The following is an 87,205-nucleotide window of genomic DNA, read 5'->3' as shown; positions in this document are numbered from 1 at the left end:
AAGGACCCCGACGCCGGTGACAAGGACGGCGACAAGGGTCCGGACGGCGGCAAGGACACGGACACCGGTACGGACACCGACACCGGTACGGACACGGACACCGGTACGGACACGGACACGGACACGGACACCGGTACGGACACGGACACGGACACCGGTACCGACACCGGTACGGACACCGACACCGGTACGGACACGGACACCGGTACGGACACGGACACCGACACCGGTACGGACACCGACACTGGTACCGACACCGACACCGACACCGACACCGGTACCGACACCGACACTGGTACCGACACGGACGCGGACACCGGTACCGACACCGACACCGGTACCGACACGGACACCGGTACCGATGACAGCACCGACACGGACACCGGCACCGATGACGGTACCGACGCTGGTACGGACGACGTCCAGGTCGACCCCGGCGCCGGTGACGCGGGCGGCTCCGACAGCGGCGGCGCGGACGACATGGGCGGCGCCGACAGCGGCGGCGACATGGGCGGCTCCGACTCCGGTGAGGGCATGAGCGAATAAGTGAGGGAGAGAGCTTCGAGCCCCCGCCACCGAGAGGTGGCGGGGGCTCGTCCCGTGTGCGCACAGTCGTTGACGCCGGGTGTTCCGACAACGCAGACTGTTGGGTGAAAGGAATTTCACCCAACGAACAACAGCGCCGCCGCCCCAGATGCCCCTGCCGTCCATCCCGAAGGGACCGCCCGATGCGTACGACCGTCGGCATCATCGGAGCCGGCCCGGCCGGCCTGCTGCTCGCGCGGCTGCTGCACCGCGCCGGGATCGACTCCGTCGTGCTGGAGAGCCGGGACCGCGCCTACGTCGAACGGCGGCAGCGGGCCGGAATCCTGGAGCAGGGGACGGCGGACGTACTGCGCGCCGTCGGAGCCGGGGAGCGGATGGACCGCGAGGGGCTCCGCCACGACGGCATCGAACTGCGCTTCGCCCGCCGCCGCCACCGGGTGGACTTCCCCGCCCTGACCGGCGGCCGCTCCGTGATGGTGTACGCGCAGACCGAGGTGTGCAAGGACCTGATCGCCCTCCAGCTGAAGGAGGGTGGTCCGCTGCTGTTCGAGGCGGAGGCGCTGGGGGTCGAGGGCGCGGAGAACGAGCGGCCCCGCGTGCGGTTCCGGTACGAGGGGGTCGAGGACGTGCTGGAGTGCGACTACGTCGTCGGCTGCGACGGCTACTGGGGAGTCGCCCGCAAGGCCGTACCGGCGTCACTCTCCCGTGCGTACGAGCGGACGTACCCCTTCGGATGGCTCGGCATCCTCGCCGACGTGCCGCCCTCCCACGACGAACTGGTCTACGCCCGCCACGACCGCGGCTTCGCCCTGCTGTCCATGCGCTCGCCGTCCGTGTCCCGCCTCTACCTCCAGGTGCCGGACGGCACGGACGCCGGGGAGTGGGACGACGAGGAGATCTGGGCGGAGCTGGAACGGCGCTTCGAGACCGCCGACGGCTGGCAGCTGCGGCGCGGGCCCGTCACCCAGAAGTCGGTGACGCCGATGCGTTCCTTCGTGCACGAACCGATGCGGCACGGGCGGCTCTTCCTCGCCGGTGACGCCGCGCACATCGTGCCGCCGACCGGCGCCAAGGGGCTCAACCTGGCCGTCGGTGACGTCATCACCTTCGCGCGAGCCCTGACCCACCAGCAGGAGACGGGCTCGGCCGGACTGCTCGACGCCTACTCGGAGACCTGCCTGCGCCGCGTCTGGCAGGCCGAGCGGTTCTCGTACGACATGACGACTCTGCTGCACCGGGCGCCCGGTGCCACGGCCTTCGAGGACCGGCTCCAGCTCGCCCGGCTGGAACGGATCGCCGCCTCGCGGGCCGCCGAGACCGACCTGGCGGAGGGGTACACCGGATTCCCGCTGCACTGACCCACCCGGCCGCGCGCACCGGCCGTCCGGTTTGATCACCGGCCGGTTCCGGCCATGTACCGGGTTCGTCAGGAATGACACCCTCCGTCGGCGGGAATCACGCACCCGGTTAGCGTGTTGCTCAGCACGAGGGGGAAAGATCCTCCCCAAGCACTAGGGTCATTCCTTTGCCTGTCTATTACTCTTGAGGCCAAGGCTACGCAGGGTGGCCATGGAGGAGTGAAATGAGGAGCAGCAACCCGGTCTTCTCGCGACGGGGGTTCAGCCGCGACAACGGCCACGCGGGCTTCAACACCGCGCCGCAGGCCGGGGGCGCAGCTGTTGGCACCCAGGGCAACCCGTACGCGCAGGGCAACCCCTACGCCCAGCCCGGCGCCGGTAACCCGTACGCCCAGAACCCGTACGCGCAGCAGGACCTTCAGTACGGCGCGCCGCCGCAGGCGCCCGCCGGCACCGGCCGGATGACGATGGACGACGTCGTCATGCGCTCGGCGATGACGCTCGGCACGGTCGTCGTCGGTGCCGTCCTCGCCTGGGCGCTGCTGCCGGTGTCGTCCAGCAGCTACGGCCTGGCGATCGGCGCCGCGCTCATCGCCTTCGTCCTGGCGATGGTCCAGTCGTTCAAGCGCAAGGCCTCGCCCGCGCTGATCCTGTCCTACGCCGCGTTCGAGGGTGTCTTCCTCGGCGTGATCAGCGAGATGTTCAACACCCGTTGGTCCGGCGCGCCCTTCCAGGCGGTGCTCGGCACCATGGCGGTCACGGGCGCCACGCTGCTCATCTACAAGGCCGGGTGGATCCGCGTCACGGCGCGCTACGCCCGGATCGGCATGGCGATCGCCATCGCCTTCGTCCTGGTCATGGCCGTCAACCTCCTCCTCGTCGCCTTCGGCGTCGCCGAGGACGGCGGACTGCGCAGCATGGGCCCGCTCGGTGCGATCGTCGGCATCATCGCGATCGTGCTCGGCGCGTTCTTCCTGACCCTCGACTTCAAGCAGATCCAGGACGGCATCGCCTACGGTGCCCCGCGCGAGGAGTCCTGGCTGGCCGCCTTCGGCCTGACCCTGACGCTGGTGTGGATCTACATCGAGATGCTCCGTCTGGTCGCCATCTTCAGCGGCGACGACTGACCGGCCCCGCGCGGCGGAACGCCGGCGCGGGACGCGGAAGACACATGAAGGGGCCCCGGGTTCTCCCGGGGCCCTTTTCGCTGTCCGGTGCGCGCTCAGAGCAGTTTGCGCGCGGCCCTCCTCAGGTCGTACTCGTGGATGATCGCCTTCGCGTGGCCGTACGCGAGGTCGTATTCGTGACGCAGCCAGCTGACCTTCTCCTCGAAGCGGAGAGCGGGGCCTTCTTCGACGGTGCGCAGCCAGTCGGAGACTTCACGACCGGTGCAATGGGGGATGCGGGCGAGCAAATTGCGATGGGTCTCCTCGGAGAAGACTTGGGACATCGGCGCCTCCGGATGCAATGGGGTGTAAGCCGGTCCTTCAGGTCACCGTGCCTGAGCGTTCGTCCGTTGGCAACAGTGCGGGTAGCCTGCCGGCGTGGTTGATACGACGCGTCTGATCAGTGCGGTTGATCAATTTGCCGATCGATTGAGGGCGGCGCCGCAGAGCCGGTTGCAGCGGGGGGCCGCGGCGGAGGCGTTGGCGCTGGCCAGAGCGCTGGCCCGGTGGACGCAGTCGGTGGAGGAGCCGGGGAGTGAGCCGCGGGAGATGCCGGACGCGGGGATGTTCGCCGCGGCCGACCAGATCAGTGTCGCGGGGCGTGATCTGGCCGTCGTGCTGACCAGCGAGGCCGAGGTGGAGGAGGCCGTGCGGGTGGTCGCGGAGGCCCAGACGCGGGCGGGGGTCTGACCGAGGGGGACCGGCGTCCCCAGGGTCACCGTCCGCCCGCCTAGAGCGACGCGATGACGCGGTCCGCCAGGATGTACACCGTCTCGCCGCCGCACGTGAAGGTCAGCGTGTACGCGCCCGAGATGCCCGAGCCGCCGAGCAGGGTCGGGGTCTCGCCGGAGCGGAGGGCCGCGGCGAGGCGCTCGGCGGTCTCGCGGTGGCCGGGGGTCATGCAGAGGGTCGTCCCGTCGGCGAAGACGTAGACGTCGAGGGTGCCGAGGGGGCCGGGGCGGACGTCGGTCAGCTCGACGTGGGACGTGGCCAGTTCCTCCAGGACGGACACCGTGCGTTCGTGGTCGCCCACGACCGGTGACGGGGCCGGTGTGAAGTCCGGGTGGGAGGGGTGGCGGCGGCGGGCGGCGGCCAGTTCGGGGGAGTCGCCGGCGAACTCCTCGGGCTCCGCGGCGGCCTCGGACACCGGCTCCAGCGGCTCCAGGCCCGCGAAGTCGGCCTGCCGGGGAAGGAACAGGTCGTTCTCGGTCAGGCCGAGCAGTGACGGCGCGTCGGAGATGTCACGGGCCTCCTGGGCGGCCCAGAAGGCGCGCGCCTCGGCCAGCTCCCGTTCCCGTTCCTCGGCCAGCGCCTCCGCCACGGCGGCGCGTATCTCGTCGGCGTCGGCCGGGGTGCGGGCGGCGGGCAGCAGGGCATGGGCGGCGGCGCGGCCCGCGGCAAGCTCGCCACGCAGGGCCGCGACCTGGCGGCGCAACTGCATGAGGGTGCGCAGGACGGCTACGCCCACGGCGCCTGTGGCGGCCGTGGTGACCAGCAGGGCGATCGGCATGGCGCTCACTGACGTACTCCCGGTTCAAGGTCGACCCCCGACTTCCTACATCAGCTTGATGGGTGAACTAACCAGCTGTCAGTGCGTAACGTCACGAAACGGACAGGTCTTTGGGTCGGATGTTTGGTGTGGAGCAGCCCTGACCTGCGGTGATCCCTGTGGTGAGGGAGATAGGTCACATCCTGGGGGAGATTGGGTCACAAAACGGCCCAGAACCCCGGCGGTTGCGGAGTTCTGGGCCAAGGCGTGACGTGGGGTGCTGCCCCGGTCACAGAGGGGGTGCAGGGATCAGCTGAGGCGCTCGATGACCATCGCCATGCCCTGGCCGCCGCCGACGCACATCGTCTCCAGGCCGAACTGCTTGTCGTGCCACTGCAGGGAGTTGATGAGCGTGCCGGTGATCCGGGCGCCGGTCATACCGAAGGGGTGGCCGACGGCGATGGCGCCGCCGTTGACGTTCAGCTTCTCCAGCGGGATGTTCAGGTCGCGGTAGGAGGGGATCACCTGGGCGGCGAACGCCTCGTTGATCTCGACGAGGTCGATGTCGTCGATGGTCAGGCCGGCGCGGGTGAGGGCCTGCTTGGACGCCTCGACGGGGCCGTAGCCCATGATCTCGGGGGACAGGCCCGAGACGCCGGTGGAGACGATCCGGGCGAGCGGCGTCAGGCCGAGCTCGCGGGCCTTGGTGTCCGACATGATGATCAGGGCCGCGGCGCCGTCGTTGAGCGGGCAGCAGTTGCCGGCGGTGACCAGGCCGTCGGGGCGGAAGACCGGCTTCAGGCCCGCGACGCCCTCCATGGTGACGCCGGCACGCGGGCCGTCGTCCTTGCTGACGACCGTGCCGTCGGGGAGGGTCACCGGGGTGATCTCGCGCTCCCAGAAGCCCTTCTTGATGGCTTCCTCGGCGAGGTTCTGCGAGCGGACGCCGAACTCGTCCATCTCCTGCCGGGTCACGCCCCACTGCCGGGCGAGGTTCTCGGCGGTCTGGCCCATCGCGATGTACGGGTCGGGCAGCAGGCCGTCCTCGCGCGGGTCGTGCCAGGTCGAGCCCTCGGAGTCGGCGACCGCGGCCGTGCGGGCCTCGGCGTCGGCGAAGAGCGGGTTGCGCGCGGTCGGGATGTCGGAGCTGCCGTTGACGAAGCGGGAGACCGTCTCGACGCCGGCCGAGATGAAGACGTCGCCCTCGCCGGCCTTGATGGCGTGCAGGGCCATGCGGGAGGTCTGCAGCGACGAGGAGCAGTAGCGGGTGATCGTGCAGCCCGGCAGGTGGTCCATGCCCATCTGGACGGCGACGATCCGGCCCAGGTTGTGGCCCTGCTCGCCGCCGGGCAGGCCACAGCCGAGCATCAGGTCGTCGATGTCCCCCGGGTCCAGCTCGGGGACCTTGGCGAGGGCGGCCTGGATGATCGTGGCGGTGAGGTCGTCGGGGCGCAGGTCCTTGAGGGAGCCCTTGACGGCGCGGCCGATGGGGGAGCGGGCGGCAGAGACGATCACGGCTTCGGGCATCACGGCTCCAGACGACGTGGGAAGGGGTGCACGGGGGAAGTTACCCGTACGTAGGCTGCCGGTCACCGGCATCGTCGTGTGACGCGGACCTCTTTTCCAAGCGCTTGCTTAGCGTATCGGATGTGTCCGCCGTCGTCTGCTGGGCGGGCAGCGGGGCGAACAGCCAGTCCACCGGCGGCCTGGTCAGCGGCTGCGCCAGCCGGCGCACCAACGGGGACCCGAGCACTGCCGCGAGCAGGACGGCCGCCAGCATCAGACCGGCCAGCTCCAGCGGAGTGTCGGCCCGCTGGATCACGTCGAGCTCCCGCACCGGCAGGATGATCAGCGGATGCAGCAGGTAGATGGTGAAGCCGCCGGCGCCGAGCGCGGAGATCAGCGGGAGCCGCTTCCGCGGCATCACGCGCAGCAGGCACAGCGCGAGGGCCACGGCCGTGGCGAGCAGGGCCAGCCGGATCAGCCAGGCACCTTCGAGGCCGAGCTGGGTGTCGGCGACGTACGGGTGGCGCATGGAGGTCCAGTTGCCCTTGAGCTCGGCGTGCCACAGCCAGGCCGCGGTGAACCAGGCGAGGATGCCGGCCACCGCGACCGGCAGGCTCCAGCGGCTGTCGAACCACTCCCGCAGCATGCCCTGACCCAGCCGCCAGCCGAGGTAGAACAGCGGCAGGTACACGAGGGTCCGGCTGGCCGAGAACAGCAGGTTGAACTCCTCCAGGTACCCCACGCCCAGTGACACGATCGTGGTGATCAGCAGCGGGTGGCGCAGTTGCACGACCAGCGGCAGCAGCAGCCGCCAGAAGAAGAGCGACATCAGGAACCACAGCGTCCACGGCAGCTGGCTGATGTGCAGCCGGAACGGGCTGCCGAGCGCGTACACCTCCAGCGAGTAGAGCAGGCTGCACAGGAGGGCGGGTATCGCGATGTTGTGCAGCAGCGTGCGCAGATGGCGGGTGCCCAGCGGCCCCGCGCTGCTGAAGACCCCGGCGAGGATGACGAACATCGGGACGCGGAAGGCCCAGGTCGCGACGTTGAAGGCGTGCAGCGAGTCATGGCGGCTCATGATGCTGCCGATGGTGTGCAGGACCACGATCAGTGCGGCGGACACGAACCGGGTGTTGTCCCACCAGGGGTCTCGGATCCGGCTCTGGGAGCCTGCGGATCTCGGAAGCGGCTTTTCCATCGCGGCCTTGTGCTCCTGACAGACGCATGACAGTGAAGAGGCAGTGAAGAGGTCACCTTCGTCGCGTCCGGGAGTACGGGGGTTACGCCGGGCGGCTCCTGGGGTGAACGCTGCGTGTACGAAAGGGGATGCGGCCCGGGTGCGGGCCGCATCGGGCGCGGTCAGGGCGGGGACGAGTGGCCCGTCCGCTCCGTCGGGGCGGCGTCGGGCTCCTGCACCCGGCGCCGGCGGCGGCGTTTGAGCAGGGCCCACGGCCCCCGTTGCCCCGTCGGCAGGGCGGCCGTGACCTCCGTGCCCGCCTCGGATGCCGCCTCGGCGGCGGCGCGGGCGACGGGGAGGAAGCCCTCGCGGCGGGAGACGTCCGGGCGCTCCTCCTCCGGCCACAGGCCGAGCGCGGCACAGACCGTCGGCAGGACGGCCATCGCGGCGGTGGCGTAGCCCTCGGCGGAGGGGTGGTAGTTGTCGGGGCCGAACAGCTCCCGCGGGTTCGCGGCGAACTCAGGACCCAGCAGATCGCCCAGCGACACGGTGCGGCCGCCCTGCTCGACGACTCCGATCGTCTGGGCGGCCGCCAGCTGGCGGGAGGCACGTCTGGCCAGCCAGCGCAGCGGCTGCTGCACCGGCTCGATCGTGCCCAGGTCGGGACAGGTGCCGACGACCACCTCGGCGCCGGCGGTGCGCAGCCGCCGTACCGCCGACGACAGGTGGCGCACCGAGCGGGTGGCCGGGATGCGGTTGGTGACGTCATTGGCGCCGACCATGATCACGCAGATGTCCGGGATCCGGTCCTGGTCCGCGAGGGCCAGTGTCACCTGACGGTCCAGGTCGTCGGACATCGCGCCGGGCAGGGCGACGTTGCGCAGGTCCACGCGGCGCTCGGCGACCGCCGCGAGGCCCGAGGCGAGCAGCGCGCCCGGGGTCTGGCCGGCCCGGTGGACGCCCTGGCCGGCGGCGGTGGAATCGCCCAGTATGGCCAGCAGCAGGGGCGGGGCACCCGGGGTGTCGTACGTCTGTCCGTACCGCCCGTCCGCGTTCGGTACGTACGGCGTCGAGCCGTTGCCCACCTGGCGCCGGGCCAGCTGCACCTCGGCCAGCACCAGACCGACGACCGCCGCACCGGCCAGGCCGATGCCGCCACCGCCGTACGCCGCCCCGGCTGCGATGCGCCGGGCCACCCTCGCCCTGGACATCCTCGTCATGCGTCGCCGCCACCTCCTCTCACCCGTACAACCACTCCTTGCCCCGAAGCGAGCCCCCGCCAATCTCAACGACGCGTGAACGCCGGTGACCGGCGCAGGACCCGTCCGGCGGTGTGATCACGCGCTGCGGCTTTCCTGAGGTCCGATCCGGGGGTCAGGCCATAGGCTGGCGGCATCACCCAGACCACTACTTCTGCGGCATCCGGAGACAACGGTGCAGTTCCACGACTCGATGATCAGTCTCGTCGGCAACACCCCGCTGGTGAGGCTCAACAACGTGACCAAGGGCATCAGGGCGACCGTCCTGGCCAAGGTCGAGTACTTCAACCCCGGCGGTTCGGTGAAGGACCGCATCGCCCTGCGCATGATCGAGGCGGCCGAGGAGAGCGGCGCGCTCAAGCCCGGCGGCACCATCGTCGAGCCGACCAGCGGCAACACCGGCGTGGGGCTGGCGATCGTGGCGCAGCAGAAGGGGTACAAGTGCATCTTCGTGTGCCCGGACAAGGTGTCCACGGACAAGATCAACGTGCTGCGGGCGTACGGCGCCGAGGTCGTGGTCTGCCCGACGGCCGTCGATCCCGAGCACCCCGACTCGTACTACAACGTCTCCGACCGGCTGGTGCGTGAGACGCCCAACGCCTGGAAGCCGGACCAGTACTCCAACCCCAACAACCCGCTCTCCCACTACCACTCGACCGGCCCCGAGCTGTGGGAGCAGACCGACGGGCGGATCACCCACTTCGTCGCCGGCGTCGGCACCGGCGGCACCATCTCCGGGACCGGCCGGTACCTCAAGGAGATCAGCGACGGCCGGGTGAAGGTCGTCGGCGCTGACCCCGAGGGCTCGGTGTACTCGGGCGGCTCCGGGCGTCCGTACCTCGTCGAGGGCGTCGGTGAGGACTTCTGGCCGACGGCGTACGACCGCACCGTCGCCGACGAGATCGTCGCCGTGTCCGACAAGGACTCCTTCCAGATGACCCGCCGCCTGGCCAAGGAGGAGGGCCTGCTGGTCGGCGGCTCCTGCGGCATGGCCGTCGTCGCGGCGCTGCGCGTGGCCGAGCGGCTCGGCGAGGACGACGTGGTGGTCGTGCTGCTCCCGGACAGCGGGCGCGGCTACCTCAGCAAGATCTTCAACGACGAGTGGATGGCCGACTACGGCTTCCTCGACGACGCCGGCCCGAGCGCCCGCGTCGGCGACGTGCTGAGCGACAAGGAGGGCGGCGCCATCCCGTCCCTGGTCCACATGCACCCGGACGAGACGGTCGGTCAGGCCATCGACGTGCTGCGCGAGTACGGCGTCTCGCAGATGCCGATCGTCAAGCCGGGCGCCGGGCACCCGGACGTGATGGCCGCCGAGGTCGTGGGCTCGGTCGTGGAACGGGAGCTGCTGGACGCGCTGTTCACCCAGAGCGCCTCGCTCGACGACCCGCTGGAGAAGCACATGTCGGCGCCGCTGCCGCAGGTCGGCTCCGGCGAGCCGGTCGGGGACCTGATGTCCGTGCTCGGTACGGCGGACGCGGCGATCGTCCTGGTGGAGGGCAAGCCGACCGGAGTGATCGGCCGGCAGGACCTGCTGGCCTTCCTGGCCAGGAGCACGAAGAAGTGACGGCGAACCGCCGGTGAACGGGCCGTGAGGGCGGCGAACTCGCGGTGACGTGCGCGTTTGCGGACTTCGCGGAAGTGGTACGAGCGCGTCACGTCCGCGCAGCACCCGCTTAACACGGGTCCGGCACATTGGTGGGTGTCGGCAGGGCGGGAGCGGCTCCCCGCCCGGGCCGGCCCGAACGGCGCCAGGAACCTCCGGAGCGGCTCCCGGACCTCCATGGACGCCACGGACGCGCAAGCCCGGCCCTGACCCGGCCCGCGTCCCTCGCGGGGACCGCCGTCGTCCCGCCCCCCGGCAACGGGGGTGCGGCGGTCCCCGCGCACAACTCTTCCCCGCGAGGTCAGTCCTCCCAGTCGCCGTCCTGCCCGGACTCGCGGCGCCGCCCGCCGAACAGCCCCGGGTTGACCCGGGCCGCCTGGAAGGCGTTCACGCCGACGATGCCGGCCCAGGCGACCAGCAGGCCCGGCAGGCCGGCCACGCCGCCGCCGATCGCGGAGAGCGGCACCGCCAGGACCAGCGAGACGATGCCGAAACCGAAGCGCTCGCCCCAGGAGTCCGTCGGCTTCGGCGAGCGGGCGTCCCGGGCCGTCACCATCTGCTGCTCGGCCAGCCGGCGCCGCAGCCGGCGCTCCACGGCCCCGTCGATGCGCTGCTCGACCTTCTCGAGAAACGAGTCGACCAGCGCGGAGTCGTACTCCTCGCCCAGTTCCCTGCGGGCCTGCAGGGTGGCGTCGAGTTCCTTCTTCAGCTCGGTGTCCCGCGCGTCCATTCCGCTCATGCGCTTCACGGTAGGGAGCGCGGACGCCGGTCGCACTGGGGGTAGCCCCCCTGTCGGCGGCGGGGTCGGCAGGGCCCGCGTCGGACTGGATCATGAGCTGCCCTTGCCCGCCCTGTATAACGTCATGCAGAGTTCTTGATGTCTGAATAGGTCGTCGATGCTCCGGCGTCATCCGTCATCACGGATGACCGGCAGGCGAGAACAGGTTTCCGGGTTGAGGAGGGTTTGCGCGTGATGTCGTCCCGGATCGTGGACACTCCGGCGGGCAATGTGACCGCCCTCGTGGTGCTGGACGGACGCGGGACGGGCGTCGCGGACGTCGTCCGGCTCGCCGACGGAGCCGCGCGGCCGGTGCCGGGGACCGAGGCGATGAAGCGCGCGGAGGAGTCCTGGGACGCCGCCCGCGTGATCGCCGCGACCGGGCGCGTGTACGGCCGGTCCACCGGAGTCGGCGCCAACCGGAACGAGGACGTGCCGACCGAGGCCGCCGCCGCGCACGGGCTGCGGCTGCTGCGCAGCCACGCCGGAGCCATCGGTGAGGAGCTGCCCGCGCGGCAGGTGCGGGCGATGCTCGCCGTCCGGGCCAACCAGCTGCTGGCGGGCGGCGCGGGGCTGAGGCCGTCCGTGGTCACCGCGTTGTGCGAGGCGCTGGACTCCGGGGCCTACCCGGTGGTCAACGAGTTCGGCTCGGTCGGCACCGGCGACATCGCCGCGCTGGCCCAGATGGGGCTCGCGCTGGCCGGCGAACACCCCTGGCGGGGAACGGGCGCCCCCGAGGCGCAGCCACTGGACAACAACGACGCGCTCGCACTGATCAGCAGCAACGCCCTCACCCTCGGCCAGTCCGCGCTCGCCCTGCACGAACTGCGCGGCCTGCTCGCCGCCACCCAGGTCGTGGCCGCCCTGTCCCTGCTGGCCGTGGACGGCTCGCACGAGGCCTACGCCGCTCCCGTGCACGCCGCCCGCCCGCACCGCGGCACCGCCGACGTCGCCCGCCGGATGCGGCAGCTGATCGGCGCCGCCGACCGGCCGCACCCGCCGCTCGGACGGCTCCAGGACCCGTACGGCTTCCGCTGCCTGCCCCAGATACACGGCCCCGCGCACGACGCCGCCGACGCCCTGGAGGACGTGCTCACCGTGGAGATCAACGCGGCCGCCGAGAACCCGCTGATCTCACCCGAGGACCTGGCCGCCTACCACCACGGCGGCTTCTACCAGGCCCAACTCGCCCTCGCCCTGGACCACTTCCGGCTGGCCATAACTCAGGTGGCGCGCCTGTCCACGTCCCGGCTGTCGACGCTCAACGAGCCCGCCTACACCCGTCTGCGCCCCTTCCTCGCCGACCACGAGCCGGCCTCCTCCGGCGTGATGATCCTGGAGTACGCCGCCGGGGCCGCCCTGGGTGATCTGCGGGCCTTCTCCGCGCCCGCGTCGCTCGGCCACGCTGTACTCTCCCGAGGCGTCGAGGAACAGGCCAGTTTCGCCTCGCTCGCCGCACGTCAGACACTACGCGCGTGCGACGCGTACCGTCTCGTCGTCGGCTGCGAACTCGTCGCCGCCGTACGGGCGTTGCGCCAGCGCGACCTGCGCCCCGAACCGGACCTGCCGGTGGGCCGGGCGCTGGCGCTCGCCGAGTCGGTGCTGGACGCGGACCCGGCCGACCGGCCGCTCACGCACGACGTGACGGCGGCGGCCGGCCTGCTCGACCGGTTCACGGACATCTGGAGGGGGAGCACGTCATGAGCGGGGACATGAACACCGGGGGGCCGGAGAGCCCGGCCGCGCGGTTGCAGGCGTTGTTCGAGGGGCACCGGCTGACACCGACACAGCGGCGCATCGCGCACAGCATGGTGCGGCGCGCCGCCGACGTGCCGTTCCTGTCCAGTGTCGAGCTGGCCGAACTCGCCGGGGTCAGCCAGCCGTCGGTCACCCGCTTCGCGGTCGCCCTCGGCTTCGACGGCTACCCGGCACTGCGCCGGCACCTGCGTGAGGTCGCGCCCGTCGAGCAGCCGGCGGACGCGGCGTCGTACAACGAGTACCAGCAGGCCGTCGAGGCCGAGATCGAGAACCTCAGGCACCTCGCCGAACTGCTCGCCGATCCCCGCCCCGTGCGGGAGGCCGGGCGGCTGCTGGCCGCCTCCCGCCCGCTGCCGGTGCTGGGACTGCGGGCGGCGGCCTCCCAGGCCTACGGGTTCGCCTATTTCGCGGCCAAGGTCCATCCGGACGTCCGGCTGCTCCACGAAGGCGGCACCATGATCCACGACCGGATCGACGGGACCGTACGGGCCGGCGCCTCGGCGCTGCTGTGCTTCGCGCTGCCCCGGCACCCCCGCGAGGTCGTGGACACGCTGGCGTACGCCAAGGAGGCCGGGCTGACGGTGGTCACCGTCGCCGACTCGGCGTTCGCGCCGGTCGCGAAGGTGTCCGACCTGCTGCTGCCCGCCGCCGTCGGCACCGGGCTCGCCTTCGACACGGCGTGCGCGCCGATGCTGCTGGGGCGGGTGCTGCTGGAGGCGATGTGCGACGACCTGCCGGACGCGCAGGCGCGGCTGGAGGAGTTCGACGCGCGGGCGGCCGCGCGGGGGCTGTTCGTGGAGTGAGCCAGGTGAGTGGCCGGCGCCGGCAGCGGGACCGGAAGGTGGCCGCCGGTGGCCGCCGCCCGCGGGCCTGCGCCGCCGCGCAGACCGCACGCCCCGGACCGCGCCCTGCCCGTCCCGCGACTTCTCAGACTCGTCTCACGTTGCCTCGCTAGCCTGCCTGTTCCAAGGACCCGGTACGGCAAGGGACAGGGGACGGGAGGCGGGACATGGTGCGCGGAGGTCAGGGACTGGCCCGGGTGGCCTGCGTCGTGCGGGCGGGGGCCGCGCCGCTGTGGTGGCTCGGGGTGTGCGCGGCCGGTGCCGGGGTGCTGGTGCCGGGACTGACGGGGCGCCGGATCGGTGTGCTGGCCGGGGCGGTGCTGTTCGTCCTGGCGGCGGCCCTGGTGGCGTACCCGCGCCGCAAGCGGTACGCCGCCCTCGCCCGCGGCGCCGCCCGGGCCGCCAAGCACGACGTGCTCCAGGACCGCGCCGTGACCGTGCGCAACTGGCGGCGCGGCCACCGCTGGTGGCTGCTGCTCGCCTTCCTCGCCGCGCTGGGCGGCTCGTTCGCCGCACCCGCCGCCGGCGGCATGCTGCTCGCCGGATGCGGTGCGGGGCTGTGGCTGAAGGCGGCGTGGCTCGGGCGGCGGGAGCGGGCCGGCGAGGCGCTGCTGTGGGTGCGCGTCGACTGGCTGCGCCGCGGTGGCCGCCCGGCCGGCAAGGCCGTCAAGGCGTACCGCAGTACAGGCGTCGCGGCGGGCGACGCGGCACCGGGTGGCTCGCGTCGCCGTACCGCCGCGCCGGTCTGAGCGGCGTTCTCAGACCTCGAGTTCCGCCTCGATCCGCCGCAACTGGTGGCGGGCCATCGCGAGGTTGGCGCGCTTGGCGTCGAGGGCGAGGTACAGGAAGAGCCCGTTGCCGCCGCGGCCGCTGAGCAGGCGGATCAGGTGGTACTGGTCGGTCAGGGTGATCAGGATGTCCTCGATCTGGCCCTTGAGCCCGAGGTGCTCCATCGTGCGCATCTTGGCGCGGACCACGTCGGTGTTGCCGGCGGCGGCGACGTTGAGGTCGAAGGTCTTGCTGCCGCCCATCGTGCCCAGCGCCATGCCGGTGGTGTAGTCGACGAGGGCGACGCCGGTGGCGCCCTCGATCGAGGTGAGGGCTTCCTTCAGGGTGATCTCGGTGTTGGCCATGGTGGTGGTGTTCCTCTCAGCTTTCCGTGGTGGTGGGTGTGTTCGTGGGGGTGCGGGGAGTCCGGCGGACGGGCTTCTGCCGCGTCGTGGGGGCCGTCTCGGGCTTCGCCGGGAGTGCGAGCGGGGCCGGTGGGAGGGCGTCGACCAACTCCCCGATACGGGCGCCGGTGCGGCGGCCCTCCAGGTGCAGCCGGCCGACGTTGACACGGTCCTCGGCGAGCAGCGTCAGCACGGCGGTGTGACCCGCGGAGTACGTCGCCACATAGCCGCGCATGCCACGCACCAGCACCTCGCGCAGGTCCCCCCGGCCGGTCGCGTCCGTGACCCGTACCGCGACGCCGAGCGCGGCGGCGGTCAGCGCGGCGAGCCCCTCCGGCTCCACGCCAGGGGTGTCATGGGCGATGACCAGGCCGTCCACGCTGGCGGCGAGGGCGCCGGTCAGCTGGGGGACGCGGGCTCTCAGCCGGTGCAGTTCGTCGAGGATCGGGGGTTCCACCGCCATCAGGGCTCTCCTCTCGGCGGGCGGTCGAGGCGGTTGCCGTGGTGTCGCATGTCGTGGTGCGAGCTGTCCCGGCGCCGGCGGTGCCTGCGCGGGCTGTCGCGGTTGCTGCCGTTCAAAGGGCCTCCAGCGCATCCCTGACCCTCTTCAGCAGTGCGATGTCGGGGTGCTCGGCGGGGAGCGGCCCGAGGGGGATGCTCGTCGTGCGGGCGGGCGTACGGGGCGGGAGAGCACCGGCAGGTGCGGCGCCGACGGGGGCCGGGTGGCCCTGGGCGCCGGGCACGTGCTGTGCGGGGCCGGCGGGATCGGGATGTCCGGGAGCGGCGGGATCACCCGGCGTCCGGTGCTCCGGCCAGGAACCGCCGTCCCTGGCCGGGTGTGGCGTGCGGGGTGCCACCAGGCCGGCCGCCGCCAGACGGCGTACGGACACCAGGGTGTGGAAGGCCGGTCTGCCCAGGTCGCGGGCGATGTCCGTGGCCGTGCGCAGGCCGTCCACACGGGCCAGGACCGCGCTCTGGCGGGGCGGCACCACCGGGGCCGCCGCGGTGTCGAGCCGTTCCAGGGGAGCGCTGTCGGTCGCCGGGTCCGGCCAGATGCGGTGCAGCAGGGCGCGGCGGCGCAGGGTTTCGTGTTCGACGGAACCGACCGGGACCGGGTGCACCGCACCGAGCCAGTGCGTGGGGCCGTACCGGAAGCGCCCCGGCGTGCTGCTGGGCGCGAGGGCGAAGTAGGCGGCGTCGTAGAGCGCGCTCAGGTGGCACAGCTCGAGCGCGCCCGGCGCGAGCCGGCCGCCGTCGAGGAGGGCGCGGTCGGCGCCGTCCGGCTGGTCGGCCCGGGCGACGGCGTCCTGCCAGTCCCGGGCGTCGAGGGTGCCGTGGGCCGTGAGGAGGATGTCCAGGCCGGGCGCGAGAGGGCTCTCGGCGTGCACCACCCGGCCCTCGGCGAGGTACAGGGTGCCGCTCGCGCGGACCAGGACGCCGGTGGCGCGCTCGGCCGCGAGGCGGGTGAGCATCGGGGAGACGCCGCCGGTCCGGTGCCGGGCCGCCTTGTCGCGTATCGGCAGTCTGGGGGGCGGGGTCGTGCCGACCATGGTCATCCCAGCACCAGCCGTCCGGCCATCTCGCCCAGCCGGATCCGGGCCAGCGCGAGGTTGCCGTCCGCCCGGCCCAGCCACAGGTGCAGGAAGACGCTGCTGTCGAACGACGTGCGCACGAACCGCAGGACGTGGTAGCTGTCCCGGTTGCTGAGAATCAGGTCCTCGACCGGCGGATCGGCCGCATCCGACCCGTCCTCGCCGGTCCGCCCGTCCTCGCCGCCCTCGCCGTCCGCGTCGCTCCCGGGCGCGAACGCCCGCTGCTCGGCGGCCAGCCGGGCCAGCTCCGCGGCCTCGGCGGCCGCCGCCTCGTGGTCACCGCCCGGCGCCTCGCCGACGGTGCCCAGTGCCAGTCCGCTCGTCCAGTCGACCAGCGCGGCCCCCCGGGCGCCGGGCAGCCGCATGGCTTCCAGTAAGCACTCGTCGATTCCGGGCACCCTGGACTCCCCTCCTGCCTGGGTTCGGCTGAGTGACCCAGAGACTACGCAACGTGTGTGCGGCAGGTGAGCGTTCTGGCATTTTCCGGTGGAACATGCGGCGAGTGGCTAATGTGGGTCAACTGTCGCCGTTTCCCGGCAAGTTGATCATCCCTGCGGGAGTGCGGGAAGCGCGCTCAATGTGCCCGCGTGCGCCCCGCCGGACTCGGCCACGATCTCGTCGAGCGTCTGCGGGGTGCGTACGGTCGCGAAGGTCACGCCCCCCACGCCGTCCGGGACGAAACCGTAGACACCGGGGCGGGCCAGAGAGTTGTACGCGTAGTGGTGCGCGAAGTAGTACGCGCCCGTGTCCAGCGCCGCCGCGTAGTCACCCTGCTCCAGCAGCGGCAGCTCGTGGCCCTCGGCCAGCAGGTCGCCCGCGAAACAGGCCGGTCCCGCCACGTCCTGCACCATCGGCGTACCCTCCTTCGGCCGCCCCTTGCCGTCGTACGCGGCGATCCGCAGGGGCCACGACCCCGGCGCGTACACCGTCCGCGTCGCCACCTGCACGCCCGCGTGCGTCACCGCCACCGGCCGGCCGCCCGCGCTCTTGGCGTACTCCACCCGCGCCACCACCGTCCCGTGCTTGGCCAGCAGCGACCGCCCGAACTCGGTGACCAGCCCGTACCGCCCGTCGAACAGACCCGGCACCGCCTCCTTCAGCATCCGCGCGTACTGCGCGTACGTCGGTGTCGTCGTCTCCGAGGCGAAGTTCACCGGCAGCCCGCCGCCGATGTCGAGCGTGTCGACCTGCGGCCGCCCGATCCGCCGGTTGATCTCCTCCGCCAGCGCGTACGTCGCCGCCACGCCCTCGGTCATGCGGGACAGCGGGATGCCCTGCGACCCGGTGTGCGAGTGCAGCCGCGTCAGCCAGGGACGCTCGGCGTACGCCCGTATCACCCACTCGCGCGCCCCCTCGTCCCGCAGTGCCACGCCGAACTTCGAGGTCGCCGTGGCGGTGGACAGCGCCTCGATGGAACCACCGCCGACCTGCGGGTTCACCCGGATCCCGATCGGGGACCGGCTCGGCGCCGACCGCATCAGGGCGTCGAGGCGGGCCAGCTCCTGCGGGTTGTCCGCGTTGACGGCGATGCCCAGCGCCAGCGCCTGGCGCAGCTCCGCCGGGGTCTTCGCGGGCGAGTCCAGTACCGTCCGCTCGGGCGCCACCCCGGCCGCCCTGGCCAGTTCCAGCTCACCCGGGCTGGCCACCTCGGCGCCGATGCCCTCGTCACGCAGCAGCCGCAGCACCGGGACCAGCGGGGACGCCTTCACGGCGAAGGCGTGCAGCACGGGCGTGCCGGGCGCCGTCACCGCGTCGAACGCCGCGCGCAGCTCCGCCGCCGACTCCCGGATGCCGGTGACGTCGAGCAGCCCGGCAAGGGGGGCGTCCGGGCCCAGCAGCCCTTGCTCCACGGCGGCCCGCACCGCCTCGTCACGCCGCGCGGCCCGCTCATCGCCCGCCCGGTCTTCGGGGACGTGGCCCATGTGGCTCCCCGTCCTGTCGGTAACCCTGTCGCTTCGCTGCCCGTGGTCCATGCATCAAGCCAAACATCCGTGCCGGCGATGTGTCGGGGCACCCCTCTATTGACTAGCTCTATTCATCTCGCCAGGATGTGAATAGACGCAGCAACATCGGCAACAGCCCGCAGGGACCCCGCGAGAGCCATCACCAGGAGGCAGACCATGTCAGGACCCCGCCCCGTACGCGCGCCCCGCGGAAACCGGCCGAGCGCTCTGGGCTGGCAGCAGGAAGCCGCCCTGCGGATGCTGCAGAACAACCTCGACCCCGAGGTCGCGGAACACCCCGACAAGCTCGTCGTCTACGGCGGCACGGGCAAGGCGGCGCGGGACTGGCGGTCCTTCGACGCGATGGTGCGCACGCTGCGCGGGCTGAAGCAGGACGAGACGATGCTCGTCCAGTCCGGCCGCCCCGTCGGCGTCATGCAGACCCACGAGTGGGCGCCGCGTGTCCTCATCGCCAACTCCAACCTCGTCGGCGACTGGGCCAACTGGGAGGAGTTCCGCCGCCTGGAGGCCCTCGGCCTGACCATGTACGGGCAGATGACCGCCGGTTCCTGGATCTACATCGGCACCCAGGGCATCCTTCAGGGCACCTACGAGACCTTCGCCGCCGTCGCCGCGAAGAAGTTCGGCGGCTCGCTGGCCGGGACGATCACCCTGACGGCCGGGCTCGGCGGCATGGGCGGCGCCCAGCCGCTCGCCGTGACCATGAACGACGGCGTCGCGATCTGCGTCGACTGCGACCCGCGGGCCATCGAGCGCCGCATCGAGCACCGTTACCTGGATGTGCGGGCCGACTCCCTCGACCACGCCCTCCAGCTCGCCACCGAGGCCCGCGACGCGCGCCGCCCGCTGTCCGTCGGAGTCCTCGGCAACGCCGCCGAACTCGTCCCGCAACTGCTGGCCATGGGCGCCCCCATCGACATCGTGACCGACCAGACATCGGCGCACGACCCGCTGGCGTACCTGCCGCTGGGCGTCGGGTTCGACGAGATGGCGTCCTACGCGGCGAAGGACCCGGCGGGCTTCACCACGCGGGCCCGCGAGTCCATGGCCCGGCACGTCGAGGCGATGGTGGGCTTCATGGACGCCGGCGCCGAGGTGTTCGACTACGGCAACTCCATTCGTGGCGAGGCCCAGCTCGCCGGATACGACCGCGCGTTCGCCTTCCCCGGGTTCGTCCCCGTCTACATCCGCCCGCTGTTCTGCGAGGGCAAGGGCCCCTTCCGCTGGGCGGCGCTGTCCGGCGACCCGGCCGACATCGCCCGGACCGACAAGGCGATCCTCGACCTCTTCCCGGAGAACGAGTCCCTGGCCCGCTGGATCAGGATGGCCGGCGAGCGGGTCCACTTCCAGGGCCTGCCCGCCCGGATCTGCTGGCTCGGGTACGGCGAGCGGGACAAGGCCGGCGAGCGGTTCAACGACATGGTCGCGAGCGGGGAGCTGGCCGCGCCGATCGTCATCGGGCGCGACCACCTCGACTGCGGCTCCGTCGCCTCCCCCTACCGCGAGACCGAGGCCATGCGCGACGGTTCCGACGCGATCGCCGACTGGCCGCTGCTGAACGCGATGGTGAACGTCGCGTCGGGCGCGTCCTGGGTCTCCCTGCACCACGGCGGCGGCGTCGGCATGGGCCGGTCGATCCACGCCGGCCAGGTGACGGTGGCCGACGGCACGCCGCTGGCCGGCGAGAAGATCCGCCGGGTCCTCACCAACGACCCCGGGATGGGCGTCATCCGGCATGTCGACGCGGGCTACGACATCGCCGAGTCGGTGGCGTCGGAGCGGGGCGTACGGGTGCCGATGCGTGAGGGTGACCAGGCGTGACGCGTGACGAGGGCGAACAGGGCGACGGCGCGGTGACGACCGGCGGTCCGTCGGCGGCCCCGGCACCCGCCGCCCCGGGCGGTGCCTCGTTCCAGGAGATGTGGCGCGAGTTGCTCCCGGTCGGCCGGCACCCCGGCACCCGTGGCTACCGCCGCTACGCCTGGACCGGTGCCGACGCCGAGTGCCGGGAGTGGTTCCGGGCGCAGGCCGAGGCGCGGGGGCTGGTCCACGAGCTGGACCGGAACGGCAACCAGTGGGCCTGGCTCGGGGATCCGGCGCAGGGGGACGCGGTCGTCACGGGGTCGCATCTCGACTCCGTGCCCGACGGCGGGGCCTTCGACGGGCCCCTCGGGGTCGTGTCGTCGTTCGCCGCGCTCGACGAACTCCGGGGCCGCGGCGTGCGCCTGGCCAGGCCCCTCGCCGTCGTCAACTTCGGCGACGAGGAGGGCGCCCGGTTCGGCCTCGCCTGCGTCGGCTCCCGGCTCGCCGCCGGGCAGCTCACCGTCGAGCAGGCGCATCGCCTGACCGACGGCGACGGGATCACCCTGCCGCGGGCCATGGAGGCCGCCGGATACGACCCCGGCGCCATCGGACCGGACCCGGAGCGGCTCGCCCGCATCGGTGCCTTCGTCGAGCTGCACGTCGAACAGGGCCGCGCCCTCGACCTGACCGGCGACCGGGTGGGCGTCGCCAGCGCCATCTGGCCGCACGGCCGGTGGCGGTTCGACTTCCGGGGCGAGGCCAACCACGCGGGCACCACCCGGCTCGTGGACCGGCGCGACCCCATGCTGCCGTACGCCGAGACCGTCCTCGCCGCCCGCCGTGAGGCCCACCTCGCGCAGGCCGTCGCCACCTTCGGCAAGATCTCCGTCGAGCCCAACGGCGTCAACGCCATCCCCTCCCTGGTGCGCGGCTGGCTCGACTCCCGCGCCGCCGACCAGGAGACCCTCGACACCGTCGTCACCGGGATCCAGCAGACGGCCCGTGAGTACGCCGAAGCGCACGGCGTCGACCTGGACGTCGTACGGGAGTCCTTCACGCCGGTCGTCGAGTTCGACCACGCCCTGCGCGACGAGATCGCCCGCATCCTCGGCAAGGACACCGGCCTCACGGTGCCCGTCCTCGGCACCGGCGCCGGACACGACGCCGGAATCCTGTCCGGGACGATCCCGACCGCCATGCTGTTCGTGCGCAACCCCACCGGCGTCTCGCACTCCCCGGCCGAGTTCGCCACCGAGGACGACTGCGTGGCCGGAGTGAACGCACTCGCCGACGTACTGGAAGGGCTGGCCCGCGCGTGACACGGACGTACTGGCTGGAGCACGCCTGGCTCGGCACCTACGCCGAGCCGGGAGTCGCCGTCGACACCGCGGACGGCCGGATCACCGCCGTCCGCCAGGACACCGGGGCCCCGCCCCCCGGTGCCGAGATCCTCCGTGGCCTCACCCTTCCCGGCCTGGCCAACGCCCACAGCCACGCCTTCCACCGCGCCCTGCGTGGCGTCGTGCAGGTCGGCTCGGGCACCTTCTGGACCTGGCGCGAGGTGATGTACGCCACCGCCGACCGGCTGACCCCGGACACCTATCACGCGCTGGCGAGGGCCGCCTACGCCGAGATGGCCCTCGCGGGCGTCACGGCAGTCGGCGAGTTCCACTACGTGCACCACGCCCACGGCGGTACCCCTTACTCCGACCCGAACGCCATGGGTGAGGCCCTCGTCGCGGCGGCCGCCGAGGCCGGGATCCGCATCACCCTCCTCGACACCTGTTATCTCTCCGCCGGCTTCGGACAGCCGCCCAACGCCCACCAGTTGCGCTTCTCCGACGGGACGGCCGAGGAGTGGGCCGAACGCTGTTCAGTTCTCAAGGAACGGGATCACGCGCGGATCGGTGCGGCGATCCACTCCGTGCGGGCCGTGCCCGCCGACCAGTTGTCGACCGTGGCCAGGTGGGCCGAGGAGCGGCGGGCCCCGCTGCATGTGCACCTGTCCGAGCAGACCGCCGAGAACGACGCCTGCCTCGGCGCACACGGCCGCACCCCCACCCGGCTCCTCGCCGACCACGGCGTCCTCGGCCCCCGCACCACCGGCGTCCACAACACGCACCTCACCGCCGAGGACATCGCCCTGATCGGCGGCAGCTCCACCGGCACCTGCATGTGCCCCACCACCGAGCGCGACCTGGCCGACGGCATCGGGCCGGCCGCCGCCCTCCAGAAGGCGGGCTCCCCCCTCAGCCTCGGCTCCGACAGCCATGCAGTCATCGACCTGCTCGAAGAGGCGCGCGCGATGGAGCTGAACGAGCGGCTGCGCACCCGCACCCGCGGTCACTGGACGGCCGCCGCCCTGCTGCGGGCCGCCTCGGCGGACGGTCATGCCGCGCTCGGCTGGGCGGACGCGGGCACTTTGGAGCCCGGCGCGCTCGCCGACTTCACGACGGTCGCGCTCGACTCGGTCAGAACCGCGGGGCCGCTGCCCGGACTCGGCGCCGAGACGGCCGTATTCGCCGCGACGGCGGCGGACGTGCGCCATACGGTCGTGGGTGGGCGGCATGTCGTACGCGACGGGGCGCACACCCTCGTACCCGATGTTCCGCAGGCCCTCGCGCAAGCCGTCGACGCCCTGCGCGCCTGACGACCGCCGACCCGAGCCCCCACGAGGACGCCATGAGCAGCAGCAGCGCCACCAGCACCGACGCCGGCACGACGACGGTCATCACCAACATCGCCACACTGGTCACCAACGACCCCTCCCTCGGTGACGGATCCCCCCTGGGCCTGATCCGGGACGCGGCCGTCGTCATCGACGGCGACCGCGTCGCGTGGACCGGTGAATCAAGCAAAGCACCCGCCACTGACAACCGGGTCGACGCCGGCGGCCGTGCGGTGATCCCCGGCTTCGTGGACTCCCACTCCCACCTCGTCTTCGCGGGCGACCGCACCGAGGAGTTCAACGCCCGTATGTCGGGCCGCGCGTACAGCGCGGGCGGCATCCGGACCACGGTCGCCGCCACCCGCGCCGCCTCGGACGCGGCGCTCGAAGCCAACCTCACCCGTCACCTTGCCGAAGCCCTGCGCCAGGGCACCACGACCTTCGAGACCAAGTCCGGCTACGGCCTCACCGTGGAGGACGAGTCGCGGGCCCTGCGCATCGCCGCCGCCCACACCGACGAGGTCACCTTCCTCGGCGCCCACATCGTCTCCCCCGACTACGCCGAGGACCCGGCGGCGTACGTCGCCCTGGTCACCGGCGAGATGCTCGACGCCTGCGCGCCGTACGCCCGCTGGATCGACGTCTTCTGCGAGAAGGGCGCCTTCGACGGCGACCAGGCCCGCGCCGTCCTCCTCGCGGGCAAGGCCCGGGGCCTGCATCCGCGCGTCCACGCCAACCAGCTGACGTACGGCCCCGGGGTCCAGCTCGCCGTCGAGCTGGACGCGGCCTCCGCCGACCACTGCACCCACCTCACCGACGCGGACGTCGACGCGCTGGCCAGCGGCTCCACCGTCGCCACCCTGCTTCCCGGCGCCGAGTTCTCCACCCGCGCCGAGTGGCCGGACGCCCGCCGGCTGCTCGACGCGGGAGTCACCGTGGCGCTGTCGACGGACTGCAACCCGGGCTCGTCGTTCACCTCGTCCGTGCCGTTCTGCATCGCGCTCGCCGTACGGGACATGCGCATGACCCCGGATGAGGCGCTCTGGTCCGCCACGGCGGGCGGCGCCCGCGCCCTGCGCCGCGACGACATCGGCCGCCTGAGCCCCGGTGCCTGCGCCGACCTGGCGCTCCTCGACGCCCCGAGCCACGTCCACCTCGCCTACCGGCCGGGCGTCCCCCTGGTGACCGGGGTGTGGCGGCGGGGCCGGCGCGTTCACTGACGTCCCGTCAGGCCGCGCCGGCCCGCCACCGCTGGTCCGGGTCCCCGTCCGAGTCGTGCAGCGGACGGAAGACCAGCCCGCCCTCGCCGTCCGGCGTCACCGCCGTCTCCTGGTCGAGGGCGGGCCGGATCAGCCCGGCACCGTCGACCAGGAACATCAGGTTCCGGGCGTTCCTGCCCTCGACGGACGAGCAGGTCCAGATCCCCACCCCCCGGTCCGTGGCACCCCGGCTGTCCAGGCAGTACTCCGGATCGGCGGCCGACTGGAGCACACCCCGCCCGCCGTCCACCCGCCAGCGCTGCGTGACGGCAGGCGAACAGGGCGCCGTGATCACGTCCACGCCCTTGTCCAGCTCCCCGTCCCGGATGTCCAGGCAGAGCCCCGAGGCGACGTTCACGACCTGCGCGTAGGCGCTGCCCGGCGGATGGGCGGGCGCAGACGGCGGCGGGGTCGGGGACGGCTCCGGCGGCCGGGCCGTCCGCGACGGCGACGGACTCGCCGTGGGCGAGGGGGACTTGGCGGTCCGCGTGGGCGAAGGTGAGGGGGGTGTGGGGGCCGCCGGCACCGTCGCCGTCACCGTCACCGCCGGCGGCGGGGTGGCGCCGATCCGGTGCGCGGCGTTCCCGGTGGGGGAGTCGCCCGGGGACAGCAGGAAGAACAGCAGCGGAGTGAGCGCCACCCCCAGTCCGGCCGAGGCCAGCGCGACCCGTCGGGACGGCGGCCAGGCCCGCTCCCGCACGCCACCGCCGTCCGCGCCGGGCACACCGGTGAGCCGCGACGCGTTCCCCGCGTCCGGCGCGTCGCCGGTCCGCGCCGCGTACGCCGCGCCGGCCCACGGCATCAGCCCCTCCGCCAGCGCGGTCCGCGGGGCGTCGCGCAGGGCGGTCAGCTCCTCGTGGGCGGTGGCGCAGTGCGGGCAGCGCGCCATGTGGGCGACCAGGTCGGGACTGTGCCGGGGCGAGGCGGGCCGTACAGACTCCTCGATCAGGCGGCGGAAGTCCTGGCACGCGGGGTCGTCGGAGGCGGCGAGCCGGGCCCGCAGCAGGGACCGGCCGAGCGTGCCCAGCGCCGGCTCGATGCCGTACGTCACGTCCTCGCGGGTGATGCCCAGCAGTACGGCTGTGCGTTCGGGGCTCTCCTGTTCCACGAGGCCGTACCAGATCAGGCCGCGGGAGCGGTCGGGCAGTGCCTTGTACGCGGCGAGCATGGGCGGTACGGGCCCGCCGGGTCCGCCCGTGCTGAGGACCAGCAGCAGGCCCGCGTCGAGCGCCGCCGAGCGGCCGTCCTCGGCCCAGGTCGCGGCCACCCGGGCCGTCAGCAGCAGGAGCTGGTGCCGCCACGGGGTGGCCGGATCGGTTCCGTGGGCAGCCTTCCGGGCCGCCAGGGTGAACGCCTGCGCCGCCAGCTGACGGGCCGCCGAGTCGCCGGTCGTGCACAGCCGGGCATAGGCGAGGACCGACTCGCGGTGGCGGGCACGCAGTTCCTGGAGTGCCGGGTAGGCGGCGGCGGTGCCGGCGCGCAGCAGTTCGGTCAGGCGTGCGTCCGGCGCGCCGGACTGCCCGCCGTCCGCCGCGCCGTTGTCGGTTCCCTCGGGCCGAGCCATCCACCCGCCTCCTCGCGTCCCCGCCGGAGCCCGGCCAAGTCCCTGACGTACCGGCCAGTTTGGAGGCTGACCATAGTGGTGGAGAGGGGCCTGGGGGGAAAGATGTTACCGAGGGTAATGGGATGGATGGGGCTCCAGAAGGGAGGGAGGAGGGGCGGCAGGAGGGGCGACGCGGCGGAGGCGAAAAGGCGCGTCCGGCGCCCGAGGGCGCCGGACGGAAAGCCTGTCGAGCGGTCTCACTCCGGGCCGGTCCCACGCCGGCCCGGCCTCACTCCTCGACCGTCAGCCCCTTGCGCAGCCGCCCCAGCGTGCGCGACAGCAGCCGCGAGACGTGCATCTGCGAGATGCCCAGCTCCTCGCCGATCTCCGACTGGGTCATGTTGGCGACGAATCGGAGCGAGAGGATCTTCCGGTCCCGGTGCGGGAGTTCCGCGATCAGCGGCTTGAGGGACTCGACGTACTCGATGCCCTCGATCCCGTGGTCCTCGTACCCGATGCGGTCCGCGAGAGCGCCCTCGCTGTCGTCCTCCTCGGGCTGCGCGTCCAGCGAGGAGGCGGTGTAGGCGTTCGACGCGGCCATGCCCTCGACGACCTCGTCGCGGGACAGCCCGAGCCGTTCGGCCAGTTCCGCCACCGTGGGCGCGCGGTCGAGCTGCTGGGCCAGCTCGTCGCCGGCCTTGGCCAGGTCGAGCCGGAGCTCCTGCAGCCGGCGCGGGACGCGCACGGACCACGAGGTGTCACGGAAGAAGCGCTTGATCTCGCCGATGATGGTTGGCATGGCGAAGGTGGGGAACTCGACGCCACGGCTGAGTTCGAAGCGGTCGATCGCCTTGATGAGGCCGATGGTGCCGACCTGGATGATGTCCTCCATCGGCTCGCTGCGGGAGCGGAAGCGGGAGGCGGCGAACTTGACCAGGGCGAGGTTGAGTTCGACGAGAGTGTTGCGCACGTAGGAGTACTCGTGCGTGCCTTCCTCGAGCGATTCCAGCCGCTCGAAGAGGGTCTTGGACAGGGCCCGCGCATCGACGGGACCGACCTCGTCGTACGGGGGGATCTCCGGAAGTCCGGCCAGTACGTCGTCCTGGACGGCGAGAGCGTCCGCGGGGACGGCGAACGTCTCGCTGTCCTGCGCGATGGGATCCAGATGTTCCGAAGGGAGTGCCGACGTCGCCGTCCGGGTATGCGATGCGTCGAGCCGGGGTGACATGATGTCCTCCATCGTTCTCGGCATATGGCTGCCGAAGCCAATACGTGCACTGCGGTGTGCGGCGCCTCCAAAGCCGGCCGTGTTGGTTTACGTGTCTGTACTAGCCCTACCCGCTTTCCCGAAGCCTTCGCAAGTGCATTCTGTGTGTATATGTCCGTTTCTGGGCGGATGTTCGGGTGTCGAATGGCGTAGGGAGGGCGTAGTGTTCGGGGGCGACAGTCAGCAGCCACGACCTCGGGAGAGAGAGACGGCATGGACCACGGGACGGTCGGCAGCGCACAGTCGGGCCGGCTTCTGGTGGAGGTGCGGGAGGAGGGCTCCAGCGCCGTTGTGACTCCGGCGGGTGAGCTGGATCACCACACCGCCGATCTGTTGCGCGAGCCACTGGACGAATGCCTCGCCAAGGGTTTCAGCCGTCTGGTCGTCGACTGCTCGCGCCTCGAGTTCTGCGACTCCACCGGGCTGAACGTGCTGCTCGGCGCGCGCCTGAAGGCGGAGGACGCCGGCGGTGGAGTGCACCTGGCCGGGATGCAGCCCGTGGTGGCTCGTGTGTTCGAGATCACGGGAGCGGATGCGGTCTTCACCGTGCACGACACGGTGCAGGCGGCCCTGTCCGGCGAGGGTGAGGCCGACTGAGCCATCCGGGTCGTCCCGAACTAGGGGGTGTTCCCCCGGATCGGTCGGGCAGGAGACATCCTGAACATGTCGGCGGCAATCATGATCGAGCGTGCGGACAGTGAGTACTGAGCACCGACCTATTCGTAACTGAACTCTTGAATCGTGAACTGGTGAATCGGTGAGGTGAAGCGCTGATGAGCACCACCCGGCCCTACTCGCCGGGCGACCGCGGCCCGGAGCCCAGCGGCGCTTCCGGGGCGTCCGAGGGGGGCGTGCCAGGGGCGGGGGCGTCCCAAGGGGGCGCGGCTGTGTCGTCGGGGACGCGTCAGGTCCGCAGGCTGTCGTTCGACGGCGAGAGCGGCGTCGTGCCGCTGGCCCGCGACTTCGCCCGTCAGGCGCTGTACGCGTGGGGCTGGCTGCCGGCCGCGACCGCTGACCAGCGGGCGGCCGCGGAGGACGTACTGCTCGTCGTCTCCGAGCTGGTCACGAACGCGTGCCTGCACGCGGAGGGGCCGGACGAGATGCTCATCACCTGCGACAACAAGGTGATCCGGATCGAGGTCACGGACCGCGGGACGGGCCAGCCCGCGCCGCGGACGCCGCATCGCGCCGGCCGGCCCGGCGGGCACGGGATGTTCATCGTGCAGCGGCTCTGCCTGGACTGGGGGGTCGTACGGGCCCCCGGTGTCGTCGGCAAGAAGGTGTGGGCGGAACTCGGAGCGCCCGCGTAGCGCGCCTCGCATCCCCACACTTCCAACACGCCTCACGTCTTCCCTCCTCATCCCCCCGGGCGTACCTTGACGGCCCGATCTGATGTGCCGTCAGGAATGAGGGGGCGACGATGTCCACCGTGTCGTACCGGAAACGAACCGCGGCGCTCGTGTCCGCCGCGGCCCTGGCCGGCTCCGCCGTGCTGCTCGCCGCCCCGACGGCCCAGGCCGAGGTCGTCGACGTCAACTACCAGTGCGAGACGCCGATCGGCGACAAGAGCGCCGTCTCGCCGATCGACATCGAAGGCGTCGAGAGCGGCTCCGGCTACAAGATCACCATGTCCTGGCAGAAGGGCGTCTCCTCCAGCCCCGTCGAACTCGGCAAGGGCGCGATGAACCCGAGCGCCACCATCGAGCTGGGCGGCGCCGACAGCGGCACGCTCACCGTGACCGGCCACGCCAACCAGGCCGCGATCCCCGCCGACACCCCCATCAAGATCAGCGACCTCTCGGGCACCTACACCCCGAAGAAGACCGGCAAGGTCACCTTCACGGCGGGCGTCCTCACCATCAAGGCCCTGGGGACGACGACGACCTGCACCCCGAGCAACGACCCCGGGCCCTCCCTCACGCTCGACGTCACCGCGCCGGACGGCGGGGGAGCACCCCAGGACGGCGGCGACTCCGGCGCGGAACTCCCGCAGACCGGCCCCGAGGACTCCGCGATCGCCCTCGGCACGCTCGGCGGAACGGTCCTGCTGGCGGGGGCGGCGGGCGCACTGTGGCTGACGCGACGCAACCAGGCGGCGCGGGTACGCCGCTGAGCCGCCGAAAGCCGGGCGGTACGCCGCCGACCACCCCGGAGTACGACCGCTGGAGCCGCCGATGTCGTATCCCACCCGTGCCGTCCCCGCGGCAGGCCTCGCCCTCCTGGCCCTGCTGGGTGCCGCACCCGCGGCGAGCGCGGCGGGCGAGGGCTGGTCCGTCGCGCCCGCCGGTGGTGGCCGTCCCTCGTTCTACGCCGAGGGCACGCCCGGCACGGCCCTGCGCGACACGGTCTCCGTGACCAACCGCACCCGGCGTCCGGTCACGTTCCGGCTGACCGGCACCGGCGTCCCGGTCACCTTTGCCGACGCCGAGGTGCGCGTTCCCGGCCGCACCCGCGCCGACATCGCGTTCACCGTGCACGTGCCCGAGGGGGCCGCGCCCGGCGACCGTGCGGCAACGATCGCCGTGCGGGACGGCGACGGGGGGTCCGCGTCCGTCCCGCTCCTGCTCCGGATCGGGGGGCCCGAGTTGTCCGCGCTCACCGTCGAGCGGGTCGCCGTACACGGTGACCGCGTCACCTACGACCTCGTCAACCGCGGCACCACCGCGGTCGTCCCCACCCTCGCCGTGCGCGTCGACGGCGTCTTCGGCACCCTTGTGGACCGCGCCCCGCGCACCCTGCCCGTCGAACTCGCCCCGGGCCGCCGCCTCCACCTCACCGAGCCCTGGCCGGACCGGCCCGCGCTGGACGCGGTCGACATCCGGCTGACGGTGACCGCGGCGGGCGGGGCGCGGGACAGCGCGCGGACCTCCGCGCGGTTCGTGCCGTGGGGCGGGGTGGTGGCGGGCGGGGTACCGGCCGTCGGTACGGCGGCCCTGGCCGTCGTACTGCGGCGAAGGCGCCGGACGGCACCCGGACCCGCGCCCGAAGCGGTGCGTGAACCGGCCGAGTTGACGGGAGCGGCGAGGTGAGGGCGCGCTTTCTGGTCGCCGCGTTCGCGTCGCTGTTTCTGCTCGCGCCGCCGCATGCAGCCGTGGCCGCCGGCGGGCCGGACGTCAAGCTGTCGAAGTCGCAGGCCGGAACCGGCGGTTCGGTCACCGTGACCGGCAGCGGGTGGCGGGAGCGGGCGCTGCTGATGATCCTGATCTGCGGGCAGTCCGTGCCGTCCCGGGGCGTGATCGGTGGCACCAACTCCTGTGCCAACGCGGACGGCCGGGCCGTCACGACCGACGCCGGGGGCCGGTTCCGCAAGCAACTGCCGGTCGCCGAGCCGCCCGTCCCGTGCCCGTGTGTCGTGCACGTCGCCACGGTCACCGGCCCGAAGGCGCAGGCCGACGCGATCTTCCAGGTGGCCGGGCACTCCGTCGAACCGCTCCCGGCGGAGCCGGCCGGCGGACGTCTGGCGGTGCTCGACGACATCCGGCTCGACGGCTCCGGCGGCCTGCTCACGTGGTTCGGCGCGCCACCCGCCCGCACCCTCGTCCTCACCGTCGGCAACGTCGGCACCTCGGCCGTCACCGACCCCGTCTTCCAGGTGGGCACCTCGCACGGGGTGTTCGCGCCGGAGTGGGAGGAACGGCAGTGGCGCGGCACGATCGCACCCGGCCGGAGGGCACAGATCCGGCTGCCGGCCGAACTGGCGGCCGGGGCGCACGGTGAGTACACCGTCTCGCTGAAGTACGGCGGGAAGGTCCTCGCCGAGCAGCCCTGGGCCGTGGGCCGGCCCTGGGGCGTGACCCTGTTCTGGGTCCTGGTGTGCCTGGTGGTGCCGGCGGCGGTGTTCCGCGCCGGGATGGCCGTGGTCGACCGGGTACGCCCACGGCGGCCGGGCGGCGTACGGCACCGGGGGCTCCCCGTACGGCTGCCGGCCCTGAGCCCCCGTCAGCGACCCCGGCCCCCCTCGAACTCGACCCTGCCGTGGTTCACCCCGGACGCCGATCCGGGCACGGCCGGTCGGCTCTCCGTACCGCACGACGACAGCCCGCCGAGTCGTACGACTCCGCTCAGAAAGGGACCCACGTGAGAACGCGAAGGAGAGTCACACCGGCCGTCCTGGCGATGCTGTTCGCGGGCGCCGGGGTGCTGCTCGGCATCGCCGCGGTGCCCGCCCAGGCAGCCGAGGTGTCGTACGGGACCGAGTGCGTCCCGCCGCCGATCTCCGGACTGCCGCCGGTGCGGGGCACCACGACGGTGCAGGTCACCGCGCCGGCGACGGCGAAGGTGGGCGACGAGGTGGAGGTGGTCTGGAAGTTCGTGCAGGCGGCCTCCAAGAACCCCGACCTCGTGGATCTGCCGGCGAACTCGGTGCAGCCGAGCGGCACCCTCAAGGCGGCCGGCGCCCAGGTCGCGGACATCGCGATGCGGGGGCCGCGGGAGAACCCGCCGATCCCCAAGGGCGGCGCCATGGTGCTGTCCGACATGAAGGGCACGCTGCAACTGACGACGCCGGGCGCGGTGACGCTGACACCCGGCGCGTACGCCATCAACGCCATGTCGACGGACACGAAGTGCGCTCCGCAGGAGGCCGTGCAGGCTGCGGCGACCATCAACGTCACGCCGGGCGACGGCGGCTCGGGAACGGGAAGTCCCACGCCCGGCCCCACGGCGAGTGGCTCCCCGTCGCCCACCTCCGCACCGACGGGAAGCCCGGCCCCCTCGGGCACTCCCGCGCCCACGGCGAGCGGGCAGACCGACTTCACCGGCAAGGAGGTCCAGGTCCCCTACCGGTGCAAGACGCCGATCGGTGACAAGGAGGCCACCTCGCCGGTGCAGATCGACGCCCGTAGGAACGGCGGGAGCTTCGATCTCACCGTGCAGTTCAAGAAGTCGGTGATGGACAGCCCCGCGGAGATCCCGAAGGACTCGGTCAAGCCGTCGATGGAGGTGGCGCTGGGCGGCGCCGACACGGGCACGGTCCATGTCGAGGGACCCACCAACGCCGAGGCGATCAAGGCGGGTGACCCGATCGAGATCCCGGATCTCACCGGCACCTACAAGCCCGGCGCCAGCGGTGAGTCGACGCTGTCGCCGGGCGTGCTGACCATCGAGGCCCTGGGAACGACCACGACCTGCACGCCGGCGAAGACCGAGGTCTCCCTCACCCTGGACACCACCCAGCAGCCGGGCGGCGCCGCGGGCGGCTCGTCCTCGGGCGGCTCGTCGTCCGGCGGCTCCGGCTCGGGCAGTTCGTCCTCGGGCGGCGGCCTCGCCGAGACCGGAGCCGGCGACCACGCCACCCTCAAGGCACTCGCCCTCGTGGCCGGCACGGCGGTCCTGCTGGGCGGCGCGGTCTTCACCTTCCTGCCCCGCAGGTCCTGAGCTTCCTGCCCCGCAGGTCCTGAGCAACGACGAGGGCCACCGCATCCGGCGAGGATGCGGTGGCCCTGCGAACCGTCCGGGCGTGCGTCAGTGCACGTCGCCCATGAGTTCCTTCACGCGCTTGCGGTACATGAAGACCGCCACACCGGCGAGGACCGCGAGGGCGGCCTCCGCGGCCACGACGCCCGTCTTGTTCAGGTCGACGCCGTAGGTGGAGAGCAGACCGGTGACGGCGTCGCCCGCGGTGACCGCGAGGAACCAGACACCCATCATCTGCGAGGCGTACTTCGCCGGGGCCATCTTCGTGGTCACGGACAGGCCCACCGGGGACAGCATCAGCTCACCGGCCGTCTGGCAGAAGTAGATCAGCACGATCCACCACGGCGAGACCTTGCCGCCGTCGGCCGCCATCAGGGGCAGCAGGAAGACGAAGAACGAGATGCCGACGAGGACCAGGCCGCCCGCGAACTTGGCGATGGTGCTCGGCTCCTTGCGGCTGCGTGCCAGTGCCAGCCATACCGTGGCGAACACCGGGGCCAGCGCCATCACCAGCACCGGGTTGACCGACTGGAACCAGGAGACCGGGAACTCCCAGCCCAGGACGTGGTTGTCGACATGCTCGTCCGCGAAGATCGACAGGGTCGAGCCACCCTGGTCGTAGATCATCCAGAACACGGCCGCGGCGACGAAGAACCAGATGTAGCCGGAGACGCGCGACTGCTCGGCGCCGGTGAGGTCCTTGTCACGCTTGATCCGCGCCAGGACGGTGATCGGGACGACCAGACCGATGATCATCAGCGGGACCATCACCCAGTTCAGGGTGTAGTGGCCGGTGCCCACCACGACGGAGTAGAACACCACCGCGATCAGCAGCCAGATCATGGACTTGCGCAGCGTGGCGTTGCGCTCGTCCGTGCTCAGCGGCTTCGGGACGACGCTGGAGCGGTCCGCCAGGTGACGGCTGCCGATCAGGAACTGGACCAGGCCCAGCGCCATGCCGAGTGCGGCGAGCGCGAATCCGAGGTGCCAGTTCACGTTCTGGCCCACGGTGCCGATGATCAGCGGAGCGGCGAAGGCACCCAGGTTGATGCCCATGTAGAAGACCGTGAAGCCGCCGTCGCGGCGCGGGTCGTTCGGGCCGTCGTAGAGGTGGCCGACCATCGTGGAGATGTTGGACTTCAGCAGGCCGGAGCCGATGGCCACGAGCAGCAGACCGAAGTAGAAGGTGCCCGCGGTCGGCAGCGCCAGGACGAGGTGACCGGCCATGATGACCGCTCCGGCGATCGCGACCGTCTTCCGCGGACCCCAGACCCGGTCGCCGAACCAGCCGCCGGGCATGGCGAGCAGGTACACCGTCGAGACGTAGACGGAATAGATGGCGATCGCCGTGCCGGCGTCCAGGCCGAGCCCGGCGGGGGCGACCAGGTAGAGGGGAAGCAGTGCCCTCATGCCGTAGTAGGAGAACCGCTCCCACATCTCGGTCATGAAGAGAGTGGCCAGTCCGCGGGGGTGGCCGAAGAAGGTCTTCTCGGAACCGGGGGTTCCCGGGGAGGCCGAGTCCTTCGTCAGGCTGGACGCCATGGTCGATCCTTGCTGGTCGGGACGCGCTCAGGAAGCGATGCGCGCCCGGTGGGGGGCGGCCGGCACCGGCGGATCGTCGTCCACCCCACGCCCACGGGGAGTCCGCTCCGGATCACGGAGCGGTGGACGACGCCCACCGGGATCCACGCCTCGCGTGCCTGGAAGTGCGCGCGCGGCCCGGCCACAGGTCATTCCTTTCGAGGCCGGCCGGAGCCGGCCCGCACACAAAAGAGACCCCTGGCGACAGAACGTCCGCCAAAGGTCCCCACGGTGCTACAGGCGTTCAATCACCATACGACAGGAGACTGCCGGAAATGGAAGGACTTGAGACCGGGATCACAGGTGTCGCCGGAACCACAGTCGCCCTTTCGAAGGTCCTTGCCGGAATCCCACGCTACAGAAGCAGGTTCGTACCAAAGCACGACAGGGTAAGAATCCGGGCCTCGTCATCGCGCCCCGGCCCAGGCCACGGGCGGACTACCATCACCTCATGACCCGTGTACTGCTCGCCGAGGACGACGCGTCCATCTCGGAGCCGCTGGCGCGCGCACTGCGCCGGGAGGGTTACGAGGTCGAGGTGCGTGAGGACGGACCCACCGCGCTCGACGCGGGCATCCAGGGCGGCGTCGACCTGGTCGTGCTGGACCTCGGGCTGCCCGGCATGGACGGCCTGGAGGTGGCCCGCCGACTGCGCGCCGAGGGCCACACCGTGCCCATCCTGATCCTCACGGCACGCGCCGACGAGGTGGACACCGTCGTCGGTCTCGACGCGGGTGCCGACGACTACGTCACCAAGCCGTTCCGCCTCGCCGAGCTGCTCGCCCGGGTCAGGGCCCTGCTGCGCCGCGGTGCCGCCGAGCCCCAGCAGCCGCCCGCCACGCACGGGGTGCGGATCGACGTCGAGTCGCACCGCGCCTGGATGGGCGACGAGGAGCTCCAGCTCACCGCCAAGGAGTTCGACCTGCTGCGGGTCCTGGTCCGGGACGCCGGCCGGGTCGTCACCCGGGACCAGCTGATGCGCGAGGTCTGGGACACCACCTGGTGGTCGTCCACCAAGACTCTCGACATGCACATCTCCTGGCTGCGCAAGAAGCTGGGCGACGACGCGGCGAACCCCCGCTACATCGCGACCGTCCGCGGCGTGGGCTTCCGCTTCGAGAAGAGCTAGTCCCGCGCCGCCCCAGCGGGGTAAGCCGCGGGTAATACACGGGTAAGAGGGACATGCGCCGCCGACTGATCCAGTCCACGCTCGCCGTGGTGCTCGTCGTGATCGCCGTGTTCGGCGTCTCCCTCGTCGTGGTGGAGACCCGGACGATCAGCACCAGCGCCCAGGAACGGGTCGAGTCCGAGGCGGTGCGGCTGACCGGCATCGTCGACAGCCGGATCCTCGGCGACGAGCAGATCACCTCCGAGATCCTCGTCGACCAGGTCGGCGACGAGCGGTATGCCGTGGTCCACATCCCCGGCCAGCCGCCGATCGAGATCGGCGAGAAGCCCTCCGGCGACGTCATCGAGTCGACCCGGCAGGGCGAGGAGGGCGAGACGGTCACCGTCCAGGAGCCGCGTTCCGCGGTGACCCGGGAGGTCGGCCGCACCCTGCTGATGATCGGGGCGGTGGCGCTGCTGGCCGTCATCGCCGCGGTGCTGCTCGCCCTGCGGCAGGCCAACCGGCTCGCCTCGCCGCTCACGGACCTCGCGGAGACCGCCGAACGACTGGGCTCCGGCGACCCCCGTCCCCGCCGCAAGCGGTACGGCGTGCCCGAGCTGGACCGCGTCGCGGACGTCCTGGACGCCTCCGCCGAACGCATCGCCCGGATGCTCACCGCCGAGCGCCGCCTCGCCGCCGACGCCTCCCACCAGCTGCGCACCCCGCTCACCGCGCTGTCGATGCGGCTGGAGGAGATCACCCTCACCGACGACCCGGCCACCGTGAAGGAGGAGGCGACCATCGCGCTCACGCAGGTGGAACGCCTCACGGACGTCGTCGAACGGCTGCTCACCAACAGCCGCGACCCGCGGACCGGCTCCGCGGTCACCTTCGATCTGGACGAGGTGATCCAGCAGCAGCTCGCGGAGTGGCGCCCGGCCTACCGCAGTGCGGGCCGGGCCATCGTCAGCTCCGGCAAGCGGCATCTGGAGGCGGTGGGCACCCCGGGCGCGGTCGCCCAGGTGCTGGCGGCGCTGATCGAGAACTCCCTCATGCACGGGGGCGGCACGGTCGCCCTGCGGACCCGGGTCACCGGCAACCAGGCGGTCATCGAGGTCACCGACGAGGGCACCGGCGTGCCGGCCGACCTCGGCGCCCGCATCTTCGAGCGCGCGATCAGCGGCCGCAACTCCACCGGCATCGGCCTGGCCGTCGCCCGCGACCTGGCGGAGGCCGACGGGGGGCGCCTGGAGATGCTCCAGACCCAGCCGCCGGTCTTCGGGCTGTTCCTGTCGCGTACGCCGCTGGCGAAGGCGTCGGACGAGGAGCGGACGGTCCGCTGAGGCGCGGGCCGGGGGCCGGGCGATCCAGGGGGCCGGGAGGCTGACGGCGCCGGTGTCAGACCCGGGCCCGCTGCGGCGGCCGGACCTGCTCGGCGGCCTCCACGGAGGCCTCCAGGAACGATTCCGCGTTCGCCACCGCCTCCCGGGCGGGCAGCGCCCGGAACACCCAGCTGCGGTAGGACCAGAAGCGGAAGAGCGTCGCGACACCGATGCCGAGGAACTTGAAGACGTTGCTCTGCAGCGGGCTGTCCCAGCCGAAGCCGTAGGTCGCCACGTACAGCACGCCGTTCTCGATCACCAGGCCGACCGCGCTGAACAGCAGGAACAGCGTCATTTCCCGGGTACGGCCGCTCTTGTCGCGGTCGCGGTAGGTGAAGTAGCGAAAGCCCAGGTAGTTGAAGGCGATCGCCACCACCGTCGCGATCACGCTGGCACGCACCACCTGGAGCTCGGTCACATGCCGGACCAGGTTGAACACGAGGAGGTTGACGAGGAGACCCGCGCCACCCACAGCTCCGAACCTGGCGACCTCCCGTACGAGCCTGCGCAGCCCTGCGGAACCACGTCCCATGGTCGTACAGGCCCCCAGTCGGTCGGTTCCGTCAACTCCGCCATGCTAACCACCGCCTTCCCGTGATCGCCTGTGTATGTCCTCACGCCCGCCGAAGAGGCGGAATCCGGCCGACCTGGCGTGGCCGTTACCCTGGGTGCGTGACGTTCCCGGTAGTCGGCATGGTCGGCGGGGGCCAGCTCGCGCGTATGACGCACGAAGCGGGCATCCCGTTGGGCATCAGGTTCAAGCTCCTCAGTGACACCCCGCAGGATTCCGCGGCGCAGGTGGTCGGCGATGTGGTCGTCGGCGACTATCGCGACCTGGACACGCTGCGTGACTTCGCACGCGGGTGCGATGTGATCACGTTCGATCACGAGCACGTGCCCACCGAGCATCTCCGGGCCCTGGAGGCGGACGGCATCCCCGTGCGCCCCGGACCCGACGCTCTCGTGCACGCCCAGGACAAGGGCGTGATGCGCGCGAAGCTCGACGCGATCGGCGTGCCGTGCCCGCGCCACCGCATCGTGAGCGACCCGCAGGACGTGGTCGCGTTCGCGGCCGAGGGCGACGGGTTCCCCGTCGTCCTCAAGACCGTCCGCGGTGGCTACGACGGCAAGGGCGTGTGGGTCGTGGACTCCGCCGAGGAGGCCGCCGAGCCGTTCCGCGCCGGCGTGCCCGTCCTCGCCGAGGAGAAGGTCGACTTCGTCCGGGAACTCGCGGCGAACGTCGTCCGCTCCCCGCACGGCCAGGCCGTGGCCTACCCGGTCGTCGAGTCCCAGCAGGTCGGCGGTGTCTGCGACACGGTGATCGCGCCCGCCCCCGGCCTCGACGAGGCCCTCGCCCTGCACGCCGAGGAGATGGCGCTGACCATCGCCAAGGAACTCGGTGTCGTCGGCCACCTCGCCGTCGAACTGTTCCAGACCCGCGACGGGAACATCCTGGTCAACGAACTGGCGATGCGCCCGCACAACTCCGGCCACTGGTCGATGGACGGCGCCGTCACCTCCCAGTTCGCCAACCACGTCCGTGCCGTTCTCGATCTTCCGCTCGGCGACCCGCGCCCGCGCGCGAAGTGGACGGTCATGGTCAACGTGCTCGGCGGCGACTACCCCGACATGTACTCCGCGTACCTGCACTGCATGGCCCGCGACCCCAAGCTGAAGATCCACATGTACGGCAAGGACGTGAAGCCCGGCCGCAAGGTCGGACACGTCAACACCTACGGCGACGACCTCGACGACGTGCTGGAGCGCGCCCGTCACGCTGCCGGCTACCTGAGAGGCACGATCACCGAATGAGCCCCGTTGTTGGCATCGTCATGGGGTCGGACTCCGACTGGCCCGTCATGGAGGCCGCCGCCAAGGCGCTCGACGAGTTCGAGATCGGCTACGAGGTCGACGTCGTCTCCGCGCACCGGATGCCGCGCGAGATGGTCACGTACGGCGAGCAGGCCGCGGACCGGGGACTCAAGGTGATCATCGCCGGGGCGGGCGGTGCCGCGCATCTGCCGGGCATGCTCGCCTCCGTGACCCCGCTGCCGGTGATCGGCGTCCCCGTGCCGCTGAAGTACCTGGACGGCATGGACAGCCTGCTCTCCATCGTGCAGATGCCGGCCGGCGTGCCCGTCGCCACGGTCTCGGTCGCGGGGGCCCGTAACGCCGGGCTGCTCGCGGCACGTATCCTCGCCGCCCACGACGAGGAACTGCTCGGCCGGATGCGGGACTTCCAGCAGGAGCTGAACGACCAGGCCACCGAGAAGGGCAAGCGGCTGCGCGCCAAGGTCGAGGGCGCGGGCAACGGCTTCGGCTTCGGCAACTGACGGCGAACGACACGGGAACGGCGATGACGACACTGGACGAGGCCCGGGAACTGCTGCGCGAGTTCCCGGTGGCCGACGGGCACAACGACCTGCCCTGGGCGCTGCGCGAGCAGGTCCGCTACGACCTCGACGCCCGGGACATCGCCGCTCCCCAGGGCGCCCATCTGCACACCGACCTGCCACGGCTGCGCGAGGGCGGGGTCGGGGCGCAGTTCTGGTCGGTGTACGTCCGCTCGGACCTGCCCGACGCGGTGCCTGCGACGCTGGAACAGATCGACTGCGTACGGCAGTTGCTCGCCCGGTACCCGAAGGTGCTGGCTCCCGCCCTGACGGCCGGTGACATGGAGACGGCGCGCGCGGAGGGCCGTATCGCCTCCCTCATGGGTGCCGAGGGCGGCCACTCCATCGCCAACTCCCTCGCGACGCTGCGGTCGTTGTACGCGCTCGGCGTCCGGTATCTGACCCTCACCCACAACGACAACGTGGCCTGGGCGGACTCCGCGACCGACGCGCCCGGCGTCGGCGGCCTGTCGGCCTTCGGCCGTGAGGTGGTGCGGGAGATGAACCGCGAGGGCATGCTGGTCGACCTGTCGCACGTGGCCGCGACGACCATGCGGGACGCGCTCGACACCACCGCCGCGCCGGTGATCTTCTCGCACTCCTCCGCGCGGGCCGTCTGTGATCACCCGCGCAACATCCCCGACGACGTGCTGGAGCGCCTGCCCGCCAACGGGGGCGTCGCCATGGTGACGTTCGTGCCGAAGTTCGTGCTCCAGGCCGCCGTCGACTGGACGGCCGAGGCCGACGAGAACATGCGTGCGCACGGCTTCCACCACCTCGACACCACGGCCGAGGCGATGCAGGTGCACCGGGCCTTCGAGGAGCGCCACCCGCGTCCGGTCGCGACCGTGGCGACCGTCGCCGACCACCTCGACCACATGCGCGAAGTGGCCGGCGTCGACCACCTGGGCATCGGCGGCGACTACGACGGCACCGCGTTCACCCCCCAGGGCCTGGACGACGTCTCCGGTTACCCGAACCTCGTCGCGGAACTCCTGGACCGCGGCTGGTCCAAGTCCGACTTGGCCAAGCTCACCTGGCGGAACGCGGTACGGGTCCTGGGCGCGGCGGAAGACGTGTCCCGCGACCTTCAGGCCACGCGCGGTCCGTCCAACGCGACGATCGACTCGCTGGACGGCTGACGCCGGGACGCCGGGCCGGAGCAGCGGCCGGCCTCCCGTGGCCCGGCTGCGCCGCGCGCCGGGCGGGCTCGCTGGGGCGGAGGGTGTCGGCCGGGTCGGCGGGTCCGGGCTCCTCGCCAGGGCCTCGCGGTGCTGGGCTGCGCAATGTGCCAGAGGTGGAGCGGGCTCGCTGGGCGGAGGGCCTTGGCCGGGTCGGTGGGGCCGGGCTGATTCCAGGGGGCGGCACGGCCCCGGGGCTGCCGTGCGGGTGAGCCGGGGTTCGGTGACGGCCCGTCCGGAGTCGGGTTCAAGTGCCGGTGCCAGGCAGCGGCGCGCGCACGCCGGCGCCGGGCAGCGCGCTGTTGACCGGCACCTGCGGCAGCGTCCGCTCGTGACGCCGGGCTTTCGCGCGGCGCGATGCTGTGGCCGGCTCCCTCGGGCCCGGCGTCGCCGGATCGGCGGCCGACTGCCACCTGGACCGGTGGACGTGACCCTGCCCGCGCCGGGTGGGGCCGCGGGTGTTGTCGTAGGGCCTTGCGGGCGTCTTCGCCGCCTCCCCCGAACGCCCCGCTCACCAGGAGCCCTCCGGTGGCCCGTGCGACGGTGACCTTAAGCGATCGCACGCGTACGTACGGAGCCCGCCATGGCCGATCTCCAGAACGACCTGCAGACCACCGCGGAGGTCGGCGAGCTCGACGCCCTGTCCCTGGACCCCCCGTTCCCGCCGGGTCCGTACGCCCGCGCCGAGGACCCCGATGCCGACCTCCTCGACCGGGCGCACGCCCTGCTCGCCGCCCATCCCGTCGCCGACGGCTACAGCGGTCTGCCGTGGGCGCTGCGGCATCTGCCCTGGTACGACCTGGAGCTGGGGGAGATCGCCGTCGACACGGATGTCCCGCGGATGCGGCAGGGCCATGTTGGCGCGCTGCTCTGCTCGCTGCACCTGCCGGAGGGACTGGCCGCCGACCGGGCCGTCGCCGCGACCCTGGAGCAGCTGGATCTGGTCCGCACGGTGATCGCCAGCCATCCCGAGGGCCTGCGGCTGGCCCGCACCGCGGGGCAGGTGATCGACGCCCGCAACTGCGGACGCACCGCCGTGCTGCTCGGCCCGGCCACCGCCGCCGCGCTCGACGACTCCGTGAGCCTCCTGCGCGTCCTGCACGCCCTCGGCCTGCGCATCCTCACCCTCACCGGCACCTCCTGGGCCAGCGAGGCCGGGCTGACCCGGTTCGGCGAGGAAGTCGTCCGGGAGATGAATCGCCTGGGTGTGCTCGCCGACCTCTCCGGCGCCTCCGAGCGGACCATCGAACGCGTCCTGGCCGCCTCCAAGTCGCCCGTCCTGTGCACCCGCTCCGGCGCCCGCGCCCTGCGCCCCCACCCCGCCAACCTCCCCGACGACCTGCTCGCCGCGCTGGGCAGGGCGAAGGGGCTGTGCCTGGTGCCGCTGACGGCGGAACAGACCGGGCCGACGGTCCGTGACGTCGCCGACCACCTCGACCACGTCCGCACGGTCGCCGGTCCCGGCAGCGTGGGCCTCTCCGGTACCTACGACGCCGGATGCGCCCATCCGCAGGAGCTGACCGACGCCTCCTGCTATCCGCACCTCGTCGCCGAACTACTGCGCCGCGGCTGGCCGGAGACCGACCTGGCGCTGCTGACCTGGGGAAATCTTCAGCGCGTCCTGCGCACGGCCGACTTCACCGCCCGGGCGGCGCAGGAGCGGCGCGAGCCGTCGACGGCACGGATCGCGGACCTGGATGCCTGAGCGGGCGACGAAGGGGCTGCCGATGTCAGGGAAGCACGTCACGGACCTGCCGGTGTCAGGCGTCCTCGATCCGGCACAGGCAGAACGGATGCCCCGCCGGGTCGGCGTAGACCCGGAAGTCCTTGGTCTCGTAGTCCTCGGCGTCCAGCACGCGCGCGCCCAGCTCCAGCACCCGTTTCTCGGCCCGGTCCACCTGCTCCCACGTCGCTCCGGCGTCGAGGTCGATGTGGAACTGCTGCGGGTTGCGGTCGGCGCGCGGCCACTCCGGAGGCGTGTAGCCGTCCACATGCTGGAAGGCCAGGCGCGGGCCGCCGGGGACGCGCAGGACGACCCAGCCGGGGTCCTCCTCCTCCGGCGTGCCGCCCACGATGTCGGCGTAGAAGCGGGCGAGCGCACGGGGGTCCGGGCAGTCCAGGACGACACTACGGAAACGGATCGCGGGTGCCATGGGGTTACCTTCCGGCTCAGCAGGCGCAGAGGCAGAACGGGTGCCCAGCGGGGTCCGCGTACACGCGCCACGTGCGTGAGCGGTCCCCGGCGTCCAGCACCCGGGCGCCCAGCGCCAGCACGCCCGCCTCGGCCGCGTCCAGGTCCTCGACCGTGAGGTCCAGATGGAACTGCTGGGAGTCCTCGGCGGACGGCCACTTCGGCGGTACGAATCCGGGGGCCGCCTGGAAGGCCAGCTGCTGACCGCCGGGGACCTTGAGGTCGACCCACTCCCCGTCGCCCTCGACGGTGCCGCCGAGCAGCCCGGCGTAGAAGCCGGCCAGGGCGTGGGGGTCGGGGCAGTCCAGGACGACGACGCCGAGCTGTGCGAGAGCCATGACCACTCCTCGGGGTTACCCATGAACGGGTCCAACCGGTAACGGTTACCCTATGGTGGCGCACTGGCGGTAACGTCGCAAGCATGAGTGAGAGATTGCCCGCGCCCGGCGGCCTCGCGCTGGTGGAGGCCCTGGTCAACACGGTCGACCTGGAGTCGGGCGGCGACGCGCTCGACTCGGCCGAGGGCCGGGCCCCGTTCGGGATCGGGGAGCGGGACCTCACGGACGTACGCGAACTGCGCGAGTCGCTGCGCGCCGCCTGCCTCGCGCACGCCGGGCACCCCCCGCACCGCGCGGTGACACCGCTGGGCGAACTGCTGGCGCGGGCGCCGCTGTACGTCGCGGTGGACGAGCGGGACGGCTCCGCGCACCTCGCGCCGGTCGACGGGGAACCGCTGCTGTCACGGGTCGCGGCGGCGGTGGCGCAGGCGCTGACCGAGGGCACCTGGCAGCGGCTGAAGGCCTGTGAACTGCCCGGCTGCCACTGGGCGTACTACGATCGCAGCCCGGCCGGCCGGGGCCGCTGGTGCTCGATGTCGGTGTGCGGAGCGCGGGCGAAGATGCGTCGGTACCGGGCGAAGGGCGCCTGAGCGGCGGGCCGGTGGTGCAGAATGCGTGAAGACGCCGGTTCGGCCGACTGAGCCTCGGCCGAACCGGCGTCGCCCGTCGTCCGGCTTCAGGCGGTCGGGCGGCCCATCGCGCGGTACGTCCAGCCCGCCCGCCGCCACAGCTCGGGGTCGAGGGCGTTGCGGCCGTCCAGGATGACGCGGGACTTCACGGCCTCGCCCAGCGCCGCCGGGTCCAGCTCGCGGAACTCGCGCCACTCGGTCAGGTGCAGCACGACGTCGGCCCCCTGCACCGCCGCCTGGGCGGAGTCGGCGTACCCCAGCGTCGGGAAGAGCCGCCGGGCGTTGGCCATGCCCTTCGGGTCGTAGACCGTCACCTGCCCGCCCTGGAGGTGGATCTGCCCGGCGACGTTCAGCGCGGGTGAGTCGCGCACGTCGTCGGAGTCGGGCTTGAACGCGGCGCCGAGCACGGCCACCCGCCTGCCCAGGAAGGACCCGCCGCCGAGCGCCTCCCGCGCCATCTCCACCATCTGCCCGCGCCGCCGCATGTTGATCGAGTCGATCTCGCGCAGGAAGGTCAGCGCCTGGTCGGCCCCGAGCTCACCGGCGCGCGCCATGAACGCCCGGATGTCCTTCGGCAGACAGCCGCCGCCGAAGCCGATGCCGGCCCGCAGGAACTTGCTTCCGATCCGGTCGTCGTACCCGATCGCCTCCGCCAGCTTCAGCACGTCGCCGCCCGCCGCCTCGCAGACCTCCGCCATCGCGTTGATGAAGGAGATCTTGGTGGCGAGGAAGGAGTTCGCGGAGGTCTTCACGAGCTCCGCGGTCGGGAAGTCGGTCACCACGAAGGGCGACCCCTCGGCGACCGGCGTCGCGTAGACCTCGCGCAGCAGCTTCTCGGCCCGGTCGCCGCGCACGCCGACCACGATCCGGTCCGGGTGCAGGGTGTCCTCGACGGCGAAGCCCTCGCGCAGGAACTCCGGGTTCCAGGCCAGCTCGGCGTCCGCGCCGGCGGGGGCGTGCTCGGCGAGGCAGGCGGCAAGGCGGTCCGCGGAGCCGACGGGCACGGTCGACTTGCCGACGACCAGGGTGGGGCCGGTCAGATGCGGGGCGAGGGAGGCGAAGGCGGAGTCGACGTAGCTCATGTCGCAGGCGTACTCGCCGTGCTTCTGCGGGGTGTTCACGCAGACGAAGTGGACGTCGCCGAACGCCGCCACCTCGGCGTAGTCCGTGGTGAACCGCAGCCGCCCGCTGGACCCCTCGATCCCGGCGACGTGCTTGCGCAGCAGCTCCTCCAGGCCCGGCTCGTACATCGGGACCTCGCCCCGGCGGAGCATCTCGATCTTCTCCGGGACGACGTCGAGCCCCAGCACCTCGAACCCGAGCTCGGCCATCGCCGCGGCGTGGGTGGCGCCGAGGTAACCGGTACCGATCACGGTGATCTTGAGGGCCATGGGGACTCCACTGGGTAGCGTCGGTAGTGCGGGGCCGAGCATAACCGCCGACCCTGACGGGCAACTTTCCCGCTGTCGTCAAGCTCACGTACCCCTGGCGTGGGCCGGACCCCTAAAATTTGGGTTACTTAACGGTAATTAGCGCCAGCAGCATCACAGCGTCTTCCTTGGAGCGTGAGAGACCTTGGCCGGATCGGCTGACTTCGACCTGTACCGCCCGTCCGAGGAGCACGAGATGCTCCGCGACACCGTTCGCGCTCTGGCCGAGGCGAAGATCGCGCCGTACGCCGCCGCGGTGGACGAGGAGGCCCGCTTCCCGCAGGAGGCGCTGGACGCACTGGTGGCGAACGACCTGCACGCGGTCCACGTACCCGAGTCCTACGGCGGCGCCGGCGCGGACGCGCTGGCCACCGTGATCGTCATCGAGGAGGTGGCGCGTGCCTGCGCCTCGTCCTCCCTGATCCCCGCGGTGAACAAGCTGGGCTCGATGCCCGTCATCCTGTCCGGCTCCGAGGAGCTGAAGAAGCGGTACATGACCCCGCTCGCCAAGGGCGACGGCATGTTCTCGTACTGCCTCTCCGAGCCCGAGGCGGGCTCCGACGCGGCCGGCATGAAGACGCGCGCGGTCCGCGACGGCGACCACTACGTGCTGAACGGTGTGAAGCGCTGGATCACCAACGCGGGCGTCTCCGAGTACTACACGGTGATGGCCGTGACGGACCCCGAGAAGCGCTCGAAGGGCATCTCCGCGTTCGTCGTCGAGAAGTCGGACGAGGGCGTCTCCTTCGGCGCCCCCGAGAAGAAGCTCGGCATCAAGGGCTCCCCGACCCGCGAGGTCTACCTCGACAACGTGCGCATCCCCGCCGACCGCATGATCGGTGAGGAGGGCACCGGCTTCGCGACCGCGATGAAGACCCTGGACCACACCCGGATCACCATCGCCGCCCAGGCCCTCGGCATCGCCCAGGGCGCCCTCGACTACGCCAAGGGCTACGTCCAGGAGCGCAAGCAGTTCGGCAAGCCGATCGCCGACTTCCAGGGCATCCAGTTCATGCTCGCCGACATGGCCATGAAGATCTCGGCCGCGCGCGCCCTGACCTACCAGGCCGCCGCCGCCTCCGAGCGCGGCGACGCCGACCTCACCTACCAGGGCGCCGCCGCCAAGTGCTTCGCGTCGGACGTCGCCATGGAGGTCACCACGGACGCCGTCCAGCTCCTCGGCGGCTACGGCTACACCCGTGACTACCCGGTGGAGCGCATGATGCGCGACGCCAAGATCACGCAGATTTACGAGGGCACGAACCAGGTCCAGCGGATCGTGATGGCGCGCAACCTGCCGTAGCCCCCGCTTCCGCCCACGACGTCGGTCGTTCGGCGTAGCGGCACACGAGCCCCCGGAACGAATCCGGGGGCTTTTGTCGCTTTGCAGGGCCTTTGTCGTGATCTGGTGTCGTCTTGTTCATGGCGAATTGTTTCCGTTCGCCCGATGGCGCGCGATGGCCGGGAGGCGTACGACGGAAGGGCACGGGGTCCCGCGAGGACCCCTCCCGCCCCCACCCCGACCCAGGAGGAGCCATGACCCAGCCCGGAACCATGACGGCGATGAGCAAGGCGATGCAGGACTGCGTCGACGCGTGCATGTCCTGCCACTCGGTGTGCGAGGAGACCATGAGCTCCTGCATGCAGAAGGGCGGTCAGGCGCAGATGCAGATCATGCGCGCGCTGATCGACTGCTCCGAGATGACCCGCATGTGCGCCGACATGATGATGCGCCGCTCACCGCTGTCGGCCGAGATGTGCGCGATGTGCGCCAAAGCCTGCGACATGTGCGCCGAGGCGTGCATGGCCATGCCCGACGACCCGCAGATGATGCGCTGCGCCGAGTCCTGTCGGCGCTGCGCCGACATGTGCCGCGCGATGGCGTAGGCCGAGGCGACGGGCCCGGGCGCCGCTCAGAGCAGCGGCGCCAGGGCCCGTTCCAGATCGGCGGGTTCCCGGAAGTGCACGGTCGTCATGCCGAGCGCGGCCGCCGCCTCCACGTTCTCCAGGCCGTCGTCCACGAAGAGGCACCGGTCGAGCGGTACGCCCGCCAGATCGGCGGCGATGCGGTAGATCCGCGGGTCCGGCTTGACCAGCCCGACGCGCGCGCTGCTCACGACGTGGTCGGCGAGGTCGGACAGGCCGAGCGCCTCCAGGTCGGCCTCCAGGGTCACGGAGGCGTTGCTGACCAGGACCAGCGGCATCAGGGCCCGCGCCCGGCGCAGCAGCGCCACCACGGTCCCGTCGGCGTGGGAGGGCGCCCCGGCGAGGGCCCGTGCGAGGTCGTACGCCACCGGCTCGGGCGCGAGCCCGGCGAAGGCGGCCACGATCGCCTCCACCCACTCGCCCATGTCGATCCGGCCCAGCATCAGCGGCAGGTCGGTCTCCGGCGCGAACGCCACCTTCATCGTGATGCCCTCGGCCAGCCCGGCGGCCCGCTCGAGCGCGGTCACCCGGGAGGAGTCGTAGAACCGGATCACGTTGTCGACGTCGCACAGCACCGCGTCGAAGGGCCGCCGGCTCAGGGGGTCAGTCACCGGAGACGGTCACCTTCTCGTCGTTCTTCAGCTGTTCGACGAGCGTCTTCACCTTGTCCTTGTCCCACAGCAGGTTGCCGCCGGAGCTGCCCGCGAGCGGCATGTTCATGGACTTGCCGTCGCCGCCGCTGACGCCCTTCATCGCCCAGAACATGTCGGCCAGGCCGAACAGGCTCATGTCCTTGTCGACGATGAGGGAGTCCAGTCCCGCGCCCATGGTCGGGTACAGCTTGAACGGGTTGAGGACCGTGCCCGGCGTGGCCACCTGGTTGGCGAGCGCGGAGAGGAACTTCTGCTGGTTCTTGGTGCGGTCCAGGTCGGAGCCGGCCAGCGCGTAGCGGGTGCGGACGAACGCCAGGGCCTGCTGTCCGTCGAGGACCTGCTTGCCCTTCTTGAGGTCCGCGCCGGACTTGGAGTCCTTGATGTCCTGCGGGATGTCCATCTCGACGCCGCCGACCGCGTCCACGATGTTCGCGAAACCGGCGAAACCGATCTCGACGTAGTGGTCGATGTGCAGCCCGGTGTTGAACTCGACGGTGCGGACCAGCAGTTCGGGTCCGTCCTCGGCGTACGCGGCGTTCAGCTTCACGTGCCGGCCGGTGCCCTGGTAGGTCTTGCCGGACTCGGATCCGACGAACGTGGGGATCTCCACGTCCGAGTCACGCGGCAGCGAGATCAGCGTCGGGGCGCCGCCGCCGGTGTGCAGGATCATCATCGAGTCGGTGCGCTTGCCCTCGGAGGAACCGGTGTGCAGCTTCTTCTTCTGCTCGTCGGTCATGCCCGCACGGCTGTCGGACCCGACGATGAGGTAGTTCGTGCCCTCGCCCGCCTCCGGCCGGTCGATCACCTTCGAGAGGTCGACCTCGCGGTTGAGCTTGGAATCGGCCCAGAAGTACGTGCCGACGAGTGTGACGATCAGCACGGTGACCAGCGTGATCGATGTCACCTTGATGCGGCGCCGCCAGTTCGGCGCGGGCCGCGGCGCGCCGCCGCCGTAGCCGTCACCGTGCCCCCCGGGGCCCCGGCCGCCCGGACTGCCGTAGACCTGGCCCGTGTTGTAGCCGCTGTCGTAACTGTCGTATCCCTGCCCGTCGACGTACGACGGCTGCTGCGGGACGCCGTACTGCGGAGCCTGCCGGCCGCCGGGCGGCGCCGCCGGGCCGCGCCGGACCTGGCGCATCACGCGGGCGCTCTCAGGCTGCGCGCCTGCGCTGCCGCGTCCGTACCGGTTGCCGCGGTCGTCGTCGGACCATCCCTGGGGCCAGTCATTCATGCGCCCAGTGTGCAGGGCAGGGATATGTGCCTTACAAGGTTCGGCGGAAAATCACAGCGCTGCTGTTGCCAAGCTGACACAAATTCCGCGGTCCCGGCCTCGGCATAAGGTGGAGCCCATGACAGACCAGGCCAGCGCCCCGGAGCCGGAGACCCCGGTCGCTCCGGACATAGCGGGTAAGCCCACCTCGGCGTCCCGGACCACTCTCAGCCACATCATGACCCACAGCGACACCAACCTGCTGGGCACGGTGCACGGCGGTGTGATCATGAAACTCGTGGACGACGCGGCGGGCGCGGTGGCCGGCCGGCACAGCGGTGGTCCCGCCGTCACCGCCTCCATGGACGAGATGGCCTTCCTGGAGCCGGTCCGCGTCGGCGACCTGGTCCACGTCAAGGCCCAGGTCAACTGGACCGGCAGGACCTCGATGGAGGTCGGGGTCCGCGTCCTGGCCGAGCGCTGGAACGAGTCCGCCCCGCCCACCCAGGTGGGCTCCGCCTACCTCGTGTTCGCCGCCGTCGACGCCGACGGCAAGCCCCGCCAGGTGCCGCCGGTCCTGCCGGAGACGGAGCGCGACAAGCGCCGCTACCAGGAGGCCCAGATCCGCCGGACCCACCGCCTGGCCCGGCGCCGGGCCATCATGGAGCTGCGGGCCAAGCGGGCGGCCGACGGCATCGAGGACTGACGGGGCAGCGTCGGCGAGGTGCCCCGGGAACTGTTCCCGCCCTACGAGCACTTCACCTCGTCCCCCCGCACGACCCCGAACTCCCCCTCCCGCACATCCGCCGCCCTCACCTTCCGCACCTGCCGGTAGTCCGACCCGACGATCACCTTCAGCGTCGCCCCCTGCCCCTTGACCGGCCGCAGTTCGCTGCCCGGCAGCGCCGCCGCCAGGGACTTCGCGGAGCGGTCCCAGCGCGGGTCGTAGGCGACCACCGTCCGGCGTACGGACTGGATCCTGGAGTTCGTGGGCCGGCGGGTGGTGCTGAAGCCCGTCGCCGCGAGCGCCGCGTCCGCGCGGCGGGCGAGACCCGGCGTCTGTGTGCCGTTCTCCACCTGGACACGGATCTGCTGGGGGGCGACGTCGACGCGCACCGAGGTGTTTCTGGGCCGGTCGGTGGCCAGCGGCTTGTCGTCGCGCAGGGCCGTGAAGAGGCGGCCGGACTTCACCGGGTCCCACTTGAGCGTCGAACCGATGCCCTTCACGGCGTATCCCATCCGGCCGATGGGGACGGTCGTGAACTCCGAGGAGGAGGGCGAGAAGTTGCGCATCGCCCGGCCCAGGTCCAGCAGTTCGTCGGTGCCGAACCCCTTGTCCGCGCGCACCGAGCCCAGCACCGCCCGGGTCACGTCCCGGAACTTCATCGGGTTCAGCAGCACCCCGGAGGACGTCGACTGGTCGATCAGCCCGGCCAGGAAGTCCTGCTGGCGCTGCATCCGGCCGAGGTCGGAGGCCCCGTCGACGTACCGGGCGCGGACGTACTGCAGGGCCTCGCCGCCCGAGAGCCGGTGCGTGCCCGCGGGGAGGTTCAGGCCGGTGTGGGAGTCCTTCAGCGGGCGGGCGGTGCAGACCTTCACGCCGCCCAGGACGTCCACGGTCCGCATGAAGCTGGCGAAGTCGATCTCCAGATAGTGGTCGATCTTCAGCCGCGTCATGTTCTCGACCGTCCGTACGGTCAGCTGCGGCCCGCCCTCCGCGTACGCCGCGTTCAGCTTCACCGGATGCGCCGCGTGCGGTGTGCCGCTGTTGCGGTCGGTGTGCGCGGGCAGCTCGGCGTAGGAGTCGCGCGGCAGACTCACCACGCTGGCCCGCTCCCGGTCCTCCGAGATGTGCACGATCATGATCGTGTCGGTGCAGTGGCAGGGCGCCCCACCGAGGCGGTATCTGCGCCGCTCCGCCTCGGAGATCTTGTCCCGGCCGTCGGTGCCGACCAGCAGCACGTTCATCCCGTGCCCGGCGCGCGGCCGGTTCTTCATGTCCTTGAACGGGTCGATCCGGGTGATGCCCGCGTCCAGGCTGGAGACCACCGCGTGCCCGATCCCGGCCGAGGCGAGAATCACCACCGACAGCGTGGTCACCGCCCGCATGGCCCAACGCGGCTTCTTGCGCCGTACGGGCGGACGCACCGCGCGGCGCGGCTGCGGCCGGTGCTGCGGGCGGGCGGGGGACCGAGGCGGCGAGGCGGGCATGGGAAACCTCCGCTGGAGCGGGCGCTACGGCCGTACGTGGGATCATCAGCACCGTAGGCCCATACGATCTGCGGACCGGTGCACCGCCACGGGCGGGGCGGCTCGCTGTCCCCCGTTCGCGGTAACGTGAGCCCCCTATGAACGCGAAGCCCGACGTGCAGCTCCCCGCCGTGTCCGTGATCATGCCCGTCCTCAACGAGGAGCGGCATCTGCGCGGCGCCGTCCACGCGATCCTCGCCCAGGAGTACGCCGGCGAGATGGAGGTCGTGATCGCTCTCGGCCCCTCCACCGACCGTACGGACGAGATCGCCGCCGAGCTGGTCGCCGAGGACTCCCGCGTGCACACCGTGCCCAACCCGACCGGGCGGACACCCGCCGCGCTGAACGCCGCGATCAAGGCCTCCCGGCACCCGGTCGTGGTCCGCGTCGACGGCCACGGCATGCTCTCCCCGAACTACATCGCGACCGCCGTCCGGCTCCTGGAGGAGACCGGCGCGCAGAACGTCGGCGGCATCATGCACGCCGAGGGCGAGAACGACTGGGAGCACGCCGTCGCCGCGGCGATGACCTCGAAGATCGGCGTCGGCAACGCCGCGTTCCACACCGGCGGACAGGCGGCCCCCGCCGAGACCGTGTACCTCGGCGTCTTCCGCCGCGCGGCCCTCGAACAGCAGGGCGGCTACAACGAGGAGTTCATCCGCGCCCAGGACTGGGAGCTCAACTTCCGCATCCGCGAGGCGGGCGGGCTGATCTGGTTCTCGCCCGAGCTGAAGGTGTCGTACCGGCCGCGGCCCAGCGTGAAGGCGCTGGCCAAGCAGTACAAGGACTACGGCCGCTGGCGGCACGTCGTCGCCCGCTACCACGCCGGCTCCATCAACCTGCGCTACCTCGCCCCGCCGACCGCCGTCTGCGCGATCGCGGCCGGGCTCGTCGTGGGAGCCGCGCTGACGCCGTGGGGGTTCGTGATCCCCGGCGGCTATCTGGCGGCGATCGCGCTGGGTTCCGTACCGGCGGGCAGGGGCCTGCCGTTGAAGGCCCGGCTCCAGATCCCCCTCGCCCTCGCCACGATGCACATGTCGTGGGGGTACGGCTTCCTGACCAGCCCCAAATCCCTGGCGAGGCGGGTCATCGCGTCGCGCCGCCCGGCCGTGCGGGACTCCGCCACCGCGTGACCGTCAGGGGGCGCAGCCGGTCGCGCGCCCCCGGCCCGGCTACCAGCGGTAGGGCGCGTAGACGTCCATGCACTGGCCACGGTCCGACCCGTTGATCGCGCCCGCCGACTCGGGAACGTCCCCCGCCCGGGGCGCCCCCTGCTTCGGGTACGTCGTGCCGTCGCGCCAGTCGGCGCCCACGACCAGCGTCACCCCGGTGACATCGGTCGACTTCTGCACCGAACTCAGCGGAACGCCCAGCGACTTGGCGACCCGCTGGGCATCGCCCGCCAACTCGGCGCTCGGGTAGCGGACGAGCGTCTTCTCCACGGACAGCCCGCCCGCCGTGTCCGCCGCCGCCCGTGTGAAGCCCTTCGCCACCAGCGCCGCGGCGAGCGCGTTCGCCCGTCCGTCGACCGGGCCCTCGGAAGTGCTCCGGGTGGCGTTCTGCACCAGCACCCCGATTTCGGCGTCCTCGGCGGCAGGATCGGTGGACGCCTTGCCGGGGTTCCTGTCCGTGCTCCCGGGCTTCTTCGCGGAGTCCTTGCCGTTCTTGTCGAAGGGCACGTCGTCCCGGATCATCGACCAGACCGTCTCGGCGTCCGCCCCGGCCGGCACCAGGTGGTTGGCGTTCTGCGGGTCGGTGGCGGTCGGCATGGTCGTCATGGTGATGCGGTTCGTCGGCACCGTCTTGAGCTGCAGGGCGAGGTCGTACAGGTCCTTGACCGTGCCGATCTCCTCCGAGACCTTCAGCGCCTTCGTGGCCGTCTCCGCGAGGTTCATCAGCCGGCCGGTGTCCGTGAAGACGTTCTGCTGCTTCAGGGTGCGGATCATCGCGTTCATGTACATGTGCTGGGCCTTGGCCCGGCCCACGTCGCTGTAGAAGGCGTGCCGGGTGCGCAGCCACTGCAACGCCTGCTTGCCCTGCACCTTCTGCCTGCCCTCGGCCAGCTTGAGGCCGGAGCCGCCGGGCACGCCCGGCAGCGGGCGGTCCCACACGTTCTGCTTGACGCAGACCTCGACGCCGCCGACCGCGTCGGCCATGTCCACCACACCCGCGAAGTCGATCGTCATCCAGTGGTCGATGTAGACCCCGGTGAGGTTCTCCCAGGTGGTCAGCGTGCAGCCGGGGCCGCCCCGGGCGAGGGACTCGTTGATGATCCGGTTGGTCGCCGGGTAGCTCTCGCCGGTCTCCGGGTCCTTGCACGCGGGTATGTCGACCCGGGTGTCCCGCGGAATGCTCACCACCGACGCGCTCTTGCGGTCCGCCGAGAGGTGGATCAGCATCTGCACGTCCGCGAGCGGTTTGCCGCCGACGCTGCTGCGGGAGCCGCCGAGTTTCAGGTTCTCCGCCGTGTTCCGGCTGTCCGAGCCGATCAGCAGGATGTTCAGCGGCGTCTGCCCGGCCGCGTTCGGCTCCGGCCGCTCGGCCTTGGAGTCGCCGCCGCTGCGCCGGCCCGTCTCCAGGTTGTCGTTGAGATGTTCGTAGTAGAGGTAACCCGCGCCCGCGGTGGCGAGTATGACCACCGACAGCACCGTCGCCGACCAGCGCAGCACGCGCCGTCTGGGGGGCCGCCGTGGGGTGCCGCGGCGCCCCCCGCGCCCCGCACGCCCCCCGCGGCGTCCGCGGAGGTCCGACGCGTCCGTGGACCTCCCGTTCCGCGTCGTGCGGGACTCCGTACCCTCGTCCTCCACTGCCGGAACGTTCCCGCGCACACTGCTCTGCGCCACCCGCCCGCCCTCCCACCCCTGCGCCTTCACCGACGGGTACGCCCCGCGACAAGTCAGACGCGCGAGGGACCCGTTGGGTTACCCCCCAATTCACTACTGGGCGCACACGACCTTGTCGGCCGTGGACTTCTCGACGTCCGGCGCCTTCGTCGGAGCGGTGAGGGAGACGCCGGCACCCTTGAAGTCCTTGCCCAGTGTCAGCGTCATCGTGGGCAGGCCCTGGGAGTTGGTCTCGCTGTCGCCGGGCTTCATCGCGGACCCGGACAGACCCATGATGTCGGCCAGCCTGCGTGCCTGGTCCGCCTGGTCGGGCGCGTACTCGAGGGTGGTCTTGCTCAGCTCGTCGCCGGCGTTGCCGGCGTTCTCGGACTTGCTGACCCCCTCTTCGATCTGGAGCCAGTTGAGGGTTTCCTGCGCGCTGCCCGACGGGGCGCCGCCGTTCAGGATCCGCACCCGCACCTCGGACGGGTCGGCCTTGCTGCCCTTCAGCCGGGCGGCCACCGCGGCCTTCTCCTTGGCCTTCTGCTGTTTGACGGCGGTGAAGGAGACGTCGTTCTGGATGGCCGCGAAGACCTCGGGCGCCTTGGTCTCGTCGACCACGACGGTCGCCTTGACCGTCTCGGCCGGGTTGTCGATGACCGGCACCGTGGTGAACGTCAGGTTCTTGACGTTGAGCTTGCCGAGCTCCAGGCCCAGGTCCTTGAGCTTGCCGATGCTGTCCAGCTGGGAGTCGACGGTCAGCGCCTTGGTGCCCGCCTCGGCGAGCTTCAGCATCTTCGACGGGTCGGTCAGCGTGTCGTTGGACTTCAGCTTGCGCATCAGCGCGCTGAGGAACTGCTGCTGCAGGCCGATCCGGCTGAGGTCGCCGCCGGTGCCGACGGAGTGCCGGGTGCGGACGAAGGCGAGCGCCTGCTCGCCCGCGATCGTGTGGTTGCCGGCCGGCAGGTCGAGCTTGGAGTCGGGGTCGTCGATGTCCTTGGCCAGGCACACCTCGACGCCGTCGACCGCCGTGGTCAGCGTCTTGACCGCGTTGAAGTCGGCGACCATGAAGTTGTCCGGCTTGATGCCGGTCAGCTCGGTGACCGTGCGCATGGTGCAGGACGGCGTACGTCCGCTCTGGCCGAGGCTCGTGTTGAAGCGGACGCCGGTCGAGCCCGGGATCACCTCGGTGCTGCCGTCCTCCTGGGTGGTGGGGCAGTCCGGGATGTCCACGATGAGGTCGCGGGGGATGCTCAGCGCGGTGGCGTTGGAGCGGTCCTTCGAGACGTGCAGCAGGATCGTGGTGTCCGCGTGGCCCGGGCTGCCGGCGTCGCCGTACCGCTCGTTGCCGGCGCCGGTGCGCTTGTCGGTGCCGATCAGCAGGATGTTGATGGCCTTGTCCTTCTGGAAGCCACCGGTGCTGGCACCGTCGTCGGCGACGGAGGTGATGTTGCCGTTGAGGTGCTCGAGGTAGAGGTATCCGGCTCCGGCCCCCGCGACGAGAAGGAAGGCCAGGACACCGCCGGTCCACAGCACGGCCTTCTTCGCCTTCGCCTTCTTCGCGGGCCGGCGTCCGCGCCGCCCGGGCGCGGGCTCGGCGGGCGCGCCACGGCGCCTGCGCGGACCCGGCACCTCACGGTCCGGCGCCTCCTGCTTGTCCCGTCCGGCGGGTGGCTTGTCCCGTCCGGCGGACGACGTCCGGGCGCGGGGTACCGCGCCGGAACCGCGGGTGCCTGCCCGGCGCGGGCCGGGAACGGTCGACTGCGGTGCGGAAGGGCTCAGTCGCAGTTCGTATTCGCCGGTGTTCGGATTGAGTACCCACTGGTCTGCGGGATCGACGTTCTCCGCCCGCCCACGGCCTTGCGCGTCCACGGTTGCCTGAATCCTCCGTCGGGGCCACGCGGCGCCTTCCCCCTTGAGGCGCTCGGTTTCGTACAAACCTCGTACACAGTGCGCGACCCCGGAAAAGGACTGCGTGGCCGGGGGCCGGTTGCACCGGAAGCGCTCACACTATCCGGCCGGTTCGACGGCAAGCGACGACGGTGACAAATTCCACGTCCCTACAACTGGGCAATCCGCCCATTTCCTGGAACGAATGCGGGCTGGCTTGGCGCGCGCCTTACCGGCAGTCGTCCTCGGCGGCCGTCTTGCCGCTGAACGTGGGTGCCGGAGAAGCGGGGGAGAGGACGGAATCGGCGTACTCACCGTAACCGTACGACTGCGAAACCGTACCGCCGTTCCCCTCGTACGCGCTTCCGGCGAAATCCAGAACGGTCTTTCCGGAGACTTCCACCGGCGCGTCGGAACGCAGCCGCTCGAAGAGCCGCTCCGCCGCGGGCTCCATCAACTGGTCGCGATTGGCATTGCCCTCGTACGACTCCCGCGGCACCGTCAGGAACTGCACATGTTCCATGGGAATGTCGCGCAGGCCACGGACAAGGTCGTACAGACCGCGCAGACTCGCCAGTCCCGGGTCCGTGGTGAGCGACGACGTGGCCGCGTCCAGCACGGGATACAGCTTCACCGGATTCAGCAGTACGTCGTTGCCGCGCAGCTTCTGCACCAGGGCCGCGAGGAATCGCTGCTGGCGCTCCATGCGGTCGGTGTCGCTGCCGTTGCCGAGGGACTTGCGGGCGCGGACGTAGCCGAGGGCCTGCTCGCCGTCGAGGGTCACGACGCCCGCGGGCAGCCGCAGCTTGGCCTCCTTGTCGACGATCGGCTCCTCGACGCAGATCCGCACGCCGCCGACGGCGTCCACCAGCTTCTTGAAGCCGCTGAAGTCGACGACCACGTGGTGATCGATCCGGATGTCCGTCATCCGCTCGACGGTGCGGATGGTGCAGGCGGAACCGCCCGTCTCGAAGGCGTAGTTGAACATCGAGAACATCGGGTCGGTGCGCTTGCCGTCCGGGCGCAGGCAGCTCGGGACGTCCACCATCAGGTCGCGCGGGATGGACACCGCGGTGGCGCTTCGGCGCCCTGCCGACAGGTGCAGCAGGATGGTGGTGTCGGACCGCTCGGTGCCGGAGTCCCGTCCGTACGCGCCGTTGCCCTCGCCCGCTCGCGAGTCCGACCCGATGAGCAGGATGTTCTGGGCGCCCCGTACCAGCGCGGTGGGCCGTTCCCGCTCGTAGCGCGCGAGCTCGGCGGCCGCGGCCTCGTCGGGCGTGATGTTCCCGTCGAGCTTGGTGTACACGATCCAGCCGGCGACCAGCGCGCCGGCGACGACCCCCGCGACACCTGCCGTCCCACCCCGTGTCCAGCGCCGCCGGCGCCGCCGTATGAGCCCGTCGCCGGTCGCCGAAGCCCCGCCGGCCGGCCCGGGAGTCACCGCCGGCGCGTTGTCGTCCGGGCCCCCGGATGGCAAGCCTGCGGTGTCCCTCACGACGGAATCCACCCCTCATGGAGTACGAGCGTGTACGAACGGTACGAGCGTGTCGTGCTGCCCTTACTGCTCTTACGACCATGACCCGGAAGGGGTGGGGGCGCGGGTGGTGGTGGGCCGATCGGGTGACACCCGGGGGTCCGAGAGGGGGGGCGCCTGCGGCGGGGCGTGCGGGGAGCACGCTGCGGGACTCGGCGGGGCTTCCTCCCGGCAGGGACCCGGGTCTGCCGTCCGGATCAGGCCGCCGGGAGGCGACGGTGCTGAGCGGTGGGGTGCGGTGCGGTGGGCCGGGGCCGGACGCGGGTAAGGGACCCCGCGTCCGCGGCGTTGTCCGGACGGCGGGGCCTAGCGGGCCGTCGCCGTGACGCGTTCGGACTCGATGCGCTGGGCCAGGGGCTCGCCGTCCAGGCGGTCCAGGTTCCGGCACAGCACCACGGAACCCCCGATCGCGAGCGGGGCGTACAGCCCGGCGCTGAGTCCCTCCCAGGTGTCGTACGGGCGTGCGGACAGGATCCTCGATCCGGGCCCCGTCAGGTCCAGCCCCGGCGCGTCGGCCACCGCGTGCTCCACGACCTCCGCCCCGGTGTACTCCGCCCCCGCCACGATCAGTGCGGGTGCCTCCGGGTCCACGGGCGCGTACGGCGTGAACCGGTCGCCGTGACTCGGCACGTCCACGGCGTAGTCGGCGTAGCCTTCCGGCGGTGCCGGGAACCGCCTGCCCAGCGGTGCCAGCGACAGCGCGTACCGCTCACCGCGGCAGGCGAGGCCGTCCTCGAACCGGCCGGGACCCGCCACCACGAAGTCCGCCCGCGACGGGTCGCCGTCCATGTCCGCGAGCGCGCCCACCGACGAACAGGCCAGCAGCCACACGGCCGTCTGCCAGTGCGCGGGGAGCAGCAGGGCGATCCGGTCGCCGGGCTCGGCCGACAACCCGTCCTGGATCAGGTTCGCCGTCTTGGCCACCCAATTGGCGAAGGTGGCCACGGACAATTCGACCCGTTCTCCGGTGGCGTCGTCGTAGAAGGTGACCAGGGGGCGCGCGGGGTCCGCGGCGAGCGCGGAACGCAGCAGGTCGGCAGGGGTGCGGTCGGTGGCGTTCACCCGCGCAAGCGTACGCGCGCGGCCCGGTGCGCATCGAGTGGCGGGGCCACCGGTTCGGGCGAATACCTGCCGACGGCGTGTCAATTCCCCGATGGACAGATTTGTGTAGTTATGTCCAGGATCAGGAGCATGCGTGGATTCCTTGCTTCCTCCATCGGCGTGACGTGTGCCGCCGCCCTCGCCCTACCGCTGACCCTGCCCTCCAACGCCTTGGCGGCGCCTGCTGCGAAGGCCGCACAGACCGCCGGCCGGTCCGTGCAGCCCGGCATCCCGGGCAGCACCCAGTCCATTCCCCTCGTCACCCTGACCGGTGAGCGTGCCCCCGGCGCGCCCCCCGCGCAGGGACTGCCCCGCCGTGACGTGCAGCGGTTCTCCCTCGTCGGCGTCGTCTGGGACGACCCGGCCGCCGAACTCCAGGGCCGCGTCCAGGTCCGGACCCGGGCCGCCGGAACCGGTGCCTGGTCCGGCTGGCAGGACGTCGAGACCCGCACCGCCGAGCACGCTCCCGACCCGGGCACCTCCGAAAGCACCTCCGGCCGCCTCCGTGGCGCCACGGCACCGCTGTGGGTCGGGGACTCCGACGGTGTGGAGGTGCGCGTCGAGTCCGAGGGCACCGCCGAACGTACGGCCGCCCCGCTGCCCTCCGGCCTCCGCCTCGAACTCGTCGACCCCGGCAGGGCGGAGACCGGCGGTACCACCGCCCCTCGCACCGGTGCCGACGACGACCCCCCGCTCACCGGTCCCCTCAGCGCCGAGACCGCGGCCTCCGCGGAGCCCAACGCCCTGCTCGCGCCGATCGGCGCCACCGTGATCCCTGCGCTGGGCCGGGCGGACACCGAGGACGAGCTGTTCGTGCTGCGCGCCGGCGAGATGACGCAGGAACAGCTGGCCCAGCCGTACATCGGCCCGCGCCCGGGCATCACCACCCGGCACGGGTGGGGCGCCGACGAGAAGCTGCGCGAGAAGGGGTTCCTCTACACCAAGTCGGTCAAGGCGGCCTTCGTGCACCACACCGCCACCGGGAACAACTACACCTGCGCACAGGCCCCGTCCGTCATCCGCAGTATCTACCGCTACCACGTCCAGAGCATGGGCTGGCGGGACATCGGCTACAACTTCCTCGTCGACAAGTGCGGAAACATCTACGAGGGACGCGCGGGCGGCGTGGCGAAGGCGGTCATGGGAGCTCACACCCTCGGCTTCAACAACGACAGCACGGGGATCGCCGTTATCGGCACGTTCAACACCTCGTCACCGACCGCGACGACCGTGAAGGCCGTGGGGCAGTTGGCCGCCTGGAAGCTGGGCCTGTTCGGAGGCAACCCGGGAGGCAAGACATACCTGAAGTCCGGTGGAGGCAACCTCTACAAAAAAGGTACGAACGTACGACTGAGCGTCATCTCCGGACACCGGGACGGTTTCGCGACGGACTGCCCAGGGCGGCTTCTGTACGGCAAGCTCGGATCCATCCGTGAGCAGGCGTCACGCCTCCAGGGGCGGCCGTGATGGCCGGGGGGGGCGTGTCGCGGAAGCCGGGACGAGTGACGGGGGTGTGCGGTGGTGGCCCGGTCGGCGCTCGTGTGCGGCGGACGTGCTCAACGGACGCAGTAGGCAGACATATCGGGCGGACGTGTTCAGTGGGGGGCTTTCGGTGAAGGCGTACGGCCGTCGAAGGCGCCGGACATCGGTCTGCATACACTGGCCGGCCGAAAGACAGTTCGGCCGGTCCCGGCAGGAAGCAGAGACGACAGGTGACAGAAGCGATCCTCCTGGTCGGCGGCAAGGGCACCCGGTTGCGCCCGCTCACGGTGCACACGCCCAAGCCCATGGTCAGGGCGGCGGGGGTGCCGTTCCTCACGCACCAGTTGGCGCGGGCGAGGGCGGCGGGCGTGGAGCACATCGTGCTCGCCACGTCCTATCTGGCGGAGGTCTTCGAACCGCACTTCGGGGACGGTTCGTCGCTGGGGCTGCACATCGAGTACGTCACGGAGGACGAGCCGCTCGGCACGGGCGGTGCGATCCGGAACGTGGCGTCGCGGCTGCACTCCGGTCCTGACGATCCGGTCCTCGTCTTCAACGGAGACATTCTGACCGGGCTGAACATCAGGGCGCTGGTGCGGACGCACGAGACGTCGGGGGCGGATGTGTCCCTGCATCTGACGCAGGTGACGGATCCGCGGGCGTACGGGCTGGTGCCGACGGACGAGACCGGGCGGGTGACGGCGTTCCTGGAGAAGCCGCAGACGCCGGAGGAGATCGTCACCGACCAGATCAACGCGGGGGCGTACGTCTTCCGGCGGTCGGTCATCGACACGATTCCGGCGGGCCGGCCGGTCTCGGTGGAACGGGAGACCTTCCCGGATCTGCTGTCGGCCGGCGCGCATCTGCAGGGGATGGTCGACTCCACGTACTGGCTCGACCTCGGGACGCCGGCGGCGTTCGTGCGTGGTTCGGCGGATCTGGTGCTGGGCCGGGCTCCCTCTCCGGCGGTGCCCGGCCGCTGCGGTGACCGTCTCGTCCTGCCCACGGCGAGGGTGGCGCCGGACGCCAAGCTGGCCGGCGGCACGGTGGTGGGCGAGGGGGCGTTCGTCGCGGAGGGCGCGCGCGTCTTCGGCAGCACGATCCTGCCGGGCGCGGTGATCGAGCCCGGCGCCGTCATCACCGACTCCCTGATCGGCACCCGCGCTCGCGTCGGCCGGCGTTCCGTCCTCACCGGTGCGGTGATCGGCGACGGGGCGGTGGTGGGGCCGGACAACGAGCTTCGGGACGGGGCGCGGGTGTGGTGCGACGTGCGGATTCCGGGGGGTGCGGTGCGGTTCTCGTCTGATCAGTAGGGGGCAGGGGCCGCCGGCACGGCCCCTTCTCGCCGTACGCGACTGCGGGGCCGCGGGGACCGCGGTGGGCTGTGGGAAGCCGGTCCGCGAGGGGCCGGCCTTACAGCCGGCCGATGTCTCCTCGCGGCATCCGCGGTGCCCTCCTGGGTGGGACCCTGCCGCTCAGGAGGATGAGGCGGGCCGCGCGATGCCGTTGCCCGGCGTAGGGCTCCAGCAGGGAGAGCATCACGGCGTCGTCCGCGTCCCGGTCACCGGCCAGGGCCCAGCCCACGATCCCCGGCAGATGGAGATCCCCGACGGTCACCTCGTCCGGCGCTCCGTGGCTGCGCTGGACGGTTTCCGCCGATGTCCACGGCCCTACTCCGGGTACGACCTCCAGGCGAGCCCGCGCGGCCGGGGGTTCCATCCCCATCGCCTCTTCGAGCCGCGCGGCGACCCGTACCGAACGCAGGATCGTCGACGCCCGCTTGTCGTCGACGCCGGCCCGGTGCCACTCCCAGGAAGGGATCAGCGCCCAGGTGCGCGGCGCCGGCATCACGTACATGCCCCCGGGCGCCGGTCCCGGCGCCGGCGTGCCGAACTTCCGTACGAGCAGCCGCCACGCGCGGTACGCCTCGTCGGTCGTGACCTTCTGCTCCAGGATCGAGGGGATCAAGGACTCCAGGACCAGCCCGCTCCGCCCCAGCCGCAGCCCCGGCCGGCGGTGCCGGGCGAGCGCGACGATCCGGTGCCGCGGGGCGAAGAGGGAAGGGTCGTCCGAGGCGCCGAGGAGGTCGGGGAGCTGGTCGAGGAGCCAGTCCGCGCCGGGGCCCCACGCCTCGCCGCGCACCTGACCGGCGACGGCCGACACCCGCAAGGTGCCCGGCCCGGCCGGGGTGAGGCACGCTCGCCACACCGACCCGTCCGGCGTGGTCCGGAACGTGGGGTCACCGGGGCCGCGCCGCAGCGGTCCCAGGGCCAGCCCCGGTTCGAGCGGTCCCTCCGGCGCCCAGGTCCGCACCCGCGCCGCCGCTCGAGCCGGCTGCCGCGGCACGGTCGCGGGCACGGCGACCTCCCCACCGCGCACCGTCGTACGCGTGGGCCGGGGGGCGAAACGTCCAGCCACGAATGTGATCCCAGGGGTAGAGGAACTGCTCTCTGAGGGTAGGCGCCGCCAGGGCGTGATCACCGCACCTCGATGAATCTCCCCGCGTCCCGCTCCGGACGTGGCCGCGGCTCCTCCGCCGGGTGGCCGATCGCCACCGCCCCCATGGGGTCCCAGTCCGCCGGCAGTCCCAGCACCGCACGCACGACGTCCCGGCAGAACATCGTCGACGACACCCATGCCGAGCCGAGCCGCTCCCCGGCCAGTGCCACCAGGAAGTTCTGTACGCCCGCCCCCGCGGCGACCACGAACATCTCCCGCTCGGCACCGTCGCGCCGCGCGTCCCCGTAGGTGTGCGAGCCGTCCATGACCAGGCAGGGGACCACGAGGTACGGCGCGTTGCGCAGCACGTCCCCGCGCTTCACCCGCTGGGCGACGGACTCCTCGGTCTTGCCGTCCCGCCGCAGGTCCGCGATCCAGGCGTCCCGCATCGCGTCCAGCAGCGCGGTCCGCGACCCGGGCGACTCCAGCAGGACGAAACGCCACGGCGTCGTGTGGTGCGGCGCGGGTGCCGTGACCGCGGCGGCCACGGCCCGGCGTACCGCCCCGGGGTCCACGGGTTCGTCCGTGAAGGACCGGACCGTGCGCCGCTGGGTCACCGCCTCGCGCACCGCCTCCGACGTGCCGAGCCGGAACATGTCGTCCCGCGCGCCCCGCACCAGTGCCCGGGCTCCTTCCCCGTCCTCATCCGCGACCGTGTGCGGCAGGCCGCGTACGACGGCGACCGGCAGCCCGGACGCCTTGCCCTTGACCAGGTCGCCCGCTGCCGCGAGTTCGTCGGCGGTGGCGACGACGGTGGCGCTCAGCGGATTGCCGTGGGCGTCCGTGCCCCCACGCAGGTCGTCGAGGACGCGCACGCCGGCGGCGCCGATCGCGACATCGGTGAGTCCCGAGCGCCAGGGGCGCCCGAAGGTGTCGGTGACGATCACTCCGACGTCGACGCCCAGGGCGTCGCGCAGGCCGTCGCGGATCGTCCGCGCCGAGGCGTCCGGATCCTCGGGCAGCAGCAGCACGGTCCCGGCCGGGGTGTTGGAGGCGTCGACGCCGGCGGCCGCCATGATCAGGCCCTGCCGGTTCTCGACGATGCGCAGTGGCCCGCGCCTGGCCACCACCCGCACCGTCTCGGCGTCGATCGCGGTCTCCCGGTCGTCCGCCTGGACGATCCGCCCCTCCGCCTTGGAGACGATCTTGGAGGTGACGAGCAGCACGTCCCCGTCGGCCAGGCCCGGTTCGGCGGCGGCGATCAGCTTGGCGAGGTCGTCGCCGGGAGCCACCTCGGGAAGGCCGGGCACTGCCCAGACCCGGTAGCCGGTCACGAGGCCCGCACCTCTTCCGCCAGCGCCAGCGCCTCGCGCGCCATCTGCGCGGCCGCCTCCTCGTCGGTCATCAGCAGCGGTACGGCACGGCAGCGGATGCCCGCCGCCTCGACCCGCTCCACCACGCCCGCGTCCACCGTGTCCACGAGCCAGCCGTCGAGCAGCCCGGAGCCGTAGTGCTCGGCGACCGCCGCCGCCGTGGCCTCCACGCCGACCGCCGCGAGCACCTTGTCCGCCATCCCGCGCACCGGCGCGTCCCCGATGATCGGGGAGAGGCCGACCACCGGCACGCCGGCGTCGGCGATCGCCTCGCGGATGCCGGGCACGGCGAGGATCGTGCCGATCGAGACGACCGGGTTGGACGGCGGGAAGAGGACGACGTCCGCCTGCGCGATGGCCTCCAGCACGCCGGGCGCGGGCTTGGCCTGCTCGGCGCCGACCGGCACCACCGCGTGGGCAGGGACCGAGGCGCGCAGCCGGACCCAGTACTCCTGGAAGTGGATCGCCTTGCGCACGCCGTCGAGCTCGACCGCCACATGAGTCTCGACGCGGTCGTCCGTCATCGGGATGAGCCGGACCCCGGGCTGCCAGCGGTCGCAGAGGGCCTCGGTCACCGCGCTCAGCGGGTATCCGGCGCCGGTCATCTGCGTGCGCACGATGTGGGTGGCGAAGTCCCGGTCGCCGAGGCCGAACCACTCCGGCCCCACGCCGTACGCCGCGAGTTCCTCCTTCAGATGGAAGGTCTCGTCGGCACGCCCCCAGCCCTGCTCCTCGTTTATGCCGCCGCCGAGGGTGTACATCACCGTGTCGAGGTCCGGGCAGACCTTCAGCCCGAAGAGGTGGATGTCGTCACCGGTGTTGCCGATGACGGTGATGTCCGCGTCCGGCACGGCCCGCTTCAGACCGCGCAGGAACCGGGCACCGCCGATGCCGCCTGCCAGAACCACAATCCGCATGGAGCAAGTGTTGCAGGCGGGTACGACAACGTGGCACGCGGTTACGGGAGCTCGGCGAACGCCGTGCACTGCGGGGTGTGCATCGGCATCTCCGTGAGGCCCGGGTAGTAGACGTGCAGGCTGACCGCCGGTTCGAAGGTGTCGTTGAGCACCTCGTGCGCGTAGCCCGGCGCGAACACGCGCTGCCGGCCCGGCCCCAGCGCGCGCGTGCCGCGTTGCGTCCGCTCGGTGAGGGTGCCGTCCAGGACGGTGAGGACCCCGGACGAGGGGCCGTGGTCGTGCAGCCCGCTGCCCTGACCGGGCACCCAGGACAGCAGCCACACCTCGTAGCCGGGGCCGGTGCGCAGCCGGTGGTACCAGCGGCTGGTGGCGTCGTACCGGACGAGATGCTCCCACTGGGCGCGGTCGGCGGCGATGGAGCGGGCCAGGCCGACGAAGTCGGCGACGGTGGCCGGGTGCTCGCGCGGGACCTGGAGCAGGTGCGGGACTTCGAGGATGTCGCCGGCGATCTGGAGGTCGCTGTCGCTGTTCATGGGGTGGGGTGGTTCCTAGGCGGAGAGAGGTGCGGGGCTGGATGTCACGGCCGTCCGCCCGGATCGCGGGCGGGAGGGGCGCCCGGGTGGGGGCGGGGGGAACAGCAGCCGAGTCGCGGTGGACTCAGAGGCAGCCGGAGCGCGCTGGGCTCAACAGCTGGAACAGCAACAACAGCTACGGCGAGCGTGGGCAGCACCGAGGGACCCGGCGGAGCGGGTCGAGGTGGGCGCCAAGTTCGCGAGCATGCCCACTAGGACAGCGGCTGACACCCCCACTGTCAACTCGGCGCCCGAAATGTGGGACATGTTTCACCTGTTCCGGTTCATCGGTCAGGTGAAAGGTTTGCTCAGGCCTTCACCCGGACACATGGCGCACAACCGGGCGCGCAAGCCCTGTTGCGATCCCGTGATCCGACTGTGATCCGGTTCGCTTCGGCGTGTGCGTCGGAACGAGATTGAGCCACTGGGCGTCCTTCTCCGTACAGGGTGCGTGCGAGGCCGACGGCCTCCCGGGCCTCAACAGCGTGTCAAGGTTTATGGCGATTTGAACACTTTCCGCACGGCCTTGGTTCCGCAGAGTGAATAAGGGGCTCAATAGCAGATCTCGGCTTGACTCGCCCGGAGCAGCACACTTGTAATTTCACTCGTGTCGTTCAGCCGGAATCGGTAACGGCTACATCACGGGGACGCGAAAGACAGACGAGGGGCGCACATGACCGAGCTGGTGCAGCAACTGCTGGTCGACGACGCGGACGAGGAACTCGGCTGGCAGGAGCGCGCGCTGTGCGCCCAGACCGACCCCGAGTCCTTCTTCCCCGAGAAGGGCGGCTCGACCCGAGAGGCCAAGAAGGTCTGTCTCGCCTGCGAGGTCCGCTCCGAATGTCTTGAGTACGCCCTGGCCAACGACGAGAGATTCGGCATCTGGGGCGGCCTGTCCGAGCGGGAGCGCCGCCGCCTGAAGAAGGCGGCCGTCTGAGCCAGCGGCACACATCGTCCTCGTACATACGGGGCGAACGGCCCGTCGCGGGTGGGTTGTCCACAGGCGGCGGGCCGTCGTCATGGGCAGCCGATAGTGTGGGCGCTCGTCCGAGACACCCCGCCGCCCCCATACGGCACAGGTGTCCACCGCAGTCCACCGAACCGGGGCCCGTACCTCGATGTCCGTGCACAGCCACACGGCAGCCCATCACGATGCCGCTGCCACACCAGAGTTCCCGCGTCATGTGGTGACCGCGGTCCTCGTCTCCCACGACGGCGCCCGCTGGCTGCCCGACGCGCTCGCCGGGCTGCTCGGCCAGGAGCGGCCGGTTCAGTTCGTCGTGGCCGCCGACACCGGCAGCGCCGACGACTCCGCACAGCAGGTCACCGCCGCGCTCGGCCCCGACCGCGTGCTGCACCTCGCCCGGCGCACCGGCTTCGGCCAGGCCGTCGAGGAGGCCAACCGTGCGGCCCCCGTCCTCACCCCGGAGGAGCTGCCGTACCTGAAGCGGCCGAGCGGCTGGGACCCCGTCACGCGCACCTGGCGCGACGACGCCTACGACATGCCCGAGCTGCCGCACGGAGAGCCCGTGCAGTGGCTGTGGCTGCTGCACGACGACTGCGCGCCCGAACCCGACGCGCTGGCGGAGCTGCTGCGGGTGGTGGAGAACGAACTCGGACTCGGCCGCGACGACGTCGCCGTGGTCGGCCCCAAGCTGCGCGGCTGGTACGACCGAAGGCAGCTCCTCGAAGTCGGCGTCAGCATCGCCCACTCGGGCCGCCGTTGGACCGGCCTGGACCGCCGCGAACAGGACCAGGGCCAGCACGACCACGTCCGGCCCGTGCTGTCGGTGTCCACCGCCGGCATGCTGATCCGGCGCGACGTCTTCGAAGAGCTCGGCGGATTCGACCGGCGCCTGCCGCTGATGCGCGACGACGTCGACCTGTGCTGGCGTGCCCACGCCGCCGGGCACCGCGTCCTCGTCGCCCCCGACGCGGTCGTCCGCCACGCCGAGGCCTCGTCCCGCGAGCGCCGGGCCGTCGACTGCGCCGGCCGCACCACGGCGTCCCCTCACAAGGTCGACAAGGCCGGCGCCGTCTACACCCTCCTCGTCAACGCCCGCACGGCCACGCTGCCCTGGGTGCTGTTCCGCGTCCTCCTCGGCACCCTGCTGCGCACCGTCGCCTACCTCGTCGGCAAGGTGCCCGGGCAGGCGGTCGACGAGATCCGCGGTCTGATGGGCGTGCTGCTGCGGCCTGAGCGGATCGTCGCGGGCCGCCGCAGGCGCGGCCGGCCGATGGTCGACAAGGGCGAGCTGCGCCCCCTGTTCCCGCCGCCGGGCGCGACGGTGCGGGCCACCGTCGAACAGGTCGCGGGCAGTGTCATGGGCAGCTCCGACCCGGAGGTCACCTCCGGCGCCGGACGCCACGGCGGCGGGGTCGAGTCCGGGCCCGGCGGCGACGACGCGGACTTCCTGGAGATCGAGCAGTTCGCCCGCCTGAAGCGCATCGCCCGCAACCCCGGGCCCATGCTGTTCCTGGTGCTGCTGCTCGTGTCGCTGGCCGCCTGCCGCGACCTCCTGGGCGGCGGCTCCCTCGCGGGCGGTGCCCTGCTGCCCGCGCCAGCCGACTCCGGTGAGCTGTGGTCGCGTTACCTCGACTCGTGGCACCCGGTGGGCGCCGGCGGGGACGGCTCCGCGCCGCCCTACCTCGCGCTGGTGGCGATGCTGGCCTCCGCACTGTTCGGATCCCCGGGCCTCGCGGTCACGGTGCTGCTGGTCTGCTCGGTGCCACTGGCCGGGGTCACCGCGTACTTCGCCTCCCGCCCGCTGGTCGAGTCCCGGCTGCTGCGCGCCTGGGCCGCCGTCGTGTACGCGTTCCTGCCCGCCGCCACCGGCGCCCTCGCCGGCGGCCGGCTCGGCACCGCCGTCCTCGCCGTGCTGCTGCCGCTCCTGGCGCGCGCGGCCGTCGCCGCCGGCGGCCTCGCGAACGCCTCCGGTGCGCGGGGCAGTTGGCGCGCCACGTGGGCCTACGCCCTGCTGCTGACGGTCACCACCGCGTTCACGCCGATCGTGTGGCCCCTCGCGCTGATCCTCGGCGTCGGGCTGCTCGCGGTGCGCCGCGGCGACATCACCGCCTACGGCCTGCGCTTTCTGACCCAGCTGGGCACACCCCTGCTGGTCCTCGCCCCCTGGTCGCTGTCCCTGCTGCCGTTCGGCTTCTTCCGTGAAGCCGGCCTGGAGTACGGCGCCTCGGCCGCCTCCGCCTTCGACCTGCTGGGCGCGAGCCCGGGCGGGCCCGGCACCGTCAGCGGACTGATGCTGATCGGCATCGTGCTCGCGGCACTGGCCGCCCTGCTGCGCGACGAGCGCCGGCGGGGCATCTGGGCGGCCTGGGCGGTCGCCCTGGTGGGCCTCGTCCTCGCGGTGCTGTCCAACGGATCGGCCTGGGCGGGCCCCGCGACGCTGGTCTACGGCCTCGCGCTGCTGACGGCCGCCACCATCGGCGCCGAGGGGGCACGCACGCGCGTGGCCGAGCAGAGCTTCGGCTGGCGCCAGCCGGTCGCCGCGCTGATCGCCTTCGCCTCGGCCGCGGGCCCGCTGCTCGTCGCCGCCGGATGGATGATCCGCGGCGCCGACGGACCCCTGGAGCGCCGCGACCCGGTGCAGGTGCCCGCGTTCGTCGCCGAGGAGAGCGGCACCCGCGACCAGGCCCGCACCCTCGTCCTCGACAGCGACTCCACCGCCCGCGTCGGCTACACCCTGGTCCGTGGTTCCGGCGCCCGCCTCGGCGACGCCGAACTCGCGGCGTCCGACGGCGGCCACGCCGTGCTCGACAAGGTCGTCGCCCATCTCGTCGCCGGTTCCGGCGCCGACCAGGCCGACCAGCTCGGCGCCTTCGCCGTGCGCTACGTCCTCGTGCACAAGGGCGCGCCCCGCGAGGTCAGCCGCGTCCTGGACGCCACGCCCGGCCTGAGCCGGCTCAGCCAGCAGGACGGCGGCGCCCTGTGGCGGGTCGACCGCCAGGTCGCGCGCGCGGTCGTCGTCCCGGCATCCGGCTCGGCTGCCCCGCAGCCGGTGGCCGCCGGACCCGTCGAGATCCACACCGACATCCCGGCCGGCGCCGACGGCCGGGTGCTGCGCCTCGCGGACACCGCGTCGGACGGCTGGACGGCCACCGTCGACGGCAAGCCGCTCACCCGCACCACCGTCGACGGCTGGGCCCAGGGCTTCGAACTCCCCGCGGGCGGCGGCACCCTGGACGTGACCTACGACGATCCGATCGGCCACACCGCCTGGCTGTGGGCCCAGGGCTTCCTCGCCGTCGTCCTCGTGGTGCTCGCCCTGCCCGGGCGCCGGCGTGACATCGACGACGACCTCCCCGAGGAGCCCGTGATCCCCGTTCAGGCCGCCGCCGGCGAGGGCCGCCGGGCCCGCCGCCTGCGCGCGCAGGCCGAGGCCGAAGAGGCCGCCCGGGACGAGGAGTTCCCGCCTGCTGCGGGGGAGGAGACCCAGGTGCCGATCCCGCAGCAGCAGTCCTACGGCGAGTACGACACCGCCAGCTACGCGGGCGCCGAGTACGGCACCTACGGTGGCGAGCAGTACCAGGGCGCCGGGGGGCACTACCCCACGGACGGCTACGGGCAGCCGTACGGGCACGACCAGTACCAGGCGGACCCCTACCAGGGCGGTCAGTACGACCCGTACGCGTACGGCGCCGCGCACCAGCCGGGGACGTACGAGCAGCCCTACGACCAGTACCCGCAGGGCTACGACCCGGCCTACGACCCCGCCCAGCAGCAACACCCGCATGACAGCGGCAACGAGCGCCCCGACGGGAGCCAGCAGTGAAGCGCACCACCCTGTCCCTGATCGCCGGCGCCGGCGCGCTCGCCGCGGTCACCGGTTTCGCCGCGCTGTCCGCCCCGGAAGCGACCGGCACGGACACCACCAAGGCGGCGGCCCAGTTGCCGGTGGAGCGTTCAAGCCTGGCGTGCCCCGCGCCGAGCACCTCCGACCTCGCCGAGACGACGTACACCTCCTTCACCCCGGTCACCGACGGCACGGGTGGTGAGGGGAAGGGCGAGCTGCTGCCCGCCGGCGCCGGCAAGCCCAGGAAGCCGGTGCTGAAGCCCAAGGAGCCCGGCTCGCCGGTCTCCGGCGACAGTGCGGGAGGCGAGGCGCCCGCGCTGATCGGTACCGCGGAGGGGAAGTTCGCGCCCGGGTGGACCGTGCAGCAGACGACCGAGGTCGCGGCCGGTGCCGGGCGCGGATTGCTCGGCGTCACCTGCTCGGCGCCGGACACCGACTTCTGGTTCCCGGGGGCCAGCACGGCCGACGGGCGTACCGACTACGCCCACTTGACCAACCCGGACGACTCCGCAGCCGTGGTGGACATCGAGTTGTACGGCAAGGACGGGGCGCTCGAGTCCACGGTGGGGGAGGGCATCACCGTCGCCCCCCGGTCCAGTGAGCCGATCCTGCTGTCGACCCTGACCGATGCCGAGGAGACCGACCTCACGGTGCATGTGAACGTCCGCAGCGGGCGGGTCGGCGCCGCGGTGCAGGCACTGGACGACAAGGCGGGCGGCGACTGGCTGGCCGCGGCCGCGGACCCGGCGGGCAGCCTGGTGATTCCGGGAATTCCCAAGGACGCGACGGCGGTGCGCCTGGTCGCGTTCACGCCGGGTGGCGCCGACGCGGACCTCACGGTGCGCCTCGCCTCGCCGAACGGGCTGATCACCCCGGCGGGGAACGAGACCCTGCACGTGAAGTCGGGCATGACGACCGCGCTGGACCTCGGCGACGTCACGCGCGGTGAGGCCGGTTCGCTCGTGCTCACACCCTCGGACCAGGCCGTGCCCGTGGTGGCGGCCGTGCAGGTGGTGCGCGGCGAGGGCGGCTCCCAGGAGACGGCGTACATCCCCGCCACGCGGGCCGTCGGCACGCGCGCGACGTCGGCGGGCAACGCGGAGAAGGGCGTGACCCTGTCGCTGACCGCGCCGGGCGAGGCGGCGCAGGTCAAGGTCACGGCGTCGGCGGGCACCGAGGGCGGCACGGCGGCGTCGAAGACGTACTCGCTCAAGGCGGGCACGACGCAGGACGTCGAGGTGCCGGCGCCGAGCGGGCTGAAGGGCATGTACGCGCTGACGGTGGAGCGGGTCTCGGGCGGCCAGGTCTACGCGTCCCGGACCCTCACCGCGACGCAGGACGGCGTCCCGGCCTTCACGATCCAGACCCTGCCCGACGACCGGGGGACGGTGGCCGTGCCGGAGGCGGAGCAGGATCTGTCGGTGCTCCAGAAGTAGGCGCCGTACCGGGCTGCTCAGTCCTCGCCGTACCGCGGATCCACCGTCTCCGGTGTCAGACCGAGCAGCTCGGCGACCTGCTCGACGACGACCTCGTGCACCAGCGCCGCCCGTTCGTCGCGCCCCTTGGTGCGGATCTCGACGGGACGCCGGTAGACGACCACCCGCGCGGGACGCCCCTCACGTGCGGCGACGGTGCCGCCCAGCGGTACCGCCTCGTCGTTCCACGCCTGGCCCGGGCCGTCCAGCCGCGGTACCTCGAGGACGAGGAAATCGATGTCGGCGAGCTGCGGCCACCGCCGCTCGAGGCGCTCCACGGAGTCCTGCACCAGATCGGCGAACGCCTCGGCACGGCTTGCCGCGAGCGGCACCTGAGGGGGCGCGATCGGGCCGCGCATGCCCCGGCCGTGACGATCACGGCGACGGGGCCCGGGGGCTGCGGCACGAGGCGGTACTCGGTTGTCCATCACTGGTGAAGCCTAGTCCTCGCGCGAGGCCCGTGCCGGGCGTCCACGCGGCGTTCCGGTCCTCCGCACGCCGACGCACGGCCTGTCGCCGGATGACCATTCCAGCCAAGATTGGGCTCGATTCCGTATCTCTCCGAGACCGGCGATCACGAGGCAATTGACGGCGTTTATGTGGAGTGTTGACCACTTTCGTGGTCGTACGAGACCACGCACAAGCATGTCCGCGCAGGTCAGCGGCGTGTGCCGGAAGGGGCCTGTGGGGCGTTTCACAACACGACACGGTGGAGTGACCTGGTGGAGAGTCGTCGCGGCCCGCTCAAGAGTGCGGTACCGTCCAACGTCGTGAGCCCTGTACGTCGCTGTTCGCGCACCGCTTGCGGCCGTCCTGCCGTAGCGACGCTGACGTACGTCTACGCCGACTCGACCGCCGTCCTCGGCCCGCTCGCCACCTACGCGGAACCCCACTGCTACGACCTGTGCGCCGAGCATTCCGAGCGCCTCACCGCCCCCCGCGGCTGGGAGGTCGTCCGGCTTCTCGACGGCTCCGCTCCGGCCCGCCCCAGCGGCGACGACCTGGAAGCGCTCGCCAACGCGGTGCGCGAGGCCGCGCGGCCTCAGGAGCGCGCGGCACAGGCGGGCGGCGGTGGCCGCGCGGCCGATCCGATGGAGGTCGCGCGCCGCGGCCACCTGCGGGTTCTGCGCTCTCCCGACAACTGAGCGCCCGGCCGGGGCCCGCACCTCATGTCGTTGAACGCTGCACACCCATTGACTGCCGCTTGACGCGGACACGATCATTCCGTCACCCGTGAGAAATCGCTTTCCGCATCGCGGAACCCGGGGAGGCGCTCGTGTACGTCCAGGAACTGGCCCCCGTCGCCGGCTCGCTCGGCCTGTCCGCCCTGGTGGCGGCGCTGCCCCTGGTGATCGTCCTGATCCTGCTCGGCGGCGTGCGCATGAAGGCCCATCTGGCGGGCCTCACCGGCCTGCTGGCGGCCTTCCTGGTCGCCTGGCTCGCCTACGGCATGCCGGTGGATCAGACGATCTCGAGCGCCGTCCAGGGAGCGGTGTTCGGGATCTTCCCCATCCTGTGGATCGTCGTCAACGCCCTGTGGGTGTACCGGATGACGGTACGGACCCGGCACTTCGACATCCTGCGCCGGTCGTTCGGCCGGCTGTCCGACGACCCGCGCATCCAGGCGCTCGTCGTCGCCTTCTGCTTCGGTGCCCTGCTGGAAGCGCTTGCCGGATTCGGCGCGCCGGTCGCGATCAGCGCGGTGATGCTCGTCGCCCTCGGCTTCGATCCGGTGAAGGCCGCGATCGTCGCGCTGGTCGCCAACACCGCGCCGGTCGCCTTCGGCGCCATGGGCACGCCGGTGGTGACGCTCGCTCAGGTCACCGGGCTGCCCCTGGAGGACGTGGCGTCCGTGGTGGGGCGTCAGACGCCGCTGCTGGCCCTGGTGGTGCCGCTGGTGCTGGTCGGCCTCGTGGACGGACGGCGCGGCCTGCGGGAGACCTGGGTGCCGGCCACGGCGTGCGGAATCGCCTTCGCCGTCGCCCAGTTCGCCGCCTCGAACCACTTCTCCGCGCAACTCGCCGACATCGCCGCCGCCCTGGCGGGCGCCGGCGCCCTGGTCGCCGTGCCGCAGTCGCGCAGGCCCGCCACCGAGCCCGTCCGGGCGTCGGTGCTGACCGGCGCCCGCAGCGAGGAGCTGGACGAGGAGGACCCGCGCGCGGAGGTCGTGCGGGCGTACGCGCCGTACGCGCTGATCGTGGCCGTCTTCTCCGTCGCGCAGATCCCCGTCGTCAAGGACTGGCTGGCCGGGGCCACGCAGACCTACGACTGGCCCTTCCTGGACGTCGTCGACCCGGACGGGGAGCGGGTCGGCGGCAACGTGTTCACCTGGCCGGTCGTGTCCACCGGCGGCACGCTCGTGCTGCTCGCCGGTGTGCTCACGGCCGTCGTGATCGGGGTGCACGCGCGCGCGGCGGTCAAGGAGTGGCTCGCGACCGTGCACGAGCTGCGCTTCGCGATCCTGACGGTGACCTCCGTCCTGGCCCTCGCGTACGTCATGAACCTCTCCGGGCAGGCGGCCACCATCGGCCACTTCGTGGCGGCGGCGGGCGCGGGGCTGGCCATCCTGTCGCCCGTCCTCGGCTGGTTCGGGGTCGCCGTGTCCGGTTCCGACACCTCGGCCAACGCCCTCTTCGGGGCGCTCCAGGTGACCGCCGCGCGCGAGTCGGGGCTGTCGCCGGAGCTGCTGGCCGCCGCCAACAGCTCGGGCGGTGTTCTCGGCAAGATGATCTCCCCGCAGAACCTGACCATCGCCTGCGCGGCCGTAGGGCTCGCGGGCCGGGAAGGCGACCTGCTGCGCAAGGTGCTGCCGTGGAGTCTGGCGCTGTTGCTCGTGATGTGTCTGATTGTGGTCGGCCAGAGTTCGCCGGTGCTCGGCTGGATGCTGCCCTGACCTCAGGGTTACGGCTGAGGGACCAGTTTCGGTCCACGCCGTGCGTTGTCACCTGAGGCGGGTAGTTTGGGGGCACCGATAGGACTTTCAGGAGGGTTGGCCGTGGCTGCTGATCTGTCGCAGATCGTGAAGGCTTACGACGTGCGCGGCGTCGTCCCCGACCAGTGGGACGAGCCACTGGCCGAGCTCTTCGGGGCGGCCTTCGCCCAAGTGACCGACGCCGACGCGATCGTCATCGGGCACGACATGCGGCCGTCGTCCCCGGGACTGTCCCGCGCCTTCGCGCGCGGGGCGGCGCTCCGGGGCGTCGACGTCACCGAGATCGGCCTCTGCTCGACCGACCAGCTGTACTACGCCTCGGGCGCGCTGAACCTGCCGGGCGCCATGTTCACGGCCTCGCACAACCCGGCCCGCTACAACGGCATCAAGATGTGCCGCGCGGGCGCAGCGCCGGTCGGCCAGGACACCGGCCTCGCCGAGATCCGCGAACTCGTCGAGCGGTGGAGCGACTCCGGCGCTCCCGAGCCCGCCGCGCAGCGGGGAACGATCACCCAGCGCGACACGTTGGAGGACTACGCGGCCCACCTGCGCTCGCTCGTCGACCTGACCTCGATCCGCCCCCTGAAGGTCGTCGTCGACGCGGGCAACGGCATGGGCGGCCACACGGTCCCCACGGTCTTCGAGGGCCTGCCCCTGGAGCTCGTGCCGATGTACTTCGAGCTGGACGGCACGTTCCCCAACCACGAGGCCAACCCGCTGGACCCGGCCAACATCGTCGACCTCCAGGCGCGCGTGCGCACCGAGGGTGCCGACCTCGGCATCGCCTTCGACGGCGACGCCGACCGCTGCTTCGTCGTCGACGAGAACGGCAACCCGGTCCCGCCGTCCGCGATCACCGCCCTGGTGGCCGCGCGCGAGCTGGCCAAGCACGGCGGCGAGGGCGTCGTCATCCACAACCTGATCACGTCCTGGACGGTCCCGGAGGTCGTGAAGGAGAACGGCGGCACGCCGGTTCGCACGCGCGTGGGCCACTCCTTCATCAAGGCCGAGATGGCCCGCACCGGCGCGATCTTCGGCGGCGAGCACTCCGCGCACTACTACTTCCGCGACTTCTGGAACGCCGACACGGGCATGCTGGCCGCTCTCCATGTCCTCGCGGCCCTCGGTGGCCAGAAGGGCACGCTCTCCGCCCTGGTGGACGAGTACGACCGCTACGCCGGCTCCGGGGAGATCAACTCCACCGTCGACGACCAGCAGGGCCGCCTCGCCGCCCTCAAGTCGGCCTTCGAGAGCCGCGAGGGTGTCACCCTCGACGAACTCGACGGCCTGACGGTCACGGCCGCCGACTGGTGGTTCAACGTCCGCCCGTCCAACACGGAGCCGCTGCTGCGCCTGAACGCCGAGGCGAGGGACGAGGCGACGATGGTGAAGGTGCGGGACGAGGCGCTGGAGATCATCCGGGGGTGAGGCCGAGGTGAGGCGGGGGTGAGGTGGCCTGGGGCGCGGGGTCGGGCGGCGCGGCGGCATCCCCGCCGCGGGTCCGGCCGGCTGCCGGGCACGATGGGGGCGCGGCGGCGTGTCCGGGGGGCGGCCCGGTTTCGTGGCGGGGCCCGCGTAGGGGCGTCGGCTTGGCTTCGTGGCGGGGCCCCCTTGGCTTCGTGGGGGGCGAGTACGCCATCCAGCCCCCTCCCCGCCGGTCACCGCACATGTGGCCCGCCCACCGGTGACCGCGCACCGACGACTCCTGCCCCCGTCCCCGGCGCCGCTCACCGCGCCCCCGCCGCAACGCCCTTGACGGCACACCACAACCCCCCACGCCCGCGGCCCCCACGGCGGTACCCTGACCAGGCACAACCGCACAGCCACATGTACCCGAACCGGTACGCACACCCCGCCCCGAAGGGACCCCCCATGCCGCTCGAAGCCGGCCTCCTGGAGATCCTCGCCTGCCCGGCCTGCCACGCCCCTCTCAAGGAGCAGGACGCGGAGCTGCTCTGCACCGGCCAGGACTGCGGCCTGGCGTACCCCGTCCGCGACGGCATCCCCGTCCTCCTCGTCGACGAGGCCCGCCGCCCCGCGTAACGGGCCGTAGACGTCCGCGCAGACCGGGCCCGCCCCAGAGGGACCCGCCGCCCGCACAACCGCCGACCCCGGCGTTCGGAGGCTGCCGCACATGCTCGACGAATCGCTGCTCGACTCCCCGGAGGGCCTCGCAGAGGCCGACCAGCGCGGCCTGCTGCGCGGCGCCGCCGAAGCCGGTGCCCGCGTGCGCACCGCCGCCCGGCTCGCCGTCGAGGCCGGAGTCGGTGAGCTGAAACCCGACGGCCGTCCGCGGGCCGTCCTCATCGCCGGCCCCGGTGCCGCCGCCACCCACGCCGCCGACTTCCTCGGCACGCTGGCCGGCCCCGGCAGCCCGGTCATCCGCCTCGCGCCGACCGGCGTGGCACCCGCCGCGGGCGCCCTGCGCTGGGAACTCCCCGGCTGGGCCGGCTCGGTCGACCTGCTTCTGATCGCCACCCCGGACGGCACCGAACCGGGCCTCACCCTGCTTGCCGAGCAGGCCTACCGGCGCGGCTCCACGGTCGCCGCCGTGGCCCCGGCCGGCACCCCGCTCGCGGAGGCCGTCGCGGGCGCCCACGGCCTCTTCGTGCCGATGGCGACCGCCCCGTACGAGCAGGACGAGCAGCCGCCGCTCGCCGCGTCCGCCCCCGGGGTCCTGTGGGCGCTGCTCACCCCGCTGCTCGCGCTGCTGGACCGTATCGGGCTGCTCACCGCCCCGCCGGACGCGCTGGAGAAGGTCGCCGACCGCCTCGACCACATCGCCGAACGCTGCGGGCCGGCCATCGAGGCGTACAGCAACGCCGCCAAGACCCTGGCCGCCGAGCTCGCCGACGCGCTCCCGGTGATCTGGACGGAAGGCACCTCCGCCGGCCCGGCGGGCCGCCGTTTCGCCGCCGCCCTCGGGGAGCTGTCCGGACGGCCCGCCGTCGTGGCCGAACTCCCCGAGGCGCTCGCCGCGCACAGTGCTCTGCTCGCCGGCCGGCTCGCCGCCAGCGCCGACCCCGACGACTTCTTCCGTGACCGCGTGGAGGACCCGCCCGCGCTGCACGCGCGCGTGGTGCTGCTTCGGGACCGCCCGATCGGTGGCCTCACCGCTGCCCCTGCGGCCCGTGACCTGGCCCTGAGCCACGACACGCCGATCAGCGAGCTGGAACCCGAACCGGGCGGCGAGCTGGAGACCCTCTCCGAACTGATCGCCATCACGGATTTCGCCGCCGTTTACCTGGCGCTCGCCTCGAGGGCCTGATCTGGCTCAGGACGCCCCGACCTCCGTACGCGGGGAGAACCGGCGCCCGTACGCGAAGAGAACCGAAAGCGTACGAACGTCGTACGAACGAGGTACGCGTGCCGTACGCACACCTGTGCCCAGCAGGCCCGGCAGAGAGAATCGAATGGACCGCCTCGACAACACCGTCCGCCCCTACGCCTGGGGTTCCACCACCGCGATCCCGCGGCTGCTCGGCGCCGAGCCGACCGGCGAGCCGCAAGCGGAGATGTGGATGGGCGCCCACCCCGGCGCACCCTCGCGCACCGACCGCGGCACGCTCGTCGACGTCATCGCGGCCGACCCCGAGAAGGAGCTGGGCCCGGCCGCCGTGGCGAAGTTCGGCCCCGGACTGCCCTTCCTCCTGAAGATCCTCGCGGCGGGCGCCCCGCTCTCGCTCCAGGTGCATCCCAACCTGGAGCAGGCGAGGGAGGGTTACGAGGAGGAGGAGCGCCGCGGTGTCCCGGTCGACGCCCCGCACCGCAACTACAAGGACGCCAACCACAAGCCGGAACTGATCTGCGCGCTCACCGAGTTCGACGGCCTGTGCGGATTCCGTGACCCGATCCGCACCGCAGACCTCCTCGAAGGACTCGGCGTCGACTCCCTCAAGCCGTACGTCGATCTGCTGCGCGCCCACCCCGAGGACGCGGCGCTGCGCGAGGTCCTCACCGCCGTCCTCACCGCCGACCCCGAGGAAATGGCCCGCACGGTCGCCGAGACCACCGCGGCCTGCTCGCGGCTCGGTGGCGACTACGCCCCGTATGCCGGCCTCGCCCACCACTACCCCGGCGACCCGGGCGTGATCGCCGCGATGCTCCTCAACCACGTCCGCCTGCAGCCCGGCGAGGCGCTGTACCTCGGCGCCGGCATCCCGCACGCCTACCTCAGCGGTCTCGGCGTCGAGATCATGGCCAACTCGGACAACGTCCTGCGCTGCGGTCTGACCCCCAAGCACGTCGACGTCCCCGAACTCCTGCGCATCGTGCGCTTCGAGCCGAACGACGCGGGCGTGCTGCGCCCGGAGGCGTCCCCGGACGGCGAGGAGGTCTACGAGACCCCGATCGACGAGTTCCGGCTCTCCCGCTACGTCCTTGCCGAGGGCGGCCCCACCCGCGACCTGACCCGGGCCACCCCGCAGATCCTGCTGTGCACCGCGGGATCGGTCCGGGCGGGCGAACACGTGCTGGCGCCGGGCCGGTCCGTCTTCGTAGCGGCCGGCGAAAAGGCCGAAGTGTCCGGTACGGGCACGCTGTTCCGGGCGACCGTGGTGGCCTGATCGCGCGGGTGTGCCGACCAGGCGCACCCCCGCCGGGCCGGGCTGCAACAATGGCCCACCGGCAAAGGACCGGCAAAGCCCGCGAGCGGGCAAAGCCCTGATGGACGGCGTACGAAGGGACATCGCGAACACATGAGCGCGTCAGGCGGCACCAAGGCGATCGTGGCGGCACTGCTCGCCAACATCTCGATCGCCGTAGCGAAGTTCGTGGCGTTCCTCTTCAGTGGCTCGTCGTCGATGCTGGCGGAGTCGGTGCACTCGCTGGCCGACTCCGGCAACCAGGGACTGCTGCTCCTCGGCGGCAAGAAGGCCCAGCGCGAGGCGACCCCGCAGCACCCGTTCGGCTACGGCCGCGAGCGGTACATCTACGCCTTCCTCGTCTCGATCGTCCTCTTCTCCGTCGGTGGCATGTTCGCCATCTACGAGGGCTACGAGAAGATCAAGCACCCGCACGAGATCGAGCACTGGTACTGGCCGGTGGGCGTTCTCGTCTTCGCGATCATCGCCGAGACGTTCTCCTTCCGTACGGCGATCAAGGAGTCCAACGCCCTGCGCGGCAGCAGGTCCTGGAAGGAGTTCGTGCGGCACGCCAAGGCGCCCGAGCTGCCGGTCGTCCTGCTGGAGGACCTCGGCGCGCTGGTCGGTCTGATCCTCGCCCTCGGCGGCGTCGGCCTGGCCCTGATCACCGGCGACAGCGTCTGGGACGGCATCGGCACCCTGTGCATCGGTGTGCTGCTCATCCTGATCGCGCTCGTCCTGGCCGCCGAGACCAAGTCCCTGCTGCTCGGCGAGGCGGCCGGCGTCGAGGACGTCAGGAAGATCGAGGCAGCGACCGTCGACGGCAGCACCGTCACCGGCATCATCCACATGCGCACGCTCCACCTCGGCCCCGAGGAGCTCCTGGTCGCCGCCAAGATCGCCGTGCGCCACGACAACACCGCCGGTGAGGTGGCCTCCGCCATCGACGCCGCCGAGGCCCGTATCCGCGAGGCCGTGCCGATCGCCCGCGTCATCTACCTGGAGCCGGACATCTACAGCGAGGCCGAAGCGGCCAAGGGCCCGGACCGGGAAGCCTCGCCGGGTGGCCCGACCCCGTCCACGGAGCACTGAGCTCCCTGGCACCTTCCCAACTCCGGGGGCCCGCCGAACTGTTCGGCGGGCCCTCGATCGGTTGTGGGCCTGCTGGTTGTGAGCCTGGCTGGTTGTGAGCCTGGCTGGTTGTGACCGGGAATCGTTGTGCCCCCGGCTGGTTGTGGCCTCGAGCGAGCCACCCCGTTCCGGGAGAGTGGCCCCGGCTACTCGACCTCGCGCAGCACTCCGAGCACCGCCCCCTCGTCCGCCGCCGCCAGCAACCGCTCCCGGAATCCGGTATCCATCAACTTCCGCGACAGCAGCGCCAGAATCCGCAGATGCTCGTCACCCGCGGCGGCCTCCGGTACGGCGATCATGAACACGAGCCTCGCCTTCGTACCGTCGAGCGAGCCCCACTCCACGCCCTCGGCGGAGCGCGCGAAACCGACGACCGGCGCGGTCACCGCGTCCGTCTTGGCGTGCGGGATCGCGATCTCCTCACCGAGCCCGGTGGTGCCCTGCTCCTCCCGCCGCAGCGCCGTGCGCACCAGTTCGCCGACGTCGGTGACCTTGCCGCTGCGGGCCAGCAGCTCCGCCATCTCACGGATGGCGTCCTCCTTGTCCGGCGCACCGAGCCGGGCTCGTACGGTTTGCGCCGTCAGATACCCGGACAGAACCTCGCCCTCCGCATCACCCCACGCCGCCACATCACCGGACGCCTCCGCCTCGACCGGCCGGTCACCGGCCGTCTCGGCAGGCCGCGTGCCGGTCGGCTCGGCCACCCGGCCCGCACCGGCAGCGACGGCCCTCGCCACCGCCTCTCCCGCTACGGCGGCCCCGGCAACCGGCGCCGCGACCCCCGCCCCCACGAGCGCGGCCCCGGGTCCGGCGGCGAACCCGCCACCGACCGGCGCCGAGCCGGGCCGCCGCGGGCCCCGAACCCGCTTCCGCTCGCCGACGCCGACGAGCCCGACGGTCGTCACCGCGGTCACCACGGTTCCGATCAGGACCGCCACGAAGAACATCGGCACCCCGCTCACCGCGCCCAGCACCGCGACGACCGGCCCACCGTGCGGCACCGCGTCCTCGACCCCGGCCAGCCCCGCGACCGCACCGGCCGCCGCGCCGCCCAGCATGTTCGCCGGAATCACCTGTGCCGGCCGAGCCGCCGCGAACGGGATCGCGCCCTCGGAGATGCCGAAGCACCCCATGAACAGCGCGGCGAGCCCGGTCTCCCGCTCCTGCTCTGTGTAGAGCCGCGTGCGCAGGAGCGTGGCGAGTCCCTGCCCCAGCGGCATCACCGGGATGGCCGCGGCACACATGCCCATCACGGCCTGGTTGCCGGTCGCGATGAGGCCCGCGCCGAACAGGAACGCCGTCTTGTTCACCGGTCCGCCCATGTCGAACGCGATCATCAGCCCCAGAATGGCGCCGAGCAGGACCGCGCTGGTCCCGGTCATGCCACCGAGCCAGCTCGTCAGGTGCTCGAACACCCAGGAGATCGGCCGCCCGATGACGTAGATGAAGAACAGCCCCAGTGCCGTGGTCGCCACGATCGGTATCACGATGATCGGCATGATCGGCTGCGCGAACTTCGGCACCCGGACCTTCTTGATCCACAACACCAGGTACCCGGCGAGGAACCCGGTCACGATCGCCCCGATGAAGCCCGCCCCCGCCTTGGAGCCGTACAGCTCACCGGTGTTGGCGATCCACCCGCCGATCATGCCGGGTACCAGCGCCGGCCGGTCGCCGATCGCGTACGCGATGTAGCCGGAGAGGATGGGCACCATCAGCGTGAAGCCGATGACGCCGATGTTGTTCACGTCCATCCAGAAGGAGTCCTCCGGGATGACCAGACCGCCGGACGGGTCCGTGTGCCCGCCCAGCGAGAGCGAGATGGCGATCAGCAACCCGCCGACCACCACGAACGGAATCATGTAACTGACGCCGTTCATCAGTGCCTTGTACGCGACGCTGCGCTCCTTGCCGCCGCCACCACCGGCGGACGCGGCCGTGGGGGAGCCGCCCTCCGTGTGCACCGGCGCCGACAGCACCTGCTCTATCAACTGCCCGGGATGCCGGATGCCCTCGGCGACCCCGGCCTTCAGAACCCGCTTGCCGGCGAAACGACTCAGGTCGACATCTTTGTCCGCGGCGACGATGACGCCGTCGGCTTTTCTGACATCGTTGTCATCCAGAACGTTCTCGGCCCCGATGGAACCTTGCGTCTCCACCTTCATCTCGATACCGCGGCTCTCGGCGGCCTGTGCGAGCTTCTCCGCCGCCATGTACGTGTGCGCGATCCCGGTGGGGCATGCGGTCACTGCAAGCAGCCGTAGCTGCCCGCGCTCGTCACCGCCGCCCGTGGGGGGAGGACCGGCCGGACTCGTCACGTCGTTCTCCTCACATCTTCGTGACACGGGAACGCCGCCCCGGACGCCCCGCACAAGTGACCGGATGCCCCGATCACTCCCGCATCCTGCAACACCCGCCCCGCCACTCCAAGGCCGCTGCCCGACGCGAAATGACCCCCTTGGCCAGCTATGTCGAGCCATATGCACCCCTTTCGTCGACGGGTCGAGGCCGCCCGCACGGCACCCTGTGGCCCCCAGCCCCCGGGTGCGCTGTTCGGCGTGAATTGTTCGGAGGTGGACTGGGGGCGCCTGGGCCGCCCGGTGTAGCTTGGGACGGAGTCAGACGTCGCTGCTGATGGCGGTCGGGCGGTCCCCAGCGGGACCGGCCGAGGGAGAGAGGGCCTCCGACGGACTGCGTTGCGCGCACGCGGGCATGCCCGCGTGCTCATCGGGCACCCCTGTGTCCGCCGCCGCGCAGATCAGCCGTACCCACCTCGACCCAACCACCGAGGAGCAGCCAGCAATGACCACTGTCGAGAACCGACAGGACTTCAAGGTCGCCGACCTCTCCCTGGCCGAGTTCGGCCGCAAGGAGATCACCCTCGCCGAGCACGAGATGCCGGGCCTGATGGCGATCCGCAAGGAGTACGCCGAGGCGCAGCCCCTCAAGGGCGCCCGAATCACCGGCTCCCTGCACATGACCGTGCAGACCGCCGTGCTCATCGAGACCCTGGCCGCCCTGGGCGCGCAGGTCCGCTGGGCGTCCTGCAACATCTTCTCCACCCAGGACCACGCGGCCGCCGCCATCGCGGTCGGTCCGAACGGCACGCCCGACAACCCCCAGGGCATCCCGGTCTTCGCCTGGAAGGGCGAGACCCTGGAGGAGTACTGGTGGTGCACGGAGCAGGCCCTGACCTGGCCGAACACCCCCACCGGCGGCCCCAACATGATCCTGGACGACGGCGGTGACGCCACCCTCCTGGTGCACAAGGGCGTCGAGTACGAGAAGGACGGCAAGGTCCCCTCGCCCGACACCGCCGAGTCCGACGAGCACCGCGTCATCCTCGAACTGCTCACCCGCACCGTGAGCGAGAGCCCGCAGAAGTGGACCCAGCTCGCGTCCGAGATCCGCGGCGTGACCGAGGAGACCACGACCGGCGTCCACCGCCTGTACGAGATGCACCGCGACGGCACCCTCCTGTTCCCGGCGATCAACGTCAACGACGCGGTCACCAAGTCGAAGTTCGACAACAAGTACGGCTGCCGCCACTCCCTGATCGACGGCATCAACCGTGCGACGGACGTGCTGATCGGCGGCAAGACCGCCGTCGTCTGCGGCTACGGCGACGTGGGCAAGGGCTGCGCGGAGTCCCTGCGCGGCCAGGGCGCCCGCGTGATCATCACCGAGATCGACCCGATCTGCGCCCTGCAGGCGGCGATGGACGGCTACCAGGTGACGACGCTGGATGAGGTCGTCGACAAGGCCGACATCTTCATCACCACCACGGGCAACAAGGACATCATCATGGCCTCGGACATGGCCAAGATGAAGCACCAGGCGATCGTCGGCAACATCGGCCACTTCGACAACGAGATCGACATGGCCGGCCTCGCCAAGATCCCCGGCATCGTCAAGGACGAGGTCAAGCCGCAGGTCCACACCTGGACCTTCGCCGACGGCAAGGTACTCATCGTGCTGTCCGAGGGCCGCCTGCTGAACCTGGGCAACGCCACCGGTCACCCGTCGTTCGTGATGTCCAACTCCTTCGCGGACCAGACGCTGGCCCAGATCGAGCTGTTCACCAAGCCCGACGAGTACCCGACCGACGTCTACGTGCTGCCCAAGCACCTCGACGAGAAGGTCGCCCGTCTCCACCTCGACGCCCTCGGCGTGAAGCTGACCACGCTCCGCCCCGAGCAGGCCGAGTACATCGGCGTCCAGGTCGAAGGCCCGTACAAGCCCGACCACTACCGCTACTGAGTCCGCAAGCCGGCCCGCTGAGCCGCCCGCCCGTGCACTGACGCGCAGCTCAGCAGCAGGACCTCCGAGGCAGGCCCCCGCACCCCCGTGCCGGGGGCCTGCCCCTTTGGCCGTGCCGGAACGTCACCGACCTGTCGCGGCGAACCGGACCAGCCCGTCACACCCCAGGACCCTCATGCCCCGCGGCCGCTATTCGCTCCACGATCCGCACGATCACACCCCCCTCGCAGAAGAGCACTTCCACTGCGCCCCCGGCCCCTCCGGCTGGCGCTACGTCTCGCAGCTGACCTCCCCCTCAGGCGATCACCGCGGCTCCGTCGACCTCACCCTCGACGAACTCGGCCGCCCCATCCGTCTCGAACTGCATGCGTCAGGCTGGCAGGTGCGCGGTGCCGCGCTCGACGGCGTCACCTGGGTCCGCACCGACCCCACCGGTACCGACGCGACGGAAGGCAATGTGCGCGCCCATGCCTTCACCGGGACCTCTCCCGCGTTCCTCATCGCCACCACCCGTCTGCTGCGCCTCACCCCCTCCGGCTCCGCAACCCGCGTACGCCTGGTCGCCCTCACAGATCCGGTCCTCGCTCCGCGCACCGTGGACCAGTCCTGGGCTCTGCTGAAAAGAGAAGCACACGGCACTGACAACGGCCCTCTGACCGTGGAGGAGTACCAGGTCACAGCCCTGGACACCGGCGAGCAGCACGTCGTGCACATCGCCGGAGACGTGGTTCTCGCGGCGCCGGGCATCGAGCTGGAGGACCTGGACTCGCCGCCGTCCGTCTTTACGTGAGCGGGCGTCGCCGCCGGCTGCCGTGACGCGCCTAGGCGGGAGGGGCGAAGCCGGTCGTGGGGCGATCAGTATCGGCCGACTCGGCGGCCGCACCCTGCCCGCTGTGCGCCGGTCCGGGCTGTGGCGTCTGCGCGGGGCTCCCGGCAGGGCCTTCGGGTTGCGCCGCTCCTCGCGCCGATTGAGCAACCTCGGGGTGCCCGGGCCCGGCAGGTGGCGGAGGGGGAACCGCCGAGGGATAGGAGGGGTATGCCGGATAGGCCGGATGGGAGGGGAGTGACGAATGGGTGGGGTGGGCGGGGTGAGCGGGGTGGGAGGAAGACCCATACGTTCCAGAGACCGCGCCACCGCCCCCGTACTGTCCACCCTGGCCCGCTCCACGGACACCGGCGCCGTCCGCCTGAGCCTTCCGGATCTCCCGCGTCTGCCTCTCCTGCACCACCGCAGCCAGATAGGCGGCCGGCGGTATCCCTTGCGGCACCGGAGTTCCCGTCAGCTCCGCGAGATCGGCGGCGAGCCGTTCCGCCATGGCACCGCCCACTTGCGGGTCCAGCTGCTGCATCCGTGTGAGGTACTGCCGTATGGCGAGCCACAACCCGTCGGGGACCGCTGAGAGGTCGAGTCCTGAGAAGCGCCCTGCAAGCCAAGGCGGCGGCGGGGGCACGAAACGGGTGCGGGCAGCGGGTATTCGCTCTCTCACGACCAGCGTCCCCGCGAACACGTCGCCGAGCCGTCGCCCTCGCTCCGACACGAGCGAAGCGATGCAGGCGATGACCCCGAGCGTCAGCAGGATCTCGACGACGCCGATCGCACCACGCACCAGAGCGTGCCGGAACCGGATGGGCCCGCCGTCGTCGCGAACCACCCGTAGCCCGAACGCCAGCTTGCCCAGCGACCGCCCATGACTGAGCGTCTCCACAGCGATGGGCGCGCCCACGAGAACCAGCAGAAACGTGGCTATGGACACCGCGATCTGAGCAGCTTCGTCCAGGGAGGCCGTGGAGATCAGCAGCACCATGCTCACGATCACGTACGCGGCGAAGGCCACGATGAGATCGAGCAGGACGGCCAGCGCCCTGCTGGGCAGCCTCGCGGGGCGCAGCTCCAGCGCCACCGCCTCACCCGTCACCAGCTCACTCACGCTCGTTGTCCTTCCCCTGGCCTGCCCCGAGACCGGCCAGTCTGCCAAGCTGAGGGCCTTGAGCATTGCAGTACGACAAGCTGACACTCACGACGGGCCCGCCGACGAGCAGCCGAGGAGCAGGCAAACCGATGGACCTCGACGTCTTCGTCTCCGCCCACCGAGCGGAATGGGACCGCCTGGAGGAGCTGCTCCGGCGCCAGCGCCGACTCTCCGGTGCCGAGACCGACGAACTCGTCGCGCTCTATCAGCGCACCGCAACTCATCTTTCCCTGATCCAGTCCAGCGCACCCGACCCGCAGCTGACCGGCCGCCTGAGCCAACTGGTCGCACGCGCGCGTGGTGCCGTGACAGGGTCCCGACGCGCCTCGTGGCGCGACGTCACCAATTTCCTCGCCTACGGCTTCCCGGCAGCCGTTTACCGGTCCCGCCGCTGGTGGGTTCCCACCGCACTTGTGTCGACGCTCGTCGCGGCGCTCCTCGGCTGGTGGATCGGCGCGCACCCCGAGGTCCAGGCAACCATCGCGGCGCCCAGCGAACTGCGCGAGCTCACCCGACCCGGCGGCCAGTACGAGAGCTACTACTCCACCCATCCGGCGGCATCCTTCGCTGCACGCGTCTGGACGAACAACGCGCAGGCGGCGGCCATGTGCCTGGTCTTCGGCGTCTTCCTGGGCGTCCCCGTCCTGTGGATCCTCTTCCAGAACATGCTCAACCTGGGGATCGGCTTCGGCCTGATGTCCTCGGCGGGCCGCCTCGACACCTTCCTCGGCCTGGTCCTCCCGCACGGCCTGCTGGAGCTGACCGCGGTCTTCGTGGCCGCCGGAACAGGCCTGCGTCTCGGCTGGACGGTGATCGACCCGGGCCCCCGCACACGCAGGAAGGCCCTCGCGGAGGAGGGCCGGGCTGCCCTCGGCATGGCGATCGGCCTTGCCCTGGTCCTCTTCGTCGCCGGCGCCATCGAAGGCTTCGTCACCCCGTCGGGCCTGCCGACCTGGGCACGGATCGGCATCGGGGTAGTCGCCGAGGTGGCCTTCCTCGCGTACGTGTTCGTGCTCGGACGGCGAGCCGCTCAGGCCGGGGAGACGGGGGACCTGGACGCGGCCGAACGGAGCGCCACGGTGCCGACCGCCGCTTGATGTGCGGACAGGCCCTCGAGGCTGCTAGTCTCCTCTTCGCCCCACAGGAGCCGTTGACACGGCGCATGTGGGGAGGTAGATTCAAACAGTTGCCTGGACTGGAGCTCATCCGGTCGGCACTTGGAGAACCTACTCGCTTCTTGGAACTTCAGCTTCGAGAAGCTCCCTCGATTAATCGGAATGGATGGCCGGTCAGACCGGCCCGAAACTTCTGATAAAGTCGGATCCGCCGGAAAGGGAAACGCGGAAGCGAGAACCTGGAAAGCACCGAGGAAATCGGATCGAGAAAAGATCTGATAGAGTCGGAAACGCAAGACCGAAGGGAAGCGCCCGGAGGAAAGCCGCGAGAGAGAATCTCGGGTGAGTACAAAGGAAG

76 protein-coding genes are annotated in these 87,205 nt (G+C 71.9%); 44 read left to right on the top strand and 32 right to left on the bottom strand.

The annotated features are described in order from the left end of the window. The 3 genes from ACIHCM_RS24760 to ACIHCM_RS24750 form a co-directional block, all read left to right on the top strand. The coding region (locus ACIHCM_RS24760; RefSeq protein ID WP_399899622.1) for a hypothetical protein at nt 1–546 on the top strand (546 nt) is incomplete at its 5' end. A gap of 182 nt (nt 547–728) precedes the next feature. Continuing rightward, on the top strand, nt 729–1,904 hold the full coding sequence (locus tag ACIHCM_RS24755) for a 4-hydroxybenzoate 3-monooxygenase (protein ID WP_399899619.1): 1,176 nt from the start codon (nt 729–731) through the stop codon (nt 1,902–1,904). Between the two features lie 224 nt (nt 1,905–2,128). Continuing rightward, a complete protein-coding gene (locus ACIHCM_RS24750) occupies nt 2,129–3,031 on the top strand; it encodes a Bax inhibitor-1/YccA family protein (protein ID WP_399899617.1) in 903 nt (300 codons plus the stop codon). Nucleotides 3,032–3,126: 95 nt separating this feature from the next. Here the strand turns inward: ACIHCM_RS24750 and ACIHCM_RS24745 are convergent, their stop codons facing one another. Then, nucleotides 3,127–3,354, bottom strand: a complete 228-nt coding sequence (locus ACIHCM_RS24745; protein ID WP_141311429.1) for a DUF4287 domain-containing protein — start codon at nt 3,352–3,354, stop codon at nt 3,127–3,129. Between the two features lie 94 nt (nt 3,355–3,448). Between ACIHCM_RS24745 and ACIHCM_RS24740 the strand changes: the two genes are divergently transcribed. Continuing rightward, entirely contained in the window at nt 3,449–3,760 is a 312-nt protein-coding gene (locus ACIHCM_RS24740) for a hypothetical protein (RefSeq protein WP_393109327.1), read from the top strand. Between the two features lie 40 nt (nt 3,761–3,800). Here the strand turns inward: ACIHCM_RS24740 and ACIHCM_RS24735 are convergent, their stop codons facing one another. The 4 genes from ACIHCM_RS24735 to ACIHCM_RS24720 all read right to left on the bottom strand — a co-directional run bounded on the left by ACIHCM_RS24735 (nt 3,801) and on the right by ACIHCM_RS24720 (nt 8,462). Beyond that, complete coding sequence (locus tag ACIHCM_RS24735; protein ID WP_399899873.1) at nt 3,801–4,580, bottom strand: hypothetical protein; 780 nt, start codon at nt 4,578–4,580, stop codon at nt 3,801–3,803. Nucleotides 4,581–4,868: 288 nt separating this feature from the next. Next, nucleotides 4,869–6,086: an acetyl-CoA C-acetyltransferase gene (locus ACIHCM_RS24730; RefSeq protein ID WP_399899612.1), complete on the bottom strand. Its 1,218-nt coding sequence runs from the start codon at nt 6,084–6,086 to the stop codon at nt 4,869–4,871. Between the two features lie 40 nt (nt 6,087–6,126). Further along, nucleotides 6,127–7,188, bottom strand: coding sequence for an acyltransferase family protein (locus ACIHCM_RS24725; protein ID WP_399899609.1), 1,062 nt, complete (start codon nt 7,186–7,188; stop codon nt 6,127–6,129). A 236-nt stretch (nt 7,189–7,424) separates the two neighbouring features. Further along, nucleotides 7,425–8,462, bottom strand: coding sequence for an SGNH/GDSL hydrolase family protein (locus ACIHCM_RS24720; protein WP_399899606.1), 1,038 nt, complete (start codon nt 8,460–8,462; stop codon nt 7,425–7,427). Nucleotides 8,463–8,676: 214 nt separating this feature from the next. Between ACIHCM_RS24720 and ACIHCM_RS24715 the strand changes: the two genes are divergently transcribed. Next, complete coding sequence (locus ACIHCM_RS24715) at nt 8,677–10,068, top strand: cystathionine beta-synthase (RefSeq protein ID WP_399899603.1); 1,392 nt, start codon at nt 8,677–8,679, stop codon at nt 10,066–10,068. 340 nt (nt 10,069–10,408) lie between these two features. Here ACIHCM_RS24715 and ACIHCM_RS24710 read toward each other — a convergent pair whose 3' ends face one another. Then, nucleotides 10,409–10,846, bottom strand: coding sequence for a hypothetical protein (locus tag ACIHCM_RS24710; protein ID WP_399899600.1), 438 nt, complete (start codon nt 10,844–10,846; stop codon nt 10,409–10,411). 234 nt (nt 10,847–11,080) lie between these two features. Between ACIHCM_RS24710 and ACIHCM_RS24705 the strand changes: the two genes are divergently transcribed. The 3 genes from ACIHCM_RS24705 (at nt 11,081) to ACIHCM_RS24695 (ending at nt 14,234) form a co-directional block, all read left to right on the top strand. Beyond that, nucleotides 11,081–12,589 (top strand): aromatic amino acid ammonia-lyase, encoded by a 1,509-nt coding sequence (locus ACIHCM_RS24705; protein ID WP_399899597.1) that lies wholly within the window; start codon nt 11,081–11,083, stop codon nt 12,587–12,589. Beyond that, a complete protein-coding gene (locus ACIHCM_RS24700) occupies nt 12,586–13,446 on the top strand; it encodes a MurR/RpiR family transcriptional regulator (RefSeq protein ID WP_399899594.1) in 861 nt (286 codons plus the stop codon). The genes ACIHCM_RS24705 and ACIHCM_RS24700 overlap by 4 nt, the downstream gene beginning before the upstream one ends. A 206-nt stretch (nt 13,447–13,652) precedes the next feature. Further along, nucleotides 13,653–14,234: a hypothetical protein gene (locus tag ACIHCM_RS24695; RefSeq protein ID WP_399899593.1), complete on the top strand. Its 582-nt coding sequence runs from the start codon at nt 13,653–13,655 to the stop codon at nt 14,232–14,234. Nucleotides 14,235–14,243: 9 nt separating this feature from the next. Here the strand turns inward: ACIHCM_RS24695 and ACIHCM_RS24690 are convergent, their stop codons facing one another. The 5 genes from ACIHCM_RS24690 to ACIHCM_RS24670 form a co-directional block, all read right to left on the bottom strand. Further along, nucleotides 14,244–14,618, bottom strand: a complete 375-nt coding sequence (locus tag ACIHCM_RS24690; protein ID WP_399899590.1) for a hypothetical protein — start codon at nt 14,616–14,618, stop codon at nt 14,244–14,246. A gap of 16 nt (nt 14,619–14,634) precedes the next feature. Beyond that, complete coding sequence (locus ACIHCM_RS24685; protein WP_399899587.1) at nt 14,635–15,120, bottom strand: roadblock/LC7 domain-containing protein; 486 nt, start codon at nt 15,118–15,120, stop codon at nt 14,635–14,637. Between the two features lie 112 nt (nt 15,121–15,232). Next, entirely contained in the window at nt 15,233–16,213 is a 981-nt protein-coding gene (locus ACIHCM_RS24680; protein ID WP_399899584.1) for a transcriptional regulator, read from the bottom strand. Beyond that, entirely contained in the window at nt 16,210–16,647 is a 438-nt protein-coding gene (locus tag ACIHCM_RS24675; RefSeq protein ID WP_399899582.1) for a hypothetical protein, read from the bottom strand. The genes ACIHCM_RS24680 and ACIHCM_RS24675 overlap by 4 nt, the downstream gene beginning before the upstream one ends. Before the next feature lie 147 nt (nt 16,648–16,794). Further along, a complete protein-coding gene (locus ACIHCM_RS24670) occupies nt 16,795–18,171 on the bottom strand; it encodes a diaminopimelate decarboxylase (RefSeq protein WP_399899580.1) in 1,377 nt (458 codons plus the stop codon). 198 nt (nt 18,172–18,369) lie between these two features. On the opposite strand from ACIHCM_RS24670, the gene hutU reads away from it, so the two are divergent. The 4 genes from hutU to hutI all read left to right on the top strand — a co-directional run bounded on the left by hutU (nt 18,370) and on the right by hutI (nt 23,904). Further along, complete coding sequence (gene hutU / locus ACIHCM_RS24665; protein WP_399899577.1) at nt 18,370–20,034, top strand: urocanate hydratase; 1,665 nt, start codon at nt 18,370–18,372, stop codon at nt 20,032–20,034. 98 nt (nt 20,035–20,132) lie between these two features. Then, nucleotides 20,133–21,335 (top strand): allantoate amidohydrolase, encoded by a 1,203-nt coding sequence (locus tag ACIHCM_RS24660; RefSeq protein ID WP_399899870.1) that lies wholly within the window; start codon nt 20,133–20,135, stop codon nt 21,333–21,335. Continuing rightward, the gene (locus ACIHCM_RS24655; RefSeq protein ID WP_399899576.1) at nt 21,332–22,666 is read left to right on the top strand and encodes a formimidoylglutamate deiminase; all 1,335 of its coding nucleotides are present in this window, start codon (nt 21,332–21,334) and stop codon (nt 22,664–22,666) included. Before ACIHCM_RS24660 ends, ACIHCM_RS24655 begins: the two co-directional genes overlap by 4 nt. 32 nt (nt 22,667–22,698) lie before the next feature. Continuing rightward, complete coding sequence (gene hutI / locus ACIHCM_RS24650) at nt 22,699–23,904, top strand: imidazolonepropionase (protein WP_399899573.1); 1,206 nt, start codon at nt 22,699–22,701, stop codon at nt 23,902–23,904. A 7-nt stretch (nt 23,905–23,911) separates the two neighbouring features. Here the strand turns inward: hutI and ACIHCM_RS24645 are convergent, their stop codons facing one another. Further along, on the bottom strand, nt 23,912–25,507 hold the full coding sequence (locus ACIHCM_RS24645; protein WP_399899570.1) for a ricin-type beta-trefoil lectin domain protein: 1,596 nt from the start codon (nt 25,505–25,507) through the stop codon (nt 23,912–23,914). A 268-nt stretch (nt 25,508–25,775) separates the two neighbouring features. Next, nucleotides 25,776–26,714 (bottom strand): RNA polymerase sigma factor SigF, encoded by a 939-nt coding sequence (locus ACIHCM_RS24640; protein WP_399899567.1) that lies wholly within the window; start codon nt 26,712–26,714, stop codon nt 25,776–25,778. A 252-nt stretch (nt 26,715–26,966) separates the two neighbouring features. Here ACIHCM_RS24640 and ACIHCM_RS24635 point away from each other — a divergent pair, with 252 nt between their 5' ends. The 6 genes from ACIHCM_RS24635 to ACIHCM_RS24610 all read left to right on the top strand — a co-directional run bounded on the left by ACIHCM_RS24635 (nt 26,967) and on the right by ACIHCM_RS24610 (nt 32,129). After that, nucleotides 26,967–27,350 carry an STAS domain-containing protein gene (locus tag ACIHCM_RS24635; protein WP_393109287.1) on the top strand — a complete coding sequence of 128 codons (384 nt, stop codon included), beginning with the start codon at nt 26,967–26,969 and terminating at the stop codon, nt 27,348–27,350. Nucleotides 27,351–27,526: 176 nt separating this feature from the next. Further along, nucleotides 27,527–28,063, top strand: a complete 537-nt coding sequence (locus ACIHCM_RS24630) for an ATP-binding protein (protein WP_399899565.1) — start codon at nt 27,527–27,529, stop codon at nt 28,061–28,063. 119 nt (nt 28,064–28,182) lie between these two features. Beyond that, nucleotides 28,183–28,866 (top strand): LPXTG cell wall anchor domain-containing protein, encoded by a 684-nt coding sequence (locus ACIHCM_RS24625; RefSeq protein WP_399899866.1) that lies wholly within the window; start codon nt 28,183–28,185, stop codon nt 28,864–28,866. 61 nt (nt 28,867–28,927) lie between these two features. Next, on the top strand, nt 28,928–29,782 hold the full coding sequence (locus ACIHCM_RS24620) for a hypothetical protein (protein ID WP_399899563.1): 855 nt from the start codon (nt 28,928–28,930) through the stop codon (nt 29,780–29,782). Further along, nucleotides 29,779–30,834: a hypothetical protein gene (locus ACIHCM_RS24615; RefSeq protein ID WP_399899560.1), complete on the top strand. Its 1,056-nt coding sequence runs from the start codon at nt 29,779–29,781 to the stop codon at nt 30,832–30,834. Before ACIHCM_RS24620 ends, ACIHCM_RS24615 begins: the two co-directional genes overlap by 4 nt. A gap of 35 nt (nt 30,835–30,869) precedes the next feature. Then, nucleotides 30,870–32,129, top strand: a complete 1,260-nt coding sequence (locus ACIHCM_RS24610) for a hypothetical protein (protein WP_399899863.1) — start codon at nt 30,870–30,872, stop codon at nt 32,127–32,129. 87 nt (nt 32,130–32,216) lie between these two features. Here the strand turns inward: ACIHCM_RS24610 and ACIHCM_RS24605 are convergent, their stop codons facing one another. Beyond that, on the bottom strand, nt 32,217–33,710 hold the full coding sequence (locus tag ACIHCM_RS24605; protein ID WP_399899556.1) for a peptide MFS transporter: 1,494 nt from the start codon (nt 33,708–33,710) through the stop codon (nt 32,217–32,219). Nucleotides 33,711–34,200: 490 nt separating this feature from the next. On the opposite strand from ACIHCM_RS24605, the gene ACIHCM_RS24600 reads away from it, so the two are divergent. Together ACIHCM_RS24600 and ACIHCM_RS24595 are read left to right on the top strand one after the other, a co-directional pair. Next, complete coding sequence (locus ACIHCM_RS24600; protein ID WP_141311399.1) at nt 34,201–34,878, top strand: response regulator transcription factor; 678 nt, start codon at nt 34,201–34,203, stop codon at nt 34,876–34,878. Between the two features lie 53 nt (nt 34,879–34,931). Continuing rightward, a complete protein-coding gene (locus tag ACIHCM_RS24595; protein WP_399899553.1) occupies nt 34,932–36,200 on the top strand; it encodes an ATP-binding protein in 1,269 nt (422 codons plus the stop codon). A 55-nt stretch (nt 36,201–36,255) separates the two neighbouring features. On the opposite strand, the gene ACIHCM_RS24590 is transcribed toward ACIHCM_RS24595, so the two are convergent. After that, nucleotides 36,256–36,771 (bottom strand): GtrA family protein, encoded by a 516-nt coding sequence (locus ACIHCM_RS24590; protein WP_399899550.1) that lies wholly within the window; start codon nt 36,769–36,771, stop codon nt 36,256–36,258. Nucleotides 36,772–36,911: 140 nt separating this feature from the next. Between ACIHCM_RS24590 and ACIHCM_RS24585 the strand changes: the two genes are divergently transcribed. The 4 genes from ACIHCM_RS24585 to ACIHCM_RS24570 all read left to right on the top strand — a co-directional run bounded on the left by ACIHCM_RS24585 (nt 36,912) and on the right by ACIHCM_RS24570 (nt 41,518). Then, on the top strand, nt 36,912–38,051 hold the full coding sequence (locus ACIHCM_RS24585; RefSeq protein ID WP_399899547.1) for a 5-(carboxyamino)imidazole ribonucleotide synthase: 1,140 nt from the start codon (nt 36,912–36,914) through the stop codon (nt 38,049–38,051). Further along, on the top strand, nt 38,048–38,572 hold the full coding sequence (purE, locus tag ACIHCM_RS24580) for a 5-(carboxyamino)imidazole ribonucleotide mutase (protein WP_399899544.1): 525 nt from the start codon (nt 38,048–38,050) through the stop codon (nt 38,570–38,572). The genes ACIHCM_RS24585 and purE overlap by 4 nt, the downstream gene beginning before the upstream one ends. 23 nt (nt 38,573–38,595) lie before the next feature. Beyond that, nucleotides 38,596–39,774: a dipeptidase gene (locus ACIHCM_RS24575; protein WP_399899542.1), complete on the top strand. Its 1,179-nt coding sequence runs from the start codon at nt 38,596–38,598 to the stop codon at nt 39,772–39,774. A gap of 622 nt (nt 39,775–40,396) precedes the next feature. Beyond that, on the top strand, nt 40,397–41,518 hold the full coding sequence (locus tag ACIHCM_RS24570; RefSeq protein ID WP_399899539.1) for a dipeptidase: 1,122 nt from the start codon (nt 40,397–40,399) through the stop codon (nt 41,516–41,518). A gap of 55 nt (nt 41,519–41,573) precedes the next feature. Here the strand turns inward: ACIHCM_RS24570 and ACIHCM_RS24565 are convergent, their stop codons facing one another. Then, nucleotides 41,574–41,966, bottom strand: a complete 393-nt coding sequence (locus ACIHCM_RS24565; protein ID WP_399899536.1) for a VOC family protein — start codon at nt 41,964–41,966, stop codon at nt 41,574–41,576. Nucleotides 41,967–41,982: 16 nt separating this feature from the next. After that, nucleotides 41,983–42,342, bottom strand: a complete 360-nt coding sequence (locus tag ACIHCM_RS24560) for a VOC family protein (protein ID WP_399899533.1) — start codon at nt 42,340–42,342, stop codon at nt 41,983–41,985. 83 nt (nt 42,343–42,425) lie between these two features. On the opposite strand from ACIHCM_RS24560, the gene ACIHCM_RS24555 reads away from it, so the two are divergent. Further along, nucleotides 42,426–42,932 carry a CGNR zinc finger domain-containing protein gene (locus ACIHCM_RS24555; RefSeq protein WP_399899530.1) on the top strand — a complete coding sequence of 169 codons (507 nt, stop codon included), beginning with the start codon at nt 42,426–42,428 and terminating at the stop codon, nt 42,930–42,932. An 86-nt stretch (nt 42,933–43,018) separates the two neighbouring features. Here ACIHCM_RS24555 and ACIHCM_RS24550 read toward each other — a convergent pair whose 3' ends face one another. Further along, a complete protein-coding gene (locus ACIHCM_RS24550) occupies nt 43,019–44,362 on the bottom strand; it encodes a UDP-glucose dehydrogenase family protein (protein WP_399899528.1) in 1,344 nt (447 codons plus the stop codon). A 184-nt stretch (nt 44,363–44,546) separates the two neighbouring features. Here ACIHCM_RS24550 and ACIHCM_RS24545 point away from each other — a divergent pair, with 184 nt between their 5' ends. Both ACIHCM_RS24545 and ACIHCM_RS24540 read left to right on the top strand, forming a co-directional pair. Further along, nucleotides 44,547–45,704 (top strand): acyl-CoA dehydrogenase, encoded by a 1,158-nt coding sequence (locus ACIHCM_RS24545; RefSeq protein ID WP_399899526.1) that lies wholly within the window; start codon nt 44,547–44,549, stop codon nt 45,702–45,704. A 233-nt stretch (nt 45,705–45,937) separates the two neighbouring features. Continuing rightward, complete coding sequence (locus tag ACIHCM_RS24540; protein ID WP_399899523.1) at nt 45,938–46,288, top strand: four-helix bundle copper-binding protein; 351 nt, start codon at nt 45,938–45,940, stop codon at nt 46,286–46,288. 26 nt (nt 46,289–46,314) lie between these two features. On the opposite strand, the gene ACIHCM_RS24535 is transcribed toward ACIHCM_RS24540, so the two are convergent. Together ACIHCM_RS24535 and ACIHCM_RS24530 are read right to left on the bottom strand one after the other, a co-directional pair. Then, nucleotides 46,315–46,938: an HAD family hydrolase gene (locus ACIHCM_RS24535; protein WP_399899521.1), complete on the bottom strand. Its 624-nt coding sequence runs from the start codon at nt 46,936–46,938 to the stop codon at nt 46,315–46,317. Next, nucleotides 46,931–48,211 (bottom strand): LCP family protein, encoded by a 1,281-nt coding sequence (locus ACIHCM_RS24530; RefSeq protein ID WP_399899518.1) that lies wholly within the window; start codon nt 48,209–48,211, stop codon nt 46,931–46,933. The genes ACIHCM_RS24535 and ACIHCM_RS24530 overlap by 8 nt, the downstream gene beginning before the upstream one ends. Nucleotides 48,212–48,329: 118 nt before the next feature. Here ACIHCM_RS24530 and ACIHCM_RS24525 point away from each other — a divergent pair, with 118 nt between their 5' ends. Continuing rightward, nucleotides 48,330–48,896, top strand: coding sequence for an acyl-CoA thioesterase (locus tag ACIHCM_RS24525; RefSeq protein WP_399899515.1), 567 nt, complete (start codon nt 48,330–48,332; stop codon nt 48,894–48,896). A gap of 41 nt (nt 48,897–48,937) precedes the next feature. On the opposite strand, the gene ACIHCM_RS24520 is transcribed toward ACIHCM_RS24525, so the two are convergent. Further along, nucleotides 48,938–50,401 carry an LCP family protein gene (locus tag ACIHCM_RS24520; protein ID WP_399899512.1) on the bottom strand — a complete coding sequence of 488 codons (1,464 nt, stop codon included), beginning with the start codon at nt 50,399–50,401 and terminating at the stop codon, nt 48,938–48,940. A 137-nt stretch (nt 50,402–50,538) separates the two neighbouring features. Between ACIHCM_RS24520 and ACIHCM_RS24515 the strand changes: the two genes are divergently transcribed. Then, nucleotides 50,539–51,573 carry a glycosyltransferase family 2 protein gene (locus ACIHCM_RS24515; RefSeq protein ID WP_399899509.1) on the top strand — a complete coding sequence of 345 codons (1,035 nt, stop codon included), beginning with the start codon at nt 50,539–50,541 and terminating at the stop codon, nt 51,571–51,573. Nucleotides 51,574–51,612: 39 nt separating this feature from the next. Here the strand turns inward: ACIHCM_RS24515 and ACIHCM_RS24510 are convergent, their stop codons facing one another. From ACIHCM_RS24510 to ACIHCM_RS24495, 4 genes are all read right to left on the bottom strand, one after another. After that, nucleotides 51,613–53,283: an LCP family protein gene (locus tag ACIHCM_RS24510; protein WP_399899506.1), complete on the bottom strand. Its 1,671-nt coding sequence runs from the start codon at nt 53,281–53,283 to the stop codon at nt 51,613–51,615. A gap of 93 nt (nt 53,284–53,376) precedes the next feature. After that, nucleotides 53,377–55,134, bottom strand: coding sequence for an LCP family protein (locus ACIHCM_RS24505; protein ID WP_399899503.1), 1,758 nt, complete (start codon nt 55,132–55,134; stop codon nt 53,377–53,379). Between the two features lie 247 nt (nt 55,135–55,381). Continuing rightward, nucleotides 55,382–56,593: an LCP family protein gene (locus ACIHCM_RS24500; protein WP_399899500.1), complete on the bottom strand. Its 1,212-nt coding sequence runs from the start codon at nt 56,591–56,593 to the stop codon at nt 55,382–55,384. A gap of 399 nt (nt 56,594–56,992) precedes the next feature. Continuing rightward, on the bottom strand, nt 56,993–57,748 hold the full coding sequence (locus ACIHCM_RS24495; RefSeq protein ID WP_399899497.1) for a TIGR03089 family protein: 756 nt from the start codon (nt 57,746–57,748) through the stop codon (nt 56,993–56,995). Nucleotides 57,749–57,877: 129 nt separating this feature from the next. Between ACIHCM_RS24495 and ACIHCM_RS24490 the strand changes: the two genes are divergently transcribed. Both ACIHCM_RS24490 and ACIHCM_RS24485 read left to right on the top strand, forming a co-directional pair. Beyond that, the gene (locus tag ACIHCM_RS24490; protein ID WP_399899494.1) at nt 57,878–59,254 is read left to right on the top strand and encodes a peptidoglycan recognition protein; all 1,377 of its coding nucleotides are present in this window, start codon (nt 57,878–57,880) and stop codon (nt 59,252–59,254) included. Nucleotides 59,255–59,499: 245 nt separating this feature from the next. Then, nucleotides 59,500–60,582 carry a sugar phosphate nucleotidyltransferase gene (locus ACIHCM_RS24485; protein WP_399899491.1) on the top strand — a complete coding sequence of 361 codons (1,083 nt, stop codon included), beginning with the start codon at nt 59,500–59,502 and terminating at the stop codon, nt 60,580–60,582. 100 nt (nt 60,583–60,682) lie between these two features. Here the strand turns inward: ACIHCM_RS24485 and ACIHCM_RS24480 are convergent, their stop codons facing one another. From ACIHCM_RS24480 to ACIHCM_RS24465, 4 genes are read right to left on the bottom strand one after another with little or no spacing between them, the layout of a single operon-like run. Continuing rightward, the gene (locus ACIHCM_RS24480; protein WP_399899488.1) at nt 60,683–61,687 is read right to left on the bottom strand and encodes a DNA-3-methyladenine glycosylase family protein; all 1,005 of its coding nucleotides are present in this window, start codon (nt 61,685–61,687) and stop codon (nt 60,683–60,685) included. A gap of 59 nt (nt 61,688–61,746) precedes the next feature. Beyond that, on the bottom strand, nt 61,747–63,042 hold the full coding sequence (locus ACIHCM_RS24475; protein ID WP_399899485.1) for a coenzyme F420-0:L-glutamate ligase: 1,296 nt from the start codon (nt 63,040–63,042) through the stop codon (nt 61,747–61,749). Further along, nucleotides 63,039–63,998, bottom strand: coding sequence for a 2-phospho-L-lactate transferase (cofD, locus tag ACIHCM_RS24470; RefSeq protein WP_399899483.1), 960 nt, complete (start codon nt 63,996–63,998; stop codon nt 63,039–63,041). The genes ACIHCM_RS24475 and cofD overlap by 4 nt, the downstream gene beginning before the upstream one ends. Nucleotides 63,999–64,039: 41 nt before the next feature. Beyond that, nucleotides 64,040–64,531, bottom strand: coding sequence for a cysteine dioxygenase (locus tag ACIHCM_RS24465; protein ID WP_399899479.1), 492 nt, complete (start codon nt 64,529–64,531; stop codon nt 64,040–64,042). A 712-nt stretch (nt 64,532–65,243) separates the two neighbouring features. Between ACIHCM_RS24465 and ACIHCM_RS24460 the strand changes: the two genes are divergently transcribed. The 3 genes from ACIHCM_RS24460 to ACIHCM_RS24450 all read left to right on the top strand — a co-directional run bounded on the left by ACIHCM_RS24460 (nt 65,244) and on the right by ACIHCM_RS24450 (nt 70,817). Next, nucleotides 65,244–65,507, top strand: coding sequence for a WhiB family transcriptional regulator (locus ACIHCM_RS24460; protein WP_003975777.1), 264 nt, complete (start codon nt 65,244–65,246; stop codon nt 65,505–65,507). A gap of 181 nt (nt 65,508–65,688) precedes the next feature. Next, nucleotides 65,689–69,360: a glycosyltransferase gene (locus ACIHCM_RS24455; protein ID WP_399899860.1), complete on the top strand. Its 3,672-nt coding sequence runs from the start codon at nt 65,689–65,691 to the stop codon at nt 69,358–69,360. Then, nucleotides 69,357–70,817 carry a DUF5719 family protein gene (locus ACIHCM_RS24450; RefSeq protein WP_399899476.1) on the top strand — a complete coding sequence of 487 codons (1,461 nt, stop codon included), beginning with the start codon at nt 69,357–69,359 and terminating at the stop codon, nt 70,815–70,817. Before ACIHCM_RS24455 ends, ACIHCM_RS24450 begins: the two co-directional genes overlap by 4 nt. Nucleotides 70,818–70,834: 17 nt before the next feature. Here ACIHCM_RS24450 and ACIHCM_RS24445 read toward each other — a convergent pair whose 3' ends face one another. After that, nucleotides 70,835–71,284 carry a metallopeptidase family protein gene (locus tag ACIHCM_RS24445; protein WP_399899473.1) on the bottom strand — a complete coding sequence of 150 codons (450 nt, stop codon included), beginning with the start codon at nt 71,282–71,284 and terminating at the stop codon, nt 70,835–70,837. 294 nt (nt 71,285–71,578) lie between these two features. On the opposite strand from ACIHCM_RS24445, the gene ACIHCM_RS24440 reads away from it, so the two are divergent. The 7 genes from ACIHCM_RS24440 (at nt 71,579) to ACIHCM_RS24410 (ending at nt 79,463) form a co-directional block, all read left to right on the top strand. Beyond that, entirely contained in the window at nt 71,579–72,001 is a 423-nt protein-coding gene (locus tag ACIHCM_RS24440; RefSeq protein WP_053760356.1) for a DUF3499 domain-containing protein, read from the top strand. A 131-nt stretch (nt 72,002–72,132) separates the two neighbouring features. Then, nucleotides 72,133–73,749 carry an L-lactate permease gene (locus tag ACIHCM_RS24435; RefSeq protein ID WP_399899469.1) on the top strand — a complete coding sequence of 539 codons (1,617 nt, stop codon included), beginning with the start codon at nt 72,133–72,135 and terminating at the stop codon, nt 73,747–73,749. Nucleotides 73,750–73,851: 102 nt separating this feature from the next. Next, nucleotides 73,852–75,216 carry a phosphomannomutase/phosphoglucomutase gene (locus ACIHCM_RS24430; RefSeq protein WP_399899467.1) on the top strand — a complete coding sequence of 455 codons (1,365 nt, stop codon included), beginning with the start codon at nt 73,852–73,854 and terminating at the stop codon, nt 75,214–75,216. 444 nt (nt 75,217–75,660) lie between these two features. Continuing rightward, nucleotides 75,661–75,831: a Trm112 family protein gene (locus ACIHCM_RS24425; RefSeq protein ID WP_125493546.1), complete on the top strand. Its 171-nt coding sequence runs from the start codon at nt 75,661–75,663 to the stop codon at nt 75,829–75,831. Between the two features lie 91 nt (nt 75,832–75,922). Beyond that, complete coding sequence (locus tag ACIHCM_RS24420) at nt 75,923–77,056, top strand: SIS domain-containing protein (RefSeq protein ID WP_399899464.1); 1,134 nt, start codon at nt 75,923–75,925, stop codon at nt 77,054–77,056. 145 nt (nt 77,057–77,201) lie between these two features. After that, nucleotides 77,202–78,353 (top strand): mannose-6-phosphate isomerase, class I, encoded by a 1,152-nt coding sequence (gene manA / locus ACIHCM_RS24415; protein ID WP_399899461.1) that lies wholly within the window; start codon nt 77,202–77,204, stop codon nt 78,351–78,353. A 132-nt stretch (nt 78,354–78,485) separates the two neighbouring features. Next, on the top strand, nt 78,486–79,463 hold the full coding sequence (locus ACIHCM_RS24410) for a cation diffusion facilitator family transporter (protein WP_399899458.1): 978 nt from the start codon (nt 78,486–78,488) through the stop codon (nt 79,461–79,463). A gap of 185 nt (nt 79,464–79,648) precedes the next feature. On the opposite strand, the gene ACIHCM_RS24405 is transcribed toward ACIHCM_RS24410, so the two are convergent. Continuing rightward, a complete protein-coding gene (locus ACIHCM_RS24405; RefSeq protein ID WP_399899455.1) occupies nt 79,649–81,820 on the bottom strand; it encodes a fructose-specific PTS transporter subunit EIIC in 2,172 nt (723 codons plus the stop codon). 484 nt (nt 81,821–82,304) lie between these two features. On the opposite strand from ACIHCM_RS24405, the gene ahcY reads away from it, so the two are divergent. Together ahcY and ACIHCM_RS24395 are read left to right on the top strand one after the other, a co-directional pair. Then, nucleotides 82,305–83,762, top strand: a complete 1,458-nt coding sequence (gene ahcY / locus ACIHCM_RS24400; RefSeq protein ID WP_393109215.1) for an adenosylhomocysteinase — start codon at nt 82,305–82,307, stop codon at nt 83,760–83,762. A gap of 175 nt (nt 83,763–83,937) precedes the next feature. Next, entirely contained in the window at nt 83,938–84,552 is a 615-nt protein-coding gene (locus tag ACIHCM_RS24395; protein ID WP_399899452.1) for a hypothetical protein, read from the top strand. 31 nt (nt 84,553–84,583) lie between these two features. On the opposite strand, the gene ACIHCM_RS24390 is transcribed toward ACIHCM_RS24395, so the two are convergent. Continuing rightward, on the bottom strand, nt 84,584–85,690 hold the full coding sequence (locus ACIHCM_RS24390) for an RDD family protein (protein ID WP_399899449.1): 1,107 nt from the start codon (nt 85,688–85,690) through the stop codon (nt 84,584–84,586). A gap of 131 nt (nt 85,691–85,821) precedes the next feature. Here ACIHCM_RS24390 and ACIHCM_RS24385 point away from each other — a divergent pair, with 131 nt between their 5' ends. Next, entirely contained in the window at nt 85,822–86,829 is a 1,008-nt protein-coding gene (locus ACIHCM_RS24385; protein WP_399899446.1) for a stage II sporulation protein M, read from the top strand. Nucleotides 86,830–87,205: the final 376 nt, after the last annotated feature.

The organism is Streptomyces sp. NPDC052023 (assembly GCF_044548465.1).
GTDB lineage: Bacteria > Actinomycetota > Actinomycetes > Streptomycetales > Streptomycetaceae > Streptomyces.
This window is presented reverse-complemented; position numbering and strand designations above follow the sequence as displayed.

What these genes read in the sequence shown, in the direction of transcription:
- ACIHCM_RS24755 (WP_399899619.1), top strand. Translation starts at nt 729, where the DNA reads ATGCGTACGACCGTCGGCATCATCGGAGCCGGCCCGGCCGGCCTGCTG.
- ACIHCM_RS24750 (WP_399899617.1), top strand. Translation starts at nt 2,129, where the DNA reads ATGAGGAGCAGCAACCCGGTCTTCTCGCGACGGGGGTTCAGCCGCGAC.
- ACIHCM_RS24745 (WP_141311429.1), bottom strand. Translation starts at nt 3,354, where the DNA reads ATGTCCCAAGTCTTCTCCGAGGAGACCCATCGCAATTTGCTCGCCCGC.
- ACIHCM_RS24735 (WP_399899873.1), bottom strand. Translation starts at nt 4,580, where the DNA reads ATGCCGATCGCCCTGCTGGTCACCACGGCCGCCACAGGCGCCGTGGGC.
- ACIHCM_RS24730 (WP_399899612.1), bottom strand. Translation starts at nt 6,086, where the DNA reads ATGCCCGAAGCCGTGATCGTCTCTGCCGCCCGCTCCCCCATCGGCCGC.
- ACIHCM_RS24720 (WP_399899606.1), bottom strand. Translation starts at nt 8,462, where the DNA reads ATGACGAGGATGTCCAGGGCGAGGGTGGCCCGGCGCATCGCAGCCGGG.
- ACIHCM_RS24710 (WP_399899600.1), bottom strand. Translation starts at nt 10,846, where the DNA reads ATGAGCGGAATGGACGCGCGGGACACCGAGCTGAAGAAGGAACTCGAC.
- ACIHCM_RS24705 (WP_399899597.1), top strand. Translation starts at nt 11,081, where the DNA reads ATGTCGTCCCGGATCGTGGACACTCCGGCGGGCAATGTGACCGCCCTC.
- ACIHCM_RS24700 (WP_399899594.1), top strand. Translation starts at nt 12,586, where the DNA reads ATGAGCGGGGACATGAACACCGGGGGGCCGGAGAGCCCGGCCGCGCGG.
- ACIHCM_RS24695 (WP_399899593.1), top strand. Translation starts at nt 13,653, where the DNA reads ATGGTGCGCGGAGGTCAGGGACTGGCCCGGGTGGCCTGCGTCGTGCGG.
- ACIHCM_RS24690 (WP_399899590.1), bottom strand. Translation starts at nt 14,618, where the DNA reads ATGGCCAACACCGAGATCACCCTGAAGGAAGCCCTCACCTCGATCGAG.
- ACIHCM_RS24685 (WP_399899587.1), bottom strand. Translation starts at nt 15,120, where the DNA reads ATGGCGGTGGAACCCCCGATCCTCGACGAACTGCACCGGCTGAGAGCC.
- ACIHCM_RS24680 (WP_399899584.1), bottom strand. Translation starts at nt 16,213, where the DNA reads ATGACCATGGTCGGCACGACCCCGCCCCCCAGACTGCCGATACGCGAC.
- ACIHCM_RS24670 (WP_399899580.1), bottom strand. Translation starts at nt 18,171, where the DNA reads ATGGGCCACGTCCCCGAAGACCGGGCGGGCGATGAGCGGGCCGCGCGG.
- hutU (WP_399899577.1), top strand. Translation starts at nt 18,370, where the DNA reads ATGTCAGGACCCCGCCCCGTACGCGCGCCCCGCGGAAACCGGCCGAGC.
- ACIHCM_RS24660 (WP_399899870.1), top strand. Translation starts at nt 20,133, where the DNA reads ATGTGGCGCGAGTTGCTCCCGGTCGGCCGGCACCCCGGCACCCGTGGC.
- hutI (WP_399899573.1), top strand. Translation starts at nt 22,699, where the DNA reads ATGAGCAGCAGCAGCGCCACCAGCACCGACGCCGGCACGACGACGGTC.
- ACIHCM_RS24645 (WP_399899570.1), bottom strand. Translation starts at nt 25,507, where the DNA reads ATGGCTCGGCCCGAGGGAACCGACAACGGCGCGGCGGACGGCGGGCAG.
- ACIHCM_RS24640 (WP_399899567.1), bottom strand. Translation starts at nt 26,714, where the DNA reads ATGTCACCCCGGCTCGACGCATCGCATACCCGGACGGCGACGTCGGCA.
- ACIHCM_RS24635 (WP_393109287.1), top strand. Translation starts at nt 26,967, where the DNA reads ATGGACCACGGGACGGTCGGCAGCGCACAGTCGGGCCGGCTTCTGGTG.
- ACIHCM_RS24630 (WP_399899565.1), top strand. Translation starts at nt 27,527, where the DNA reads ATGAGCACCACCCGGCCCTACTCGCCGGGCGACCGCGGCCCGGAGCCC.
- ACIHCM_RS24620 (WP_399899563.1), top strand. Translation starts at nt 28,928, where the DNA reads ATGTCGTATCCCACCCGTGCCGTCCCCGCGGCAGGCCTCGCCCTCCTG.
- ACIHCM_RS24610 (WP_399899863.1), top strand. Translation starts at nt 30,870, where the DNA reads ATGCTGTTCGCGGGCGCCGGGGTGCTGCTCGGCATCGCCGCGGTGCCC.
- ACIHCM_RS24605 (WP_399899556.1), bottom strand. Translation starts at nt 33,710, where the DNA reads ATGGCGTCCAGCCTGACGAAGGACTCGGCCTCCCCGGGAACCCCCGGT.
- ACIHCM_RS24600 (WP_141311399.1), top strand. Translation starts at nt 34,201, where the DNA reads ATGACCCGTGTACTGCTCGCCGAGGACGACGCGTCCATCTCGGAGCCG.
- ACIHCM_RS24595 (WP_399899553.1), top strand. Translation starts at nt 34,932, where the DNA reads ATGCGCCGCCGACTGATCCAGTCCACGCTCGCCGTGGTGCTCGTCGTG.
- ACIHCM_RS24590 (WP_399899550.1), bottom strand. Translation starts at nt 36,771, where the DNA reads ATGGGACGTGGTTCCGCAGGGCTGCGCAGGCTCGTACGGGAGGTCGCC.
- purE (WP_399899544.1), top strand. Translation starts at nt 38,048, where the DNA reads ATGAGCCCCGTTGTTGGCATCGTCATGGGGTCGGACTCCGACTGGCCC.
- ACIHCM_RS24575 (WP_399899542.1), top strand. Translation starts at nt 38,596, where the DNA reads ATGACGACACTGGACGAGGCCCGGGAACTGCTGCGCGAGTTCCCGGTG.
- ACIHCM_RS24570 (WP_399899539.1), top strand. Translation starts at nt 40,397, where the DNA reads ATGGCCGATCTCCAGAACGACCTGCAGACCACCGCGGAGGTCGGCGAG.
- ACIHCM_RS24565 (WP_399899536.1), bottom strand. Translation starts at nt 41,966, where the DNA reads ATGGCACCCGCGATCCGTTTCCGTAGTGTCGTCCTGGACTGCCCGGAC.
- ACIHCM_RS24560 (WP_399899533.1), bottom strand. Translation starts at nt 42,342, where the DNA reads ATGGCTCTCGCACAGCTCGGCGTCGTCGTCCTGGACTGCCCCGACCCC.
- ACIHCM_RS24555 (WP_399899530.1), top strand. Translation starts at nt 42,426, where the DNA reads ATGAGTGAGAGATTGCCCGCGCCCGGCGGCCTCGCGCTGGTGGAGGCC.
- ACIHCM_RS24550 (WP_399899528.1), bottom strand. Translation starts at nt 44,362, where the DNA reads ATGGCCCTCAAGATCACCGTGATCGGTACCGGTTACCTCGGCGCCACC.
- ACIHCM_RS24540 (WP_399899523.1), top strand. Translation starts at nt 45,938, where the DNA reads ATGACCCAGCCCGGAACCATGACGGCGATGAGCAAGGCGATGCAGGAC.
- ACIHCM_RS24530 (WP_399899518.1), bottom strand. Translation starts at nt 48,211, where the DNA reads ATGAATGACTGGCCCCAGGGATGGTCCGACGACGACCGCGGCAACCGG.
- ACIHCM_RS24525 (WP_399899515.1), top strand. Translation starts at nt 48,330, where the DNA reads ATGACAGACCAGGCCAGCGCCCCGGAGCCGGAGACCCCGGTCGCTCCG.
- ACIHCM_RS24520 (WP_399899512.1), bottom strand. Translation starts at nt 50,401, where the DNA reads ATGCCCGCCTCGCCGCCTCGGTCCCCCGCCCGCCCGCAGCACCGGCCG.
- ACIHCM_RS24515 (WP_399899509.1), top strand. Translation starts at nt 50,539, where the DNA reads ATGAACGCGAAGCCCGACGTGCAGCTCCCCGCCGTGTCCGTGATCATG.
- ACIHCM_RS24490 (WP_399899494.1), top strand. Translation starts at nt 57,878, where the DNA reads ATGCGTGGATTCCTTGCTTCCTCCATCGGCGTGACGTGTGCCGCCGCC.
- cofD (WP_399899483.1), bottom strand. Translation starts at nt 63,998, where the DNA reads ATGCGGATTGTGGTTCTGGCAGGCGGCATCGGCGGTGCCCGGTTCCTG.
- ACIHCM_RS24465 (WP_399899479.1), bottom strand. Translation starts at nt 64,531, where the DNA reads ATGAACAGCGACAGCGACCTCCAGATCGCCGGCGACATCCTCGAAGTC.
- ACIHCM_RS24460 (WP_003975777.1), top strand. Translation starts at nt 65,244, where the DNA reads ATGACCGAGCTGGTGCAGCAACTGCTGGTCGACGACGCGGACGAGGAA.
- ACIHCM_RS24455 (WP_399899860.1), top strand. Translation starts at nt 65,689, where the DNA reads ATGTCCGTGCACAGCCACACGGCAGCCCATCACGATGCCGCTGCCACA.
- ACIHCM_RS24445 (WP_399899473.1), bottom strand. Translation starts at nt 71,284, where the DNA reads ATGGACAACCGAGTACCGCCTCGTGCCGCAGCCCCCGGGCCCCGTCGC.
- ACIHCM_RS24425 (WP_125493546.1), top strand. Translation starts at nt 75,661, where the DNA reads ATGCCGCTCGAAGCCGGCCTCCTGGAGATCCTCGCCTGCCCGGCCTGC.
- ACIHCM_RS24420 (WP_399899464.1), top strand. Translation starts at nt 75,923, where the DNA reads ATGCTCGACGAATCGCTGCTCGACTCCCCGGAGGGCCTCGCAGAGGCC.
- manA (WP_399899461.1), top strand. Translation starts at nt 77,202, where the DNA reads ATGGACCGCCTCGACAACACCGTCCGCCCCTACGCCTGGGGTTCCACC.
- ACIHCM_RS24410 (WP_399899458.1), top strand. Translation starts at nt 78,486, where the DNA reads ATGAGCGCGTCAGGCGGCACCAAGGCGATCGTGGCGGCACTGCTCGCC.
- ahcY (WP_393109215.1), top strand. Translation starts at nt 82,305, where the DNA reads ATGACCACTGTCGAGAACCGACAGGACTTCAAGGTCGCCGACCTCTCC.
- ACIHCM_RS24395 (WP_399899452.1), top strand. Translation starts at nt 83,938, where the DNA reads ATGCCCCGCGGCCGCTATTCGCTCCACGATCCGCACGATCACACCCCC.
- ACIHCM_RS24385 (WP_399899446.1), top strand. Translation starts at nt 85,822, where the DNA reads ATGGACCTCGACGTCTTCGTCTCCGCCCACCGAGCGGAATGGGACCGC.